The sequence below is a fragment of the Bifidobacterium pongonis genome (genome assembly GCF_019331805.1).
GTDB lineage: Bacteria > Actinomycetota > Actinomycetes > Actinomycetales > Bifidobacteriaceae > Bifidobacterium > Bifidobacterium pongonis.
In genome coordinates, this window is the sequence record NZ_JAHBBE010000003.1 from 1 (window position 1) to 109,897 (window position 109,897).

Annotated in this window: 82 protein-coding genes and 3 pseudogenes; 58 read left to right on the top strand and 27 right to left on the bottom strand. The window is 61.7% G+C overall.

Translation table 11 applies throughout. From position 1 onward, the window contains the following. Positions 1-337 precede the first annotated feature (337 nt). From KIH75_RS01615 to KIH75_RS01630, 4 genes are read right to left on the bottom strand one after another with little or no spacing between them, the layout of a single operon-like run. Positions 338-3,562 carry a restriction endonuclease gene (locus KIH75_RS01615; protein ID WP_219055075.1) on the bottom strand — a complete coding sequence of 1,075 codons (3,225 nt, stop codon included), beginning with the start codon at positions 3,560-3,562 and terminating at the stop codon, positions 338-340. Between the two features lie 9 nt (positions 3,563-3,571). Next, positions 3,572-5,485 carry a site-specific DNA-methyltransferase gene (locus tag KIH75_RS01620; protein WP_338024260.1) on the bottom strand — a complete coding sequence of 638 codons (1,914 nt, stop codon included), beginning with the start codon at positions 5,483-5,485 and terminating at the stop codon, positions 3,572-3,574. After that, the gene (locus KIH75_RS01625; RefSeq protein ID WP_219055077.1) at positions 5,482-6,198 is read right to left on the bottom strand and encodes a DUF4391 domain-containing protein; all 717 of its coding nucleotides are present in this window, start codon (positions 6,196-6,198) and stop codon (positions 5,482-5,484) included. The genes KIH75_RS01620 and KIH75_RS01625 overlap by 4 nt, the downstream gene beginning before the upstream one ends. Continuing rightward, entirely contained in the window at positions 6,195-9,482 is a 3,288-nt protein-coding gene (locus KIH75_RS01630; RefSeq protein WP_338024261.1) for a helicase-related protein, read from the bottom strand. The genes KIH75_RS01625 and KIH75_RS01630 overlap by 4 nt, the downstream gene beginning before the upstream one ends. 128 nt (positions 9,483-9,610) lie before the next feature. Here KIH75_RS01630 and KIH75_RS01635 point away from each other — a divergent pair, with 128 nt between their 5' ends. From KIH75_RS01635 to KIH75_RS01645, 4 genes and pseudogenes are all read left to right on the top strand, one after another. After that, positions 9,611-10,957: an ApeA N-terminal domain 1-containing protein gene (locus KIH75_RS01635; protein ID WP_219055078.1), complete on the top strand. Its 1,347-nt coding sequence runs from the start codon at positions 9,611-9,613 to the stop codon at positions 10,955-10,957. A gap of 207 nt (positions 10,958-11,164) precedes the next feature. Further along, on the top strand, positions 11,165-12,943 hold the full coding sequence (locus KIH75_RS01640; protein WP_236027947.1) for a DUF262 domain-containing protein: 1,779 nt from the start codon (positions 11,165-11,167) through the stop codon (positions 12,941-12,943). 25 nt (positions 12,944-12,968) lie between these two features. Beyond that, the gene (locus KIH75_RS10265) at positions 12,969-13,631 is read left to right on the top strand and encodes a DUF4268 domain-containing protein (protein ID WP_338024264.1); all 663 of its coding nucleotides are present in this window, start codon (positions 12,969-12,971) and stop codon (positions 13,629-13,631) included. Positions 13,632-13,704: 73 nt separating this feature from the next. Beyond that, positions 13,705-13,893: pseudogene (locus KIH75_RS01645) on the top strand (hypothetical protein); the annotation flags it as partial. 37 nt (positions 13,894-13,930) lie between these two features. Here KIH75_RS01645 and KIH75_RS01650 read toward each other — a convergent pair. Next, a pseudogene (locus KIH75_RS01650) lies at positions 13,931-14,380 on the bottom strand (IS30 family transposase); the annotation flags it as partial. A 198-nt stretch (positions 14,381-14,578) separates the two neighbouring features. On the opposite strand from KIH75_RS01650, the gene istA reads away from it, so the two are divergent. Together istA and istB are read left to right on the top strand one after the other, a co-directional pair. Then, positions 14,579-16,051 carry an IS21 family transposase gene (istA, locus tag KIH75_RS01655; RefSeq protein WP_219055079.1) on the top strand — a complete coding sequence of 491 codons (1,473 nt, stop codon included), beginning with the start codon at positions 14,579-14,581 and terminating at the stop codon, positions 16,049-16,051. Continuing rightward, a pseudogene (istB, locus tag KIH75_RS01660) lies at positions 16,048-16,834 on the top strand (IS21-like element helper ATPase IstB). The gene istA and the pseudogene istB overlap by 4 nt, the downstream one beginning before the upstream one ends. 528 nt (positions 16,835-17,362) lie before the next feature. Here istB and KIH75_RS01665 read toward each other — a convergent pair. After that, positions 17,363-17,575 carry a hypothetical protein gene (locus tag KIH75_RS01665; RefSeq protein ID WP_219055080.1) on the bottom strand — a complete coding sequence of 71 codons (213 nt, stop codon included), beginning with the start codon at positions 17,573-17,575 and terminating at the stop codon, positions 17,363-17,365. Between KIH75_RS01665 and KIH75_RS01670 the strand changes: the two genes are divergently transcribed. After that, positions 17,574-18,578 (top strand): hypothetical protein, encoded by a 1,005-nt coding sequence (locus tag KIH75_RS01670; protein ID WP_219055081.1) that lies wholly within the window; start codon positions 17,574-17,576, stop codon positions 18,576-18,578. The genes KIH75_RS01665 and KIH75_RS01670 overlap by 2 nt on opposite strands. A gap of 85 nt (positions 18,579-18,663) precedes the next feature. Then, positions 18,664-19,557 carry a zinc ribbon domain-containing protein gene (locus tag KIH75_RS01675; RefSeq protein ID WP_219055082.1) on the top strand — a complete coding sequence of 298 codons (894 nt, stop codon included), beginning with the start codon at positions 18,664-18,666 and terminating at the stop codon, positions 19,555-19,557. Between the two features lie 225 nt (positions 19,558-19,782). On the opposite strand, the gene KIH75_RS10270 is transcribed toward KIH75_RS01675, so the two are convergent. Further along, positions 19,783-22,161 carry a sigma factor-like helix-turn-helix DNA-binding protein gene (locus KIH75_RS10270; RefSeq protein WP_219055083.1) on the bottom strand — a complete coding sequence of 793 codons (2,379 nt, stop codon included), beginning with the start codon at positions 22,159-22,161 and terminating at the stop codon, positions 19,783-19,785. A gap of 389 nt (positions 22,162-22,550) precedes the next feature. Continuing rightward, entirely contained in the window at positions 22,551-23,876 is a 1,326-nt protein-coding gene (locus tag KIH75_RS01685; RefSeq protein ID WP_219055084.1) for an amidohydrolase family protein, read from the bottom strand. Positions 23,877-24,057: 181 nt separating this feature from the next. On the opposite strand from KIH75_RS01685, the gene KIH75_RS01690 reads away from it, so the two are divergent. The 3 genes from KIH75_RS01690 to KIH75_RS01700 all read left to right on the top strand — a co-directional run bounded on the left by KIH75_RS01690 (position 24,058) and on the right by KIH75_RS01700 (position 28,146). Further along, the gene (locus KIH75_RS01690; protein WP_219055085.1) at positions 24,058-25,578 is read left to right on the top strand and encodes a PucR family transcriptional regulator; all 1,521 of its coding nucleotides are present in this window, start codon (positions 24,058-24,060) and stop codon (positions 25,576-25,578) included. A 295-nt stretch (positions 25,579-25,873) separates the two neighbouring features. Next, entirely contained in the window at positions 25,874-27,196 is a 1,323-nt protein-coding gene (locus tag KIH75_RS01695; protein WP_219055143.1) for an MFS transporter, read from the top strand. Between the two features lie 191 nt (positions 27,197-27,387). Then, a complete protein-coding gene (locus KIH75_RS01700) occupies positions 27,388-28,146 on the top strand; it encodes a creatininase (RefSeq protein WP_219055086.1) in 759 nt (252 codons plus the stop codon). A gap of 143 nt (positions 28,147-28,289) precedes the next feature. Here KIH75_RS01700 and KIH75_RS01705 read toward each other — a convergent pair whose 3' ends face one another. The 7 genes from KIH75_RS01705 to KIH75_RS01735 all read right to left on the bottom strand — a co-directional run bounded on the left by KIH75_RS01705 (position 28,290) and on the right by KIH75_RS01735 (position 36,599). Beyond that, entirely contained in the window at positions 28,290-30,422 is a 2,133-nt protein-coding gene (locus KIH75_RS01705) for a UvrD-helicase domain-containing protein (protein ID WP_219055087.1), read from the bottom strand. A 287-nt stretch (positions 30,423-30,709) separates the two neighbouring features. Next, positions 30,710-31,105, bottom strand: a complete 396-nt coding sequence (gene rbsD / locus KIH75_RS01710; RefSeq protein ID WP_219055088.1) for a D-ribose pyranase — start codon at positions 31,103-31,105, stop codon at positions 30,710-30,712. 178 nt (positions 31,106-31,283) lie between these two features. Beyond that, complete coding sequence (locus tag KIH75_RS01715; RefSeq protein ID WP_219055089.1) at positions 31,284-32,258, bottom strand: substrate-binding domain-containing protein; 975 nt, start codon at positions 32,256-32,258, stop codon at positions 31,284-31,286. A 144-nt stretch (positions 32,259-32,402) separates the two neighbouring features. Then, entirely contained in the window at positions 32,403-33,398 is a 996-nt protein-coding gene (locus KIH75_RS01720; protein WP_219055090.1) for an ABC transporter permease, read from the bottom strand. 9 nt (positions 33,399-33,407) lie between these two features. Continuing rightward, the gene (locus tag KIH75_RS01725) at positions 33,408-34,988 is read right to left on the bottom strand and encodes a sugar ABC transporter ATP-binding protein (protein WP_219055091.1); all 1,581 of its coding nucleotides are present in this window, start codon (positions 34,986-34,988) and stop codon (positions 33,408-33,410) included. A 329-nt stretch (positions 34,989-35,317) separates the two neighbouring features. Continuing rightward, a complete protein-coding gene (locus KIH75_RS01730) occupies positions 35,318-35,782 on the bottom strand; it encodes a D-aminoacyl-tRNA deacylase (RefSeq protein ID WP_219055092.1) in 465 nt (154 codons plus the stop codon). A gap of 4 nt (positions 35,783-35,786) precedes the next feature. Continuing rightward, positions 35,787-36,599, bottom strand: a complete 813-nt coding sequence (locus KIH75_RS01735) for a potassium channel family protein (protein WP_219055093.1) — start codon at positions 36,597-36,599, stop codon at positions 35,787-35,789. A 218-nt stretch (positions 36,600-36,817) separates the two neighbouring features. On the opposite strand from KIH75_RS01735, the gene KIH75_RS10190 reads away from it, so the two are divergent. After that, a complete protein-coding gene (locus KIH75_RS10190) occupies positions 36,818-36,946 on the top strand; it encodes a hypothetical protein (RefSeq protein WP_274608075.1) in 129 nt (42 codons plus the stop codon). 156 nt (positions 36,947-37,102) lie between these two features. On the opposite strand, the gene KIH75_RS01740 is transcribed toward KIH75_RS10190, so the two are convergent. After that, positions 37,103-38,011, bottom strand: a complete 909-nt coding sequence (locus KIH75_RS01740) for a GmrSD restriction endonuclease domain-containing protein (protein ID WP_236027959.1) — start codon at positions 38,009-38,011, stop codon at positions 37,103-37,105. Positions 38,012-38,233: 222 nt separating this feature from the next. On the opposite strand from KIH75_RS01740, the gene KIH75_RS01745 reads away from it, so the two are divergent. From KIH75_RS01745 to KIH75_RS01765, 5 genes are all read left to right on the top strand, one after another. Beyond that, positions 38,234-39,004, top strand: coding sequence for a MazG nucleotide pyrophosphohydrolase domain-containing protein (locus tag KIH75_RS01745; RefSeq protein ID WP_219055095.1), 771 nt, complete (start codon positions 38,234-38,236; stop codon positions 39,002-39,004). Further along, positions 38,997-40,460, top strand: a complete 1,464-nt coding sequence (locus tag KIH75_RS01750; protein ID WP_219055096.1) for a C1 family peptidase — start codon at positions 38,997-38,999, stop codon at positions 40,458-40,460. The genes KIH75_RS01745 and KIH75_RS01750 overlap by 8 nt, the downstream gene beginning before the upstream one ends. Before the next feature lie 11 nt (positions 40,461-40,471). After that, the gene (locus KIH75_RS01755; protein ID WP_219055097.1) at positions 40,472-40,984 is read left to right on the top strand and encodes a hypothetical protein; all 513 of its coding nucleotides are present in this window, start codon (positions 40,472-40,474) and stop codon (positions 40,982-40,984) included. A gap of 303 nt (positions 40,985-41,287) precedes the next feature. Then, positions 41,288-42,955, top strand: coding sequence for a peptide ABC transporter substrate-binding protein (locus tag KIH75_RS01760; RefSeq protein ID WP_219055144.1), 1,668 nt, complete (start codon positions 41,288-41,290; stop codon positions 42,953-42,955). A gap of 176 nt (positions 42,956-43,131) precedes the next feature. Then, entirely contained in the window at positions 43,132-44,472 is a 1,341-nt protein-coding gene (locus tag KIH75_RS01765; protein ID WP_219055098.1) for a chloride channel protein, read from the top strand. Positions 44,473-44,572: 100 nt separating this feature from the next. On the opposite strand, the gene KIH75_RS01770 is transcribed toward KIH75_RS01765, so the two are convergent. Beyond that, on the bottom strand, positions 44,573-45,658 hold the full coding sequence (locus KIH75_RS01770; protein ID WP_219055099.1) for a hypothetical protein: 1,086 nt from the start codon (positions 45,656-45,658) through the stop codon (positions 44,573-44,575). Between the two features lie 268 nt (positions 45,659-45,926). On the opposite strand from KIH75_RS01770, the gene KIH75_RS01775 reads away from it, so the two are divergent. Both KIH75_RS01775 and KIH75_RS01780 read left to right on the top strand, forming a co-directional pair. Beyond that, complete coding sequence (locus KIH75_RS01775) at positions 45,927-46,331, top strand: pyridoxamine 5'-phosphate oxidase family protein (protein ID WP_219055100.1); 405 nt, start codon at positions 45,927-45,929, stop codon at positions 46,329-46,331. Between the two features lie 54 nt (positions 46,332-46,385). Then, positions 46,386-47,954, top strand: coding sequence for a S10 family peptidase (locus KIH75_RS01780; RefSeq protein ID WP_219055101.1), 1,569 nt, complete (start codon positions 46,386-46,388; stop codon positions 47,952-47,954). 7 nt (positions 47,955-47,961) lie between these two features. On the opposite strand, the gene KIH75_RS01785 is transcribed toward KIH75_RS01780, so the two are convergent. Beyond that, positions 47,962-49,188, bottom strand: coding sequence for a THUMP-like domain-containing protein (locus KIH75_RS01785; RefSeq protein ID WP_219055102.1), 1,227 nt, complete (start codon positions 49,186-49,188; stop codon positions 47,962-47,964). 167 nt (positions 49,189-49,355) lie between these two features. Between KIH75_RS01785 and KIH75_RS01790 the strand changes: the two genes are divergently transcribed. The 15 genes from KIH75_RS01790 (at position 49,356) to pyrE (ending at position 67,982) form a co-directional block, all read left to right on the top strand. Then, on the top strand, positions 49,356-50,558 hold the full coding sequence (locus KIH75_RS01790; protein ID WP_219055103.1) for an Mbeg1-like protein: 1,203 nt from the start codon (positions 49,356-49,358) through the stop codon (positions 50,556-50,558). A gap of 172 nt (positions 50,559-50,730) precedes the next feature. Continuing rightward, on the top strand, positions 50,731-51,681 hold the full coding sequence (locus KIH75_RS01795) for a magnesium transporter CorA family protein (protein ID WP_219055104.1): 951 nt from the start codon (positions 50,731-50,733) through the stop codon (positions 51,679-51,681). Positions 51,682-51,693: 12 nt separating this feature from the next. Next, positions 51,694-52,620: a transporter substrate-binding domain-containing protein gene (locus KIH75_RS10275; protein ID WP_219055105.1), complete on the top strand. Its 927-nt coding sequence runs from the start codon at positions 51,694-51,696 to the stop codon at positions 52,618-52,620. Beyond that, the gene (locus KIH75_RS01805) at positions 52,617-53,657 is read left to right on the top strand and encodes a tRNA (adenine-N1)-methyltransferase (RefSeq protein ID WP_219055106.1); all 1,041 of its coding nucleotides are present in this window, start codon (positions 52,617-52,619) and stop codon (positions 53,655-53,657) included. The genes KIH75_RS10275 and KIH75_RS01805 overlap by 4 nt, the downstream gene beginning before the upstream one ends. Positions 53,658-53,722: 65 nt before the next feature. After that, positions 53,723-54,280 carry a SixA phosphatase family protein gene (locus KIH75_RS01810; RefSeq protein ID WP_219055107.1) on the top strand — a complete coding sequence of 186 codons (558 nt, stop codon included), beginning with the start codon at positions 53,723-53,725 and terminating at the stop codon, positions 54,278-54,280. A 453-nt stretch (positions 54,281-54,733) separates the two neighbouring features. Next, positions 54,734-57,040, top strand: a complete 2,307-nt coding sequence (metE, locus tag KIH75_RS01815) for a 5-methyltetrahydropteroyltriglutamate--homocysteine S-methyltransferase (protein ID WP_219055108.1) — start codon at positions 54,734-54,736, stop codon at positions 57,038-57,040. 202 nt (positions 57,041-57,242) lie between these two features. Further along, positions 57,243-58,088, top strand: coding sequence for a methylenetetrahydrofolate reductase [NAD(P)H] (metF, locus tag KIH75_RS01820; RefSeq protein ID WP_219055109.1), 846 nt, complete (start codon positions 57,243-57,245; stop codon positions 58,086-58,088). Positions 58,089-58,207: 119 nt separating this feature from the next. Next, the gene (locus KIH75_RS01825; protein ID WP_219055110.1) at positions 58,208-61,312 is read left to right on the top strand and encodes a bifunctional [glutamine synthetase] adenylyltransferase/[glutamine synthetase]-adenylyl-L-tyrosine phosphorylase; all 3,105 of its coding nucleotides are present in this window, start codon (positions 58,208-58,210) and stop codon (positions 61,310-61,312) included. 251 nt (positions 61,313-61,563) lie between these two features. Beyond that, positions 61,564-62,526: an aspartate carbamoyltransferase gene (pyrB, locus tag KIH75_RS01830; protein ID WP_219055145.1), complete on the top strand. Its 963-nt coding sequence runs from the start codon at positions 61,564-61,566 to the stop codon at positions 62,524-62,526. Continuing rightward, positions 62,526-62,945 (top strand): aspartate carbamoyltransferase regulatory subunit, encoded by a 420-nt coding sequence (locus KIH75_RS01835; RefSeq protein WP_033522902.1) that lies wholly within the window; start codon positions 62,526-62,528, stop codon positions 62,943-62,945. The genes pyrB and KIH75_RS01835 overlap by 1 nt, the downstream gene beginning before the upstream one ends. A 4-nt stretch (positions 62,946-62,949) precedes the next feature. Beyond that, positions 62,950-64,392 (top strand): dihydroorotase, encoded by a 1,443-nt coding sequence (locus tag KIH75_RS01840; protein WP_219055111.1) that lies wholly within the window; start codon positions 62,950-62,952, stop codon positions 64,390-64,392. 33 nt (positions 64,393-64,425) lie between these two features. After that, positions 64,426-65,373: an orotidine-5'-phosphate decarboxylase gene (gene pyrF / locus KIH75_RS01845; protein ID WP_219055112.1), complete on the top strand. Its 948-nt coding sequence runs from the start codon at positions 64,426-64,428 to the stop codon at positions 65,371-65,373. An 18-nt stretch (positions 65,374-65,391) separates the two neighbouring features. Continuing rightward, on the top strand, positions 65,392-66,216 hold the full coding sequence (locus KIH75_RS01850; RefSeq protein ID WP_219055113.1) for a dihydroorotate dehydrogenase electron transfer subunit: 825 nt from the start codon (positions 65,392-65,394) through the stop codon (positions 66,214-66,216). Further along, positions 66,213-67,178 carry a dihydroorotate dehydrogenase gene (locus KIH75_RS01855; RefSeq protein WP_219055114.1) on the top strand — a complete coding sequence of 322 codons (966 nt, stop codon included), beginning with the start codon at positions 66,213-66,215 and terminating at the stop codon, positions 67,176-67,178. Before KIH75_RS01850 ends, KIH75_RS01855 begins: the two co-directional genes overlap by 4 nt. A 108-nt stretch (positions 67,179-67,286) precedes the next feature. Next, positions 67,287-67,982 carry an orotate phosphoribosyltransferase gene (pyrE, locus tag KIH75_RS01860; protein WP_219055115.1) on the top strand — a complete coding sequence of 232 codons (696 nt, stop codon included), beginning with the start codon at positions 67,287-67,289 and terminating at the stop codon, positions 67,980-67,982. A 152-nt stretch (positions 67,983-68,134) separates the two neighbouring features. On the opposite strand, the gene KIH75_RS01865 is transcribed toward pyrE, so the two are convergent. Together KIH75_RS01865 and KIH75_RS01870 are read right to left on the bottom strand one after the other, a co-directional pair. After that, positions 68,135-69,058 carry a LysR family transcriptional regulator gene (locus KIH75_RS01865; RefSeq protein WP_219055116.1) on the bottom strand — a complete coding sequence of 308 codons (924 nt, stop codon included), beginning with the start codon at positions 69,056-69,058 and terminating at the stop codon, positions 68,135-68,137. 54 nt (positions 69,059-69,112) lie between these two features. Further along, positions 69,113-69,802: a TetR/AcrR family transcriptional regulator gene (locus KIH75_RS01870; RefSeq protein ID WP_219055117.1), complete on the bottom strand. Its 690-nt coding sequence runs from the start codon at positions 69,800-69,802 to the stop codon at positions 69,113-69,115. 187 nt (positions 69,803-69,989) lie between these two features. Between KIH75_RS01870 and KIH75_RS01875 the strand changes: the two genes are divergently transcribed. From KIH75_RS01875 to KIH75_RS01885, 3 genes are all read left to right on the top strand, one after another. Continuing rightward, positions 69,990-70,691 carry an ABC transporter ATP-binding protein gene (locus KIH75_RS01875; RefSeq protein ID WP_219055118.1) on the top strand — a complete coding sequence of 234 codons (702 nt, stop codon included), beginning with the start codon at positions 69,990-69,992 and terminating at the stop codon, positions 70,689-70,691. Positions 70,692-70,700: 9 nt separating this feature from the next. Beyond that, entirely contained in the window at positions 70,701-74,051 is a 3,351-nt protein-coding gene (locus KIH75_RS01880) for an ABC transporter permease (RefSeq protein WP_236027949.1), read from the top strand. 191 nt (positions 74,052-74,242) lie between these two features. Beyond that, a complete protein-coding gene (locus tag KIH75_RS01885) occupies positions 74,243-74,656 on the top strand; it encodes a hypothetical protein (RefSeq protein ID WP_219055119.1) in 414 nt (137 codons plus the stop codon). A gap of 70 nt (positions 74,657-74,726) precedes the next feature. On the opposite strand, the gene KIH75_RS01890 is transcribed toward KIH75_RS01885, so the two are convergent. Both KIH75_RS01890 and KIH75_RS01895 read right to left on the bottom strand, forming a co-directional pair. Beyond that, entirely contained in the window at positions 74,727-75,515 is a 789-nt protein-coding gene (locus tag KIH75_RS01890; RefSeq protein WP_236027962.1) for a hypothetical protein, read from the bottom strand. Beyond that, positions 75,512-75,712, bottom strand: a complete 201-nt coding sequence (locus tag KIH75_RS01895; protein WP_219055121.1) for a hypothetical protein — start codon at positions 75,710-75,712, stop codon at positions 75,512-75,514. The genes KIH75_RS01890 and KIH75_RS01895 overlap by 4 nt, the downstream gene beginning before the upstream one ends. Positions 75,713-76,047: 335 nt before the next feature. Between KIH75_RS01895 and KIH75_RS01900 the strand changes: the two genes are divergently transcribed. Both KIH75_RS01900 and KIH75_RS01905 read left to right on the top strand, forming a co-directional pair. Next, positions 76,048-76,356, top strand: a complete 309-nt coding sequence (locus KIH75_RS01900) for a hypothetical protein (protein ID WP_219055122.1) — start codon at positions 76,048-76,050, stop codon at positions 76,354-76,356. Positions 76,357-76,398: 42 nt separating this feature from the next. Beyond that, on the top strand, positions 76,399-76,872 hold the full coding sequence (locus KIH75_RS01905; RefSeq protein WP_219055123.1) for a hypothetical protein: 474 nt from the start codon (positions 76,399-76,401) through the stop codon (positions 76,870-76,872). 42 nt (positions 76,873-76,914) lie between these two features. Here KIH75_RS01905 and KIH75_RS01910 read toward each other — a convergent pair whose 3' ends face one another. Further along, positions 76,915-77,946, bottom strand: coding sequence for an adenosine deaminase (locus KIH75_RS01910; RefSeq protein WP_236027950.1), 1,032 nt, complete (start codon positions 77,944-77,946; stop codon positions 76,915-76,917). A gap of 250 nt (positions 77,947-78,196) precedes the next feature. Between KIH75_RS01910 and KIH75_RS01915 the strand changes: the two genes are divergently transcribed. Together KIH75_RS01915 and KIH75_RS01920 are read left to right on the top strand one after the other, a co-directional pair. Continuing rightward, entirely contained in the window at positions 78,197-80,080 is a 1,884-nt protein-coding gene (locus KIH75_RS01915) for an ABC transporter ATP-binding protein (RefSeq protein WP_338024265.1), read from the top strand. After that, positions 80,080-81,981, top strand: a complete 1,902-nt coding sequence (locus KIH75_RS01920) for an ABC transporter ATP-binding protein (protein ID WP_219055124.1) — start codon at positions 80,080-80,082, stop codon at positions 81,979-81,981. Before KIH75_RS01915 ends, KIH75_RS01920 begins: the two co-directional genes overlap by 1 nt. Positions 81,982-82,098: 117 nt before the next feature. On the opposite strand, the gene KIH75_RS01925 is transcribed toward KIH75_RS01920, so the two are convergent. The 4 genes from KIH75_RS01925 to KIH75_RS01940 form a co-directional block, all read right to left on the bottom strand. After that, on the bottom strand, positions 82,099-82,734 hold the full coding sequence (locus KIH75_RS01925) for an HAD family hydrolase (protein ID WP_219055125.1): 636 nt from the start codon (positions 82,732-82,734) through the stop codon (positions 82,099-82,101). A 115-nt stretch (positions 82,735-82,849) separates the two neighbouring features. Continuing rightward, on the bottom strand, positions 82,850-83,911 hold the full coding sequence (locus KIH75_RS01930) for a nuclease-related domain-containing protein (RefSeq protein ID WP_219055126.1): 1,062 nt from the start codon (positions 83,909-83,911) through the stop codon (positions 82,850-82,852). Positions 83,912-84,078: 167 nt separating this feature from the next. Continuing rightward, positions 84,079-85,875: a bifunctional ADP-dependent NAD(P)H-hydrate dehydratase/NAD(P)H-hydrate epimerase gene (locus KIH75_RS01935; protein WP_219055127.1), complete on the bottom strand. Its 1,797-nt coding sequence runs from the start codon at positions 85,873-85,875 to the stop codon at positions 84,079-84,081. Positions 85,876-86,000: 125 nt separating this feature from the next. Next, complete coding sequence (locus KIH75_RS01940; protein WP_219055128.1) at positions 86,001-87,122, bottom strand: 5-methyltetrahydropteroyltriglutamate--homocysteine S-methyltransferase; 1,122 nt, start codon at positions 87,120-87,122, stop codon at positions 86,001-86,003. A gap of 175 nt (positions 87,123-87,297) precedes the next feature. Between KIH75_RS01940 and KIH75_RS01945 the strand changes: the two genes are divergently transcribed. From KIH75_RS01945 to KIH75_RS02025, 17 genes are all read left to right on the top strand, one after another. Further along, positions 87,298-87,756 carry a GtrA family protein gene (locus KIH75_RS01945; protein WP_219055129.1) on the top strand — a complete coding sequence of 153 codons (459 nt, stop codon included), beginning with the start codon at positions 87,298-87,300 and terminating at the stop codon, positions 87,754-87,756. A 115-nt stretch (positions 87,757-87,871) separates the two neighbouring features. Beyond that, positions 87,872-88,342, top strand: coding sequence for a MerR family transcriptional regulator (locus KIH75_RS01950; RefSeq protein ID WP_219055130.1), 471 nt, complete (start codon positions 87,872-87,874; stop codon positions 88,340-88,342). Positions 88,343-88,440: 98 nt separating this feature from the next. Next, positions 88,441-89,490: a zinc-dependent alcohol dehydrogenase family protein gene (locus KIH75_RS01955; protein ID WP_420829161.1), complete on the top strand. Its 1,050-nt coding sequence runs from the start codon at positions 88,441-88,443 to the stop codon at positions 89,488-89,490. Between the two features lie 289 nt (positions 89,491-89,779). Then, positions 89,780-90,538, top strand: coding sequence for a carboxymuconolactone decarboxylase family protein (locus KIH75_RS01960; RefSeq protein ID WP_219055132.1), 759 nt, complete (start codon positions 89,780-89,782; stop codon positions 90,536-90,538). A gap of 594 nt (positions 90,539-91,132) precedes the next feature. Continuing rightward, complete coding sequence (locus KIH75_RS01965; protein WP_219055133.1) at positions 91,133-92,734, top strand: ABC-F family ATP-binding cassette domain-containing protein; 1,602 nt, start codon at positions 91,133-91,135, stop codon at positions 92,732-92,734. 138 nt (positions 92,735-92,872) lie between these two features. Beyond that, entirely contained in the window at positions 92,873-94,726 is a 1,854-nt protein-coding gene (locus KIH75_RS01970; protein ID WP_219055134.1) for an AMP-dependent synthetase/ligase, read from the top strand. Positions 94,727-94,905: 179 nt separating this feature from the next. Next, positions 94,906-97,965: an excinuclease ABC subunit UvrA gene (uvrA, locus tag KIH75_RS01975; protein ID WP_236027952.1), complete on the top strand. Its 3,060-nt coding sequence runs from the start codon at positions 94,906-94,908 to the stop codon at positions 97,963-97,965. Beyond that, a complete protein-coding gene (gene uvrC, locus KIH75_RS01980) occupies positions 97,962-100,253 on the top strand; it encodes an excinuclease ABC subunit UvrC (protein WP_219055135.1) in 2,292 nt (763 codons plus the stop codon). The genes uvrA and uvrC overlap by 4 nt, the downstream gene beginning before the upstream one ends. A gap of 70 nt (positions 100,254-100,323) precedes the next feature. Further along, positions 100,324-101,265, top strand: a complete 942-nt coding sequence (locus KIH75_RS01985) for a shikimate dehydrogenase family protein (RefSeq protein ID WP_219055150.1) — start codon at positions 100,324-100,326, stop codon at positions 101,263-101,265. Beyond that, on the top strand, positions 101,265-102,221 hold the full coding sequence (gene rapZ / locus KIH75_RS01990; RefSeq protein WP_219055136.1) for an RNase adapter RapZ: 957 nt from the start codon (positions 101,265-101,267) through the stop codon (positions 102,219-102,221). The genes KIH75_RS01985 and rapZ overlap by 1 nt, the downstream gene beginning before the upstream one ends. Before the next feature lie 178 nt (positions 102,222-102,399). Beyond that, positions 102,400-103,347: a DNA-binding protein WhiA gene (gene whiA, locus KIH75_RS01995; protein ID WP_219055137.1), complete on the top strand. Its 948-nt coding sequence runs from the start codon at positions 102,400-102,402 to the stop codon at positions 103,345-103,347. Positions 103,348-103,481: 134 nt separating this feature from the next. Continuing rightward, complete coding sequence (locus KIH75_RS02000) at positions 103,482-104,687, top strand: phosphoglycerate kinase (RefSeq protein ID WP_219055138.1); 1,206 nt, start codon at positions 103,482-103,484, stop codon at positions 104,685-104,687. Positions 104,688-104,778: 91 nt separating this feature from the next. Then, entirely contained in the window at positions 104,779-105,573 is a 795-nt protein-coding gene (tpiA, locus tag KIH75_RS02005; RefSeq protein WP_219055139.1) for a triose-phosphate isomerase, read from the top strand. A gap of 99 nt (positions 105,574-105,672) precedes the next feature. Further along, positions 105,673-105,921 carry a preprotein translocase subunit SecG gene (secG, locus tag KIH75_RS02010; RefSeq protein ID WP_219055140.1) on the top strand — a complete coding sequence of 83 codons (249 nt, stop codon included), beginning with the start codon at positions 105,673-105,675 and terminating at the stop codon, positions 105,919-105,921. Between the two features lie 105 nt (positions 105,922-106,026). Beyond that, a complete protein-coding gene (locus tag KIH75_RS02015; protein ID WP_219055151.1) occupies positions 106,027-106,977 on the top strand; it encodes an L-lactate dehydrogenase in 951 nt (316 codons plus the stop codon). Next, positions 106,977-107,831: an HAD family hydrolase gene (locus KIH75_RS02020; RefSeq protein ID WP_219055141.1), complete on the top strand. Its 855-nt coding sequence runs from the start codon at positions 106,977-106,979 to the stop codon at positions 107,829-107,831. Before KIH75_RS02015 ends, KIH75_RS02020 begins: the two co-directional genes overlap by 1 nt. A 269-nt stretch (positions 107,832-108,100) precedes the next feature. Continuing rightward, the gene (locus KIH75_RS02025) at positions 108,101-109,633 is read left to right on the top strand and encodes an aminotransferase class I/II-fold pyridoxal phosphate-dependent enzyme (RefSeq protein WP_236027955.1); all 1,533 of its coding nucleotides are present in this window, start codon (positions 108,101-108,103) and stop codon (positions 109,631-109,633) included. Positions 109,634-109,897: the final 264 nt, after the last annotated feature.

The following is a 109,897-nucleotide window of genomic DNA, read 5'->3' on the forward strand; positions in this document are numbered from 1 at the left end:
GCGAACGAATGGTCGAACCGCCGCTACCTGGACATGTCCCGGCTCGATGACAACCTCGTGGAAGCGAACTGATCATCGCGCCATGGACGGCCATGATCCAAAGTGCGCAACTTTTCGGGCACTACCTCTTTCTCGTTTGAAGAGAGTAATTTTTGCGTTTGTTTTGTCATGCGCGCAACGTGAATCGTCACGAAAATGTTGACAACACTGATTACTGATGGTACCGCTATTCCCCATATGTCCATTGCATTATTCCCTTGGGATGTGTCTGGCTACGTTAAACGCCACTTGATTGGTAGTCATTGATAATTGAAGGTCTGCTAGCTAATTCTTCTCGTCATTGCAATGCCTTCACTTCGTCGAGCAGGGTTTGATAGGTGGTGGCTTGTTCGTAGTGGGCTCCGTCAGCGAGATTCAGCTCGTTGAACAGTCGTTTTGCACAGGCGATTTTGCTGTCTTCGATTCCACGCAGCTCGAAACTATCCAACGTGCCCTTGGTCTCCGCCACAAAGAACAGGTGCTTGAGACCGCTGTCGTCGCGGAAGGCCACGGCCCAGTCGGGGGCGTAGTTGCCTACCGGGGTCGGGATCTGGAAACCGCGGGGAAGTTTCGCGTACACCGCGACTTCCGCCGCGTTATCGAGGTCCTTGGCGAAATCGCTTTCGATCCTGCCATCGGGGAACACCCAGTCCTGCACGCATTTGGACGCCTGATAGCCTTCGGCCTCATCACGATTGTTGCCGCCCTTGGTGAAGATGCTCGAATCGTATCTGCCTTCGATCCGGTCGTAGCAGATATGGTCAACGACTATGTTCGCTTTCTCCTGGACGATCAGACGGCCGACCCTCGCGATGAACTGCTCTGGATTGTCCCTGAACATGAGGAACCGGTCCGGCCGAATGCTCTTGAGGATGCGTGCCGCACAACGACGCGTGATGGTCGCGGCCTGTGCGATCTCGCCAAGCAGATCATATTTCACGCCATTGGACGCGTCGACGTCCAGGTCGCCGGTATGGGAGTCGTTCCTGTGGAAGTGGGTGCGGTCCGCGAGCTCGTCGCGTGAGGCGTTCTCCTTCTGGATGCCACGTGTGACCGTGTAAGACAGTTTCGATACGGTCAGGTGCCCGTCGATTGCCTTGACGGCATTCTTGACGAGCTCGTCGTCGTTGAAGCTGACGGTGTACGCGTACTTGTGGTTGATGCGCTTCCAGAGTTCCTGGAACTCCTTCCTCTGCCAGTTGGCGTTGAGGGGGTTGCCCTGGGACTTGCGTTTCAATGCGTTGCCGATCAGCACCTTGGTGGTGCCTTCCACCACGCTGTCCAGCACGAGACGGATTGCCGGGACCTTCTTTCGCAAGGGTTCTGGCAGAAGTTCCGCCGCTTCCTCGCCGAAACGCTCTTCCTTGTACTTGTCGGTCAGCTTGCCGTCGCGGTCGATGAGCCGGTCCACGGTCAGCGCGTACACGATGTCACGCGCCTCGTCCTTGCTGAACGACACGTCTCCCAAGCCCGCATACTCCGGACCGAGCTTGTCGGCCGGAACGCGTGTCTTGGCGAGAAATGCATCGTTGATGACGATTGGCCGCTCTCGCAGGTCGGTCTCGATGTCCTTCTGCAGGCTTTCGGCGAACCTTTCGTAGCTTTCCGACGCGATCACGGTCAGCAGGTTCACGTCCAGGAAGTCCGCGTCGTCGAGCACGTTGCGGTCCTGGCGCACGCCTTCGCGGTTCACGCACAGGCGCAGGCCGCGTCCGACCTCCTGGCGTTTGCCGACCTCGTTGTTCGAATGCTTCAACGTGCAGATCTGGAACACGTTCGGGTTGTCCCATCCCTCGCGCAGCGCGGAATGGCTGAAGATGAACCTCGTGGGCTCGTCGAAGCTCAACAGTCGTTCCTTGTTTTTCAGAATCAGGTCGTATGCGCTGATGTCGTCGCTGTCTTCCGACCCGCGTTTGACTTTCGAGTCGATGGAATGACCGTGCTTGTCGATGCTGAAATATCCCTTGTGCACGTAACGGCCGTGTGTGGTGCGTAGCCAGTCGAGATAGCCGGACCCGTCGTCGAGACGGTTCTCGACGAAATCATGCACGCAACGGTCGTACTCCTGCTCGAACATGTCCGCGTACTCGCCGTTCAACGGCTCGCCGTCATCGTCGTACTGTCGGTATTTCGCGACCTCGTCGATGAAGAACAGGCTCAGGCATTTGATGCCTTGCGCCCACAGGTGCTCCTCCTTGTGCAGGTGGGAGAGGATGGTCTCGCGGATCTGCACGCGGCGCATGTCTGCCTCGGATCCGTCGTTCATGATACGGCCCTTGCCGAGCGTCTCGCCGTTCATGAACCGCACGTAGCCGGTCCGGCCCGGCTCCAGGCCGTCGGGCACGATGCCGTCCGGAGCGATGCGCCAGCCGTCGCGGTACGCTTCTAGCCCGCCGGACGCGGTGTAGACGTCGTCGCCCTCGTCGAACAGTCCGGACGTGGTCACGACCTTACCGGCCGAGGACAGCTTCTTGTATTCGATACGGGCCTGCGGCGCCCTGTTTTTGCTGACGATGACGTCCTGCAGATACAGGTAGCCGTCGGTGCCGCGCATGTTGTTCAGCTCGAAGCCCTTGACCTCGATGCGCTTGACCAGACGCTGGTTGTACGCGTCCAGCGCGTCCAGCGCATACACGAGGTCGTGCTTTATCTTGTGCGTGGCGGAATAGTTCAGCGTGAACAATGGTTTGAACAGGCGTATGCCCGCCTGCGTGGCCTTGCCGCCCATCTTCTGTGGCTCGTCCAGGATCATGATCGGATGGCTCGCACTGATCACGTCGATCGGGCGGCGCGAGCCGAAATCGTCACGTTCCGAGAAGATGATTCTCGCGTCCTTGCTGCGCCCGTTCTCCTTCATGGACGTGTTGAACGCCTGCATGTTGATGACCATCACCTGGATGTCCGAGGACTGGGCGAACTCGTCCAGCCGGTTCAGATTCGACGAGTCGTAGATGAAGGAGTGCAGTTTCTTCCCATAGCCCTCGTTGCCGTCGCGGCCGGACGTGTAGAAATAGTCGCCTGTCATGTCCAACGATTTGGCGACGCCCTCGCGGATGGCGATGGACGGGACCACGATGATGAACTTCGACCAGCCGTAACGGCGGTTCAATTCGAACATGGTCTTCGTGTACACGAACGTCTTGCCCGTGCCGGTCTCCATCTCCACGTCCAGTTCGACGGCACCGGCCGGATCCGTGTACAGCTTCGGGGATTCCGTCAGGTTCTGCCGGCGTTGCACGTTTTTGATGTTGGCGAGCAGCCTTTCGCCGTCCAGCAGCAGATCCGCGTTGCGGTAGCCCGTGTCGTCATCCGCATCGAAATGGCCGAGCATCTCCTGCACCGGCCTCAACTCGGGGATATCGAAAGCGTCCTGAGCGGGATTGAGCACTTGGGATGCGGGCTTACGGATACCGGTGTCGCGGATATAGGAGACGCCATCCTGCAGCGGCTGGCCGTCGAACACGTCGCATACCGCGTCCGCAGCATCGGTCTGGTACTGGTATTGCGAGAATTTGAATTGCATTCGGTGACCTCAGATGATGCGGATCTGCGTGGCGCCGGTCTTCTCGTCGGCGGACTGCTTGAAGATCTCGGTGAAGTTCGTACGCGCAGCACTGTTCAGGAAACCGTTCTCGGAGACCAGCACATAGGACGGACGCGGCCTGAATGCCGCCATCGCGCGGACCAGCGATTCGGGGATGCTGTCCTCGAAGCATGCGAGCAGCTGGCCGTCGTTTACGCTGTACACGGTGTGGCCGTCGAACTCGCCTCCCGACAGGACGTCGATCTTCGAGCTGTACGGCAACTGGAACTTCGGCAGCGCCTCGAACAGCAGATCCAGATCGGAACGGTCCATTTTCGTGATGTCCACGTCGTCGTCGATGTCCTTCTGGGAATACTCGTCGACGAGCTTGCGCCTGTCCTCGTAATTCGAATCATCCACACGAAGCACGCGAAAACCGATATCCGGCACCTTCCTGGAAGTGTTGTCAAGCGCCAGTTGCGCGTTCTCAGCTTCGATATTGGACTTGATCTTCTCGCCGGCACGGCGGATGCGCTCCTCGCCAATCTCGCAGATAGTCAGATTTTCGCTTTTATTAGCCGCTTCTGGTATCTGAACAAGAATAAAACGTCGACTGAATCCATCCTCAGAATTACACAACATGGTTGAATGTGCTGTTGTGCCAGAACCACTGAAAAAATCTAAAATAATATCATCATTATTGGAGATCCAAGAAATGATTCTTGATATTATTGCAGTGCTTTTCTCAGTATCGAAATCATTTGTTTCATTTCCGGAAAGAGTGAGATCCATCCAGTTGTCGCTTAGAAGTTTTCCGTTGCTTGGTGGAACATAATACTGAACTGTCCCATCCTCATTTTTGCGAACAAAATTGATTTTTTCACTGGTGGATGCTAAATGATTGAGATAATATTCGTCTAAACTTATGCTGTTTATTTTTGAGTATTGTAAATATCTTTCGTAATTATTCTTGGCTTCCATTCCACGATCTTTAGACCAGCGCCATTGACCGGTTTCTGGTTTTACCCCAAAGATCTCATATCGCATCGTCGGACGGTCTGTTCCTCGCCAGAATGTGTCCCACTTTCCAGGTTTTCCATCATGTTGGAGCATAAGTTTAGGAATTCTGGTAATTACATTTTTTGAATACATTAGAATGTATTCATGGCCTTGGGACAAGGCGCTAACATCTTCAAATTGTGCTTGAACATTTTTAATGCCACGACGAACAGCTATGATATTGCGACGATTCACTTCTCCGAACACTTCATTGCAGATGGTAATCATGTTCGTGATTTCATTAGAATCAATGCTGATGAAGATGAAGCCATCAGTTGCCAGCAAATCTTTTGCAAGCAGCAATCTCGGATAAATCATGGAACACCAGTCGGAGTGGAAGCGACCGTTGCTCTCCGGATTGGCGACGAGTTGGCCACCTTCGTCGTTGTAATCGCCGCTTTCAGATTTGTCAGCGGCGATGGTTTTGCCGAAGTTGTCTTTGTAGATGAAATCGTGGCCCGTGTTGTACGGCGGGTCGATGTAGATGAGCTTGACTTTGCCGGCGTAGTTCTCGCGCAGGAGCTTCAACGCGTCGAGGTTGTCTCCCTCGATGTACAGGTTCCTGGTGGTGTCCCAGTCCTTGCTGCGTTCCTTGACGGGTCGCAGGGTCTTGGCGATGGGTTCGCGGGCGAGGCGTTTCGCCTCGCGTTTGCCGGGCCAAGTGAACTGGTAGCGTTCCCGGTTGCCTTCCGCCACATCACCAAGTCGCTCTTTCAGCGCGTCGAAGTCCACCGCACGTTCGGTTCTGCCGGTCTTCGGGTCAGTGATCTCGGTGGCCACGTCTGGGAACAGGACGAGCAGCCTATCCACGTTCTCCTTGGTCAAATCCGGTGTGATGCCGTGGATTTTCTCGATGTCACTCACAGTGTTTCTCCTTGTTGTTCCTGTTCGAGCTCGTGCCGCTTGGCCTGCAGATCGTCCCATAGCCTGTTCCGCTGGCCTATCTGGACGGCCTTGGCGTGGCGTCGTTCCAGCTGGTCTATTTCTTTGATAAGTCTCATTATGCGCGTGCGGGACACGATGCGTCGGTCGACGCGCGTCGGATCCGACGCGCTGAGGATGGTCTCCGCACACAACGACTCCCATACGGTGTCCAGATTGGTTCCGCTCAGACGAATGAGTGCGGATTCGCATTCCACCGGTTCTCCCATATGAACCGAGCCCTCCATGAGCCTTTCGGCCACGTTCGCGTTGCGAAACACCGCGAATCTTGTCATGCTGCCATTCACGCAGATGAACAGGATACGCGACCTGTGATGGGTCAGTTCATCACGGGTGCGGGCGATGTGCTCCATGACCTCCAGCGGCGGATGTTCTGTGGATTGCTCTAGGCCAATCACGTTGATTTCGTTGGTGAACGGTCCTGCCGGTATGCCGGTCTCCTGCTCGCGGATTACGGCGAGCATGGTGATTGAGTCGATGTCCTCGATGAAATGCTGCCGTAAGCGTTTGCCTACTTTGGTGTTCGTATAGAAGCGTTCTTTGGCGAGCCGTCCCCTCGGATGCATGACCGCGGTGGTGCTGGGCAGTCCCAACGTGAGTGCGGTCACAGGTCCGCATGATTCGATGCCGCTCATGACTTACCTTCCGCTGCAGGACGGATGACGAGGAAACAAACTAGTTCGAAATCGTCGAGCCCCTTCATATTCTCGTCAAGGAAATTCCCCATGGATCCGGTGAAGAAACTGTCGGCCGCAGTCGCATCATCCTGGTCCAGGATGCTTCTGACCGCATCGCGTAGCAAGTCGGAAGCGTGGCGCATGTCTCTGCCGTCATGGGTGAACCGATTGTATGCGCGGCATAGGCGCGGATCATATGTATCCTTGCCTTTGCACAGCTTGCGCATCACGTCGAGACAGTCCTTGGCATTCAGATGCCCGTGCAGGATCCTTCCGTCGTTGCCGACATGCACGAGATAATAGGGGTGGATCGGGTTGCGGCCCACGGCCTTCACGTCCTTGCTCGTGTTGCGCAGCACGAACAGGATGCCAGGCTCGTTGCCCTCGACCACAGCGTTGATGCCCGTAGGTGTGCGCTCGATGTCGGGGTTGTCGCGATGATAGCCGACCAGATCCATGCGGAACTCATTGAGACCGAGGTCGGTGATGCTGACGCCGCCGTCCACATCTTCAAGATCAAGTATCTCGTCCTGCATCTGCCTGAGCTGACGTTCCCTGTACTCCAAATCTCCCTTCTCGTCGGGATTGATGTAGTCATCGTCGCCGGTGGAAGCCATCACAGCGACCTTCATGCGTGCCTCGACTCTGTCTTTGAGCTTGAGATATTTGTCGAGATCCACGTCGGGCCAGTAGTTGACCAGTTGGATACGTTTGTTCGTCGAGCCGATACGATCGATGCGGCCAAAACGCTGGATGATACGCACAGGATTCCAATGGATGTCGTAGTTGACCATCATGTCGCAGTCCTGCAGATTCTGCCCTTCGGAGATACAGTCCGTGGCGATCAGAATGTCGATGTCTGTGTCTTTCAACCGGGGCACAGTTATATCGCGTTCCTTTGAAATAGGGGAGAAGCATGCCAGGATGTCGGACATGCGACCGCCTACCTTCTTAACCGTGCATCGTCCCGGATTCGTGCCGGTCACTTCCGCGGTATTCAATCCCAGCATGCCGGCGTATTTGCTGACGTGCTCGTACAGGTAGTCGGCGGTGTCTGCGAATGCGGTGAAGATAAGAATCTTGTGGTTGCCGGGGTTGATGGGCTGGTTCTGCTTGTCGCTGATGGTCCGGTACAGACGCTGCAGCTTCGCATCGTGCGCCGCGTCGATGCCGGAGATCATATCCAGCAGACGATGAATGACGTCCATGTCGCGGTGGATGCACTCGTGCCAGGAACGCCAATCCATGTCGGACAGCAGGAATCTGGTCTTGCCTTTGGTAGCGAACTCGTCCGGATCCATACTCTCCGTATCATCCTGGTCTAGGTCGAATCCGTCGTCGAAACGATCAATATCAATTTGCTCAAGCACGCCGGTGTCGTAATGCTTGGCATGGTATTCCTCATACGAGTCGATCGTGCCGACCGTATCCGACATGTAGCCGAACACACGATCCAACGTCATGCGGAACGAGTGGACGCTGCTCTCGAAACGTTTGAGCAGGTTCGTGGCCATGAGCTTACGCACACCCGTTTCTCGGCCCCGGATGGTCAGGCCTTCGATTTTGTCATCGTCGAAGTACTTGCTCATGCGCGATTCGAGCACGAACTCGGACGGGGTGTACAACGCGAGGGTGAGCCTTTCCAACTCGTCATAGATCTCGTCGTAAGACACGCAGTCGCTTTCCATGGACAGCGCCGGGCGGATGGTCTGAGGGCGGAGACGTTCAGGGAAGCCGCCGATCGCATCCATATCGTAATGGTTACGGATATGGCGGCGGCTGCGCGCGACGGTGACCTGATCGAGGATACGGAAGAAATCGAAGTCGAGCATGTCCATCAGACGTTTGGTGTTGCGTTCCTCCGGTTCGAGTTTCGACCAGACACCATAAGCCTTCTGCGCGTTGCGGAACACCATATCGATATTGGTGGAAAGCCCGAGCTTCCTGGACCATTCATCGCCTTTGTCGCCGTAGGCCAGTTCGAGCTGGTTCTGCAGATCGCGGAAACGATTGTTCACCGGGGTGGCGGAGAGCATAAGCACCTTTGTAGGCACGCCGGAATGGATGACCTTGTTGAGGAGCTTCTGGTATCGGTTTTCTTTGTCGTCGGCCTTGGCGGCGCTGTCTGCGCCATTGCGGAAGTTGTGCGACTCATCGATGACGACGAGATCATAGTTGCCCCAGTTGATCCGTTCAATTGGGATGTTCATAATCGTATCGCCCCGCGTGCGGCTCAGATCCGTATGGAACAGCACATCGTAACGCAGATGGTCGCCGGCGATTGGATTGTTCGTTGCGTTCGACCGGTACGTGACCCAGTTGTCCTTGAGCTTCTTCGGGCACAGAACAAGTACGTTGCGGTTGCGGGCCTCGAAGTACTTGACCACGGCCAGTGCGGTGAACGTCTTGCCCAAACCGACCGAATCGGCCAAGATGCAGCCGTTGTATGTTTCGAGCTTGTTGATGATTGCGAGGGCCGCGTCCTTCTGGAAGTCGTACAGCTTGTTCCAGATCAGGCTTTCATGGAAACCGGTGCCTTCCTTCGGTAGCACATCCTCGGAGATGTCATCAAGGAACTCGCTAAAGATACGGTACAGGGCCATGTAGTAGACGAGTTCGGGCGGGTTTTCTTGGTACATGCGCTCGATGCCGTCGATGACCTTGTCGGTCACGTCATGCAAGTCTCCGCTGTTCCATGCCTCATTGATTTTGTCCAGAAATCCCTCCGCCATGAAGTCTTCCATCTTGGCGACGCCTTGGTATGAGGCGGCGTGTCGGCTCACGCCCAGCTGTGTAGTCGTGAACTCGTTGAACGGCATGTACGCGGTTTTCTCATCGTCATGTTCCACGATGAGGGATGGAGTGATGTCCGACCCCTCATCGAACGACATGAACCGTGCCTTCTTACGGCGGATCCAATCGGCGCATTCCGTGGCGATGGCCTTCTGCGTGAGCTCGTTGCGTAGGCGAATTTCCAACGGAGTGCCGTACAGGTTCTGTTCGCGTTCCAGGCGAGGGATGTAGAACTCGCGTTGCTCCTTCGGGGTGGCATCCTCGGTGAACGTCTTCGACGTGTAAATGAAACGGAATGAGCCTGCGCTCTCCAATTGCTCGCGCAACTCCCTATACGCGTACATCGAGAACGATGCCGCCGCGATGGATATCCTGTCGCCTTCGCGTATCGTACGGACAAGGTCATCCTTGACCAGCGAGGTCCTGTTATCAATAAAGCCCTGAGTCACAGCGCCTATTCTAGTGGAGGAGGGGCCAAGGGGCAGTAGCGACGCCTTAACATTTGTCAGGGTATTGCATCGTGTGAGTATATACGATTGTTCATGAGTGAGTAATCAGAGCGAAGAGGAAGACCAAAATGGACAAGAAATTAGATTTGACGGAACCGATTATTGCATGGCTATTAAAACCTGATAGCAATTGTGCAGAAGTAGCAGCCATGTTGCGTGATACAGGGAAACGCTTCGAACTCACTGTTCCATTCAGAGACAATTTTGACAAATACCAGCAATGGTTTTTATCGAGTGGAATGGTTGTTCTCCACGATAAGCCCCTTGAGCCAGTGGAATTGCCGAGCATAATTCGTACAGTATCGAATGGCAGGTTTTATACCCTTGTGGGATGTCGCGTGAGTGGTTCTGTATCTGCGGGAACTGGGACGGGAGTTGTCGTTCCGACATACGTAGTTTTCGGGAATAGTAAAACGAATTTCGAAAAAATACATGCGATGCGTTCTGGCATTCCAGGTTTGTCACCGTGGTCGGGAATTTCCTCACTTTCGCTTTCTTTTGGTGACGGTTCTTCAAAGAAAACTGAAGTGATTGCGGAACCGCGCAATGAGATCGTGGTCGATGCGTCAGTGGGATTGAAGCTGCGGCCTGGTTACTCTGTAAAGACTTCTTTGAGGAGAGATGAGGTTACTGCTCGACAAATGGTCTTCATCGAAACTAGGACAGATGAATTGCGGGATTGGACATGGCATTTGTTTTATCATCGCTCGTTGATGAACCTGCTTACTATTTCTGATTGGGTTCCAAGAACGTTTGCTGACTTGGAGGTTTTTCGGGACGAGGATTCCTACGAATTAGATGGGGAAAAGAGAGAGATGTGGCATCCTGTTTTGTCATATATGCCGCGAGTCGACCGTTCCCATTTTGAGAATCCTGAGTCTCAGTATCTCTTTTGCTTTTCCGACATCCGTGAAGAAGGAATTCGGAAATGGCTTGAACTAGTAGATAGATGTCAACAAGGAATGACTCTTCTTGCCTACGTGGCGAAGGAACAGGAACATCTTGCCCTTGAAACGTTGAATATGCTGACGGGGACCATGCTTGACTGCATTGGATGGTATGTCGTAAAGACAAAGAACCAGATAAAGCGTATGAAACGGAATTCCAAAACCGGTGAAATGCAATCTGCCGGTTTTTACCAAATGCTTGAGGCTGTACAAGAGGAATTAGGAGATGTCTTTCCATTTACTGATCCAGAAGATTGGAGAAGGAATATGAGAAAGGCATTCGTCGGAAATAAGCATGGCGATGCGGAAGGCGTAGATTTCCAAACAATGTATGACGTGACAATGCAATCATTGGTCATTGCGCGAATGTGGGTAGGTCTGCAATTAGGTGCTGACGGGAATACGTTGAAGGAACGTGTCTCTTCTGATGAAATTGGTAAGAGGGTTAGTCGGTTTATTGCATGGTAGTGCGCCGAGTCGGAAGCTGCTTTGTAGCATGCTTCTACGGACATCAAGTCAGGCTTCTTGCTTTGGAGAGAAGTGCATCTATATTGGACAGATACAACTAATTGAAGTATCCAAAGCTTTATAGTGTGATGATGGCAACTGTGGCCAATAAAAAGTCCAGTAAAACTCTTTTCGAGCAAGTAATCATTTAAGAGAGGGGAAAGCACCATGGACGCTGGCAAGAAAATCCTGCTGGACTTATTAACCGGTTCGCTTCGGTTCACAGTACCGGTGTATCAGCGCAGATACTCATGGGGCGAGACGCAGTGCCGGCAATTGTGGGCCGACATTGTAACGGCTGGCAGGCATCCTGAGAGAACTCATTTCACCGGGTCGGTCGTATGGATGCAGGAAGGCGGCATCGGCCCGGATGGTGTCAGCCGATGCCAGCTCATCGATGGCCAGCAGCGCCTCACCTCGGTGACCCTGCTGCTTATCGCACTGGCCGAATATGCTCGAGAGCGCCCTGAAAACCTGCGATTCTCCGCAGACATGCTCATCGACCGTGGCTATCTTGTCGACAAGTATGCAACCGGCGAAGGCCGCTACAAGCTGACGCTTTCCGGTGACGATAGAGAAGTGCTGCACAGTATGTGCGACCATGTGGTCGCCCCTGATCGGCCAAACCATGCCAATACGGATTCCCGGCTGGAAACGAACCTCGATCTGTTCCGTTCACTGGTCGCCGCAATCGATGATGCGAACGTGGTGTGGAACGGTTTGCAGCGTCTCGAAGTCGTGTCTGTCACCTTGGACCAAGATCGTGACGAACCGCAACTGGTATTCGAATCAATGAATTCCACCGGGCTTGATCTGGAGACTTCCGATCTGGTACGCAACTACATGCTCATGGGGTGCCCCATGGCCGAGCAGAACGCCCTATACGCCGACTACTGGCTGCCCATGGAACGTGTTCTCGGCAACCTCTCATTCGATGCGTTCCTGCACGACTGGATGGTCGTCATATTGAAAAAGCCCGTGCTCAAAGGTCGCGCCATGTATGCGGAATTCAAACGTTTTGCGGCCGACAGTCCCTTGTCACGCATGGAACGCGTGCGAAATCTTCTTGAGAACATGCTGGAATACGCCAAGTACTATGCCGCTATCAAAGGCGTTGTCGCCGCTGGCAGTGGCGACATGAACGTGGACCAACGTCTCGATCTGATTCAAAAACTGGATAGCACGGTTACAGACCCGTTGGTTATGTACATGTTCGCGATATGGAGGCATCATCGCATAAGCAATGACGGATTGCTACGCATGCTCGCGGATCTTGAATCGTATCTGTTTCGCAGAATGGTCTGCTCGGTGTCCAGCAGCGGACTGAACAAGCTTGTTCCGTCGCTGATCGTCAGACTTGATTCGGCTGAAGATGATTTGGCCGAAACCTTCGCCGCACTACTCATCACCGAGACCGCCAAAGCCACACGCATGCCTACGGACAGTGAATTCAGACAGACGTTGCTCGGCGAGAACCTGTACCGGCCGGCCTGGCGATGCAAGTATCTGCTTGCCGGCTTGGAGAACCACAACCACCCCAAGGATCCGCGGTCCTTCAGCAAATACACCATCGAACACATCATGCCGCAGAACGCCATGGCGCACGCCGAATGGTGCAATATGCTCGCAGACCCCGACCGATTCCCGCTATTGGTGAACAGTTTGGGCAATCTGACATTGACCGCATACAATTCGGAGCTTTCCGACGGAACATTCGAACAGAAGAAAAACCGCGCAATCGGCGGATACGATAGCGAATACCTATCCATTTCCGCAGAACTGCACGATGCTTCGCAATGGAATGAACAGGCAATCGCGCAGCGAGGCACCCGACTTGCCGATCTCGCATTGCAGGTGTGGGCATGCCCCATAGCGGGGAATGAGGTTATGCAGACTCTGCGCAATCGGAACGTGAACCAGGGGGGAACGCGAACAGAATGCCGTTGATTTCGCTGATCTATGCAAGCGGGGCATTCTTGCAGCTGGAGCCGCACTGGAAAGCCGGTATGCTGGCATAACCGCCACGGCAACCGTAACCGAAGACCACCGCATCCGCCTGTCCAATGGCGAGATATTCGACAGCCCATCCGGCGCATTCCGCCGCGCCAGAATGCTCAAAACCGGCGAGGATAAGCAGATCAACGGTTGGATAGTGTGGAAAGTTGCGGACGGCAGAACCTTAGACGAACTGCGGCAAGTCAGCGGCAATATCTCGCTGCGGCGCAGCTTCTGGAACGGCATGTACGAATATGCCGCAACGCGACTCGACTTTGTCGACGTGTATGGCGATCCGTCCGGCCGCAAGACGAACAGCGACACGTGGACGAGTTTCGGCGTGGGCTTGGGTTTCTGTCACCCGGATGGGGCGTTGAATATTCGAGGCGGCTATATTGCGGTCGATCTGTACTTCACCGACACGTTCCAGTACACGAAACTTTACGCTATGAGGGATTCCGTTGAACGGATACTGGCACATCTGGGCGAGGTGATGTGGGACGAACCGGATGCCGACAAGAAAAACCGACGCCTTTGGGTGCGGCATGACGTGGATTTTGCCAGTGACATGAAGGAAGCCTACCAATGGATGACGGACGGGCTACTCGCTATGCGCAATGTGTATGAGCTGCTCGGCTGATGTTTTGACTGTTTCGACTGCTGTGCGTTCAATGCTTCATACAATGAACGTAACCATCCGAAAAGAGGCTGCCATGAAATATGGGATGAGGAAACCAAGTTGGAAGAAAAGCCTGTCCGCGCGCATGAGGGGCCGCGCCACCCGCGCGGTCAAGAAAGCGTTGATTCCCGGCTACGGCAAGAAGGGCATGGGTTGGCTGCACCCCAAGCGCAAACTGTACAACACCATCTACAAGAAGACCACGTTCAGCCTGTTCGACCTGTTGGCGGATTCTAGTGGTGGTTGCAACACCTTCGCTGTCAATCGCTCTCCAGTCTATCCGCTGATTCCGACCGGACCGAGTCGTTGATGAGTTCCAGCATCGCCTCGCTCGGCTTGCGGTATCCGAGCGTCTTCCGGGGTCTGTCGTTGAGCTCCTCGGCGACCGCGTCGAGGTAGTCCTCGGGGAAGACGCCCAGGTCGGTGCCCTTCGGGAAGTACTGCCGCAGCAGCCCGTTGGCGTTCTCGTTGGTCCCGCGCCGCCACGGGCTGTGCGGGTCGCAGAAGTACACCCGCATGTCGAGCGCGGCCGAGACCCTGGCATGGAGCGCGAGCTCGGCGCCCCGGTCCCATGCGGGGCTGTTCCTGAGGATTCCCGGGAGGCCGGCCATCCTGCGGATGATGGCGTCCTGCACGCGCACCGCGTCGTGGCTGTCCGGCAGGTGCAGGAGGATGGTGAACCTGGTGGTGCGCTCCACGAGGGTGCTGATTGTTTATGTTCAATGTTTCTTAAGCAGTTTGGGCGGTATTTTTCCGCAGTTGGGGCTGCTGGTTTTCCGCAGTGTTGGCAGTGTGTGTGGACCGGTGGCTTGAATGAGGAAGGCATCGGACCGTCGGACCTGTATATTCCCGAGTTGTAACACCATTTTCGGTCGGTTGCCGCCGGCCTGGCCCGGGAGGAAAGGAACATGGCGATTCCAATGCCTATACAGCAGGATATTAGACGATACGACCGGCAGGGCATGCCGCACGCGCAGATCGCGCGCGAGTTGGGCGTGGACCGTGGCACGGTCGCCAAGTACGCCAGGCAGGAGGATTGCTCGCCCCAACCCAAGCGCGACAGGAGGTTCGGGCGCAAGACGGACGCGTACGCGGCGTTGATCGACCGGATGCTCGAGGCGGACCGGATGATGCCGCGCAAGCAGCGGCACACGGCCAGGCGGATCTTCGACCGGCTGGTGGCCGAGCATGGGTTCGACGGCTCGTACAGCGTGGTGCGCCGCTACGTGAAGGAATGGCGCGAGACGAACAGGGAAAGCTCGGACGGGTATCTGCGTCTTGAGTGGGATCCGGGCGTGATGCAGGTCGATTTCGGCGTCGCCTTGGCAGACGTGGCCGGTGTGGAGCGCACGGTGCATTTCCTGGTGGCCACGTTGCCATACTCGAACATGCGCTACGCGGTGGCGATGCCCGGGGAGAACGCCGAATGCCTGTGTTCGGGCCTGTCGATGGTGTTCGAACGCATGGGAGGCGTGCCGTCGGTGCTGGTGATGGACAACGCCACCGGCGCCGGACGACGCGACCGCGACGGCGAGGTCACGCTCACGCACGTGTTCGCCTCGTTCGCCTCGCACCATCGCCTGGAGGTGCGTTTCTGCAACCCGTACTCGGGCAACGAGAAAGGAAACGTGGAGAACGCGGTCGGTTTTCTGAGGCGCAACCTGATGGTGCCCAAGCCCGCGGCCGAGTCGTTCGAGCAGCTTACGCGCCTGCTGCTGGAACGATGCGAGGCGATGTCGCTGACGTCATCCAGCCCCAAGGACCCCGCCTCGAGCGTGGCCGACCGGTTCGAGACCGACCGGGACGCGCTCATGCCCCTGCCCTCGCACGCGTTCGACGCGGTGTCCTGGCACAACCGCAAGGCCGACAAATACGGCCGGGTCGAGTTCGGTTCGAACCACTACCAGGCCGGCGGCCGCTGGCAGCGGCGCAGCGTGCTGGTGGCGGCCCGCTGGGACAGCGTCACGCTGCACGACCCGGACGACGACACCGTGATCGCCGTCCATCCGCGCGCCTACGGCAGGGCCGAATCGGTCAGGGACCCGGCCTTGGTCGTCCACCAGCTCGCAGCCAAGCCGCGCGCCTGGGGCGAAAGCGAGATACGCGCCGACTTCCCCGACATCGTGCGCCGCTGGCTCGACGAACGCGACCCCGACGACCTGGCCGCAAGCCTCAAGGCCGTCAGCGCCGCCTGCCGCGACTGCTCGTTCGACGCGGTCGCCAAGGCCGCGGCCGCCCTCATCGAGACACGCAAGCCCGAGCGCCTGCACGCCCACCAGCTCACACCCCACGCCCGCCGGCTCGACCAGGGACAGGACGCGCACTACGCGCACGAACCCGACCTGAGCGTCTACGACCGGTTCCTTGACGACCACGAATGACAAGGACGACGATGAACGCCACCAACACCGCGAAACGACGAAGGGCCACCACTCTGGCCCGGCAGGAACGCATCCTGGACATGGCCACCAGCCTGCCATTGACCAAAAGCGTGCTACGCGAAGTCATGGCCGATGCCACCACCGCCAACCTCGACCTGATCGAACGATGGTTCGGCCTTGAGATCGAGCAACGCGCCCGCTCCCGCAAAGCCCGCCTGATCCGCCAGGCCGGATTCCCCACCGCCAAGAGCCTGGACGGCTACGATTGGAGCCGTCTCAAAATGCCCGCCGACTGGGGGGCGTGGCCAGCTCGAGAGCCTCGAGTTCATCGAGCATGCCGAGGACCTCGTCCTCTACGGCGACGTCGGATGCGGCAAGACCCACCTCGCCGTCGCCATCGGACGCCTCGCATGCCTGAACAACATCCCGGTGCGCTTCTTCACCGCCAGCGACCTGCTCATGCGCCTTCGCCGCGCCAAAAGCGAGCACCGGCTCGACCACGAACTCGCCGCCATCGGCAAGGCGCGGCTGGTCATCATCGATGAATTCGGCTACATGCCCATCGACGAGGAAGGCAGCCGCCTGCTCTTCCAGGTCATCTCCGACAGCTACGAGACAAGGAGCATCATCTACACCACCAACATCGAGTTCAGCGGCTGGGGCAGGATACTAGGCGACGCCAACATGGCCGCCGCCCTCATCGACCGCACCGTCCACCACGGCAGGCTCATCCGATTCCAGGGAGAATCCTACCGCAGCCAACACGCACTCATGACCAAATAACTCATCCCACGGCCCGATGCCGACCACACCACCGAACAACACCGCCACAAGTGCGGAAAAATAGTGACCACAATGCGGAACCCAAGTTGCCCAAACACAGCTCAAGCGGTGCGCCAGCCAGTACGACGATTACGCCAGCAACGCGGATCAGCGCCGTTCCATCACCCTGGGGTACATCACGGAATTCGGGCGGCTGCGCGGGTGAGCGCACCGGGCTGGGCGTGCGCGGGCCGGCCGCGGGCTTATTTGGGGTGCCCGCGGTGGTCGCGCGGCCTGGCGATATCAAAAACTTGGCGAGAGTCGGAGCTGTGGGAAGGGTAGAGCCGACTTTCGTCATCAACTCGCTTATTTGTGGCAGATTTCGAAGGTTGAAACATACCAGGTGGCTTATCTATGGCACTCAAACCGCGATAAGGGAAGTATGAGGGGCGGAATTCCAACGCCGATACTTCGCATAACGGCGATGAGATGCCACATATAAGCCACCTGGCAAAATTCACCGGCCCGAATCTGCCATGAATAAGCGAACTACCACATAACAAGGCGCTCATCGACCGTCGACCATTCGGCGATTGATGAGCAATGAGCTTCAAACAGCTGGGATACCCGGCAGCCATCGAGCGGCGACACGCCGAAGGAAGATTTTTCCGCCGCCAACGCGGTTTGTCCGGTTAGACCCAGTGTCCAGTTAAGAGAGACAACAGATGATCCGAACGTGCGGATCGGGAAAGGAATGATCATGAAGAAGGCAATTGCGGCGATCGCGGCGGTGTTCGCGGTGCTGAGCCTGACCGGCTGCGGCGGTACCTCGTCGGCCCTCAGCATCGGCACCATCGAAGAGGGCGCACAGAATTTGGCGAAGGCGATGGAAAGCGGCGACCCCTCGAAGATGAAGGAACTGACCTCCGCAGACACCGTTGGTAAGGGGAAGCTCCTCGACGTGAAGCCCACGAAGGCTGCAAGCGATGTGAAGGTCGGCACCATTAAGGGCAGCACCGTGACCATGTCGTACAAGATCGGCAGCACGAAGTTCACCGACGATGTCAAGTTCATCCTGCACGTGGATGGCAAGGGCAACGCCGCCTATATACCGGAGGAGCCCCCGTATGTGTGGACCTCGTACGCCGGAATCACGCTGAACGGTACGAAGCTGAACAACAAGAACGGCAGCAAGGTCTACTTCATGCCAGGCGAATATCAGATGTCCTATGAGGATAATCTCGTCGAGTATTCCGGCGCGACCGATTTGGGAGTCAATGAGGAAATCGATTTCGGCTCACTGAACAGAATCGATAATAATGAACCTTCTCGCGATGGCAATTTCCACCTCTTCGAGAAGGGCAAGGCCAGCAAGAAGTATGTCGAAACGATGAAGCAGGCATTGGCGGACAGCGCAGCGTACTACACCTGCGAAGATCAGTTCGATACGTTCTATTCCACTGCGGACAGCTCGACTATCGATGAGTTGGTGAACGATTGCAAGACGGTGGCAGGCGGCAATGAACGTATTGACACGTCCAATGTGACCGTCACTCTCGGCAGGAATCTCGCCGATGTGACGTTCGGCGGCACCGCTAGGGTGACGGTTTGCCACGGTCTGCTGTCCTGCTCGTACAAGAACGAGGACATCGACGTCAACGAGTTCAGGCCGAGGTTGGAGTTCAGTGATCCGCGGGAAGCCGAGGGCACAAGTTCCACGGTGGACATCTATCTCGACAACAGCTACAGCGTACTTCTGGAGTAAATCGTCGTAGTGAGATCTGTTTATCGGTATTCGCAAGTTTGTATAGGGATTTATAGGGAACTTTTTAGGAAAGAAGGAATTGATCATGTTCTGCCCTCAGTGTGGTAATCAGATGGACAATAAGGCGCGGTTCTGTGGAAGCTGTGGTGCGCCGAACGCGAAGCTGGCGGGAGCGGCGAACGAGGCCGCGACCGGAACTTCGAGCGCACAGCCCGCGCCGGCTGCGAAGCCCACGTCGGTGGCGCCGGCCGAGTCGGCGGCATCCGCCGCATCTGCCGCAGCTGCATCAGTGGCAACCGCGACCAAGGCTGGTGCGAACAAGTTCGCTCATACGTGGAAGGCGATGGATAAGAAGCGCCGCACGCTGATCGCCGCAGTCGCCGCGGTCGTGGTGGTCGCGCTTCTGGCCGTGTGCGGCATCACCGCGGGATCCGCGAACAACGGCCCGGTCGGTATGTGGCAGACTTGGGCCTACGACAATGGCAAGCGGCAGAAGAAGGTGAGCAGCCAGATGGCCATCGACAAGGAAGGCAATATCACCATGATCGCCAACGAAAAGATGACGTTCGCGGGCAAGATCGAGAAGGCGCAGCAGCAGAGCACCTCCGGTACCGGGCAGAACGATTCCGTTGCCTACCGGATTACGAACATCTCGCAGGATGACGTAAGCGCATCCAGAAGCGGGAAGCTGGTCGAAGCGTCGCTGAGCGTACCGAAGAAAGGATTCGTCGGCATGTGGGTCATCAGTTATGCCTTCTCCGAAGGGGGTAGCGCTTACACAAGCATGGAAGTGCAGAAGAACGGTGGCCTGCAGATTTCCGTGAGCAACTACGATCCGGACGATGAGGACAACAACGATTCGACCCGCAAGTCCGGCAGTTGGCGCATGACCGGCAGCGACAAGGAAAGCGTCAGCTACGACATCACCGTGGACGGCGAGTCCTACGCCATCAAGATTCCGAAGGCATACAAGAGCTGACGGATCCGCCTGCCGGTGGCCCTGGTCGGGCTCCTGAACGTTCCCCGATCGGCGAACGTTCGGCAGTGGGCGCCCGGTCGGTGAGCGCCGGACGATAAACGGCGGACGGTCCGGAACCTGCATACCGTGGGTGTGCGATTCCGGGCCGTCCGCCGTTTTGCTGTTGCGTTTTGGTCCGTCGTTTTTGGCCTTGCGCTTCAGACTTTCCGCTTCAGACTTCCCGCATCACGGCAGTCTGCGCAGCAGATCGGCGATATCCCCATCGCCCCGCTGCGCAAACAGTTCGGTAAGCGTCGCGAACGACGAACAATCCCGATTGCCGAGCGTCTCGCGAAGAGCGTCGAACGCACGCCTGTCGTCCGAGGTCTCAGGGCAGCACGCCAGCGCGAGCGCGTCATGCAACGCATCACCGTTCAACGATCGAGCCGGTTCCAGTGCGAACGAACCATCATCCATGAACTTCAGGAACGCCTCATCGCCAACGCCAATCACACCGGCCTGGATGAACCGGCGAATCGTGCCAAGGTTCACATTCGTCCCGGTCCAATACACGCTTTGCGTGCCGAGCGGCGAAGCCAATTCGGCACTGTCGCCGAACCTCATGCCGAGAATATGGGCCACGGCGAGAGGAAGTATGCTGCCGCTGCCTCGCGCATGTTCGGCGTTCACCGTTGTGCGCAACGCCCAACCGCCGTCGATGCGGAACAGACGCGGCGTGCCATACGGGTCCGCATCCGGCACGTCGAACCGTTCCGCTCCGGCAAGCGTGACCACGCCGTTCGACGAAGCGAACGGTAGCGACGCGGCATACGTCATCACGCTCTTGCTTGAAATCGAAAACTGCGAGCACAGCTCATCCATCAGGTCATCCAATTTCACCGAACCACCATTGCGCTCGATGCGTTCGCGGATCTCCTGGCGAATCCCCGAATACTCTTCCAGATTCCAGTCGCGCAAACCCCAACTGCTCACGTCCACGCGCATGATGCGCTCGTCGTCGGCCAGCCTGTTGCGCATGGACCGCGCATTGCCGGCGCCGATACGCTCCGCGATCTCATCCGTGGTGAGCGGATGCCCCTCAATGGACAGCACCGCCACCGCCCGATCGTTCTGGGCGCGGCCGATGATGGCGTGATCCTTATACATGATGATGCCGGAATAGGAAAGCCAATCGGCGAAATTCCGGTTCTCCCGTTCACGCTGCTCGCTGCTCGCATGGCTTGCGCTGGGCGTGAGATCGACCACGCCATACTTATCCGCGGCCTGTGGCAGATCGGTTTTCACCAGTTTGACCGCATCGTCGATGGACGGCGAGGCCAGCCAGCCATCCGAAACGCTGAACTCGGGGGAGCAGACGGCGGCGATCAGCGGCAGTACGGGAAGCCCTTCGGGTTCGAGCGTGATATCCAGTTCGGGAACAAGCCTGACCGCAGTGCTGTAGCGCAGGATCGGCCCCTCGGCCTCGAACATGGCGCCGAGCCGTTCGGACATGTGGAATTCGCCGTCCAACAGCGACGAAAGCGTATCGCGCAGGGTCTTCTCGACCTGGCGCACGCGCTCGCGGGTGATGCCGAATTCCTTGCCGAGTTCGTCGAGCGTGCTCGGGTGGTCGCTCATGATGCGCTGGATGACGATCGCATGCTCGCGCTCATCGAGGGAGAACAGGAGCATGTCCAGGGATTCCTGCAGCGATGGCGGCGCGGATTCGATGGGTGTGAGTTCGTCCGGCTCGGGCTCGGTGGATTCGGTGGATTCGGATTTCGGCTGGGTTTCCGGTTCGACGCTTACCGCGATGGGGTCCAGCGCGGGGAGCGTGACGGGGAACGATGACAGCGGCATGGCGGGGGAGAGCGATGTCGGGAGCATTGAGGGCGGGAACAGCGCCGGTGCGGTCGGGGACTTGGGCAGATCCGTCGGCTTGACCGGGCGGAATTTCGGCGTGCTTGCGATGCGCGGAATCTGGAGCGTGACGGGGAACTCCTCGGCCGGGGGAGTCGTTTTGGACGTGGCTTCGAAGGGTGCGGGCATGGCAGGTCCGCTTGCGGCGCCCGGTTCCGCCGCGCTGTGCGGCGTGGTCGGGCCATGTGATGCAAACGATATCGTTCCGCTGCTTCCGGACGGTGTTCCGTACTCGGCAGATCCAGTGTGATCGTCTAAAACATTCGAACCGTTGCGGTTGGTTCCGGCGGTCGTGGCGGCATGGCTGAACGACGCGTGGTCAACGGACGTTGCGGACCCATTGGCATCCGGTATCATCGCTCCGATCGTCTCGCTCATATAGCCGAGCACATCACGGAACGTCAGCGCGTCAAGACGGTTCACGGCCGCGTCGATATCGTCCGAATCGGTTCCGGCGCCCTTGCCGAATCCTTCGATGGAATCCTTGACATGAAGCGGATGCTCGTCTCCCAAACCATGCTTGACCATCCACTGCGCAATCAGAATCAGATCCTCGCATGGTTCACCCGAACGGTCCCGACGCGAATGACGGGTGGTGGCGTGCCTCGGCGCACGCGGTTCGCCGGTGCCGTCGTGATCATGGCTACGACTGAACGGTGTGGTGTCGGAATAGTCACCGGCGTGGCGCATTGCGGATGTATTCACGGTTGCCCCTTATTTGTCCTCGTGAATCATACGCTACCGCCTATGGCGAACGTTTGCATTCCCGGTTCTGATAGTCGGACGAATACGGGGTGCTGCCGGGGCCGCCGATGGTCATTCATGCCCGTTCGCGCATACGCACGATCTCTCGGCGTGGCCGTGTGGCGATGATTCCGCCGTTTGTCTACGCTGGGCGGCTGTGAGCGTAATGAGTTGGCGGTGCCGTCCCCGTCTGGCTACAGCTGGGCGGCTGTGAGCGTAGCCAAACGGAGACGGCTCCCGCACACCACTACGCTGACGGCCTCCAAGCGTAGCCGAATGGTGATGCCATCGCCATATGTCTACGCCTGGAGGCCGTCAGCCGTGTGCGAAGGGGAACCGAGCGCCCGCCGCTACTTGGCCAGCAGCTCCAAATCGGTATTGATCCGCTCCTCGCGGGTGAACAACGTGCGCCCGCCGCGCACGGAACGCAGCACCCCGCAACGCTCATACACCGCATCGAACACGCAGGAGGCGTCCAACACGATGAAGTTCGCGGGCTTGCCGGCCTCCAAACCGTAGGAATCGCGCATACCCAGCGTCGTGGCACCGTTCACCGTCAGGAACTTCAGCGCGTCGTCGATCTCCTCGAAGCTCATCATCTGCGCAAGATGCAACACATAATCGAGGATGAGCATCATATTGCCGTTGCCCAGCGGGTACCACGGGTCCTGCATGGAATCCTGGCCGAGCGACACGTTCACGCCAGCCTCGGTCAACTCCTTGACGCGCGTGATGCCGCGGCGCTTCGGGAACGTGTCCTGACGGCCCTGCAAGTACAGGTTCTCGGTCGGCGCGCACGCGAAGTTGATACGTGCGGCCTTGAGCAGCTTGGTCAGATGGAAGAAGTACGCATTGTCCGCGGAACCAAGGGAACAAGTGTGGCTGGCGGTGGTCATGGGGCCGATGCCGGCGCGATACGCCAGTGCGGACAGCAGCTCCAGATAGCGCGAATTGGGATCGTCCGTCTCATCGCAGTGCACGTCGATGAGCTTGCCGTACTTGGAGGCGAGCTCCACCACGGTGTGCATCGAACGCTCGCCGAATTCGCGGCACTGCTCGTAATGGGGGATGCCGCCCACGCAGTCGGCGCCCATCCTGAGCCCCTCCTCGACCAGATCCGCGCCGGACTCGCCGTGCGGCCCCTCATAGGAATACATGCCCTCCTGCGGGAAGGAAACGATCTGCAACGTGACCGTATCCTTCAACTCCTCCTTGAGTTCGAGCAGCGCCTTGAGCGACGTGAGATTCGGATCGGTCACGTCGGCGTGGGAACGGATGAACTGCACACCGTGGCGCATCTCCTTGGCAATGCCGATCTTCGCACGTTCCTTGATCTCATCGACCGTCAGATCGGACTTCGTTTCGCTCCACCGCTGAATACCCTCGAACAGGGTGCCCGATTCGTTCACCGCACCGGGCTTACGCGCGGTGAACACGTAGTCGAGATGCAGATGCGTGTCGCAGAACGGCGGGCAAACGAGCTTGCCGCCCAAATCCACGGTTTCCACGGTGGACATGTCCTTGCCCTGGGCGGCGAGCTTCGCGGCAAGCCCCTCGCCGAAATCGACGAATCGGCCATCCTCCACGAGAATATCCTGCAACGGCGCGGTTTGGGCGGCCGTGCTGCCCGGCATGCCGGTCGCGATATGTGCATTGGTGAACAGCTGGGTGCTCATGATGACTCCTTCGACTTGTTGTTCGCGCAAGACGCCGCAACGCCCGCGTTCCGCCGATCCGTAGCCGTTCGGTTACGTGAATGGGCGGTGTTCGTAATCGTTGACGGTTATTCTCGGCATGTTGATTTGCGGACGCGTTTCCCAATATGACGTGTGTATTACCTGAGATTGGACGTTTTGTATGGCTATCACAGTGACGGATGTGCTTCATGACGGAACATTGCAACAGGCGCTGCCCAAAGTGGAGGTCTCCGGTGGTGGGCTCGACAGGCCGGTGCGGTGGGTGTTCGCCAACGAGCGCGAGGATGCGGCATCCTTCCTGTACGGCGGCGAACTGCTCATCATCGAAGGCCAGACGCTATTGGCCGACGGCAGGCGTGATTCCTACGGGGAATACGTGCAAAGCCTAGTGAACGCCGGCATCGCCGCACTGGTGATCGAACTGGTCGAAGGCATCACGGAACTGCCCGAGGATTTCCGCACGGTCGCGGAACAGGAGGGACTGACCGTCATCGGATTGCATGGGCGAATCCCGTTCGTCGACATCTGCCAAAGCGTGAACACGGCAATCGTGCGACGGCAGATGAAAATGCAGATGGAGGTGGACACGATGTCCACCATGCTGCGCGACGAACTGACATTCGTCAACAATATCGACGAACTCACCGTCGCCCTATCCTGCCTGTTCAACGAAAGCGTGGCGATCTTCGACGCGGAAGGCCTGCCCGTCGCCCGCGCCGGCAAGGACCTCATCGGCGGCGACGCGGACGGGTCGACCGCGGTACTCGCCCTATCCGGAAGAAAAAGGCCAGTCGGATCGCTCGAAATCACGCAAAGCACCATCACCTTCGACGAAACCATGCGCCGCCGCATCGAACAGATCGTCTCGCCGGTCGCCGCCCTATATATGGACGGCGGCGCGCGCATCGGCATGATCGCCCACCTGACGCAAGGCCCGCGCGACGGCATCCACGTCACCTCGATGGAAGCGCGCGAAGACCACGACATGCTGGAAGCGTTGCACTGCGCCGGAGCCAGCGTCTACCTGCCGTTCATGATCGACCTGCGATCGGTGGTCGGCGGCATCGGCGCGGTTTCGGCGATGATCGACGCGTTCGAAGCGAAGGAAGGGCATGGCGTGCTCTGTCTGCTCGAAGGCGGCACGCTGATGGGATGCATGGTCGCGTCCGACGGCGGCGGTGACATCGTCGACTTCGTGAAGGAAAGCATGGAAGCGCTGCGGTTGGTCGACGGCGACCCATCCATATACGCGGTGTACGGCAAAGCCGCGCAGGACACCATCACCCTGGTCGACGGGTTCGGCGCATTGCGCGCCGCCATGGACGGCATGCGCAAACGCGGGAACGTCCCATACGGAACGGTGGCGAGCGTCGACGAATCACTGATCGAACGACTGCTGTCCGTGGAACGCACCGAAGACGCGATCCACATGCTCGTCACACAGACCGTCGGCTTCGAACTGCTGCAGATGCCGGTCCTGCTGGACACGCTGTGCGCCTGCTTCGACAACCTCGACAACAAGACCGGCGCATGCGAACAACTCGGCGTACAACGCCAGACGCTCTACAACAGACTGGACAAAGTGACGCAGATGCTGGGCATCAGCCCATCGGACAGAACCAGCTGGGCACTGCTGCTGTTCGGCGCGAAAATGGCCAGAACATGGCAGGAAACACGATGAGCGGGGGAGAACGGCCCTGCGGATGCGGCGCGAAAACGGCGCATGGTCATTCTGTCCAAAAACACCGATCCGGGTTTAACCGGCAGTTCACTTCGGCGCAAATCCGGCGGCCGATAGTCGGAAGCACAACGGCACCGATGAAGGAATGAAACCTTAGGCATGAACGCGGCGCCGTGAAAACGAACGTACAGAAAGGTCGGTGTTAATCATGAGTGCCAGCGCAGCGATAGCAACAGTCAGAACAACCTCCGCTTCCGCGTCCGCCCCCGCAACCGTGGAAAGCGAACAGCAGAACATGGTCAAGAAGGTCGCGTTCTCCTCCTTCCTCGGCAACTTCATCGAATGGTTCGACTACGCCTCCTACTCCTATTTCGCCACGGTCATCGCCCTGGTGTTCTTCCCCAGCGGCAACCACACCGTCGCCATGCTGCAGACCTTCGGCGTTTTCGCGCTCTCCTTCGTGCTGCGCCCGATCGGCGCGCTCTTCTGGGGCAGCTTCGGCGACACGAAGGGCCGCAAGGGAGCGCTCGCGATCTCCATCATGTTCATGAGCGGCGCCTCATTCCTCATCGGATGCCTGCCCTCCTACGCGATGATCGGCATCGCCGCCCCCGCGCTGCTGCTCCTGCTGCGCATGGTCCAAGGCTTCTCCGCCTCCGGCGAATACGCCGGTGCCGCGACCTTCCTCGGTGAATACGCGCCGGCAGACAAGCGCGGCATCTACTGCTCGCTGATCCCCGCTTCCACCGCCATCGGCCTGCTCGCCGGATCCACGCTGGCCACGGTCATGACATCCTCCCTGTCATCCGGCGCGCTCACCGCATGGGGTTGGCGTATCCCGTTCCTGATGGCAGGGCCTCTCGGCCTGGTCGTGCACTACATCCGCACCAAGCTTGCCGACTCCCCGGTCTACGCCTCCATGACCCAGGCGCTCGACAGCAAGCAGACCGCCGCCGCTTCCTCCGCTTCCGCTTCGTCCGCCGCGAACACCGGCAACGTCTCCGTCTCCCCGCTGCGTGAACTCTTCCGCAACCACTTCAAGGCCCTCATGATCAGCTTCGGTGCCTGCGTGCTCAACGCCGTCGGCTTCTATACCGTGCTGACCTACCTGCCCACCTACCTGAGCGACACCGTCGGCATGCCCGCCGCGCAGTCCTCCACCATCACCACCATCTGCCTGGTCCTGTATGTGGCGCTCGTATTCGGCATGGGTCACATCTCCGACACGTTCGGCCGCAAGAAAGTGCTGATCGGCGCCTGCGTCGCATTCATCGCCCTGACCGTCCCGGCGTTCCTGATCCTCAACACCGCACAGTTCTGGCCGGTGCTGATCGTCGAACTGGCCATGTGCGCCACGCTCACCGCCAACGACGGCACCCTCTCCAGCTACCTGACCGAAACCTTCCCGACCTCGGTGCGCTTCACCGGATTCGCGTTCAGCTTCAATCTGGCGAACGCCATCTTCGGCGGCACCGCGCCGTTCATCGCCACCTGGCTGATCTACGCCACCGGCTCCAGCATCGCGCCGGCCTGGTATATGGTCGCGGTCGCGGCGGTGGCCCTGGTCGCCATGATCCTCTCCCACGAGAACGCCGACAAGGATCTCTCCTCGATCTGACCGGCGCGGCGAACCATAAGCAACGATTTACAAGCAACCAACCACAACCCCGAAAACACAAACTCTGAAAACGCAAACCCCGAAAACACAAACCGAGCTTCGAGCGCAAGGAACGAAACCGCATTCGACCCCTGCGCTCGAAGCAAAACCAGCCAAGCGCCGCACGCGCATGAGCATGAAAGAAGGAAACGATGAGCAACAGCCGCCGTATGGACCACATGACCTGGCCTGAAATCGAAGCCTCCAAGAGCAAGCCGGTGATCGTGCCGATCGGCTCGACCGAACAGCACAGCCAGCATCTGCCGCTGGGCGTCGACGCCATGATCGCATCGCATGTTTCCGAAGACCTCGCCGAACGCATCGACGGCATCGTGGCCCCGACCATCAGCTACGGCTACAAGTCGAAGCCGCTCTCCGGCGGCGGCCCGCTGTTCCCCGGAACCATCGACATGAACGGCGTCACCATCATCAACCAGATGCATGATGTGCTTCGCGAACTGGTGGCCGACGGGTTCACCAAAATCGTGGTGATGAACGCGCACTTCGAAAACGAGGCGTTCATCGTGGAAGCCATCGACCTGGTGTCCCGCGAGACGAACGGCGCGGCCACCATCGTGGAAACGAACTGGTGGGACCCGCTGCCGGAGGACGTGGTGGCCAAGGTGTTCGACGGACTGGTGTTCCCCGGTTGGGCGCTGGAACATGCGGCGGTGACCGAAACCTCGCTGATGCTGCATTACGAGCCGGAACTGGTGCACATGGACCGTGTGGTGGATGAGGGGAACGTCACCCCCAAGGCCTATGTGAGGTACCCGGTGCGCCACGGGGATGTGCCCGACTATGGCGGGTTGGCGACGCCGGCCGGCTCCAGCGCCGAGCGAGGCGAGCTGATCGCCGACTCCTGCGTGGATGAGGTGGCGAAGATCTGCGCGGAGGAATTCGGCGCGTGAGCGTGATACGCGGCTGACGCGTAACCTATGGCCTGCGATTCGTGAGGGGTGTCCGGTGAACCGGACGCCCCTCACGTTGGTTGTGGGTCGGTTTGTGGTCGGGTGCGAGGGGCGGGGCCGACCGCCAGGTCGGCCCCGCGGAATCAGCTGATATTGCGCGTGTAGGTGCAGGCGGGGTACGCCGAGCACCCGTAGAACATGCGGTCCGGATTATTACGCGGGCGGTGCTTCTGCAGCGCATTGCCGCAGGCAGGGCATTGCGGCGGCAGCGAAACTCCACGGAAAATATTCGGGCAGATGCAGTCGCGCAGCTCATACATGAACCGCGAAGGCCGGGCCTGATCGACCACGAAGAACACCTTCTTGCGGCATCTGGTCATGGCCACGTAGAACAGGCGGCGTTCCTCCGCATTCGGGTATTCCTCCGCTTCGGGCAGCAGCAGCCCGAGCAGCGGCTCCTCGCCGATGGCGCTGGGGAAGCCCTTCAACCCGCCGGAACAGCACAGCACGAACACGAAGTCGCGCTGCAAACCCTTGGACTTGTGCGCGGTCAGGAATTCGATGTCCAAACCCGGGTTGTCCCGGAATGTGAACTTGGAGTCGCCGCTGCGGGTGAACAGGCCCTCCCGGTCGTAACGGAGAATGAGGTCGACATCGCTCCGGTAACGCCCGAGCAGCATCACGGTCGCCTTCTTCGGCAGTTTGCGCAGCTGCTCGACGATCACGTCGAAGCGTTCCTCCACGGTCTGCCCGCCCAACGCCTTGAGCGAATGGTCCTTCCGCTCGTCGGTGCTGTGCAGATGCTTGACGTACAGGTTCGGGTCGGCCATCACGAATTCGCCGCTGGCCTCGATCAGGCTGGTGCGGAACCTTCTGGTGGTGGTGATCTGGAACATGCGGGTTTCGCCCCACTGATTCCACAATTCGTCGAAGTCGAGAATAAGGCTGATGTCGCTGCCGGAGAACCGGTAGATCGACTGCCAGTCGTCGCCCACGCAGAACAGCGAGAAATCCTTCTGTTCACGCAGCGCGCGGATCAGCCGATACCTCGGTCGCGACATGTCCTGGTATTCGTCGATGAGCACATAACGGTAGTTGTGGCGGTAGGCGCCGTTGCGCACGCAGTCGATCGCGTCGACGATCATGCCGGGGAAGTCAATGCCGTGCCTGTCCTGCAGGTTGCTCATATAGGCGGCGTACAACGGTTCGATCAGGTTGATCATCTCATGGTTGCGGCCCGCGTGTTCGCCGCCGTAATTGGCGTTGAGCGCGCGCATGTCGTCGATGGTGATGTTGTTCGACCGCATGTGCTGGATGGCGGTTCCTGCCACTTCGACGAAATGCCGCGTGTACTGGTTGAGGTCGTAATCCTTGCCCTGCGTTTGGAAATCCTCGGATTCGGCGGGCTGCTCGTACTTCTTCCTGACCTGTTCCGGCATGAGCTTCAACGCGAGCAGACGGTAGGGGATGCTGCCGTGGAACAGCTGGTTGAACGCCGCGGCGATCGCCTTGTTCGAAGAGGCATCGTCGACGATCGGCCGCCGTTCGACGGTGGAGTTCCGGCAGATTTCGAGGCCGAGACTATGGAAGGTGCAGGCGCGGATGGAAGCGCCGGTCTGCGCGCTAATGCGCCCGGACATCTCATCCGCGGATTTCTTCGTATACGACAGCACGAGGATCTCGTCCGGCTTAGCCTTGCCGGTTTTCAGCAGCCAGCTGATATAGCCCACGATGGTGGTGGTTTTGCCGGTTCCCGCACCGGCCAACACCAGGGTGTTGCGGTCGGCGCCGGCGATGGCGCTGATCTGTTCGTCGCTCAGGTCGTTCTTTTCGATGGGGCCGATCGTGGCACGGACGTTGGCGATGGTTGCGGTATCCGCCATGGGCTGCGGGGTGAGCCGTGCGGAGCTGCGCGGGTTCCTGCCGCGGTGAAGGGCGGCGAGTTCGGGGGAGAGCGGGTAGGCGTTGGCGCGCTTCAGGGATTGCGGGGATTGCGGGGATTGCGGGGAGAAGGATTGCCGCTGCGTGCGCCGGGTGGCCTGGGGGCGGTTCGCTCGGGCGGACGCCGCGGTTGCGCCGGGCTGGGTGTTCGACCGGCCGGACCGGGGTGCGGGGCGGGCCGCGGATCGGGTGTTGGGCCGGCTGCTTGACTGGCTGGCCTGCCGGGGTCTGTTTCCGGTGGAGGGATTGGGGGAGGAGGGGGATGCGGGAGCGGCCGGTTCCGGGTCGGCGTCTTCGCCGAGCAGCGCCCGTCTCACCAGTTGCAAGAGTCCCATGAGTCCCATTCGCGATCCCTCCGTTTCCTGTGCGGAGGCAATTATACTTCTACACTTCCGGCGTGCTCTCCGCGGGCCGTGCATCGGCGAACCTTGCCTAAGCAAATCAAGCCGGGCGAGTTGCCTTCAGATGCCCAGACTTCTAGACACCCGGCATGCAACCCACGCTCCCACATAACGAAACCGAGGGTCCGCCAGGCGCATGGCCTTACGGAACCCTCGGCTCGCATTGCCCGATTTGGAAGTGGCGCCGCGGCGCCCGCTCCTCCCGCGTCGGCGGGAATGGGCTAGAACGGGACGCCGCAGCGGAGAATCACATTGGCGTACGGGGTGGTCTCGCCCGTGCGTAGGACAAACCTAGCCTCTTTGACATATGCTTTGAATCCTTTCTGATTGTTGTGCGGGATATAGGAGAGTGGTACGTCGAGGATGCCGGTGACCCAGCGTTCGGCTTGCGTGCCTTGCGCCTCCCGGGCCATCACGCCTTCCTCCAATACCACATGCGGCCGCAGGGCCCGCAGCGCCTCCTCGAAGCGGGGGACGCCGAACACCAGCGCCAAGTCGATGACCTCGACGCCGGGCGGCACGGGGAGTCCGCAATCGGAGATCGCGAACAGGTCCTTGTGCCGTAGACGCGCGACTGCCGAAGCGAGCTGCGCGTTGAGTATGCCATGGCTGAGCATGGGCCCTCCTTGCCGCAAATTCTGTGGGACGATCAGCGCGATGCCGGTCCGGCTGGCCGAATCCGAGTCCGGGCTCGAGCCGGTGGCTCGCGGTGATTCGTCGATTGTCCGTTGTCTGTTGTTCTTGGTCGTTTGTTTGTCGTTGGCCGTTGATTGTCAGTCGCTCGTGCGGACCGGCTCACTTGCCGCCGGTTCCGGTTTTGCCCAGTTCACTGACGTTTTCCTTGGTCACGGTCAGCACGTCGATGGACTGCGCACGTTCGGGATTCCTGCCTTTGATGGCTTCGGCGGCGGCGCGTACCGCACGCCTGCCGAGTTCCTTGGGGCGTTGCGCGATCGTGCCGGTCAACGTGCCTTCGTTCACGGCTTTGAGGCCGTCGGCGGTGCCGTCGAAGCCGAAGATCTTCACCGTCTTGCCGGCCTTGGAACCGAGTGCCTGGATCGCGCCCAGCGCCATTTCGTCGTTCTCGGCGTAGATGCCGACGACATTTGGGTGGGCCTGCATCAGATTGCTGGTGACGTCCAGCGCCTGCGAACGGTCGAAGTTGGCGGTTTGTTCGGCAACCACCCGAATGTCCGGATGGTTCTTCAGCCGCTGTTTGAAACCGTCGCCGCGATCGCGGGTCGAAGCCGCGCCGGGGATGCCCTGCAGGATCAGGATCTCGCCCTTCCGGTCGATGGCTTCGGCCAGCGCGTCGGCGGCCTGGGCTCCACCGGCGATGTTGTCCGAGGCGATATGTGCGGTCACGTCACGGCCGGTGACGGCGCGGTCGACGGAGATGACGGGCAGTTTCGCGTCGAGCAGCGGGGCGACGGTGGGTGCGGCGGCATCCGAATCGACCGGGTTGATGATGACCGCTTTGGCGCCCTGCGATTGGGCGTTCTGCGCCTGGTTCTGCTGCGTGGCGGAATCGTTCTGCGCGTCGGAGATGAGCAGTTCGACCCCGAGTTTCGCGGCCTCCGCCTTGGCCCCGTCGCGCAGGTCGACGAAGAACGGGTTGTTCAGCGTCGATATCAGCATCGCCACTTTGGGCTGCTCGGCCTTGGTTGCGGCCGGTTTCCGCGCCCCGCATGCGCCGGTGCCGATGATCAGGGCCGCGGCGCAGACTATGGCGGCTGCGATGCGTAGGGGTGTGCCGAAACGATGATGCATGATGCTTCCTTTCTGTTGCCTGTGTTGCTGGTGTTGCTGGTGTTGCCGTGGTGTGCGTGGGGTGTGGTGAAGTTTCGTGGAATCATGTGATGGGACTGCATGTGGTGGGGTGATGGGGGAAAGGAACGTGCTCGGCGGCGCCCGTCAATGGACGTCGACCTTGCGTCGCAGGGTGTCGCAGCTTACCGCGAAGGCGATGACCAGTCCGATCACGACCTTCTGCCAGAACGAGGAGACGTTCATGATGTTCAGTCCGTTGCGGATCACGGCTAGCAGGATCGCGCCGACGAACGTGCCGGAGACGCGCCCCTTGCCACCGGAAAGCGACGCGCCGCCGATCACCACCGAGGCGATCGCATCCATCTCGTAACCGTCCGCGGCCTGCGGTTGCGCCGAATGGAGCCTGCCCGCGATGACTAGTCCGGCGACGGCGGCGAAGATGCCGGACAGCATGAACACCATGATTTGGGTTTTGTGTACGGGAATGCCCGACAGCCGGGAGGCTTCCATGTTGCCGCCGACCGCATACATGGACCGCCCGATGGTGGTGAGGTTCAGGATCGCCGATGCCACGCCTCCCATGACGATCATCATGATGATCGGCACGGGCACGCCGAGCACGGTGCCGCCGAAGAAGTTGACCGTGCCGGAGGTGGGGATGGGCCTGCCGGTGGAGATGACCAGTGTCAGGCCGCGTGCCACCGACATCATCGCCAGCGTGGTGATGAAGGACGGCAGTTTCAGGAACGCGTTCATCAGGCCGGAGCATGCGCCGAACGCCGCCCCGGCGAGCACGCCGACCAATACCGTGAGCAGTGGGGGAAGACCCATGTTCGCGCCCGCATGGGCGGTGATCATGCTGGTGACGGCGGCGGTCGCGCCGACCGAAAGGTCGATGCCGGCCGCGACGATCGCGAAGGTCTGCCCGAAGGCGAGAATGGCCACGGTGGTGGCTTGGATGCCCACGTTCATCAGGTTCGTGGCGCTCAGGAATGCCGGGGCCGCGAATGAGAGCGCGATGCACAGCGCGATCAACCCGAGGAGCGCGCCGTTGCGGGACGCGAACGCCGCGACGCGCCCGAGCGTCGTCGGCTCGTCATACCGGCGCAGGCCGTTCGTCGCGCGATTCGTGGATGCCATGTCGTCTCCTTACCGTGCCTGTCGGGACTGTCGTGTTTGCTGCGCTGGCCGCTTCTGCCGCTTCTGCCGTGCCTTGGGCTTACGCTGCCCGCCGTTGCCCTGTTCCGCGGCTCCCATGTGCGAGACCGCGAGCGCCATGACCTTCTCCTGCGTCGCTTCCGCGGCGGGCAGCCCGCCGGTGATGCGCCCTTCGCTCATGACCAGCACCCTGTCGGACATGCCGAGCACTTCGGGCAGGTCGGAGGATGCCATGAGCACGCAGCCGCCGTTGGCGGTGATGCTGTTGATCAGGTCGTAGATTTCCACGCGTGCGCCGACGTCGACGCCGCGCGTCGGTTCGTCGAGCAGCAGTATGTCCACGTCGGCCATGGACCATTTGCCGAATACGATTTTCTGCTGGTTGCCTCCGGAGAGCGAGCCGACCGATTGGGTGATGCCCGCCATGCGGATGCGGAGTTTCCGGGCGGTGGCGGTTTCGCGTGCGCGTTGGCCGCGCCGGTCGATGAATCCGTGCCGTGCCGTGGGGATCATGGTGGCGAGGCCGAGGTTGTCCGCCACGCTGGCTTCGGGGATGAGCCCTTGGGCGCGGCGGTTTTCCGGCACGAGGCCAAGTCCGGCTGCGATTGATGTGGCGATGGATTGTTTCGGCAGCGTTTTGCCGTGCACGCGGACGGTGCCGGAGTCGTAGGTGTCGGCGCCGAAGATCGCGCGCAGCGTTTCGGTGCGTCCCGCGCCGACCAGTCCGGCCAATCCCACCACTTCGCCGGCGCGGACCTGCAGGGTGATGCCGTGAATGGCGCCTTTGCGGCTCAATCCGGATGTTTCGAGCAGGATGCCGCCGGGCTTGCGTGCGATGCGGGGGAATTTGTTCGTGATGTTCCTGCCGACCATGAGTTTGACGAGTTCCTGCTCGCTGGTGGTGGCGGGGACGGTGCCGACGCGCCTGCCGTCGCGGAGCACCGTGACTTTGTCGCCGATGCGGGCGACTTCGTCGAGATGGTGGGAGATGTAGACCATGCCGACGCCTTGCGTTTTGAGATCGTCCATGATGGCGAACAGTTGGTCGCATTCCTTGCGGCTCAACGCGGCGGTCGGCTCGTCGAGGATGAGGATCGATGCCTCCTGCATGAGCGCTTTCGCGATTTCCGTCATCTGTTGTTGCGCTACGCCCAGTTCGCCGATGGGCGTGTGCACGTCGACGTCCAGACCAATGGGCTTGATGGCCTGTTGTGCTCTGCGTTCCATGGTCGCGCGGTCGATGATGCCTGCTTTGGTCGGCAATGCTCCCAGGAACAGGTTTTCCATGACGGACAGTTGCGGAACGAGGTTGAGTTCCTGGTGGATGACTGCGATGCCGAGTCTGCGTGCGGTTGCCGTGTCGGGGATGCGGACGGTCCGGTCGTCGATTTCGATGCGGCCTTCGTCCGGTTGGTGGATGCCGCTCATCATTTTGATGAGGGTGGATTTGCCCGCGCCGTTCTCGCCGAGCAGTACGTGCACGTTGCCGGGTTCCACGGCGAGCGATACGCGATCCACGGCTTTCGTGCCGCCGAAGGTTTTGGATACCTTGATCAGGGATAATCTCGTCATGTTCCTCACCGACCCCTTGCCGCATGCGTGGGCGACGTCGCCCCATGCGTCGTATGTGTTGCGTTTGTCTTCCTGGCGTTTCGGCGGGGTTCGGGTTTCGCTTCGATGCGTGCCGATCGGCGCCGATTCGGCGGCCGCCCGCTTCGCTCGGGTGCGCCGCGCGGTGCGGTGGCCGGAGCCGAAACGTTATCACAACTCTAACGTATTTAGACGCTTTGCTCAACTATGTCGAATTAGGGGGTGAAGGGTGTGCGGGCCGTGATATGCGGGCCTTCGCCGTTGAAGGCCGCTTCCCGCGCAGCCCGCCACGCCGGCCGAAGAGGGGACGTTCAGTCCGCGGTGAGCGTGAGATTCATCGGCCCGTCCGCGACCATGCCGACCTGCATGCGTGCGCCGAAACGCCCTTCGCGCACCGGCACGCCTCCGGAGCGCAACGCCTCGTTCAGTCTGATCCACATGATGTTCGCACGTTCGTCATCCGGGTCACCGCTCACCAGTCGCGGCCTGCCGGTGGCGGTGCGTTCGAGGCGGGTCAGCGGTTGCGGAATGGACAGTATCTCGCCGCCGATCTCCTGGACGGACATGGCCCGTCCGTCGGCTGCCTCGAAGCAGCGCAGGGTGAGAATCCGGTGCGCCATGCGCGAGATCCGGGATTCGCTATCGCTCGGCTCGATCTCGACGGTCAGCACGAGCCCCGGCCCGATGAACTGCGGGTCGAAGGTGGGGTCGATGCCGTCCAGGGCGTTGAGTGCGGTGACGCTCGCCTCACGGACGCGCTGCAGGATGACGCGCATGCCGTCAGCGCTCCTCGGCGGTTGCGGTCGCGGTCGCCACTGGCGAATCCGCGGCGCCGGCGCCGGTGGCGGGGGTGATGCCGATCGCGGCCATATCCGCCCGGTGCTCGCGCAGTTCGTCATGCAGCGCAGCGACGGTGGCGTTCAGTTCGGCGACGCTGCTGCGCAGCTGCTGGATCTCGCTGCTGCTCTCTTGGGCGCGCTTGTCGGTCTCGCTGTCCACGCGGTCGACGATCCACGAGGCCAGCGTGGCCGTGACGATGCCGATCAGCGCGATGCCGGTGACCATCAGGCCCACCGCGATGCACTTGCCCTGCCAGGTCACGGGGGAGAGGTCGCCGTAGCCGACCGTGGTGACGGTGACGAACGTCCACCACAGCGCCTTGCCGAAATCGGTGATCTTCGCCCCCGGCGCGGCGCGTTCCACATCGAGGATCGCCAGGGAGCCGATGTAGATGAGCAGCACCGCGCTGCTGCAGACGTACATGGTGATGCGCCCGCGCACCGCCATGCCGCTGGTGCGGTTCAGCACGTTGAGCACGGCCACCAGCCGCAGCAGGCGCAGCGGCCTGAAGATCGGCAACACGATCGACAGCAACGTGATCAGGTTGTTCTTGAACCAGGCCTTCTTGTTGCGGGCGAGCGAGATCGAAGCCACGTAGTCGATGATGAAGACCACCCAGATGATGTTGATGGCGTTCTCACACAGGGCGATATGCGTTCTTGCGAGCACCTCCCACGAATAGGCGAACAGGAAGACCAGCGCCAGTGCCGTCATCGGCCATTCGGTGATTCTCTGCCATTTGCTCAATGTCATGTTCCGCCTCTCAGTCTCACGTATCTTCAGCATACGGTAACGCGGCGGGGCGTCGGGCCGGGAAGGCGCGCCCGACGTGCCCCGTGCCGCGATCATATAATGAAAGTGATTTTCTAAAAGTCTTTTCCTGATTGTATGATGCGAGCTGACGCGGTGAACATCCGCGCCGCACATCACCGGTATCACCATCGGTATCGCCAGAAGGAAAGGAAACGATCATGACCATGACAAGCAAGCTGTTCTCCGCCATCAAGCGCGGTCTGGAGGTCAGCGGCATGAACGCCATCGGCGAGGCAGGCTACAGCGAATCCATGGTGGAGGCGCTGGAAGGCATGTCCAGGCGATGAACACCGGAACCGGGCCATGCGGGTGCATGGCGGGCCGGGTATGAAGAAAGCCATACGACCATTCGAAGACGAACGACCATATGGCTTGATGATGAGGAAACGGACGATGGGGTCCGTTTTTTTTTATTGCCGTAAGGCTTGCGGCGTGAGGTTCGCTTACTCGCAGGCGACGCCGTCGCGGTCGCGGTCAAGCGCCGCGCGATAACCGGGCTGACCCTGGTAGATCGGCGCCACGCCGGCCGCTCTCGCCGCCGTGCAGTTCTTGTAATAGACGCTCGAACCGGAATCCTGCTGTGTTGTGGTGGGGGCGGGAGCCGTCGACTGCGACTGGGATTGCGTATCCTCCTGCGACTGGGTCTGCGACTGCGTATTCTCCTGCGTGCTCTCCTGCGTGGACGTGTCGGTCTGCGCCTGCTGCGAGGATTCCTTCACACCCGTGTAATCGGGAATCGTCTGGGTGGGGCAGGAGGCGAGCACACGGTTCATCGCGGCCTTCTCCGAAGAGGTGACCCACAGCGAATACTTGTGCTTCACGCCAATCTGCCTGGCCACATACTCGCAACGGAACGCCTTGTTCGACGGCAGCCACGTCGCGGCATCGCCATCGGACTTCTGCTGGTTGGCCTTGCCCTGCACGGCCAGCAGATTGTACGGATCGTTCGCCAGTTCGGTGCGCGTGGCCTTGCTGAGCTTCTGCGCGCCCTTCTGCCAGGCGTCGCTCAACGCGACCACATGGTCGATCTGCACGGCGGTGGAGGTCTTCTGCCCCCGCTTGAACTTGATGGTCTTGCCGGTGTACGGATCCTGCAACGTGCCGGACTTCACCACGCAGCTATGCGTACCGAACTTGTACTTCACGCCGGACAGGTCACGGCTGAGAATGTCGTTGCGGGTATCGCAGCCGTTATGATCCACATCGGACCATGCCTTGCCGAACTGCGTGCGCTTGTAACCCGTCTTCGGTGCGCGGCCCTTGACCTCCAGCGTATCCAGCACGGCTGTGGCGGCCTGGCCTGCGCCGGTATTGTCCGTAGGCTGCGCGGCCAGCGCCGGATCGGCCGCCATGCCCGCGGCCAGGCAGGCGGACAGCAATACCGCGCACGCCGTGGCGAACGGGCGGACGCGTGACGATGCGAGATGCATGTGACTCCTCGTTTCCTTCATATCTTTTTTCCACGCCTTTTAAGCGGATAGGAACCAACACGTCATCATAGGAGCATGGGCGGGCGATTCGCATGTGCGCGACCGCACGCCGCGCGTCTGCCCGTGCGACCACAATCGGCAGGTATGACCGAAGCAGCACATGACGATTACGCACTGCCGGAAGGCTTCGAGCACTGCCCGAAACTCGCGCCGGTGGTACAGGCGACCAGCGCACTCGACCGAGTCAAGGCCATCGTGCGCATCCTCAACGAGCCGGGCGGATGCCCCTGGGACGGCGAGCAGACGAACGAAACACTGCTCAAACCCCTGCTGGAGGAAACCTACGAATACATCGACGCCGTCGAAACGGGGGACCGCGACAACATGCGCGAGGAACTTGGCGACACCCTGCTGCAATCCGTGTTCCAAGCGCAGGTGTGCTCGCATGATCCGGCCGATCCGTTCGACATCGACGAGGTATGCGACCGCTTGGTGGACAAGCTCATCACCCGCCATCCGCACGTCTTCACCTCGGGCGACGACGATGCCGCCCCGGACAAGCCGGCAAGCGCCGAGGATACGCTCGCGCTGTGGGAGAAGATGAAGCAGAAGGAGAAACGCCGCAGCTCCGTGCTCGAAGGCATCTCGCACGCCCAAGGCGCCCTGCCCCGCGCCGCGAAAGTCGTCTCGCGCGTCAGCAAATCGCCGGACCGCGAACGGCTGGAACGCGCATTCGAGCCCGGCACGGCAACCGACGCGACGCACGACCACCGGTACGCGGACGAGATCATCGACGTCATCCGCCGCGCCCGCCGCGACGGCGTGGACATCGAAACGGACCTGCGCTGCCGCCTGCGCGACATCGAAACCGCCATCACAACCATGGAGAAGGAGAAGGAACAAGCACATGACTGAATCCACCGAACACACTGAAGCCGCTGCAGCCCTCGACCCGCAGCTGATCAGACGCTACGCCGAGGAATTCAACGCCGACCGGGCGAACCTCGTCGCCGCGAACGCCGCCGTCTCCACCGGCGTACTGGCCGCCGCCACCGATTACAAGGGCACGCGCTCGCTGCCGCGCGACTTCTCCATCGAACTTAAGCAGGGATCGATCACGAACCAGCGCCGTTCCGGCCGCTGCTGGATGTTCGCCGCGCTCAACACGTTGCGCTATGAGGTGATGCACCGCTGGAACCTCGACGATTTCGAATTCTCCGAAACCTACCTGTTCTTCTGGGACGCGATGGAAAAGTCGAACACGTATCTGGAGAACGTGTTGACCACCATCGACGAGTCGACCGACAGCCGCATCTTCCAGGAGATCAACTACGGACCGGCCGATGACGGCGGCTGGTGGCAGATGTTCGCCGCGCTGGTGAACAAGTACGGTCTGGTGCCGAAATCCGCGTACCCGGAGTCCGCGAACTCCAAGGATTCCGACGCGTTCAAGCAGTATCTGAACTCCAAGCTGCGCGAATTCGCCGCCGATCTGCGCGACCGTCACGCCGCCGGGGCGACGATGGAACAGCTGCGCGCGATCAAGAACGAGGACATGTCGACCGTGTACCGCATCTGCGCGATCTCGCTCGGCGAGCCACCGGAACGCTTCGACTTCCTCGCCCGCGTGAACGACGACGCGAAGAAGGACGATAAGAAGGGCGACGCGAAGGACTCCAAGGACGCGAAGGACGCGAAAAACGATGCCGCCGCCCCGAAGAGCGGCAAGGACGAGCGCGGGCAGATCCGCGAATTCGGCATCACCCCGATGGAGTTCTACCGCAAATACGTGCCGGTCGACGTGAACGACCTGGTCACGCTGTGCAACGTGCCGATGGCGAGCCGCCCGTTCAACAAGCGCTACCGCATCCGCTTCACCGCGAACGTGGCCGAGGCCGGCGACATGGAATTCGTGAACGTGCCCCTCGACGTGTTCCGGAAGGCCGCCGTCGACCAGATCGCGGCGGGCCACCCGATCTGGTTCGCCTGCGACTGCACGCAGTTCGCGCTGCGCGGCGCCGGCTACTTCGACCGCGACACCGTGCGCGTCGACCAGCTGTTCGGCACCGACTTCACCTTCGACAAGGCGCAGGGACTCGAATACGGCGACAGCCCGAGCAACCATGCCATGACCTTCACCGGCGTGAACCTCGGTGAGGACGGCAAGCCCGACCGTTGGAAGGTCGAGAACAGCTGGGGCAAGGACAATGGCGAAGACGGCTACTATGTCGCTTCCGGCGCATGGTTCGACCGTTACGTGACCGAGATCATCATCCGCAAGGAATACCTCGACGAGGCCACACGCGCGGTGCTCGGCACCGAGCCGATCGAACTCGAACCGTGGGAGCCGCTCACCAAACGCGCCCGCTGAACGGATACGGCATGGAACAGACGTTGCTGGAGCGGGCCGAGGAGCTGGCCCGCTCCCGTCACGCCGGGCAGGTGGATAAGGGCGGGGCACCATACTGGCGGCATCCCGCGCGGGTGTCCGCGGGGTGTTCGGCACCCGAGGCGAAGGTCGCCGCGTGGCTGCACGACCTGCTGGAAGACACCGCCACCACGGCCGAGGAACTGCGTTCGCTTGGGTTTCCCGAAACCGTGGTCATGGCCGTCGAACTGGACACGCGCCGCGATGGCGACGATTACATGACCTACATCCGGCGCATCGCCGCGGCCTGCGGATCAGCCGACCCCATGCTCGCCCGCGCGGCCGTGCTTGCCCGCGAGGTCAAGATGAGCGATCTGCGGGACAATATGAATCTCGACAGGCTTCCCGTGGTGCGCGAGGTGGATCTGCGGCGTGTGGAGAAGTACCGCGCCGCCTACCGGATTCTCGAATCCGCCGTGACGAATGGAACCGGTACGGTGGGCAGGACGGATATGGCGGGGGAGTGAACGCCCCGCCGCTCTTCACGGCATTAATGACTTTGTCAAGGTTTCGCGTATAGCGATATCCGCGTGTTCTAGACGAAAACCATTACTCTGTACAGCAACAGTGCCCGCGATTCCCTCGCCGGGCTCGCCTCCGACGCCACGCGACCCTGCGGTTCCGGGCATCGGACGCATCGGAAGACACCCATTGGAACCACGAACATCCGGCCACTATCGCGGCATGATGCGTGACGTATCGATACGCGCGGCATTCGGCGCAGGCGCGCGGCCGGAACACCGGAACGAAAGGCGGCAACCATGATTCACATGCCAGATGCCGGCAGCGCATCCAAAACCATCGCGAAGCGGACGCGGCGACTCGCGACGACGGTCGCGGCGGCCTGCTGCGCACTGGCGATGCTGGCCGGTTGCGGTTCCGCGGGCAGCGCCTCGGATTCGCAAGGCGCACGCGATTCGGTCATTACGGTGAACGGCACCGAACCCACCAAGGGGTTGATCCCGAGCAACACCAACGACATGGCCGGTTGGCGCATCGTCTCCCTGATCTACGACGGGCTCGTCACCTTCAGCGATTCCGGCGACCTCGAATACGTCGAGGCGAAAAGCATCACGCCCAACAAGAACGCCACCGAATACACCATCACCCTCAAACCGGGCCTGAGGTTCAGCGACGGCGAGAAAATCACCGCGTCCACCTACGCCAAATCATGGTCGTTCGCGGCCAATGCGGCCAACGGTCAGGTCGGCGCCTCCACCTTCGCCACCATCAAGGGGTACGACGAGCTGCAGAACGCGAAGGGCGACAAGAGCGCCCAGCTTTCCGGCCTGCACGTCGTGAACGACACCACGTTGAAGGTCGAACTCAACCGGCCGGATTCCTCGTTCCCCTACAAGGTGGGCGACATCGCGTTCCTGCCGATCACCGCCAAGGCGATCAAGGATTCGGAAGCCTACGGGAAGAAGCCGGTCGGCAACGGCCCGTACAAGCTCAAGTCCTGGACGACGAACGAAGACATCGAACTGGAACGCAACACCTCGTACGGCGGGCCGCGCAAGGCGAAGAACAGCGGCATCGACTTCCGCGTGTACCAGAGCCTGAACGCCGCCTACTCCGATCTGATCGCGGGCAACTTGGACGTGCTCGACAGCATTCCGACCGTGGCGCTGTCCAGCTACCGCAAGGAGGAACGGATCAAGGCCGTGAACAGGCGCGGCCCCTCGTTCGCATCGTTCACCATCCCGCAAAGCCTGAAGCATTTCCAAGGCGAGGAGGGCAAGCTGCGCCGTGAGGCCATCAGCCATGCCATCGACCGCGCCGCCATAGCCAAGGCCATCTTCCGCGGCACCGTTACGCCGGCCACCGATTTCCTCGCGCCCGTGATCAAGGGGTACAGCACGAAGCTCGACACGGACGGCGTGCTCGCCTACGACGCGGACAAGGCGCGCGAACTGTGGAAGAAGGCCGACGCGATCTCCCCGTGGAGCGGCAGCTTCCGCATCGCCTACGGCGCGGACGCGAGCGACAAGGAATGGGTCGACGCCACGGTGAACTCCATCGCGAACGTGCTGGGCATTAGCGTCGAATCGTACCCGTTCTCCACGTCGAAGGAACTGAGCACCGCGATCAACGAGCGCACCGTGCAGGCCGCCTTCAAATCCGGCCTGCAATCCGACTACCCGCATCCGGAAGGCTACTTGGCGCAAGGCTATGATTCCTCGCAGGCCGACGGCAAGGGCCTGAACAACGGCGATTACAAAAGCGCCGAATTCGACGCGCTGATCGACCAGGCCGCCTCCCAGCCCGATCTGGACAAGGCGGTGGGCATCTACCGGAACGCGGAGAAGGTGCTGCTCAAGGATCTACCCGTGATCCCGCTGTGGTACCGCAACGTCACCGCCGCTTCCGGAAAGCAGGTGAACGTCGATTTCAACTACATGGGCGTGCCCGACTATGTGAACATCACCAAGTCGTGAGCCTTTCCGAACGGCGCCCCGGCGCGGCCTGCATGGCTGTGCCGGGGCGCCGCCGTATTCGCGTGCCGTTCGCCGTGGGCGGATGGGCCGTGCGGTGAATGCCGGCCCCGCGTCCCATCGGCGTGGAACGATGGGGATTCGGCAAAGGAAACCGAGAATCGGGAGCGGATGGGCGAATGGCAGCGATGGAACGTGCGAACGCCAAGGAAGAAGCGCTTGCGGCGCAAGGTAAGGGCGACGACGATACCCCAAGATTCGGCAGGCTCGCCTCGCTGATCGTCGCGGTGGCGGTCATCGGCGTGCTGATCGGCGTGGCGGCCGGACTGCTCACGCTGATGCTGTACGGCGTGGAGCATGTGGCGTTGGGGTATGTGGAGGATGACGGCGAACCCGGTCCGTTCAACGTGCCCGCCCTCAGAAGGGCGATTTCGGTAGTCGTGGGATTGTCCATCGCGGCGGTCGCATGGTGGCTGTTGCGCACGCGCGCGCAGCGGGTGCCGTCCGTCAAGAAAGCCGTGAACGGCGAGCATATGCCGGCATGGCAGACCGTAGTGCATGTGTTGCTGCAGATCTTCATCGTCGGCACGGGCGCGTCGGTCGGCCGTGAGGTCGCGCCGCGTGAATTGGGTGCGCTGTTCGGCCAGCGTTTCGCGCGATGGGTGCGTCTGGGTCCGCGCGACACCCGTATGCTGGTGGCCATCACCGCGGCCGCCGGTCTCGCCGGCGTCTACAATGCGCCGCTTGCGGGCACGTTCTTCGCCACGGAGATCCTGCTGGCCGACATCAGCCTCGAAACCGTTTCGCTCGCCTTCGGCTGTTCGGCCTTGGCATCATGGGCGGCGTCGTTGGTCAAAGGCACGCACGTGTTCTACAACATCGGGCATGTGGACGGCCTGTTCACTTCGGATCTGATCGGGTTCGCCCTGCTGGCCGGCCTGGTGTGCGGCGTGTGCGGCTCCCTGTTCCGCCGGGGCTCCTCGTGGGCCGAGAAGCAGCAGTCCTCGGGCACGTCGATTCTGTGGACGCTGCCGTTGGCCGGTGTGCTGACCGGCGTGGTGTCCATCTGGGTGCCGCAGGTCATGGGCAATGGCCGTGCCACCGCTCAACTGAGCTTTTCCGGCAAGGCGGGGCTGGCGCTCATTCCGGTGCTGCTGATCTCGTTCGCGGCCAAGGCGATCGTGACGCTGCTCACGATTCGCGCGGGCGCCTCCGGCGGCGTGCTGCAGCCGGGCATCGCATTGGGCGCGTCGATGGGCGCCACGCTCGGCGTGCTGTGGATGATGGGATTCCACACCAATTCGTTGGGCGTCTACGCTCTGATCGGCGCGTGCGCATTGCTTTCCGCCTCGCAGCATGCGCCGCTGATGGCCATGTGCCTGGTGATGGAACTGGCCGATGCGCCGTTGAACCTGTTCGTTCCCGTGGGTTGCGCGGTGGCGGTCGCCGGTCTGGCGAGCAATACGCTTTCGCCCAAGCTTGCGGCATGGCATCCGCTCGAAAGCCTCAGAACAGCCTGACCACAGTTTGATGGCGGCTTGGTCAGTGTGGATCTCGACCGGGATACGGCAACGGCCCCACGTTCTTTGCGAACGTGGGGCCGTTGTTCTGTCGGCTATGTCAGTTGCCGGAGGTCGTGGAACCCGTGGTGCCGCTGGTACCGGAGCTTGAACCCGAGGAATCCGTGCCGGATGTCGTGCCCGAGTTCGAACCCGAGGAATCCGTCGAGCCGCTTGAGCTGCCCGAGCCGCTCGAACTGCCGGAATTGCCGGAGTTGCCCGAGCTGCTGCCGCCGGTGTCCGTGCTGCTCGACCCGCCGCTCTGGCTGCTGTTGCCGCCGGTGCTGGAGCTGTTGCCCGAATCGGTGGAGCTGCTGGAATTGTTCTTGCTTGTCGAGCTGCCGGAGTTCGAATTCTGCTTGGTGCCGTTCTGGCTGGAGGAATTCGAGGAGTCGGTGCCGGTGGAATCGTCGGTGGAGCCGTTGCCGTACTTCTTGGAATCCGTGCCGTACCCGTAGGAGTTCGAATCATCGGTCCCATACTGGTTGCCGTCCGTGGAACTGTCGCTCGGCTTGTCGACGACGGAGGAGCGGTTGGTCATGTCACGCACCACGGTGTCGGTGCCCTTGCCCTGGGTGAACAGCAGCACCACGCCGGCGGTGATCGCCACGCCGACCAGACCACTGATGAGCGAGACGATGATGGCCATGCGCTTGACGTTGTGATGACGCACCTGGGCGAAGGTGTGCACCTCGCCGTCCTTGCCGGAACCGGTGGAAAGCGCACCGCTGGACGCGACGCTGCGCGGCTGTTCGACCTTGGTCAGATGTTCGGTGTCGTCCGTCTGATCCGTCGCCGTGGTCTTCTCCGCATCGGCGTCGCCGGTATCCGTGGCGTCGCCCGAGTCCGTGGTTTTGCCGCTGCCGGTGCCCTTGCCGTCGGTTTTGTCGGTATCGGCCGTGCCGCCGGCGGCATCACTTTGCTTGTCGGAATCCGTTTGCGTGCCGGCCGCCTGAAGCTTTTCGCCCGAAGCCTTCAGCACGTTCTGGTAGACCTTGCCCGCCACCGTCGAGATGATGTAACTGGCCGCCGCGCCGATGGTGGAGCCGGCGATGCCGATTTTGCCTGCTAGAAAAAACGATGTGACCGCCGCGAGCGAACCCGCGATGATCTGAGATATGGATATGCCTTCGAAAAATTTCTTCACGATACTTGACCATAGCCACCGATATAGGGAGAAAACCGAGAGAATCGTGAAAGGTTTGCAATCTTTGCAAACCCCCATGATTCCGGGGGATGAGCGCGCCGCGCAGACTCGTTCCCGAGGATGAGAGGGGGGTATGGCCGACTCCCTCCCAAGGTCGAGACGGTAGCATGGGAAACGGCGACGTGAGCAGCGTCACAGCCCGTGGCCGCGAGGCGCGAACCGGAGCAGGCTAGGCTGGGAACACGGATTCAACGACGAAAGGAACGCCATGGCAACCATCACCCCTGAAATGAAGGACTTCATCGAACACAACCTCGGCTGGGTCGCCACCGTCTCGCCGCAGGGCCAGGTCGATCTGGGGCCGAAGATGTCCACCTTCGTGATCGACGACAACCATATCGGCTACCACGAGCGCACCGCGGGGCAGATCATGCGCGATCTGCGCGACGGATCGCCGCTGGTCATCGCCTTCGCGAACCTCGAACAGAAGAAGGGCTACCGCTTCCGCGGCACCGTCACCCTGCACGACGATGACGCGCTCTACGAGGAGCAGGTGAAGGTGGCCGAGGCACGGGGCACGAAGAAGCCCGCCGTCATCCCGGTGCTCGAAGTCACCGAGATCCAGGACCTGACCCCCGGCGCCACCGCCGGCACGACCATCAGCAAGGACTGAACGTCCGGCCCGCCGAGCAGGCCGCCCGCCAATCGAAACGGAACGGAGACAAGCATGAACGAAACCGCCACGCCGTCCATCGGAACCACAACCGCGGACGGCAAGCCCGCCAAACGCACCCTGCCCGACATGATGGAACGCTCCACGCGGCACACCATCACCCTTGGCGGCGGCGAACTCGACTACGAGGCCACCGTCGGCACGATCCACATCGACACCGCCAAAGTCAAACCGGCGGCCAGCGTGTTCTTCACCGCATTCAACGCGGTCGACCCGTCCACCGGCGAGACGAACCCGGAACGTCCCGTCACCTTCGTGTTCAACGGCGGCCCCGGGTCGTCGACCACATTCCTGCTCACGGGTTCCATCTCGCCCAAGCGCATCGACATCCCCGACGCCGCCCCCGTACCGCCCGCGCCATACAAGCTCATCGACAACGAGCGCACCCTGCTGCCCGTCTCCGACCTGGTCTTCGTGGACGCGCCGGGCACGGGCTTCTCGCAGATCCTCGACGAAGCCAAACCCGAACTGTGGTCCGTGGACGGCGACGTCAAGGGATTCAGCGCGTTCATCCGCGCCTACCTGAGCAAATACCACCGTTGGAACTCGCCCAAATACCTCATCGGCGAATCCTACGGCACCACGCGCGGGGCGGCGCTCGCACTCAGGCTGCATGCGGACGGCGTGGCGCTCAACGGCATCACGCTCATCTCCAACATCCTCGACTACTCCCATTGCATGGGGTTGTCCGACCAGTTCTTCATCGGCTATTTCCCGTCCTACGCGGCGGTGGGCTGGTACCACAAGCGTGCCGGACTGGGTGTGAGCCTGCAGGAGCACGTGCGGGCGGCCCGCGCATTCGCCAATGGGCCGCTGCGCTTGGCTCTCGCCGCGGGTGCGTCGCTGGATGACGGCGTCAAACGCGACGTGGCAGAGCACTACGCGCAGCTGACCGGCTTGAAAGCCCGGTACGTGTACGATTCCGACCTGCGCGTGCTCGACACGAGGTTCCGCAAGGCGCTGCTGCACGGCGAAGACAGGATTGTAGGACGCTACGACGGCCGCGTGGCCGGTTACGACCTGAACCGCATGCACGACGAGGAGACCTTCGAAGTGGATGACGCATGGCTCGACCCCGCGTATTTCAGCCTGTGCAACGCATACCTGCGCGACGAGCTCGGCTGGAGCGACGTGCCGGAGCGCAAGGGATTCGCCGACATCGACTGGGAGAGCGACGAGCCGGGCAAGACCTGGGTGTGGCGGCATCGTTGGCCGGCGAATACGCCGAACATCGAAGGCCTGACGTTGCAGTTCCCGAACGTGATCCCGGATCTGGCCACGGCGATCGTGCACCATCCGACCATGAAGGTGCTGCTCGGCAACGGCTATTACGATCTGTGTACGCCGTTCGGCCAGACCGAATACGACATCGACCATCTCGGCCTGCCCAAGGCGCTGCGCGGCAACGTGGCGTTCACGTATTACACGGCCGGGCACATGCTGTACACCTCGCCGGAGAACCTCGCCAAGTTCACCCGTGATCTGACGCGCTTCTACGCCGCCGATGTGGCCGATCTGCCCGCGATGAACGAACGCGTCACCGTTTCGCCCAAGGTCATGTGAGCTTCGCTCAGGCTTCGGCTTCGGTTTCGGCTTCGGGCATTTTGCCGGTGCGCAGCAGCAGATGCTCGCCCGAAGCCGAGGTGGTGGCGAACAGGTAGATGCCGCCGCCGTCCTTGAGCTTGAGCTTCCTGCGTAGGGCGGCGACCGGCATCGGGAAGTTGCGCACCGCGATATTCGCCTTGGCCACGCCGTCGAGCGCCCGGCGCAGCTCGCGCTTGTTCATCGTGCACACCGCCTTGATGACGAACGAGCGTCCGGGGAAGTCGCGCACGGGGCTGACGCCGACGAACAGATGGCTGTTCGGGGCGATCTGCCGCACGCTGAACCGTCGTTCGATCAGGCCGAAACAACCCGCCTTCATGATCGAGGCGTTCGGTTCATACAGGAACCTCGCGCTCGCAAGATCGCTCCCGTCCGCACCCGCGCTTGCCGGCACGTCATCCGCGATCGCATAATCCACGATGCGCCCGTCGTCCACGCAGAATATGCGCGGCGCGGCCACACGTTCCCGGCCGATGACCAGCAGCAGTTCCTTGCATTCGTCGCCGGCGGAGACGATATGCACCTCATGCACCAGGCCGTCGAAATCCTCCACGGTCTTATGCCAATCCAGCATGGGGGAGAGCTTGACCATCACATGCGGCGCCTTCGCCAGCAGCGCGTCGATGAGCCCCAGCACGTCGGGCGTGCAGTCGGCGATGGCGTAGGTGCGCGCCCCATGCGCGTCGCGGCGCGCCGGATCGAGGAAGACAAGCGTGGCGGGCGGCATCGACGCGATGACATGCTCCGCCTCGTCGTTCACGACGTTCACATGGTCCAGGCCGAGCGCGGCCATATTATGCTCCGCCAGTTCGCACAGGTTCGCCTGACGTTCCACATACGTCGCGCGGGCGAAACCACGCGCCATATAGGAGAAGTCGACGCCGAACCCGCCGGTCAGGTCGACCATCGACCCGTTCTCGGCCGCGCCCGCGCCGATGATCCGTTCGGCCACCGAGGCCTTGTAGCGTGCGGTCGCCTGCGAGGAACACTGTTCCATCGACAGGTGCGGCGGGTAGATCACCCCATCGCACGCGGCCCATTCGGGAAGCTTCGTGCGGGCCGTCTGCCAGCCGGCGATCTGGTCGAGCGCCAACGGCATATCAACCGATTCGGAACGCTTCGCGTGCAGCGCCAGATCACGGACATTCTCCATACGGTGCGCCGCGACGAACGCACGGGTCTCTTCATTCATCACCCCATCATTGTAGGGGGCGGCATGTGCGCTCCGTTCGGCCGCGTCCGGTTCTCGTCCGGTTCTTGTGCGGTTCTCGTCCGGTTCTTGTGCGGTTCTCGTGCGGCTCGCGTGTGCCGTGCCGCGTGCGTTGTGCACGCCAGGGCGGCCGGGGCTAGAGTGTAGCCATGGGAAACATGGTCGATTATGTGCGCGGCGAATTCCGCACGTTCGCCGACAAGCCGTTCGGCGCCGTGGATTCGCTGGTGCTTTCCGAACTGGCGTATATCAGGATGCCCGCGACGGTGCCGGCGTTCGGCCGCGCCCGCGGCGTGAGCACCGTACCGATGTGGAAGCTCCTGCAGGCCGAGCACTACGATGCGATGTTCTGCACGGGCTCCGAATACGACGCCGGACGGCACGATCTGCTGGTCGCCGTGGCGGAAAGCCCACGATTCCGCGGTATGCGGGTGGGGGAGTATGCGGAGCGCAGCGACGAGCTCACCGAAACGCAGTTCGCCGCCGTCACCTTCGACCTCACGGACTGCACCGGCATCCACGGCGACGGGGAAGCCGGGCCGGTGTTCTACGTGGCCCTCCGCGGCACCGACAATTCACTGGTCGGGTGGAAAGAGGACTTCAACATGAGCGTGCGCTGCCCCGTCCCCTCGCAGACGCAGGCGGTGGAATACTACCGTTCCGTGGAGGAGCGTGCATCGAGCCCGTTCGCCGCCGCCCCGCCGCGCATCCACGTCGGCGGGCACTCCAAGGGAGGCAACCTCGCCGTCTACACGGCCATGCGGGCCAAATCGGAACGTATCGGGCGCGTGTTCTCCCACGACGGCCCCGGATTCATGTGCGAAGTGACCGAAAGCGACGACTTCCGGGCCATCGAGCCGATCGTGGAGAAAACCGTGCCGGAAGCCTCCGTCATCGGCATGCTCATGAGCACGGTACGCAACTACACCATCGTGGAAACCAACGTGTCCGGCATCATGCAGCACATGGGCCTGAACTGGCGCGTCGAAGACGGCGACTTCGTCGTCAAACCGGAACTCAGTCCCAAGGCGCGGTTGCTCGACCGCACCCTCGACGCGTGGATGGAACAGTTCACCGACAGCGAGCGCGCGAAGGCCGTCGACCAATGCTACGACATCATCGCATCCGCAGGCTACCAATCGTTCGCCGAACTCGCGGAGCATATCGGCGACGCGCTGCCCGTCATCGCCGCGGCCGTCAGACAGACCGACGAGGCGACACGTAGCCTCATCGTCAACATCCTCAAAGCGTTCCCCGTCACCGCGGCGCGATCGCTGTTCGAACAGTTCACCCCCTTCGGCGAACAGGGCGCGAAACCCGAGGCCGACGGCGAAGATGAACAGGAGGTGTAGCGGAAGCGAACAACTCCCGGAACCCATCATCCAAAGTCGTGCCCATGGGACTAAACTTGGCTCGGTTCAATTGTCGGAAGGCAAGCTGAGGCGGGCCGCCGTAGGGCGCGGCCACGCAAGAGAATCAAGGCAGTCGGAAGAATCAGAAGTACGGAGAGGCGGGTGAGAGACGATGTTGAGGATGTTCAGCACCATTAACGGCCAAGTGGAGCGCGTAAGGAAACCGGAAAGCGGCTCATGGCTATGCCTGAGCGAACCCACGGACGCCGAACTCGCCTCCGTTGCCTCGGAAACCGGCATCGACCTGGCCGACCTGCGCGCCCCCCTGGATGATGAGGAACGCTCCCGCGTGGACGTCGAAGACGACTACACGATGATCATCGTCGACATTCCGACCGTCGAGGAACGCGGCGGACGCGACTGGTACGAAACCATCCCGTTGTCGATCATCGTCACCGAAAACCTCATCGTCACCGTATGCATGCAGGACACCCCGGTGCTGCACCCCTTCATGGAAGGCACGATCCGCGGTTTCAACACGTTCATGCGCTCGCGCTTCATCTTGCAGATCCTGTACCGCAACGCCACCATGTACCTGCGGTACCTGCGCATCATCGACCGCGAAAGCGACAAGCTCGAACTCAAGCTGCGCCATTCGATGCACAACCGCGAGATCATGATGCTCATGGAACTGAGCAAGACCTTGGTGTACTTCACCACCTCGCTGAAATCGAACGAAATCGTGATGGAGAAGCTCACCACCCTGCAACGCATCAAGCAGTATCAGGACGACGAGGACCTGCTCGACGACGTCATCACCGAAAACAAGCAGGCCATCGAGATGGCCAACATCTACAGCGGCGTTCTTGCGAACATGACCGACGCCTTCGCGTCGATCGTGTCGAACAACATGAACAACGTGATGCGCATCTTCACCATCATCTCGATCACGCTGTCCGTGCCGACGCTGATCTTCTCCATGTACGGCATGAACTTCCAGGAGGGGATGCTCGGCATGCCGTTCACCGACAAACCCTGGGGTTTCGCCGCTATCGTCCTACTGTCCGTCGTGCTGTCCGCGTTGGTCACCTGGTTCCTGACGCGCTCGCGGAATTTTAGATAAGGTCCGTCGCAGGTGACCGGCATTCCGAAAGGCAGGTTGAGGCGCGGCCGTGCGGTTCGCGCTGTCGGAGCATGCCTGGCGGCGGCGCTGATGCTGCCGGGCGTGGCCGCGTGCGGCGCGGGGCAAGCCGGTTCCTCGGTCATCCAGCCGAACGGCCCCATCCTCAATATCGGCATCTCCTCGGATGTGCCCGGCCTGGGCTTCTGGCATGAGGGCGCGTATGAAGGGCTTGAGGTGAACGTTGCCCGGTATGTGGCGGACAAACTGGGGTACGCGAGGAAGCAGATCGTATTCAAGCAGGTAATGCCCGCCGACCGTGCTGCGCGTCTCGCCGACGGTGGCGTCGACATGATCGTCGAGGCCATGCCCATGCCGAGCGGGTCGGGCGGTTCCGACGCTGGCGAGGCGGATCAGGCGGATCAGACAGGCAAGTCCGGCGAATCCGGCAAGGGCAAGGAGATCGTCGCCTCCGATGACGCGGCGCAGTACGCCGGGCCGTACCTGTCCACGCCGCAAAGCGTGCTGGTGAGGCCGGAGGATCGCTCCGCGATGACCGGTACGAGCGCCCTGCGTGGCCAGACGGTGTGCACGGTGAAAGGCAGCGGCGCTAGCGAACGTTTGTTAGCCGAAGAGCCCAAGGCGAATGTCGAGGAGCGTGGCTCCTACCCGCAGTGCGTCACCGATCTGATGACGGGCAAGGCGAAGGCCGTGGCGGGCGACGCCGTGATCCTCACCGGCCTGGCGCACGCCCAGGCGCGTGACGTGGGCGTGGTCGCGGGCGGCATCTCCTACGGGAACGTGGACTACGGCATCGCGGTGCCCCGGAATTCGAAAACGCTTGCCAAGAACGTCGCGGACGCGCTTGACGACATGCGCTCCGACGGCACATTGGACGAATACATGAAACAGTTGCAAGACGATATCGGATGGAAGGAATGAGGATGAGACGTGGCGCTCTGCAGGCCGGCGAGAAGGTGCAGTTCTCGGACCGCAAAGGCAAGAAGATCACCGAACAGCTGACGCCGGGCGGCGTCACCCAGACCGAGCACGGTCTGATCCTGCATGACGATGTGATCGGTCAAACCGAGGGCGTGGTCGTCACCACCGTCACCGCGAAGCGTGAGGGAACCGACAGCGCCAAGCCGTGGAAGGCCGCCCGCGCCATCGGCGGTTGGCAGTATGCGGTCATGCGCCCGAGGCTGGCGGATTACGTGCTGTCCATGCCGCGCGGCGCGCAGATCATGTACCCGAAGGACATCGCGCAGGTCATCCAGCTCGGCGATATCCGCCGCGGGCTTCGCGTGCTCGAATCGGGTGCCGGCTCCGGCGCGATGAGCGTGAACCTGCTCGACGCCGTGGGGGAGAACGGTTCCCTGACCACCATCGAGCTGCGTGCCGATTTCGCGCGCGTCGCCGAGGCGAACGCCACGCTCTACTACGGCAAGCGCCCCGACTGGTGGGACTTGAAGGTCGGCGACTTCGACAGCGTGGCCGCCACGTTGCCCGAACACTCCTACGACCGCATCATGCTGGACATGCTCGACCCGTGGAACCGTCTGGAACAGGCGTATCGCGTGATCGCGCCGGGCGGCGTGCTCGTGTGCTACATCACCACCACCACGCAGATGAGCCGACTGGCCGAGGCCCTGCGCGAATCCGGCGTGTGGACCGAACCGGATATCCAGGAGACCTTGGAACGCAGTTGGAAGGCGCAGGGGCTCGCCGTGCGCCCGGACCATCAGATGATTGGCCACACAGGGTTCCTGGTCGTCTCCCGCGCCATGGCCGAAGGCTTCCAGGCGTTGAAGAAGCGCGACCGCGCCACCAAGGACACGGTCACCGACATCGACGATCTGACCCCTGAGGAGCGCGAGGCACAGCTGGAGGATCTGCAGCTGCGCGACATCTCCGATCGCAAGCTGCGCAAGGTGCTGCGCGATCTCGACCGCCAGTTGGGCGAGCTTGACGAGGCCTAGCCGACAAGATGGAAGCGACGGCGTCGTCCACGGCGCCGTCCGAAAACGTCCGATAGGGGGACACAATGGCAAGCCGAATGAGCAAGACCGCGAAGAAGGCCAAGCAATACGATCACGTCCTGATCCTGATGCGTCACGCGAAGGCCGAGGCCACGGGCAAGAACGGCGATTACGATCGCCCGTTGGCGCAGAAGGGGCTTAAGCAGGCCAAGAAGGTCGCCAAGGGGTTGCGTGAGATGAGACTCGTCCCCGAGGTCATCAGCTGTTCGGCGGCGCTGCGCGTGCGCCAGACCTGCGGCAGGCTGCTCAAGGTGTTCGGCGACAAGACGCAGGTCGATTACCACCAGAGCCTGTACGACGGCGGATTGCAGGCCGTGTTCGACGAGCTCGCCCACGCGAAGGACAAGACGCGCGTGATGATGGTGCTCGGCCATGAGCCGACCATATCGATCTGCGGGCAGTGGCTCGCCTCCGACGAGTCCAAGGCCGACCGCATCGATCTGCTCAATCTTGGCGTGCAGACGGCCGGCGTTCTGGTGCTCGCCTCGAACAAGCCGTTCAACCAGTGGCAGCTGCACGACGGCGTGCTGCTGGCGGTCATGTCGCCCACGGATTTCGAGTAGCCGGCATCGCGCCACGGGGCGAAACCGCCCGTGGCGTGCCTACTCGGCTTATATGTGGCGGATTTTGGGGTTCGCCGTTTACCAGGTGGCTTATGTATGGCACCCGGAGCGCGATATCGCAAGTAGCAGCCGCGGAATCGCAACGTTCATACTCGCGATGTCGCGTTATAAGTGCCATCTATAAGCCACCTGGTTTTCCGCAAGCCCCCGAATCCGCCATCGATAAGCGAGTTAGCCGTTCCTCGGCGCTTCCCGCGTGCCCGGAAGCCCGGCGGACCCGCCTCCCGTTGATCGTAGAGGGGTCGGGGTTCCTCCCTCGCGCAGGGTGCCGGCGCAGCTATAACCTTCGTCTATAACGACACCCTAGCGGTCTTGATAGCCTGATTTTGGAACGATTTTGATAGGGTGGACGGGTTCAATGACGTATCCGAAGTAGGCATTTTGGGAGGATTCATGTCCGCACTCACGTCCGTGTCCGGGTTCCCGCGCATCGGTCAGAACCGAGAACTCAAGAAGATCATCGAAGCGTATTGGAAGGGCAATGCCAGCCTGGACGAAGTGCGCACCACCGCCAAGGAGCTGCGTGCCAAGCACTGGAAGCTTGAGCAGGCAGCCGGCATCGACCTGATCCCGAGCAACGATTTCAGCTACTACGATCAGATGCTCGACACCGCCATCCTGCTGAACGTGATTCCGCAGCGTTACCAGCGTCTCGCTTTCGAGAACCCGGAGGAGACCCTGTTCGCGATGGGCCGTGGCTACCAGGGCGACAAGGGCGACGTGACCGCACTGCCGATGAAGAAGTGGTTCACCACCAACTACCACTACCTGGTTCCCGAAATCGATGAGGCCACCGAGATCAAGCTCAACAGCACCAAGCCGTTCGACGAGTTCAACGAGGCCAAGGAGCTGGGCATCGTCACCAAGCCGGTGCTCATCGGCCCGTACACCTTCCTCAAGCTCGCCCGCAACCCGCAGGCCGAGGAGCTCGAATACGACCAGGGCCTGATCGACGCCGTCGCCGCCGTGTACGCCGAAGTCATCACGAAGTTCGCAGGCCTGGGCGCCGAGTGGATCCAGATCGACGAGCCGTACCTGGTGCTCGACAAGGAGGATGGCGACCTCTCCCTGTTCAAGTCCCTGTACTTCAGGATCCTGCCGGCACGTAAGGGCGCCGTCAAGGTGCTGCTCAACACCTACTTCGGCCACATCGCCGACGCCTACGAGACCGTCAACCTGCTCGGCTTCGACGGCATCGGCCTTGACCTCAACGAAGGCCGTGAGGAGAACCTCGCCGCCGTCGAACAGTACGGCGTCGCCGAAAACACCACCATCTTCGCCGGCGTGATCAACGGCCGCAACATCTGGCGCAACAACTACGCGGTCAGCCTCGGCCTGGTAGACGCCCTGAAGAAGGTCACCGCCAACGTCGCAGTCTCCACCGCCAGCTCCCTGCTGCACGTGCCGTTCAGCACCGAAGGCGAAACCGGCCTGTCCGACGAGGTACGCAAGCACTTCGCGTTCGCCGTCGAGAAGCTCGGCGAACTGCATGAGGTCGCTGTCCTGGCCGATTCCGACGAGGATGCCAAGAAGGCTTCCGCAGAGCTCAAGGCCAATCAGGCGCTGTTCGACGGCACCCGCGTCGCCTCCGACCCGGCCGTCGCCGCCCGTCTGGCCGCGCTGACCGACGCCGATTTCGTGCGTCAGCCCGCCCGCGCCGAGCGCCAGAAGGAACAGCGCGAGGCTCTTGGCCTGCCGCTGCTGCCGACCACCACCATCGGTTCCTTCCCGCAGACCAGGGAGATCCGCGCCGAGCGCGCCAAGCTGCGCAAGGGCGAGATCGACAAGGCTGAGTACGACGAGTTCATGAAGACCGAGATCGACGCCTGCATCAAGCATCAGGAGGAGATCGGCCTCGACGTGCTGGTCCATGGCGAATTCGAACGCAACGACATGGTCGAATACTTCGGCCAGAACCTCAACGGCTTCCTGTTCACCAAGAACGCGTGGGTCCAGTCCTACGGCACCCGTTGCGTGAAGCCTCCGATCGTCTGGGGCGACGTGTCCCGCGCCAACCCGATCACCGTTGAGTGGAGCTCCTACGCGCAGTCCCGCACCGACCATGTGATGAAGGGCATGCTCACCGGCCCGGTGACCATCCTCAACTGGTCCTGGCCGCGTGAGGACATCACCCACGAGCAGCAGACCCAGCAGCTCGCCCTCGCCATCCGCGACGAGGTGCTCGACCTGGAAGCCGCCGGCATCAAGGTCATCCAGATCGATGAGGCCGCACTGCGCGAGAAGCTGCCGCTGAGGAAGACCGACTGGCACAAGAAGTACCTCGATTGGGCCATCCCGGCATTCCGTCTGGTGCACTCCGCCGTCAAGCCGACCACCCAGATCCACACCCACATGTGCTACTCGGAGTTCAACGACATCATCAAGGACATCGACGCCATGGACGCGGACGTGATCTCCTTCGAGGCTTCCCGTGGCGATCTGGTGGTGCTCGACGCCATCCACGACGCCAAGTTCGAAACCGAGGCCGGCCCGGGCGTCTACGACATCCACTCGCCGCGCATCCCCTCCGAGCAGGAGATCGAGGACCGTATCTACGAGATCCTCAAGAAGATGGATGTGGAGAAGGTCTGGATCAACCCGGACTGCGGTCTGAAGACCCGTGGCAACGCCGAAACCTGGCCGAGCCTGGAGAACCTGGTCGCCGCCGCCAAGGCCGTGCGCGCCAAGATCGCCAAGTAACCGAACGGTGCCTACCGGCACCCGCATACCGCATATCAGGTGAGGGCCGTTCCCATCCGTTCCGCTCGGTGGGAGGCGGCCCTCGCCATACGCGCACGCCGACGGCAGAACCGCGCGTGCGTGCGGCGCATACGGCATACGAACATGCGCCGCGACCATCAGGGGCCATACCGGCCCGATCACGAGGTGAACAGGAGAAGAAATGACCTCGCCGCTGTTTTCCCTGGAAGTGTTCCCGCCGCGCAGAAACGCGCCGGTCGGCACCATCTACGACACCCTCGACGGATTGCAGGGACTCGCCCCGGCGTTCATCTCCGTCACCTACGGCACCGGCAAGTCCAAGGACCGCACCGCCACGGCCCGCATCGCGAACACGATCCGCGGCGAGTACGGCATTCCCGCGGTGGCCCATCTGACCGCCCAGTACTTGGACAAGGAAGCCGCCGACGTGGCGCTTGACCTGTTCGAAGTGGCCAAGGTGGAGGGCATCCTCGCCCTGCGCGGCGATCGCGTGGAGGGTGAAACCCCCGCCGGCGTGTTCGAATACGCCAGCGACCTGGTCACCTACATCCGCGAAACCAGGCCGCAGCTCAAGGTGTACGGCGCCTGCTACCCGGAGAAGCACCCGCAGGCCAAAACCCTGGACGAGGACATCGACAACCTCAAGCGCAAGGTCGACGCGGGCGTCACGCACCTGATCTCCCAGCTGTTCTACGACAACGCCGACTTCTACCGGTTCCTCGACAAGGCTCGCGCCGCCGGCATCGACGTGCCCATCGAGGCGGGCATCATGCCCATCACCAACGCCAAGTCCGTGCGCCGTATGAGTTCCATCTGCGAAGCCCGCGTGCCCGAACCGGTGGAGGCGATGCTGCAGCGTTGGGGTGAGAACCCCACGGCGCTGCGTGAGGCCGGCATCGCGTACGCCTCGCAGCAGGTCGCCGATCTGGTGGCCCACGGCGTGGACGGCGTGCACCTGTACACGATGAACCATCCGGGCGTCACCCGCCGCATCTGGAACAACGTTTCCGGACTGTTCGCGGACTGATCGCACGTCGATCGCGGCCGTTTGCGGGGCCGACCGCGCGTCGGTTCCGCAAACGGCCGCAATCGTGCCGAGCCGGACATGCCGGAGCATCGGTTCGGCACGCGGAGTAGATTGGTGGCATGACTGTGAACGAGCGCTTCCAACCTTCCGCCATGGATCTGATCCGCGCGGGTCTGCAGAATCTCGACACCGCGCGCGACCTGTTCGACAAACTCCGATCGAACGGCATCGACGACGAACGGCTGAGCGTGGTGCTCGCCTCGCTATCGAAGGCATGCGATCCGGATATCGCGCTCACCAACCTCGTCGCCATCGTCAACGTCGCGACCAGCCGTGGTGACGACATCGACGGCATCATGCCCGACCGGCAATCCTTCGAACGGCTTGTCACCGTGCTTGGCGTCTCCGACGCGATGGGCAAGCTCATGCGCTTCCATCCCGATCTCGTCCAAGCGGCGTCGACCGACGCGGACAACACCTACCTGTACAACCATGCGCAGCGTCGCGCGGCCATGCTCACGGCGATCGGTGCCGATCCCGACGAACTGGACGCGCCCGTATCCACCATGGAACTCGCCGATTCGGCCACGGCCCTGCGCGGCACCTACTACCGGCATCTTGCGGCGATCATGGCGCAGGACGCCACCGCCACCGACCCCTGCATCATCCAGCCCACCATCAGCCGCGAACTGTCCGACTTGGCGGACAGCGCGTTGGAGGGTGCTCTGGCCATCGCCCGCCATGAGGTCGAAGGCAGCGAACATGTGCGCTTCGCCATCATCGGCATGGGCAAGCTCGGCGCGCAGGAACTCAACTATGTTTCCGACGTCGACCTCATCTACACGGTGGAGCCCGCCGACGACACGATCGACAGCCAGGAACTGTTCCGCATCGGCACCAAAATGGGCACCACCCTGCAACGTGTATGCCAATCCGTGATCATGGGCGTCGCCGCACCAGCCCTATGGCAGATCGACGGGGGATTGCGTCCGGAAGGCAAGGACGGACCGCTGGTGCGCACCGTCGAATCGCATAAGGGCTACTACGAGCAGTGGGCGGAGAACTGGGAGTTCCAGGCGCTGCTCAAAGCCAGGCCCGTGGCCGGTGATCGCGCCCTCGGCAAGGAATACTTGGATATGACCAGACCGTTCGTATGGTCGGCGTCCAAGCGCGACAATTTCGTCTACGACTGCCAGCAAATGCGCAAGCGCGTCGAGAACCTCATCGCCGCGCCGCTCAAGGACAGGGAGATCAAACTCGGCAGGGGAGGCCTGCGCGACGTGGAATTCACCGTGCAGATGCTGCAGCTCGTGCACGGCCGGTCCGATGAAAGCCTGCGCACGCGTTCCACCCTCGAATCGTTGCGCCGGCTGTCCGACGGCGGTTACGTCTCGCGCAAGCAGGCGGCGAAGCTCGCGGCGGATTACCGTTTCGAACGCGTGCTGGAACACCGGCAGCAGATGTGGGCGTTGAAGCGCACGCACCTGTTCCCGGATCTCGGTTCCGCGAATCTCGGCGGGCTTGAACGCAAACGCGACATCAACGTGGATGAGCTCAGCCGCAACCAGGAGCTGCGCCGCGTGGCGCGAGCCTTCCGCCTGCACCCCGAGGAGTTGGTGGAACGCTACGATGAGACCCGCCGCGAAGTGCGCCATCTGCATCTCGACATCTACTACCGCCCGATGCTGCCCATCAGCGCCCAACTCGACGAGGATCAGGTGCAGCTGACCACCCAGGCCGCCGAGGAGCGTTTCTCCTCCATCGGCTTCGGCGACCCGCAGTCCGCCATGCGTCATGTGGCGGCGCTCACCGCGGGCATCAGCAGGGCGGCGAAGATCAACCGCATCATCCTGCCGGCCGTGCTCGAATGGCTGGGCGAAGGCCAGAACCCCGACATGGGTCTGCTGAACTGGCGCAAACTGGAGGAGCATTTCGGTTCGGACAGCGATTATCTCGGCTTTCTGCGCGATTCCACGTCGGCGGCGCAGCGACTGTGCCATGTGCTGTCGAATTCGCGGTTCCTGGGCGATGCGCTCAACAAGTCGGTCGAATCCGTCACCTGGATGGGTGAGGATGAGGAGTTGGAATGCCGCACGCGGGCGAGCCTCGACGTGCAATGCAGTTCCTCGCTCGAACGCAACGCTTGGGATATCAACGATTTCGCCACGTCCATGCGTGCCATGCGCCGCCATGAGATCGAGCGCATCGGCTTGGGGTGGATGAGCGGCGTCATCGGCGACGAGGTCAGCCTGCATGGCATGACCGACGTGTACGACGCGATCATCGACGCCGCGCTGCGCTGGTCCATCCGCCATCAGATGTCGGATTCCGGTCTCGACGAGGCGCCGGCCGTGATGAGCGTGATCGGCATGGGCCGGTACGGCGGCGGCGAAGTGAACTTCAGTTCGGACGCGGACGTGATCATCATCTACCGTCCGGCCGATAGCGTGGACGATGACGCGGCGTTCGCGTTCGCACGCAAGGTGCAGGAGAGTCTGCGCGCCATCCTGCAGGGGCCGACCACCATCGAACCGAAGATCGAACTGGATATGGACCTGCGCCCCGAAGGCAAGAACGGCCCGCTGGTGCGCTCCTACGCATCCTGCGAGGAGTACTACCGGTCCTGGGCCAGCACGTGGGAGTATCAGGCGCTGCTCAGGGCGCGGTATGCGGCGGGCGATGAGCGTCTCGCCGAGGATTTCCTGCGCAATATCGCCGATCCGTTGCGTTACCCGAGCGCCGATCTCACCGAAACGCAGATCGGCGAGATCCGCAAGCTCAAGGCCCGTATGGAAGCCGAGCGTCTGCCGCGCGGCGTGCGCAGGGAACGCCATCTCAAACTCGGCAAGGGCGGATTGTCCGACATCGAATGGACCGTGCAGCTCATGCAGCTGAAGCATGCCGGCGCCCATGAAAGCCTGCGCGTCAACTCCACGCTGCCCGCCTTGGATGAGCTTGAACGGCTCGGCATCGTGGGGTCGGCCGACGCCGCCGTGCTGCGTAAGGCGTGGCGCATGTGCACCGCGGCCCGCAACGGCAACTATCTGTGGTCCGGGCGCGTGAGCCAGGCGGATATCCTGCCCGACGACATCTATTCTCTGGGCGGCATCGCCGTGTATCTCGGCTATGACGCGAACCGCGGCCAGCATTTCGAGAACGATCTGCTCGCCATGATGCGTAAAAGCCGTGATGTGACGGAACGCCTGTTCTACGGGCGCGAATAGGAGCGCGAACAGGAGCCGCGCAAGGAAGCGAGAAGCGCGTCTTCGGGATGACGACGCACGGGCGGCCGTGCCCGGAGACGCGCGCTGCGGATCGGCAGGGGAGAGGATGCGAGGCGAACACGCGGGAGCCGCCGTGGGTCAGTGGCTCGCCCTATAGTTGGCTAGGTCACTTCGAGTGGCCACCTTCAACCACAAGTTGCATGAAAGGTGAGCCGTTGTCTTCAGAACTCGAACCGGCGATCGAAACGCCGATGGTCGGTAAAAGCGTTATCACTCTCGATGATCTTTCCATCGGGCAGATCCGAGAGCTTCTTCATAAAGCGCAATACATTGATTCTCATCGTAAGGAAGTGGCGCACACCTGCGAAGGCAGGGTGCTCGCCACTTTGTTTTATGAGCCGAGCACACGCACCCGCCTGAGCTTCGAAACCGCCATGCTGCGCCTGGGCGGCAAGGTCATCGGCTTCGCGGGAGCCCAGCTGGCGTCCGTGACCAAGGGCGAAACCATCGCCGACACCCTGAAGACCGTCTCCAACTATGTGGACGTCGTCGCCATCCGCCACCCGAAGGAAGGCGCCGCGCTGGTCGCATCCCGCGCCGCCTCCGTGCCGGTCATCAACGCCGGTGACGGCGGCCACATGCACCCCACGCAGACCTTGGCCGATCTCGCCACCCTGCAGTCCCGCTTCGGCCGCGTCACCAACCTCACCGTCGGCCTGTGCGGCGATCTGACCTTCGGCCGCACCGTGCACTCCCTGATCGAAACGCTGTGCCGCTTCGGCAACGTGAACTTCGTGCTCATCAGCCCCGACGAGCTCAAGACCCCGCGCTACGTGCTCGACCGCATCGACGCGACGCCGTCCTGCTCCTACACGGAGGTCAAGGATCTCGTCTCCGTCATCGGCGACCTTGACGTGCTGTACATGACCCGCGTGCAGAAGGAACGTTTCTTCAACGAGGACGATTACCTGCGTCTGCGCGACACCTACATTCTCGACGAAGCCAAGATGGCGAAGGCCAAGCCCGACATGGCCGTGCTGCACCCGCTGCCGCGCGTCAACGAGATCGCGGTCGAAGTGGACGACGATCCGCGCGCCGCATACTTCGAGCAGGTCAAGAACGGCATGCTCATGCGCATGGCGCTGGAAAGCTCGGTGGTCGGCGACGAACTGCCCGGATACGAACCGTTGGAAGCCAAGGAGGTACAGGCCTGATGGAAGTCACCAGCATCCAGAACGGCATCATCATCGATCATGTGCCGGCGGGCACCGCACTCAAGGTGCTCGACTATCTGAAGATCGACCCGTCGAAGACCAAGCTCGCGCTGATCATGAACACCGACAGCCATCTGTACGGCACGAAGGACATCATCAAGATCGAGGACGAAACCGAATCCATCGACCTTGACGTGCTGGGCCTGGTGGCCCGTACCGCCACCGTCGGCATCGTGCGCGGCGGCAGGATCGTCGAGAAGAAGAAGCCGACGCTGCCCGAGCATGTGGTGAACATCATCAAGTGCGTGAACCCGCGTTGCGTGACCACCACCGAACCCGCCGTGCAGATGTTCCACCTGGTGCACTCCGACCGCCAGGAGTACCGCTGCGATTACTGCGACGAGGAAGCGAAGTTCTGACAGCATGGCCATCACCCTCCACGACATCACGGTCTGGGACACCGGCGAAACCATCGACCTCATCGTCGACGATTCCGCCGATGCGCTGACCGAACAGCCCCTCGCCGAGAGCATCGATGCCTCCGGGCTTACGCTTGCCCCCGGCTTCGCCGATCCGCACGTGCATTTCCGCGATCCGGGCCAGACCTACAAGGAGTCCATGGTTTCCGGCTGCGCGGCGTCCGCGTCCGGCGGCTACACGAACGTGCTCATCATGCCCAACACCGTGCCCGCCATGGACGGTGAGACGCTTGCCGACCCCGAAGCTCCCGGCGCGAAGGAAGTGCTGGACGCGGGCTATGACAATGTCATCGACTATCTGCAGCATTACGAGGCCGTGCACGGCGTCAAGCTGCCGGTGAACTACGATCTGTGCGTGTGCGCGTCCAAGGGGCGCGTGGGCCGTGAAGCCACCGAAGTGGCCAAGTGGCGCAAGTACATGCCGGGTGAGGATACGGCGGGCAAGGATGCGTACCAGCTCGCGCACCCCGTCACCGCCATCAGCGACGACGGTTCGGCCACCACGCCCGAGATTCTCGACCAGGTGCTGGCCAACGCCAGGGAATCGGGCCTGTACCTCATCGAGCATTGCGAACATCACGATACGGGCGCGGTCAACGAAGGCCCCGTGTCGCGCGAACTCGGCGTGCCAGGCATCCCCGAAGACACCGAGCTCAACATCGTCGCGCGTGATATCGAGAAGGTGCGCGAAACCGGCGTCCACGTGCATTTCCAGCATGTGAGCACCGCGATCTCCTTCGACGCGATCCGCGCCGCCAAGGCCGAAGGGCTGCCGGTCACCTGCGAAACCGCCCCGCATTACATCGCGCTGAACGATGAGGCGCTGCTCAAGTACGGCACGCTCGCCAAGATGAACCCGCCTCTGCGCAGCGAAGCCGACCGCAAGGCCACCATCGAGGCCATCGCGGACGGTACCGTCGACCTGCTGGCCACCGATCACGCGCCGCACACCCTCGACGAGAAGCGGCTCGGCTTCCTCGAAGCGCCCAACGGCATCATCGGGCTCGAATGCGCGTACGGCGTGTGCCACAAGGTGCTGGTGGACGGCGGCTATATTTCCGACAAGCGCCTGATCGAACTGATGGCAGGCGAGCCGATGAAGCTCATGGGACGTGAGGCCACCGACATCACCGCGCTGCTCGACGCCCAGCAGGGCAAGACCGGCAAGACCGGCGAAACCGGCGAAGGCAAGCGCGTGCTGGATCTGCGTAAGGTCGGCGAGGCCGCGCGGATCGGCTTGGCGGTGCTCAATACGTCCGAACAGTGGACCGTCGACCCGGAACGTTTCCATTCCAAGGCCCGCAACACCCCGTTCGGCGGATGGCAGGTCTCCGGCCGCCCGCTCGCGACCATCATCGGCACGTCTCTGGCGTTCAGCCGACTGTAACCACCACCGAAAGCACCAGCGAAAGGAAAGAATATGGATCGCCTCATCGAAGCGATTAACGCGACGCAGAACCCCAGCGTCGTCGGTCTCGACCCGACGGAAGCGCTCGTGCCGGCCCAAGTGGTGGCATCCTTCGCCGACGAGGTCCGCGAATCCGTCGAGAACGAGGAGGAGTTGCAGGCCGCCCAGCTGGCCGTCGCCTACTACGAGTTCAACCGCACCATCATCGACGCCGTCGCGGGCATAGTCCCCGCCGTCAAGCCGCAGATCGCCATGTACGAGGCGCTCGGCCCCGCGGGCGTGGACGTGTACGCCATGACCTGCGAATACGCGCGCGAACGCGGCCTGTACGTGCTGGCCGACGTCAAGCGCGGCGACATCGGTTCGACCGCCGCCGCCTACGCCCGCATGCTCACCGGCGTGGGGGAGCACGACCCGTGGAGCATCGACGCGGTCACCGTCAACCCGTATCTCGGCACCGACGGCATCACGCCGTTCGTCGATGCCGCCACCGAAGCCGACAAGGACCTGTTCGTGCTGGTGCGCACCTCCAACCCGTCCTCCAGCGAGCTGCAGATGCTCGACCTGGCCGACGGCAAGAAGGTCTACGAGCATGTGGCCGATCTGGTCGAAGGCTGGGGCGCCGAAACAATCGGCAACTACGGTTATTCGCGTGTCGGCGCGGTCATCGGCGCCACCCACCCCGAGGAAGGCAAGGCGTTGCGCAAGCGCATGCCGCACACGTTCTTCCTCGTGCCGGGGTATGGGGCGCAGGGCGGTACCGCAGCCGACGTTCGTGGCATGTTCGATGCCGACGGTTCCGGCGCGATCGTCAACTCGTCGCGCGGCATCATCGGCGCATGGCGCAAGAGCGGCCAATACAGCGACAACATGAGCGCCGACGACGCGCTCGAACTGGTTGGTGAGAGCGCCCGTGCGGCCGCCATCGACATGCGCGATAATCTGAGAGCAGTGCTGTAAGAGCAAGAGGAGATGAACATGACTTTCACCCGCACCTATGACGTGGTGGATGAGGCGGTGTCCGCAGGGTATTTCCCGCCGCGCCACCCCGTCGTCATCACCGCGATCGATGAACTCGCCGACGGCGTGGTCCGCATGGCGTTCCGCGATCCGTACATCGCCGAACATGCGCGTCCGGCCCAGTTCGTGAACCTGTTCACCGATGACGAGATGATGCTCATGCCGCGTCCGTTCGGCGTGAGCGAAGTGAACGGCGATGAGGTGAGCATCATCTTCGCCGTGGTCGGCAAGGGTACGGCGAATCTCGCCGCCAAGCATGTGGGCGACAGCGTCGACGTGCTCGGCCCGCTGGGATTCCACCCCTTCAAGGTCAAGGACAAGGCGCATTACGTGCTCGTCGCAGGCGGATTGGGCGTGCCCCCGCTGATCTGCGCCGCGCAGAAGCTGCATGACGCCGGCGAATCGAAGGTCACCGCCGTGTTCGGCTACCGTGACGTGAAGTTCGCGGACGATATCGTCGCGCCGTACGCGGACAGCGTGCTGAGCATCGACAACGAGCACGGCAACGTCGTGACGCTGCTCGATCAGCTGGAATCCGAAAACGGCCTGACCGTGGACGGACTGGACACCGTGCTGCTCGTATGCGGACCGCTGCCGATGATGAAGGCGGTGGCCGAATGGGCCGCCAAACGCGGCCTGGCATGCCAGCTGAGCATGGAACAGCGCATGGGCTGCGGTTACGGCACCTGCGTGCTGTGCACCATCGACACCGTGGACGGTAGGCTCAAGGTCTGCTCCGACGGTCCGGTCTTCTCTCGTGAACAGTTGGGATGGGGTGAATGATTATGACTGCGAACGCCAACGAGAACAAGCACGTCAACCTGTACGAACCGCACGAGTGGAAGCATTCCACCAAGGTGGCCGGCGTGACCTGGAAGAACCCGGTGGGCACCGCCTCCGGCACGTTCCAGTACGCCGCCGTGCGCTGGTTCTACGATGTGAGCCAGCTCGGCGCCGTGTGCACCAAGGGCGTCTCCCCGGTGCCGTGGGAGGGTAATCCCAGCCCGCGTACCACCGAAGGCCCGGCCAGCAACCTCAACGCCGTCGGCCTGCAGAACCCGGGCGTCGACCATTATCTGGTCGACGATCTGCCCAAGCTCAAGAAGATCGGCGCGACCGTGATCGCGAACGTGGCCGGCCATTGCGATGAGGATTACTGCGAGGTCGTGGCCAAGCTCGCCGATTGCGATGCGGACATGCTGGAGATCAACGTCAGCTGCCCGAACGTGACGCACGGCGGCATGAGCGTGGGCACCGATCCGGTCGCCCTTTCCAAGCTCATGGACAAACTGCGCCCGATGACCGACAAGCCGATGATCGTCAAGCTCACGCCGAACGTCACCGACATCACCGCCCCGGCCCGCGCCGCCGTCGAACATGGCGCCGACGCGCTGAGCATGATCAACACCCTGCTCGGCATGAGGCTTAACATCAACACCGGTGAACCGATCATCGCCAACCGTACCGGCGGCGTGTCCGGACCGGCCGTGCTGCCTGTCGGCATCGCCGCGGTCTACCGTGTGCGCACCGCGCTGCCCGACACCCCGATCATCGGCATCGGCGGCATCGACACCGGCGAGAAGGCGTTGGAATACCTGTATGCGGGTGCCAATGCGGTCGAGGTCGGCGCGGCCGCCCTGTTCGACCCGGTGGCGCCGTTGCGTGTGGCCCGTGAACTCGACGATCTGCTTGACGATCGCCCGGAGCTTGCGGCCAAACTCGCCGCCGGCCAGACCTGGCGCTGATTCCCGTTCCGGTCGGGGCGGCCTTTCCGGACGGCCGCCCCGACCGGCGCATCGTTCGTTCCGGAGAACACGTTTCAGACGCCCGCAAGGGCAATGGAAGGAAAGCAAATGGCCCAGTCCCTCGACATTCGTTTCACCCAGTTCCTGCTGGAATCCAAGGCGTTGAAGTTCGGCGAGTTCACGCTGAAGTCCGGCCGCAAGTCCCCGTATTTCATCAATGCCGGCGCGTTCAACGACGGTAGGAAGATCGCGACGCTCGGCGCCTTCTACGCGGAGAAGATCGCGAACGAGATCGAGGCGGGCAACCTGCCGAAGGACATCGACACCGTGTTCGGCCCGGCCTACAAGGGCATTCCGCTCGGCGTCTCCACCGCCATCGCGCTCACCTCGGGCCACGGCATGGAGGTCGGCTACACCTTCGACCGCAAGGAGAAGAAGGATCACGGCGACGGCGGTATGATGGTCGGCACCCAGCTGACCGATGGCATGAAGGTGCTGCTCGTCGACGATGTGATGACCGCGGGCACCGCGGTGCGTGAGGTCATTCCGAAGCTCAAGGCCGAGGCCGATGTCGAGGTCGTGGGTCTGGTGCTGAGCGTGGATCGTATGGAGAAGACCAAGGATTCCGACATGTCGGCGGTCAAGGCCGTCGAGGCCGAGTTCGGCTTCCCGGTGTTCGCCATCGCGAATGTGAGGGAGATCTTCGAGGCCGGCCAGCATATCGAGACCGCCGACGGCACCGCGTATGTGACGCCGGAGATCGCCGCTGCCGCCGACGAGTATCTCGCCCGTTACGGCGCCTGAGCCGCTTTCGCGCTTTCGCATATAACGCGATAAGGGGGATTCCCAATGGGAATCCCCCTTAGTATTAGGAGCCTGAACATGCTGAACAGGCGGAGACCGGCGGCGATTCCGTCCGGCCAGCCGGTCAAGTCGGCCCGGTCGGTTGAACCGACTCAGTCGATCAGGTTGTAGCCGTGGTCGGCGACCACCGACTTGAGCTTCTCCAGGTAGCTTTCTGCCGCGGTAGACAGTTTTGCACGCTCGTTGGTGATCCAGCCGACCAGCATGGTCTCGTCGGAATCCAGCGGCACGGTGACGATCTTCTCGTTGTTGAGGTCGCCGTTGTCGATGCCGGTGCACACCGTGTAGCCGTTCAGGCCGATGATGAAGTTCAGGATCGTGGCGCGGTCGGTCACGTTGATCTGTTTGGGGGAGTAGTCGGGCCATACGGCCTCCTCCGCGAAGTAGAAGCTGCCGTCCTCGCCCTGCTCGTACTGGATGAACGGGAACGGCTTGAGGTCCTTCATCGTGATGAGCTTCTTCGTGGCGAGCGGATTGTCGCGGGAGATGAACACGTGCAGCGGCGCACGGAACAGCGGGTGGAACTCCAGGTGCTTCTCACGCAGCAGCTTGCCGATGACGTCCTTGTTGAAATCGGACAGGTAGATGATGCCCAGATCGGAGCGCATGTTGGCGACGGAGTCGATGATGTCGCGTGTGCGGGTCTCACGGATCGTGAACTCGTACTCGTCGGAACGGATCGCGTTGATCATCTCCACGAACGCCTCCACGGCGAACATGTAATGCTGCGTCGAAACGGTGCACAGCTGCTTGCGCGGCTTGGCGTTCTTGTAGCGTTCCTCAAGCAGGGACGCCTGATCGAGGACCTGACGCGCGTAGGTGAGGAACTCCGCGCCGTCCACGGTCAGCGCGATGCCTTGGGAGGAGCGGGTGAAGATCTCGATGCCGAGCTCCTTCTCCAGTTCCTTGACGGATGAGCTCAACGCGGGCTGCGACACGTACAGTTCGTGGGAGGCCTCGTTCATGGAACCGCATTCGACGATTTTGACGATGTATTTCAGCTGCAGGAGAGTCATAAGTTCAGGTTAGAGCCAAGTCCTGACGCTGTGTGTCGCCTTATAACCGCGTGTCTACATAGTGGACTCGCCGGTGGTCGCCGCTTCGCCCGTCGCCGTATCCGCAGCCATGCCGGTCGTCATGCCCGCAGTCCCGCTCGCCGGTCGGAGCATGTTGATCGGCGCGGTGCTCTTGTTGATCTCGATGATGTCGAGGATCGTCTCCGGCGACTCCTGGCAGCCGTGGCGGATCCACAACCAGATGATCGAGGCCACGCCGGAGACAAGGATCTCCATCGCGTATTCGGCGGGAATGCGTTCGTTGAATTCGGTGGAACCGAACGCCTTGGAATTCTGCGTGACGATCATCTGCTGAAGCACGTCCTTGAGCCGGTCGTACATGCCCATATCGTTGTTGCTGCGCGAGATGGCGTTGAAGACGGCGTAATGGGCCTTGAAATAGCGCAGCGCGTGCAGGATGTCGTCGGTGCCGAACAGGTCGTCGGCCGTCTCCACGCGTTCCATCTCGTCGCGCTCGCGGATGAGCAGCTGCGCCACGTCGTCGATGAGATCGTCGAGCAGCTGTTGGCGCAGGTCGAACTTGTCGGTGTAATGCATGTAGAACGTGCCGCGGTTGATATGCGCCTCGCGGGCGATATCGCTTACGGTCATCTTGTCGAACCCCTTGGTGTCGGTCAACGTGATGAACGCGTTCCTGATGCGCTGTTCGGTGGTGTCGGTTGCGTCGGCTTTCGCGACTTTCATGATCGCTCCTCACTACACGGGCGGATAGGTGGAAATGAACAGTTTGGCCGGAATTGATGATTGACCGGTCCGCGGGTCGCTTCCTACAATCACACTCTAGCACTAATCAACACGTTGTCTATTGACGGTTGGCAAGTGCGAACCACGGCAAAACCGACAACCAGACCGATTGGAACATGGAGGAACGATGGCCTACATAGAGATGATCCACAGCTTCAAGCGCTATCAGATGGGTTCCACCACCATCGTGGCGAACAACGACGTGAGTTTCGGCATAGAAAAAGGCGAACTGGCGATCATCCTGGGCGCCTCGGGCGCAGGCAAATCGACAGTGCTCAACATCCTGGGCGGCATGGACACGAATTCCGAAGGCCAGGTGATCATCGACGGCAAGGACATCTCCGGCTACAACGCGCACCAGCTCACCGACTACCGCCGATACGACATCGGCTTCGTCTTCCAGTTCTACAACCTCGTCGCCAACCTCACGGCGAAGGAAAACGTCGAACTCGCCTCGCAGATCGTCGCGGACGCGCAAGACCCGGTACAGGCGCTCATCGACGTGGGCCTGCAGGACAGGATCGACAACTTCCCCGCACAGCTCTCCGGCGGCGAACAGCAGCGCGTCGCCATCGCCCGCGCAGTGGCGAAGAACCCGAAGATCCTGCTCTGCGACGAACCCACCGGCGCACTCGACTACAACACCGGCAAACAAGTCCTGCAAATCCTGCAGGACATGAGCCGCAAGAAAGGCGCGACCGTCGTCATGGTCACACACAACTCCGCCATCGCACCCATCGCCGACCGTGTGATCCGCATGCACGACGCGCGCGTGCAATCAATCGAAATCAACGAACACCCGATGGACATCCAACAGCTCGAATGGTAGGCGACGCACATGGCAAACACGCATAGGAACACGCACCGCCAGCAGCGGCGGCCGAAAGCACGCATGCGCAAACGCATGCTCAACAAAGACATCATCCAGACGCTCGCCAAATCCAAAGGACGATTCGTCTCCATCATGTGCCTGATGGCACTCGGCTCCTTCGCCCTCGTAGGCCTCATGGTCACCGGGCCGGACATGCGCGTCACAGGCCGGCAATTCTACGGAGACAACAACCTCGCCGACATCACCGTCATCAGCGACTACGGCCTGAGCAAAGACGACCAGAACATCATCAAACGCACCGACGGCGTACAAGACGCGGAATTCGGCTACTTCAAAGATGTGACCATCAAGAACACCAGCCACAGCATACGCATCTACTCCAAGCCGGAGAAAACCTCCACCTACCGCGTGACGAAAGGGCGTCTGCCGCAGAAGAAAGGCGAAATAGCGCTCGCCAGCAAGGAGCAGGACAAGTACGCCATCGACAGCTCCATCCGCGTCGAGGAACAGCCGGACATCGCGGGCGACACCGTACTCACGGAGAACGAGTTCACGGTCGTGGGATTCGTGGACGCCTCCGACATCGTGTCCGATCTGAACGAGGGGCAGTCGACGGCCGGTGCCGGCGTGCTGAACGGGTATGCGGTGGTGACCGAAGACACCTTCGATTCCGACGTCGCCATGGTGGGCAAAGTCACCTTCAAAGACACGAGCGGCGTTGACTATTGGACCGACGAATACCGTGACCTGGTGCAGAAGCACAAGGACACGCTCACCAAGCGCCTGGCCAACCAGCCCAAGGCGCGTCAGGCCAGCATCCGCGAAACCCGCCGCGAACAGATCGACAAGGCGAAGCAGCAGGTCAAGGACGCCAAGCAGCAGCTGGCCGACAGTCAGCAGCAGCTCGATGACGCCGACAAGCAGATCGCCGACGCGAAAAACCAGTTGCAGCAAAGCGAAATCGACGCCGTGCAGCAGGCCGCTACCGCGCAGGCACAGCTGTCCACCGCACAGGCGCAGATCGACGCGGCATCCTCCCAACTGGTTTCCGCCCAAGTGCAGCTCGATGGCGCCTCCCAGCAATTGGCGAGCGGCCAGCAGGAACTGAACGAATCCTGGCAGCAGCTTTCGGACGGCAAACAGCAGCTCGACGAAGCGCGCACGCAATTGGAAGCCACCAAAACCGTGCTCGACAAGACCGGGCAGATGCTCGCCAAGTGGGAGCAGACCGGCCTGACCGGCAAAGCCTACGAACAGTTGAAAGCGAAATACGATCAGTATCTCGCGCAATACAACCAGTCCGTCAGCCAGTACAACCAGAAGCTCGCGCAATACAATCAGGGCCTTGCGCAGTGGCAGAACGGCGCGAAGCAGCTCGATCAGGGCAGCAAGCAGTATGAGGACAACGCCTCGCAGATCGCTTCGGCCGCCAATCAGCTCGCCAACAAGCAGACCGAACTCGGCAACGCGCAATCGCAGCTCGCCACCAGTCTCGGCAGCGGCGTGCAGCAGCTGATCGAAGGCCAGAACCAGATCGAAAGCGCCGAAAAGGAATACCAGAGCAAGCTCGACGAATTCAACAAGGCGAAGCCCGAAGCCGAAGCGAAGATCGCCAAAGCCGAACAGGACATCAAACTGGCCGAAGAGAAAGTGGATACGCTGGAAGTGCCGGCCTACTCCGTCGACTCGCGCCGTGAAGGATTGACCTCCGAAGGCTACCGCGTGTACGAGATCATCGCCGACATCGTCAACAAGCTGGCCGGCATCTTCCCGGCGTTCCTCTACCTGGTGGCCGCACTGGTCACGTTCACCACCATGGGCCGCATGGTCGACGAGGAGCGTACGAATTCCGGCACGCTCAAGGCGCTCGGCTATGGCAACGCCGACGTGATGAGGAAATTCACCATCTACGGGTTCGCGGCCTCCACCGCGGGTACCATCATCGGCGCGGCGGCCGGGCAGACCATTCTGCCGCTCATCGTGTACCACGCATACAGTTCGGGCTTCACCATGCCCGGCATCAGGCTCGACTTCCACCCGTGGATCACGCTGATGGCGTTCGTGCTGGCATGGGTCAGCGCCATCGTGCCCGCATGGCTGGTCGCGTCCAAGGAACTGCGGGAGAAGCCCGCGGCCCTGCTGCTGCCCAAGCCGCCCGCGAACGGTTCGAAGATCTTCCTGGAACGCATCACGCCGATATGGAATCGGCTGAACTTCACGCATAAGGTCACGGCCCGCAACATCTTCCGCTACAAGATGCGCATGTTCATGACCGTGTTCGGCGTCTGCGGCGCGGTGGCGCTGCTCACGGCCGGCCTGTCGGTGCAGCATTCGATCCAGCAGATCGAAGACAGCCAGTTCGGCAACCTCATCCACTACGATCTGATCGTCGCCGAACGCTCCGATAACAACGCCGACCAGCGTGACGAAGTGGCGAAATCCATGAAACGCAAGACGGTTTCCAGCTCCACGCCGATCCGTTACGAACAGTTGACGAAGACGGCCGGCAAAAGCAACGACAAGCAGACCATCACCATGATCGCCACCGACGACGCCTACAATTTCGGCGACTATCTCACGTTGCGTGACAGGTCCACGCATGAATCGCAGGTGCTCACCGACAAGGGCGCGATCATCTCCGAAAGCATGGCGAACATGCTGCACGTCAAGGTGGGGGATACGATCACCGTCACCGATTCGGACGATGTCGAACGCACCGTGCGTGTCGACGGCATCACCGAAATGTATATCGGGCATTTCATGGTCATGACCTTCAACGGCTACGAGCATGTGTTCCATAAGGATTGCACGTCGAACGGCTACATGGTCAAGCTCAAGGACGGCAGCGAGGAGAACGCTGCCAAGCAGGGCGCGAAGTTCATGGAACTTTCCGGCGTGCAAAGCGTGGTGCAGAACATCACGCAGAAGAAGCAGGTGCGCACCATCGTCAATTCGCTCAACCAGATCATGGAGGTGCTGGTGATCGTGGCGGCCATGCTCGCCGTGGTGATCCTGTACAACCTGACCAATCTGAACGTGTCCGAACGCATCCGCGAGCTGAGCACGATCAAGGTGCTGGGCTTCCACAGCAACGAGACCACCATGTACATCTACCGCGAAACCATACTGTTGTCCGGCCTGGGCATACTGGTCGGCTACGGTTTCGGCGCATGGCTGCACGAGTACATCATCACCGAAGTGCCGCCGGATGAGGTCATGTTCGACCCGTCCATGGGCTGGCTCGCCTTCGTGGCGCCGCTCGTGGTGGTGGGCGTGGTGCTCGCCGTGCTCGGCTGGGTGGTCTACCGCAGACTGCGCGACGTGGATATGCTCGCCGCGTTGAAGTCGGTGGAATAGGCCGGAACGGCCCCACAAGACGTGCCTTGCTTGTGTTGCGGTTGTGCAACGGTGGATGAGCGCAACGCGGGCAAGGCACTTTTTATATCGGTTACATCGGTTAAACCGACTATGTCGGTTGCATCGGCATCGCATGACGGCATCGAGGCCAGGTTATGCATGCCGTGCCCGTATCGGATCAGGAGGCGATTATGAATAGGGGAGTCAAGGGAGTCAAAGGGATCGGCGGTTCACGCCATGTGGAACGTATCAGAATAGATACGACCGGCGAAACCGGGCGCATCACGTTATTGGCGGATATCGAATTCGACGATAATGCGGATCTGCGTTTCCACGGTGACGTGATCGCGTTCTTCCGTTTGGATCATCCCGTGCGAGGAGCCGTGTGCGGCATGTGGCACCGGCTGCGGGAAGGAAACATTCATTCCATCGATTTGGATGTTGTGCTTCCTTTCGGGCCGAGCCGGTTGACGCTGGACGCGTTCGAGAAGGCCGATGGCCGCTACACGGGTCAATGGACCACACCCAGTGGCACGCCGCACCCGGTGGAAGCCAACGTGATCTTCGACTCCACGTCGGATGATGCCGATTCTGCCGTGCAGTGACGGGTTCGCCGTGGGGAACGGAAAGGCCCCGCGGCGAACGCCACGGGGCCATGAAAGGGGAGGGGAAGAATCAGCCGATAGGGCAGAACTGATCCGGCTTGCAATCGTACTGATCGCCGTTATTATCTTCCCAGTCGTAGTGGATACTGCCGCCGGTTGACCCGGAGGACGACGTTCCGGAAGAACCGGTACTCGGCGCGCTCGGTGTAGATGTGCCGCTACCGGTGGAACCGGACGAGGATCCGCCCGACCACGTATTGGAATACCCGCTGCCGGAATACCCGTTGGAATATCCGCTGGAGTAGCCGGAACCCGAGGACGACCACGATTGCTGCGCCTGTGCCTGGGCCTGGGCCTGGGCCTGGGCGGCGGCTTCGGCGGCCGCCTTCGCCGCGGCCTCCTGAGCGGCCTTCGCCTTGGCCTGCGCGTCCGCCTTCTCCTTCGCCTTGACGGAATCGTCCACCGCCTTCACGGCCTTCGCCACCGCGTCCGTGTCCTTGGCCTTGATGGCCTTGTCCAGCGCGGTGCGGGTCTTCTCGTCGGCCACCTTGCCCTTCGAGTCCTTCAGGAGCTTGGCCGCGTCCGCGATGGTCCTCGCGTCGCGCGACTTTTCGACAGACTTCACCGCCTTCGCCAGGCTCGCCTTGTGCTTCGCGTACCAGGCGCGGTTCGCGTCCACCCTGCTGGTCTGCTTCTCGTAGTCGGCGCGGGTGTCGGCCACGCACGCGGCCGTCCCCGGCTCCCGGGCCTTCAACTCGTCGGCCAACGCGGTCACGGCCTTCTGGTCCTCCACCTGCTCGGCGGTCACCTCCGCCATGCTGGCGGCACGCCCGTTCCTGAGCGTGTTGTATTCGTTCATCGCCACGCGCAGCGACTCCGATGACGTCGCGCACGCCGCGCACGCGCCGCCTCCAGACTGTGCGTCTCGTAGGCGTTCCAGCCCGCCCAGCCGCCGCCCGCCAGCAGCACCGCCACGGCCACACCGGCCGCGACGAAACGCTTCGTATGCTTTACTTTGCCGTCCCGATCGGGCGTGACGGAATCTTCCGTACTCATTGGCAGGTTCCCCTTTCTTCTCAAAACCGTGTCACCCTCTGCCCCAACAGCGTACTCGGACACCCGGAATCAGACGATCGGGTCTCGCATCACATCATGCGCCCCCAACCCGAAACGAAGTCGTTCACTGAAGCAGCGCTTCATTGCGCAGAATCGGAGCATCGGCCACCTGCGCTTGCAGTAGGTCAAGCTGCGCGTCGAGCTTTTCCTCATCCACGGGCGGAACATCCAACAGACGGCGAGCCGCCGCATGAAGATAGTCGTTGATCGCGTCGCGTTCCGCCCGCAGGCATGGCCATGCGCTGGCGTTATGATGGGGGAGAGGGAGGCATGCCGTGGAAACAACTATCGATTTGAGTCGTTGGACGGGGATGGAACCAGAGATCCGTGAGTTTCTCAGCAAGCCCCAACCCAGGCAGATGAGTTTCTATTTCAACACGACGGACAAGTTGGCTCGTGTCATCAAGGATGAGATGGACTATCAGGGGCTTAGCGAATCGGAACTTGCCGATAGGGCCGGCGTCGAGGGCGGCGTGATCGAATCCCTGATCACCGAGGGGAAGACGGATGTCGCCAATACATTCAGGGTGCTTAACGCGTTGGGCATCAAGGTGTTGGCGCTGCCGGCGGGGTACGTCAGGTGAGGAAACTCCACGCGCGGCTTGCGTGTTAAAGGGCGGCTGTAGATGACGAATCTTGATGATCTTACGATTCTTGAACGGACGGAACGGTACAGTGGTTACGTGCTTGATTGCGCACGCACCTCAACCGGTATGACCGGCGCAAACGGAGCCAGGCGAACCCTCCACATTGCGGGTCGGCTGTACGTGCCCGCCGAACTGATCGACGGCACGGAACTCGGCATGACGTTCCCGACCGTGATCATCTCGCACGGTTTCAACGATACGTACGACCACACCTCCGAACACGCGCGGTATCTTGCCAGCCGCGGCATCATCAGCACTGCTCACCATCCCCGATGCCGGACATGGTTTCTCAGGAACCGCTTTCACCACCGCCTGCAACGCCGCCGCCACCTTCATACTCAACACCACGGCGCTCGCCGGATAACATCGTTTCGAGAGCTTGGCGCATGTACTTGCCCCGTCTTGCCGCTGGACGAGGGCGAGGCGGGGCAAGTTTATAAGCGGTTCATATAAGCGGGTTTGTATGACTCGGCTGCGGCCTGGACCGGAAACCGGTCAGGCGAGATACTCGTCACGCCACTGTTTCGATTCGGCGGCGTAACTTGCCTTTTCGTCGGCGCTGGCGAACGAGGCGTTCAACGAGTTCTCGGCGATCATGGCAAGCGCGTCCAGATCGAAACCGCATTCCAACAACGCCTCATAGTTCGCGCCGACATATCCGCCGAAGTATGCGGGGTCGTCGGAATTGACCGTCACCTTCACGCCGGCGTGCAGCAGTTCGGCGATGGGCAGTTCGGCCACATCCCGCACCACCTGCAGCCTGCGGTTCGACAGCGGGCACATGGTCAGCGCCACATGCTCGTCGGCGAGACGTTTCACCAATGCGGCATCATCGACCGCACGCACGCCATGATCGATGCGCTCGGCGTGCAGCGCATCCAACGCCTGCCACACATACTGCGCCGGTCCTTCCTCACCGGCATGCGCGACGCAGTGCAAGCCAAGTTCGCGAGCGCGTTCGAATACCGCGGTGAACAGCTCGGGCGGGTAGCCGACCTCGGCGGAATCCAAGCCGATGCCGATGAGCTCGTCGGCTCGCGCCGCCGCCCGTTCAAGCACGTCGAACGCGGATGCGACCGGCAGGTCGCGTACGATGCACAGGATCAGCCCGCCATCGATGCCGTAACGTTCCTTGCCGATGCGCAGGCCTTCCAGCAATCCGTCAAGCACCAGGTCATAGCTCAGGCCATTGTTCATGTGCACCTGCGGATCGAAGAAGATTTCGGCGCGACGCACGCCGTCCTCATGCGCGCGCGACAGGTAGGCGAGCATGAGATCCGTGAAATCCTTCCGCGTGCGCAGCACGGACATGAGTTGGTAGTACAGGTCGAGGAACGATTGCAGGTTCTCGAACTCGTAATGCGCTTTCAGATCGTCGAGATCGGAGAACGGCAGGGTCACGCCGTTGCGTTCGGCGAGCCTCAATGCCAGTTCGGGTTCCAGCGTGCCTTCGATATGCAGATGAAGTTCGGCCTTCGGCAACGTGCGAAGAGCCTGATTGATGGAAACGTGTGATTGCATGGACATCCGCGCCCCTCCTTGTGATCGCTGATTCACGGGCCATTGTAGCCGCACAATCCGGGTGTCGGCGGATTGATCGACACGGCCACGCCGCAGGCGACGGCGTTCGCTGAATCTGATCCGGAGGGCGCTTTCCCGGCTCGTGCCATGCTCGTTCATGGTGCGGGCCGTCCGCGATTCACGGTCTCTTATTGGCTCGCGCCGTTGGTAGTCTGGGGCGGTTTGACCATTGAACCAGGGAGACGATTTGAGAACGGTGAAGGAGCTGTTGCGCCACGTCGGCGAGTTCAAGAGGGCGTCCATCGCGACCCCTCTGTGGATGATCGCCGAAGTGTGCTGCGAAATGATCATTCCGTTGCTGATGGCGACGTTGATCGATAACGGTGTTGAACAAGGCAATATGGGTGTGATCGAGCGTACGGCGGCCATCATGGTCGGCGTGGCCCTGATCGGTCTGCTCGCCGGATGCATGGGGTCGGTGTTCGGCTCACGTGCGGCGACCGGATTCGCCCGCAACCTGCGCCAGGACCAGTATGACGCCATTCAGACGTTCTCGTTCTCGAACATCGACAAGTTCTCCACGCCCAGTCTGGTGACCCGCCTGACCACGGACGTGATGAACATCCAGAACGCCTACATGATGATTCTGCGTATGGTGCCGCGCGCCTTCTCCAGTCTCATCATCGCCATGTGCATGGCGTTCCTCGTCTCCGGCACCATGGCGTCGATCTTCCTCGGCGCCGTGGTGGTGCTCGGCATCGTGCTCGGCTTCCTCATGAGCCGTGCCTCCGTCCATTTCCGCCAGGCGTTCCCGCAGTACGATGCGATGAACGAATCCGTGCAGGAGAACGTCACCGCCATGCGCGCAGTCAAGGCCTTCGACCGCGAAACCATGCAGACCAAGGTTTTCAAAGCCACGTCGAAGCGCATCTACAACATCTTCCTCAAAGCCGAACTCATACTGTCCGCGGTCGACCCGGTGATCGAGGCGACCATCTGGACGTGCATGCTGCTCATCAGCTGGATCGGCGCGCACCTGATCGTGCAGAACCAGCTCACCACGGGCGATCTGGCATCGCTGCTCATGTACTGCATGAACGTCCTCATGAGCCTGGTCATGCTGTCCATGACGATCGTGATGATCACCATGTCCACGGCCAGCGCCAAGCGCATCGTCGAAGTGCTCACCGAAAAGGACGACATGGCCGCCGCCGAACATCCCGTGACGGAGGTGCGCGACGGTTCCATCGAATTCAGCCACGTGGACTTCGCCTACCCGGAGGTGAGCTTCTCCGCCAACGATCCCACGGCGAAGAAGCGCATGGAGGCCGCGGTGGCCCTGTCCGGCAAGACACGCAAGAACGTGCTGTCCGATATCGATCTCACCATTCCCGCGGGCACCGTGGTGGGTGTCATCGGCGGCACCGGTTCCGCCAAGAGCACGCTCGTCAACCTCATTCCGAGACTGTACGATGTGACCGCCGGCAGCCTGAAGGTCGGCGGCGTGGATGTGCGCGACTACGATCGCACCGTGCTGCGCGACAAGGTCTCCGTCGTACTGCAGAACAACGTGCTGTTCAGCGGCACCATTCTGAGCAACATGCGTTGGGGCAATCCCAACGCCACCATCGACGACTGCAAGGGTGCCTGCGACATCGCCTGCGCCAGCGACTTCGTGGAAAGCCTGCCGCAAGGCTATGAGGCTCCCGTCGAACAGGGAGGGCAGAACTTCTCCGGCGGCCAGAAGCAACGCCTGTGCATCGCCCGCGCACTGCTCAAGGATCCGAAGGTGCTGATCCTGGACGATTCCACTTCCGCGGTCGACACGGCCACCGACGCGCGCATCCGCGGCTCCTTCGCCACGTATCTGCCGGACGTCACGAAGATCATCATCGCGCAGCGCATCTCCAGCGTGCGCGACGCCGACATGATCGTGGTGCTCGACGACGGCCGTATCTCCGGCGTGGGCACGCATGACGAGCTGGTGGCGTCGAACGACATCTACCGTGGCATCTTCGAACTGCAGTCGCAGGGCGGCGGCGATTTCGACGAGGCCGCCATGGCCGCCGATACGGTCAAGACGCCTGCCGCAGCCGCGACCGACGCGACCGACGCAACCGATGGAAAGGAGGATCGCTGATGCCGGGACCACATCCGAAGATGAAGGGCGGCAAGCCCGAACTGGAACATCCGATGCGCATCTTCCTGCGTCTGATGAAATTCGTGTTCAAGGAGTACGGCGTGCAATACACGTTCGTCATCCTGTTCACCCTGGTGACGATTTTCGCGCAGGTCAAATGCAACCTGTTCTTCCAGACGCTGATCGACGATTACATCACGCCGATGCTCACTTCCGGTGTCCATGATTTCGGCCCGCTGCTGACCGCGGTGCTGCACATGGCGCTGCTGTTCGGTTTCGGCGGCGTCACCGCGTTCGCCGGCAGCTCGATCCTCAAGGCCTTCGTCACGCAAGGGTTCATGCGCCGCCTGCGCGACCGCATGTTCGCCCACATGCAGAAGTTGCCGCTCGGCTACTTCGACCGCAATACGCGCGGCGACGTGATGAGCCTGTACACCAACGACATCGATACGCTGCGCCAGCTGGTCTCCCAGTCGGTGCCGCAGATCATCAACTCCATATTCACTATCGTGATGGTGTTCTGCAGCATGGTGTATCTGAGCGTGCCGCTGACATTGGTCGTGCTGGCGGTGAGCGCGGTGATGGTCTGGATCACGAAGATCCTCACCGGCAAATCCGGCACCTATTTCACCAGACAGCAGAAGTCCGTCGGCAAGCTCAACGGTTACGTGGAGGAGATGATGAGCGGCCAGAAGGTCGTCAAGGTCTTCACCCACGAGCAGGCCGCGAAGGATGATTTCCGCAAGCTCAACGGCGAACTGTTCGACGCTTCCGACAAGGCGAACCGGTTCTCCGGCTTCCTCGGCCCGATCAACAACCAGCTCGGCTACGTGGCGTACGTGCTGTGCGCGCTCGTGGGCGGCTGGCTCGCCATCACCGGGCGCACCGGCCTGACGTTGGGTGCGCTGGTCAGCTTCCTGACCTTCGTGAAGAGCTTCACCATGCCGATCAGCGAAGTGAGCCAGCAGCTCAACGCCATCGTCATGGGCCTGGCGGGCGCCGACCGTATCTTCAGGATGATGGATGAGCCTGAGGAGATCGACGAGGGCGCCGTCACCCTGGTCAACGTGGCCCGCGACGAAACCGGTGCGCTGCGCGAATCCGAACGCCGCACCGACCTGTGGGGTTGGAAGGATACGCGAACCGGTGACATCCGGCCCATGCGCGGCGACATCCGCCTCAACGACGTGACCTTCAGCTACGTGCCAGGCAAGGTGATCCTGCACGACATGTCGATGTTCGCCAAGCCCGGTCAGAAGATCGCGCTGGTCGGCTCCACCGGCGCGGGCAAGACCACCATCACCAACCTGATCACCCGCTTCTACGACATCGATTCCGGCCGGATCACCTATGACGGGATCGACGTGACGCATATCCGCAAGGGCGATCTGCGCCGCTCGCTCGGCATGGTGCTGCAGGATACGCATCTGTTCTCCGGTTCGATCATGGAGAACATCCGCTTCGGGCGCCTCGACGCCACCGATGAGGAGGTCATCGCCGCGGCCAAGCTCGCCAACGCCGATTCGTTCATCGAAAAGCTGCCGAACGGTTACGATACGCAGCTTTCCGCGGACGGCGCGTCCCTGAGCCAGGGGCAGCGCCAGATGCTGGCCATCGCGCGTGCGGCCGTGGCCGATCCGCCGGCGCTGATCCTCGACGAGGCCACCTCATCGATCGACACCCGTACCGAAGCGCTGGTGCAGGAGGGCATGGACCAGCTGATGAAGGACCGCACCACGTTCGTGATCGCGCACCGACTGTCCACCATCCGCAACGCCAACTGCATCATGGTGATCGAGGCGGGCCGCATCATCGAACGCGGCACGCACGAGGAGCTCATCGCCCAGCAGGGCCGCTACTACACGCTCTACACCGGTCTGAAAGGCAAGGAGATCCGGTAACCGGGCGGGGCAGGCGCGACGAGAGACGAGAGACCGAGAAAGGCGGGCGGTCATGCACTTCGGATGCATGGCCGCCCGCCTTCGTATGTATGGGTATAAAGGTGAACGCGCGGAAGGTCAGAACTTCAGCCCGAGGGATTCCAGGTCGCGTCGCGCCTGCTGCGCGTCGGTGAACCGGAACGCGCGGATGCCTACGTTCTCGGCGCCGGTCACGTTCTTCGCCGTATCATCGAAGAAGACACATTGACCGGCATTCAAGCCGAAGCGCTGCAACGCCAGCTCGTAGAAGTCCGCGTTCGGCTTGAACTTCTTCTCCACGCCGGACACCACCGTGCCGTTCAGCAGCCGTTCGAGCTGCGGGAATTTCTCGAAGGCGAAATGGAACGTTTCGGACGACCAGTTCGTCAGGCCCCACACGCCGTAGCCCGCCTCGCGCAGATCGCCCAACAGCTCCTCCATGCCGGGGATCATGCGGGGCAGCGCGTCGCCGTAGCGCGCGATGTAATCCGCGAAGATGCCCGCAAGCTCCTTGCCCTGCTCTCGTTCCACGTCGGGCAGCACCTGGGCGACCAGTTCGCCGTGATCCATACGATCCTCATAGTCGAAAAAGCCGCACGGATCGTCATCCGCGCAGATGCGGTCGACCAGTTCGGCGGGGTAGCGCCCCTCCAACGCGGCGCGGCATTGCCAATCCACCACGACGCCGCAGAAATCGAAGATTACATCGGTGATGGCGCAAGATGCGGAAGTCATCGGAACACCCTTCTGAACAACGGATATCAGCACCGCCAGTGTAACGTACCGGCCCGCACACCGGTGCCTTCGTCTCGCAGCCGGGTATGGGGGAAGGGGCGTTTGGGTTGTTCGATCAGATGCCGGTTCCGGTGTTGGGGCGTGCGACGCTCAGCGAGCCGATGGTTGTGGTTTTCATCTGCACGGTGAAGGCGTCGAGCAACGGCGTGCGGTAGTCGGCGAACACGCCGGGCAGTTCGGCGCTCGTGATGATGCGGGTCGGATAGGGCATGCCCTTGGTGCTGGAGAGCAGGCGTTTGCGCCCGGTCAACGCGCTCAGGTCGAATCCGTCGCCGCAGAACACGATGATCGAGACGAACCGGTCGAGCGGCACGCCGATGATGTGCGAAAGCGCCTGCAGGTAGCGGACGTTCTCCAATACGGGGTTGACCATGTCGTTGACGGGTCCGTTGATGCGCCCGTCCTTGCTCCATCCGGCGCGCCAATGCATGTCCTGCGTGTCGCCTTCGATGCGGTCGGCCATGGGGTTCTTCTCGTCGATGACGAATATGCCGTACGGCGAGACGATCACATGGTCGAGGGTCGCGGTGGTGGCGTGGTCGCTGGAGGTTCCCGCGCCGTTGGCGATCATCACCTCGTCGATGACATGGTAGTCGGCGGGCAGGTTGCGCAGCATGGCGGCGATGCTTGCGGCCGCGCCCGCATGCGCGGTGCCGAAGGCGGCTCCGGCGGTTGATGCCGGGGCGGTTGCGGCTGCGGTCGTGCTGTTGGCGCTTGCCGCCGAAGTCGTGGCGGCGGGGGAGTCAAGGCGCACGAAGCCGGGCGGCAACGGCGTCGGGTTGCGGAGCGTGCTTTCGGGCAGCGGCTCGGATTCCGTATTGGTCGATGTGACGCCCTGGGAGTAGCCGTTGAGCAGTGAGGAAGTAGTGTACGGGTCCGGGGCGTTGGGATTGTCGGAATCCGAATCGTCGGATCCGTACGTGTTGTTGTTCGCGCTGTCGACCACTTCGGAAAGCTTGCGGGCCAGCCCCCTCTTGAGGGAGGGGTTGCGCTTGATCCGGTGCACCGTGGTGATGATCACGGCGACGATGGCGTAGACGAACAGCAGAAACGGCATCTGATTGAGCAGTAGGATCAGGCCTTTCAGTAAGGATGAGATGGTCTGTGAAATGTCCATGTGCGGTTTCTTCCCTCGGTTTTTTGATGTCAACGGTGACTACGTTTGCAATCATTGATTACGTTTGCACAACCGAGGCCAGTATATCGAAGAAACCCCTTGGCGGCCACTTGCCGTCAAGGGGTTTATGAGGATGAAAGATGCGTCGCCCGGACCGGGCGGCTTGGTCAACGGATCAGTTCGTCGAACATCTGCGGAATGGCGTCGATGACATCGGTGGCGACGATCGGGTGGCCGATCGACGAGAACCGCTGCTTCTCCGTATGACCGTACAGTTCGGGCCTATGCCAGCCTCGCTGTTCCGAACCGGAGGCCACGGCGGCGGCAAGACCATGCATGTATGCGGCAGCGGCGGCGATTTCGGGGATGAACGAGGGATTGGCGGGCAATGTGCCATCCTGTTGGGCGAGCAACGCGCCAAGCATACCGGCGAGCACGTCGCCGGCGCCGGCGGTGCCCAGCCAGGCCGGGGCGCGCCCGGAAAGAATGACGCGGTCACCGCCGTCGCCATCCGCTCCGACCACGATGGTGACGGCACCCTTCAACAGCACGGTCGCGCCGGTCAGCTCATGGGCCATCGTCGCATACCGCAGTGGTTCGGCCTGCACGTCGCTCGCGTCGACCGGCTCGCCATCGGCATCCTCACCGTGCAGACGGTTCAGCAGCCGGGCCAATTCGCCGGCATGCGGGGTGATGACCACTTGGTGCGGCACATGGTCGGGCAGCAGATCCAACGCGCCCGCGTCCACCGCGATGGGCGGCATGGCCGCCGCGTCGGACGCATCCCGTTCGTCGCCGCCCGTACCATCCGTATCGCCCGGCATCGCGTAATGCCGCAGCAGCGCCTCGATAGTGTCGCGCTGAATATCCTTGTCGTCCCTGTCGTCGCCGGAGGGGACGCCCGATCCCACAACCCAGGACTGCACATGCCCCTTGCCGATCACCGCTTCCGGCAGCGCGGCGAGCACCATGTCCTGCGCGCGTTGCGGGCCCATGTAGCGCACCATGCCCGTATCGGTGCGGGCGGCGGCCTTCGCGGTCAGCACTGCGGCACCGGGATAGCGTGCGGAACCGGTCACCAATCCGACCACGCCACGCGAATACTTGCCGTCCGACAAGCGCGGAAGACGAATCGCATCCGCCACGAAATCACCATCCGTCATTTCGACGGCGGGAACAGTGCCGTCGATATCGAAACCGAAATCGACCAGAACCAGCTTGCCGCAGGCATACGAGGCGGGCGGAACCATCGCGCATGGTTTCATCGCGCCGAACATGACCGTCACATCGGCGGGAATGTACGCGCCGGGCAGGGAACCGTCGTTCACGCCCACACCGGAAGGCGTGTCGACCGCGACCACCAGCGGCAGGTCGGCGGAAGGCTCGTTGTTGGGCAGCGCGGGGCGGTCCGGCAGCCGTGAAGTCAAGCCGAGGGAGGCGGCGATGGTGCCGGGGATGCTGCGCAACGCGCCGGACACGCCGATGCCGGTCATCGCGTCGAGAACCACATGCGATCCTTGCGCGTATTCGACCGCGGCCTGCAGCCGTTCCCCGGCCTCACCGGCGGAGAAACCGGTGGCGCATCCGGGGATTTCGGCGTTCGGATCAAGCACCAGCACGCGCCCGCCGGCATGCACGAACGCGGCGAACGCGCCGTCATGCAGGGAACGCCCCGTCGCGATCGCGGTGACCTGCGCGCCCTCCCGCGCCAGTATGGCGCCGGCGTACAATCCGTCGCCGCCATTGTCCCCGGCGCCCGCGAGCACGGTGATGCGGGCATCCTCCACTGCGAGATCCTCGTCGTCGAGCAGCGTCATCGTCACCTGCGCCGCAGCCGAGGCGGCCATGCGCATCAACGGCGTGCCATCATCGAGCAGCGGACGCTCCATATCGCGCACGGTATCGGAATCGTAGGCGCTGTACAACAGCATTTGCAGGCGGTCAGCATCATTGGCGATGTCCATGGAACCCTTCCTTCCGAGACGTATTAGAACACACTGTAGTACATGCGCGGGTACGGGAACGCCCGATGCGGAAGGCTCGGGGCTTTCCGCATCGGGCGTTGCTCACATGGGCGCGTCGGTTCGGCTTACTCGCCCCAAACCTCTTCGGCGATGGAACGCACAAGGGCGATCTTGGCCCACTGCTGTTCCTCGGTGAGCTTGTTGCCTTCCTCGGTGGAGGCGAAGCCGCACTGGGTGGACAGGCACAGGCGGTCGAGCGGCACATACCGGGCAGCTTCGGCGATACGGGCCTTAATGGCTTCCGGATCCTCAAGTTCGGGCCTCTTGGAGGTGACGAGGCCGAGCACGACCTTCTTATCGCCGGAGACTTCGGCCAGCGGCGCGAAATCACCGGAACGGTCGTCGTCGAACTCCAGATAGTAGGCGTTCACGTTCTCCTCGCCGAACAGCTTGGCGGCGACCGGGGCGTAGCCGCCGGACGACAGCCAGGTGGAGTGGAAGTTGCCGCGGCAGATGTGGGTGTTGATCGCCAGGTCGGCGGGCTGGTCCGCGATCACCGCGTTGATCACGTCGAGATTCTCCTGCTGCAGACGGGCCGCGTCCTCATCGCTCCAGCCGAGGCGCTCGCGCACGCTCCTGTCGCACAGGCGGGTCCACGTGCAATCGTCGAACTGCACGTTACGGCAGCCGGCGGCATACAGGTCGGCGATGACCTGACGGTACGCGGCCACGATATCCGCGGTCAGCTCGTCATCATCCCTGTAGTATTCGTCATACGGGTAGGCGTTCTTGTTGCCGGTGAGCACGAAACGGGTCTGCGCGGGGGAGGGCATGGTCTGACGGGCCACGGTGTTCTCATCCTCGAACTGCTTGACGAACTTGAAATGCTCGACGAACGGATGGTCATGACCGTCCAGCTTGCCGGTCACGGTGGCGGTGTCGGCGGGGGTGACCTCGTCATGGAAGGCGACACGGTGGGCGGCGGCGACATGGTCCACGCCGTTGAAGCCCCACATGAAGTCGAAATGCCACCAGCCGCGTCGGAACTCGCCGTCGGTGATGACATGCAGGCCGGCGGCCTTCTGCTTGGCGACCAGATCGGTGATGAGCCTGTCCTCGACGGCCTTCAGACCGGCGGCGTCGATGGTGCCGGCGGCGAAATCGGCGCGGGCCTGCTTGAGCTCGGCCGGGCGCAGGTAGGAACCGACCACATCGGCACGGAACGGCGCGTTCTTGGAATATGCCATGATTCTCCTTTGGCTATTGGCTTGCGATTGGCAATCGAATTGACGAAACCTACAGTATGGTACTCCGTCATCCTCGAACGCGGCACAAACATATCGGAAGGCGCGGGCCACGTCTATACTGGGGCCGCGATTCACAGGAACATACGGAACGATGACCGGGAATGGGGCGCGTGCGATGACAGGCGAAACGACGGATGAGATGACGGACGAACGGACGCAGGAATCCAAGGAACCACGGAAAACACAGGTGGGGAACGCCGAAGCCAAACCGCGCAGAACGCTACTGCCATACCTGATGGTCTCCGCCACGCAAACCCTCGTCGAATTCGGCTCCTTCGCCATCCTGCACCTGCTGTCGGTACCCTCGGCCGCGGCCAACGCCGTCGCCATCGTGCTATCCGCGTCCTACAACTTCCTCATGAACCGCAACGTGACGTTCAAATCATCCAGCAACTTCGCACGCAGCGTCGCACTGTTCATCCTCCTATGGGTATGGAACTACCTCTTCGGCTCCACCATGCTCACATGGCTGCCCGCAACCTTCGGATGGAACGCGATCCTGGTGAAATTCCTCACCATGGCATGCCAGTTCGCATGGGGATACCCCCTGTGCAAGCACGTCATCTTCCGCTGAACCCGTCCGAACCGTCACGCAATCACACGATCACACGATCACAGGCGTCGACACGACACCGACGCAACACACCGGCATTGGACTTCAAGTACTCGAAGTTCTTAGAGTTCGAACCATGGGCAAAACGACAAGCACCTGGCACACGATCCGGCAAGCCTCGATGATCTCCGGACTCCCGGAAACCACCCTGCGCTACTACGAGCAGATCGGCATCATCAAGCCGATCGCCCGCGACCCCAGCTCCGGGCACCGCATGTACTCGGATGACGACCTGCAATCGCTGATCACCATCTCCTGCCTATCCGCGACCGGCATGCCGCTCAGCGCCATGCGCGAATACCTCGCCAACGTCGTCGACGGACAGGAAGGCGCTCGCAGGCAGATCGAGCTGTTGGACAAGCAGGCGCTGCGTCTGGCGGCCAAAGCCGAAAGCATCCGTATGCAGCAGGCGTACGTGTCGTTCAAAACCCTGTATTGGAGGGCCGTCGCGGAAGGACATCCGGATGAGGCGGAACGTCTGCTGGCCGAGAACCGCGACATCGTCGATGCGGTCAAACGCCAACAGCACGAGTCGACCGACGTCTGACGGACGGGGCGACCCATTCCATATACATTGCAGCCACATATGCAACACGCATATCGCAACCTCTGTGAACCCCATATCGACCGATGAAGGAGCGACCAATGAAGTCAGCAGTCTATAAGGACATCAAAACCATGGCCTGTGAGGAACGGCCCAAGCCGGTCCTCGTCGAAACCGACGACGCGATCATCCGCGTGGTGCGCGCCTGCGTGTGCGGATCCGACCTGTGGTTCTTCCGTGATGGCCGTGAAGCCAACACCCAGACCGGCCACGAATCCATCGGCGTGGTCGAATCCGTCGGCGCCGACGTCACCATCGCCAAGCCCGGCGATTTCGTGATCGTGCCGTTCCCCTACTCCTGCGGCGAATGCCCGGTGTGCAAGGCCGGTTTCGAATCGTCCTGCCCGCACGGCGGCTATTTCGGCGGCGAAGGTTTGGGCTGCCAGGCCGAATACCTGCGCGTGCCCCACGCCAACGGCACGCTTGTCGTGGTGCCCGGCGACGCGAAGACCTTCTCCGATGAGATGCTCGCCGACCTGCTCGCACTGTCCGACGTGATGCCGACCGGCTACCATGCGGCCGCCTCCGCCGAGGTCAAGCCCGGCGACACGGCCGTGGTGTTCGGCGACGGTGCGGTGGGCCTGTGCGGCGTGCTGTCCGCCAAGATCCGCGGCGCCAAGCGCATCATCGCCATGAGCCGTCACGCCGACCGTCAGGTGCTGGCCCGCGAGTTCGGCGCCACCGACATCGTCGAGGAGCGTGGCGACGAGGCCGTGGCCCGCATCATGGAAATGACCGACGGGTACGGTGCGGACGCCGTGCTCGAATGCGTGGGTTCCGCCCTGTCCAACGACACCGCGATGAAGGTCGCCCGCTGCGGCGCCATCGTCGGCCGCGTCGGTCTGCCCCATGGCGTCGAAGCGGATATTCCCGGCCTGTTCTACCGCAACGTCGGCCTGCGCGGCGGCCCCGCCCCGGTGCGCCACTACGACACCGAGGTCGACCATCTGCTCGAACTCGTGCTCAAGGGCGAAATTCACCCCGGCCGCGTGTTCACCGCCGAATTCACCCTCGACGACATCCAGGCCGCGTACGACGCGATGGATCGCCGCGAGACCATCAAGTCCCTGCTGCGCATCAGCGAGGTCTGATCCGCGTTCTATCACGAGGCGCGTCCGTCCCATCGGGGGAGGGCGCGCCTCGTGCGTTCGGCGGTCGCCGCGGCGCGTGGTCCGCGGTGGCGGACGATGGACGCATAACGGGCCGCCGCGATTCATCATGCAATCCATGCATGGCGAAACCGTTCCCATCAGTATTTGATGGGGTACGGCTTCGGGCATAAGGTATAGGCGAAATCGTCGGATGACGTCATGCCGACCGACGAGCGAACGACAACCGGGCGCACAGCAGACCGGACGTACAACAAGGAAGGGCCAGCGCATGTTTGGCAAGAAAAACGGATTCTTCTCCGATGGCAAGATCACCCTCGAACAGGCCGATCCCGAATTCATCAAACTGTTCTCCGACTTCGCCTACGACGAAGTGGTGAACGAGCCGGGCGCACAGCATCCCGACCTTGACGACGCCACCCGATCCATGGCCATCCTCGCCACGCTGATCGGCTGCCAGGGTGTCGACGCCTACGAGATGATGCTGCCCGTGGCCCTGGAAACCGGGGTTACGCCGGTGCAGGTGAAGGAAGTCGTCTATCAGGCCGTCGCCTACCTGGGCTTCGGCCGCGTGCTGCCGTTCCTCAAGGCGACCAACGAGATTTTCGTCGACAAAGACATCAATCTGCCGCTGGAAGGCCAGTCCACCACCACGCCCGAAACCCGCGCCGCAGCCGGTGAACAGTCGCAGATCGAGATCTTCGGCGAAGGCATGCGCGGCTTCGCCCAGTCCGGCCCCGAGGAAAGCCGCCATCTCAACAAGTGGCTGGCCGACAACTGCTTCGGCGACTACTACACCCGCACCGGCCTGACCACCCGCGAACGCGAGATGATCACCCTGTGCTTCCTCTCCGCCCAAGGCGGATGCGAGCCGCAGCTCGTCGCCCACGCGAAGGCGAATCTGGCCGTCGGCAACGAGAAGGCGTTCCTCATCGCGGTGGTGTCCCAGTGCATGCCGTACATCGGTTACCCGCGCACCCTCAACGCGCTGCGCTGCATCAACGAAGCCGCACAGGCCGCACAAGCCTGAGCGCACAGTACCCGGAAGCATGTTCTCAGGGCGGGAAACGCAACGGTCGTTTCCCGCCCTTTCGCTATTCGTGGTCGCCCGCCGAACGCATGGCCACCGCAGACTTGGTTATCCACAAACGTGCCCCAAAGCCGAATATTATCCACCGCATATCGAAGCGGATTATCCACATATCCCCAATGCGAGATAGGTCGGTTGCGCCCGCAGTGTTCCTCCCATAAGCTGGCCCGCACACGTGGGGAAAGGCCCCATGGGAAAGGACAAGGATGTCAACCACCCGCGAACACGAACGAGACCGCAGGAAGCGGCAGGCCGTCTTCCCGCAGCCGCCCGCCGAAGCCGGGGAACGCCCATGAGCGCGGTGCGACCGGCCGTCATCCCATTCGACGAGGGGAGCGTGAGGGGACGCGCATCATGCCGACGTGCCGGACCACGCGCGGCGAAACGACGGGAACGGGTGGCGGTGACCCGGCCCCACGCGCGTCCGGGGAGCATGAATCGGCGCATGGCGACGGGGTAGTCGGTGATTGCTATAGTGTTCCCTTGGTTTACACACATATACACATCGCAATACCGGAAAGAGTAGGGTGAAGCATGGCAATTGAGGCAAAGGGCCTGGAGATTCAGATCGGCGCGCGCACGTTGCTTCACCCAACCGACTTCCATGTGGCGAAAGGCGACAAGATCGGTCTGGTCGGGCGCAACGGCGCCGGTAAGACCACGCTGACCCGCGTCATCACCGGCGATATGCTGCCCACCGCGGGCAATGTGCGCGTATCCGGCAAACTCGGTTACCTGCCGCAGGACACCCATGCCGCCGATCCGACGCAGACCGCGCTCGACCGCATGATGAGCGCCCGCGACATCGCCTCGATCATCAGCCGTATCCGCAAGGCCGAGAAGGAAATGACCGATCCCGACCCCGACGTGATGACCAAGGCCATGAACCGTTACGACAAGGCCATGCAGGATTTCGACAAGGCCGGCGGTTATGCGGCCCAGTCCGAGGCGATCACCATGGCGGCGTCGCTCGGCCTGCCGCAGGATGTTATGGAACAGCAGCTGGGCACGCTTTCCGGTGGTCAGCGCCGACGCATCGAACTGGCCCGCATCCTCTTCTCCGACGCGGACACGCTGATCCTCGACGAGCCGACCAACCATTTGGACGCCGACTCCATCGAATGGCTGCGCAGCTATCTCAAGAAGTACGAGGGCGGTTTCCTGGTCATCTCCCACTCCACCGAACTGCTCGACGAAGTGGTGAACAAGGTGTGGCATCTCGACGCTCAACTCGGCCAGATCGACATGTACTCCCTTGGATGGAAGGCGTACCTGCATCAGCGCGTGGTCGATGAGGAACGTCGCCGCCGCGAACGCGAAGTGGCCGAGAAGAAGGCCGAACGTCTGATGAAGCAGGGCATCCGTCTGCACGCCAAGGCCACCAAGGCCGTGGCCGCGCAGAACATGATGCGCCGCGCCGAGAAGCTGCTGGAGAACACGTCGGAGGCACAGAAGGCGGAGAAGGTCACCGACATCCGTTTCCCCGACCCCGCGCCCTGCGGCAAGACCCCTATCATGGCGAAGGACATCTCCAAGGCATACGGTTCGAACATCGTGTTCGCCGGAGTGAATCTCGCCATCGACAAGGGGTCGCGTGTGGTGATCCTGGGCTATAACGGCGCCGGTAAGACCACCACGTTGCGTCTGCTGGCCCACATCGAGGAACCGGACACCGGTTCCGTCGATTACGGTCATGGCTGCAAGATCGGCTATTTCGCGCAGGAGCACGATACGCTCGACCTTGACGCGACCGTACTGCAGAATCTCGTACACGTCGCCCCGGAACTCGACGACACCCAGGCGCGCAGCATCCTCGGCTCGTTCCTCTTCTCCGGCGACGACGCGATGAAGCCGGCGCGCGTGCTGTCCGGCGGCGAGAAGACCCGACTCGCGCTGGCCACGCTGGTCACGTCGAGGGCGAACGTGCTGCTGCTCGATGAGCCGACCAACAACCTCGATCCCGCGTCCAGGGACGAAATCCTCAAGGCCATCGCCAAATACGAGGGCGCCATCGTGCTCGTCACCCACGACGAGGGCGCGGTGCAGGCGTTGAATCCGGAACGCGTGCTGCTGATGCCGGACGGCGACGAGGATCTGTGGAACGATTCCTACCTGGATCTGGTTGCCGAAGAGTAAAGGCGAAAAGACGATGTGATCGGGCGTATCGGCGGGGAAGCGCCGTCGATACGCCCGATTGCTAAGATGGGTGAAGGCCTGCCCCAGGGGAGCTCGCCGTCATTGGATTTGTATCCGGCGTAAGGTAGCAATATGGATATGACTGAACATGCAGATCAGAACGTGAACGCGACCACGATGGTCAAGGAATTCACCAACCCGCTGAAAGCTCCTATCGATAACGACATCAATCTGTTCGATTTCCTCGATCACCGTGCGAGCAGCAATCCGGAAGGCTCGATGGTGGAATACAAGGGCGAGGATGGAAGCTGGCATTCCTTCACCGCACGCGAATTCCGTCAGAAGGTCATCGACATCGCCAAAGGCCTGATCGGCTGGGGAGTCAAGAGGGGGGATTCCGTCGCCATCATCGCTCGCACCTGCTGGGAATGGACGGCCCTCGATCTGGCGGTCATGGCCGTGGGTGCGCTCACCGTGCCGGTGTACGAGACCAATTCCGCACAGCAGATCAGGAACATCTTCAACGATTCGAAGGTGGTGCTCGCCGTCGCGCAGGACGATACGCAGCGCGACAAGGTCGAAGCGGTGAAGGGCGAGGTGCCGACCCTGCGCGGCGTGCTCATGATGGACGCCGGCGCGATCGACGCGATCATCGCATTCGGCGAGGATGTGAGTGACAAGGAGTTCTGGGATCGCAAGGAGGCCGTGCACGGCGACGATCTCGCCACCATCGTGTACACCTCGGGTTCCACCGGCACCCCCAAGGGCGTGGAGCTCAGCCACGGCAGCTTCGCGTTCCTGTGCATGTCCGCCAAGCAGTACATGCCCGACGTGGTGAACGCCCCGGGCCGCAGGCTGCTGCTGTTCCTGCCGTTGAGCCACGTGTTCGCCCGTTACATGTCGCTGCTGTGCTTCGCCGGCACGCTGACGTTGGGCCTGAGCTCCAGCATGAAGACCATCGTCAAGGATTTCGAAGGTTTCGGCCCCACGCTGCTGCTCGCCGTGCCGCGTGTGTTCGAGAAGGTGTACAACGCCGCCTCCCAGCGTGCGGGCACCGGTGTCGCGGGCAAGCTGTTCGCCAGGGGCGCACGCACCGCACGCGAATGGTCGCATGTGCTCCAGGCCGGCGAGAAGCCGTCGCTGAAGCTGCGCGCGGCGCACGCACTGTATGAGCGCCTCGTCTACAGGAAGATTCGCACCATCTTCGGTCCGAACGCGCAATGCGCCATCACCGGCGGCGCTCCCATGGATTCCGAACTGTCCCACTTCTTCAACGGCATCGGCATGCAGCTGCTGGAAGGCTACGGCATGACGGAAACCTGCGGTCCCGTGTGCGTGAGCCTGCCGGAAGACAACCGCATCGGTACCATCGGCAAGCCGCTCAACGGCGTGACCGTCGGCATCGCGGACGACGGTGAGCTGTGCATCAGCGGCCCGCTCGTGTGTAAGGGCTACCACAATCAGCCGGAGGTTACCGCCCAGCAGATCGTCGACGGCTGGATGCACACCGGCGACCTGGGCGATGTCACCGAAGACGGATTCGTCTCCATCACTGGCCGCAAGAAGGACCTCATCATCACCGCGGGCGGCAAGAACGTGTCGCCCGGCATCCTTGAGGCTTCCGTCATGACATCCCCGGTGGTGAGCCAGTGCCTGATCATCGGCGACAAGAAGCCGTTCGTCGCGGCTCTGGTCACGCTCGATCTGGCGGATGCGAACGCATGGCTTTCCGCGCAGGGTGCGCAGGGTGAACCGGATCTCGCGTCCCTGGCCCGCAATCCGATCGTCCGTTCCGAAGTCGAACGTGCGATCAACGCGGCGAACGAGGGTGTCTCCCGTGCCGAGTCCATCCGTAAGTTCGAGATCCTGCCCGACGAGTTCACCGAGGCCAACGGCATGCTCACCGCAAGCCTCAAGACCCGCCGTGCGCAGATCATCAAGCATTACGCCAAGCTCATCAATGAGGTCATCTACGTGCCCCTGAAGAAGTAACGGGTTACGCTGACTGAGCCACGCGCCCCGATGCGACCGGTTTCGCCCGGCCGCATCGGGGCACGGTTCGTTCGTTGGGGGTGCGCTGAACGGGCGACACGCTCGAACAAGTGTTCGAATACCGGTGTGTGCGGTATTCTTGGGGCGAGTACCGCGGGCCAGTCCCGCAGAAAGGTGGGATGAGCATGGTCACCGGCAACACGAACGGCAGGGGAGCGGCGAGCGGCGCGCATACCGCGTCCAAAGCCAAGCGCGGAGCTGCGCAGGCGAGGAACGCCAACGGTCCGGTGACGGTCAAGCAGGTGATCAGCGAGGATTCGTTCCTGTCTCGGGAGATCGCCAAAGCGCCGCTCACCGAGCATGACGGATGCCTTGTGGCGGACATCTCGCACATCCCCAACGATCTGAAGATCATCATCCAAGGCGCACGCGAGCATAACCTCAAGAACGTCGATCTCGCCATTCCACGCAACCGCATGGTGGTGTTCACGGGTCTGTCCGGATCAGGCAAATCCTCGCTGGCGTTCGACACCCTGTTCGCCGAAGGCCAAAGACGCTACGTCGAATCGTTGTCCGCCTACGCACGCCAGTTCCTCGGCCAGATGGACAAGCCGGACGTCGACTTCATCGAAGGTCTGTCGCCGGCCGTTTCCATCGACCAGAAAACCACCAACCGCAACCCGCGTTCCACGGTGGGCACCATCACCGAGATCTACGATTACCTGCGACTGCTGTTCGCACGCACCGGCGTGCCGCACTGCCCGGAATGCGGCGAACCCGTGCAGGCGCAGACCCCGCAGCAGATCGTCGACGTGCTGCTCGCCAAGCCGGAACGCACGCGATTCCAGATCCTCGCGCCCGTGGTCAAGGGGCGTAAGGGCGAATTCGTGGACATGCTCGAACTGCTGCGATCCGACGGCTACGCCCGTGCGCTGATCGACGGCGAAATGCGCCAGCTGTCCGACGACATCAAACTCGCCAAGACGCGCAAGCACACCATCGAAGTCGTGGTCGACCGACTGGTCGTCAAGGAGGGCGTGCGCCAGCGTCTCACCGATTCCGTCGAAACCGCGCTGAAACTCGCCAACGGCAGCATCGTCATCGACTACGTGGACGAGGAGGAGGGCAGCCCCGCCCGCCGTCAGCCGTTCTCCGAACACCGCAGCTGCCCGAACGGGCATACGCTCGAACTCGACGAGATCGAACCGCGCACCTTCTCCTTCAATGCACCGTACGGCGCATGTCCGGTGTGCACCGGTCTCGGTTTCAAACTGGAGATCGATCCAGAACTCGTCATCGCCGATCCGAGCAAATCCCTCAACGAGGGCGTCATCGAACCGTGGTCGAACACCAAGATGACCTCGCAGTATTACAGGCATGTGATCGAAGGCCTCGCCAACGAGATGGGCTTCTCCATGGACACGCCTTGGGAGGAGCTGCCGGAAGACGTCCGCCACGACATCCTGTTCGGCCATGATTTCAAGGTCAACGTCTCCTACCGCAACCGTTGGGGTCGTCTGCGCGAATATTCCACCGGTTTCGAAGGCGTGGTGCGCACGCTGATGCGCCGCCACGAGGAGACCGACTCCGAATCGATGAAGCAGTACTACGAGTCCTATATGCGCGAGGTGCCATGCCAGGCGTGCCAGGGGCGCAGGCTCAAGCCCGAAGTGCTGGCGGTCACCGTCGACGGCAAATCCATTTTCGACGTGTGCGATATGCCGGTGGTGCGCGAACTGGAATGGGTTCGTGGCCTGAACCTCACCGGTTCCGCGGCGCTCATCGCGGGCGAGGTGCTGAAGGAGATCAAGGCACGCTTGGGCTTCCTCAACGACGTCGGTCTTGATTATCTGACGCTGTCGCGTGCCGCGGCCACCCTGTCCGGCGGCGAAGCGCAGCGCATCCGTTTGGCCACGCAGATCGGCTCCGGTCTGGTCGGCGTGATGTACGTGCTGGACGAGCCGTCCATCGGCCTGCACCAGAGGGATAACGAGCGTCTCATCGAAACGCTGCACCATCTGCGCGATTTGGGCAATACGCTGATCGTCGTCGAGCATGACGAGGATACGATCCGGGGCGCCGACTGGCTGGTCGACATCGGCCCCGGTGCCGGCGAGCATGGCGGCGAGGTCATCTACTCCGGCCAGGCCAAGCAGCTGACGAAGGCGAAGCGTTCGATCACTGGCGACTATATCGCGCACCGCCGCGAGATAGCCGTGCCGCAGCATCGTCGCAAGGTGCGTAAAACCGCGCGTCTGCGCGTGGTCGGCGCCCGTGAGAACAATCTCAAGAACATCACCGTCGATTTCCCGCTGGGGGTGTTCACCGTCGTCTCCGGCGTCTCCGGATCGGGCAAATCCTCGCTGGTCAACACGATTCTGTACCCGGTGCTGGCGGATAAGCTCAACGGCGCACGCATCGTGCCGGGCAAGCATACGCGCGTGGAGGGCATCGACCAGGTGAAGAAGGTCATCCACGTCGACCAGAATCCCATCGGGCGCACGCCTCGTTCGAACCCCGCCACTTACACCGGCGTGTGGGACAAGATCCGCGCCCTGTTCGCCAAGACCCCCGAAGCGCAGGTGCGCGGCTACGGGCCGGGGCGTTTCAGCTTCAACGTCAAGGGCGGCCGCTGCGAGGCCTGCCACGGCGACGGCACGCTGAAGATCGAAATGAACTTCCTGCCCGACGTCTACGTGGAATGCGAAACCTGCCACGGCAAGCGGTACAACCGCGAAACCCTGGAGGTCACCTACAATGGCAAAACCGTGGCCGACATCCTCGATATGCCCATCGAGGAGGCCGCGGACTTCTTCAAGGCGTACACCGGCATCTCGCGCTATCTGAACACGCTTGTGGACGTCGGCCTCGGGTATATCCGCCTCGGCCAGCCGGCACCCACCCTGTCCGGCGGCGAATCGCAGCGCGTCAAGCTCGCCACCGAACTGCAGCGTCGTTCCGACGGCAAAACCGTGTACATCCTCGACGAGCCGACCACGGGCCTGCACTTCGAAGACGTGAACAAGCTGCTCAAGGTGCTGCAGGGTTTGGTCGACAAGGGCAATACGGTCATCGTCATCGAGCACAATCTCGACGTGATCAAGTCGGCCGACTGGGTAATCGATCTTGGTCCGGAAGGCGGTGACGGCGGCGGTACCGTCGTCACCGAAGGCACGCCCGAACAGGTCGCGCAGTGCGAGGAATCGTGGACCGGCAAGTTCCTGAAGACGATGCTATGAGCGCCATATTCGAACGTCACAGCCCCGACGAATGGAGGAAGACCGCTTCCACGCTGCTTGACGAGCAGCGTGGAGGGCAGCCGGACGCCGACCATCGTGGCGTGAACGCGAACGGGGCGCCCCTGTTGGGCGACAGCCGCGACCTGTTCCGCCCGAAAACCTCCGATATTCCGGCGGAGCCTGGCGTCTACAAATGGCGTGACGGCGAGGGGCGCGTCATCTACGTAGGCAAGGCGAAGAACCTGCGCAACCGTCTGACCAGCTATTTCCAGCCGCTGTACCAGTTGCACCCGCGCACGCAGACGATGGTGCTCACCGCCCGAAGCCTCGAATGGACGGTCGTCGGCAGCGAACTGGAATCGTTGACGCTCGAATACACGTGGATCAAGGAATTCGACCCCCGGTTCAACGTGCAGTTCAAAGACGACAAAACCTACCCGTATCTGGCGGTATCCATCGGCCAGGAGTATCCGCGCGTCTGGGTGACGCGCAGCCGCAACCGCAAGGACACCAGGTATTTCGGCCCCTACGCCAAAGTCTGGCCGATGCGCCACAGTCTCGACACGTTGCTGCACACCTTCCCGGTCCGCACCTGCGACAACAACGCCTTCCACAAGGCCGAATTGACGAACCGTCCATGCCTGTTCGCCTCCATCGGCAAATGCTCGGCGCCGTGCGTCGGGCGCATCTCCGCCGCGGACCATCGCCGTATGGTCGAACGGCTGGTCGGCGTGATGACCGGGCGCATCGGCAAATCCTACATAGCCCAGCTCACTCGCGATATGAAGGCGGCCAGCGCCGATCTCGAATTCGAAAAGGCGGCCAAGCTGCGCGACGAGATCCAGTTGCTGTCCACGGTGGTGCAGAGCAATGCCGTGATGATGGACGATCAGGTCGACGCCGACGTGTTCGGCTTCAGCACCGACGAGCTTGAAGCGTCCGTGCATGCCTTCTTCGTGCGTGCCGGTTCGATTCGCGGTGAGCGTAACTGGAGTGTCGAACGTGTTGAGGACATCGAGGACGCCGACCTTATGGCCGATTTCATCGTGCGCGCGTATGCGGAGGCCGCTGGTGCCGGGGTTCCCGAAGGGGCCGACGCCTCCGACGGCACCCGTATCGTCACGTCGCGCGATGCGCTGGCCCCCACGCAATCGGTTACCGCCACGGATGCCATGGCACGCGCCCAAGCCACGCGCGAACGCAATCAGCGCCGGGAGCAGACGGGTCGCGCCGATCTGCTCGCGCCGGTCGCGCCCGTGCCGAGGGAGGTCATCGTCCCCATCGAGCCAAGCAGGCGCGAGGAGCTTGAGGAATGGCTGACGGGTCTTCGCGGGGGAGCGGTGTCGATACGTGTCGCCGTGCGCGGCGACAAGAAGCAGCTCATGGACAGGGCGAACGAGAATGCGGCGCAGGCGTTGCAACGTTCGCGGATGAGCCGTATCAGCGACATGGGGGCGCGCACCCGCGCCATGAACGAGGTGGCCGATGCACTGGGGTTGAATGAGGCGCCGCTGCGCATCGAATGCTACGACATTTCGAATACGGTGGGTGGCGCGTTCCAGGTCGCGTCGATGGTGGTGTTCGAGGACGCCGTCGCGAAGAAAAGCGAATACCGCCGTTTCGCCATCCGCGGCGATGACGGCAAAGGCGCGCTCGACGATCTGTCCGCATTGTACGAGACGCTGACCCGCCGGTTCCGCCACGGCAATATCGCCGGCGATTCCGGGGAGGATATGAGCGAAGGACGGTCGGATTCCACAGATCGCCGTCATTTCGCTTACAAGCCGAATCTCGTGGTGGTCGATGGCGGCAAGCCCCAAGCCATGGCGGCGGCCAAGGCCCTGCGGGATTGCGGCGTGACCGATGTCGCGGTCTGCGGTCTGGCCAAACGTCTTGAGGAGGTTTGGGTGCCGGACGACGATTACCCGATCATCCTGAAACGCCAGTCCGAAGGCATGTACCTGCTGCAGCGTGTGCGTGACGAATCGCACCGTTTCGCCATCACCTACCATCGCCAGACCAGAAGGAAAGGCGCGTTGCGCAGTGCGCTCGACGACATTCCGGGCATTGGCGAACAGTATCAGAAGCGTCTGCTCGCCCATTTCGGTTCGGTCAAGGCCATGCGCGGCGCAAGCGTCGAGGATTTCGAAGCGGTCAAAGGCATTGGCCACGCCAAGGCGCAAAAACTGTACGACGCGCTGCACTCCGCCGACGCCGACGGTGCTCCTGCCGAAGCTCCCGAAGCCGCTTCCGCCAGCGGGCCTTCCAGAAAATCTTCCGGCGAATGAGCGATAGCCTCGGGGCGGGCGTGTGGTGACGCTACCATGGAGACGGAGAGAAGGAGATAAGGGCATGACCATTATCAACCATCGCTGCGCCGTATTGGGCAAGCCGATCGCGCATTCGCTGTCGCCGGTGCTGCATAACGCCGCATACCAGGCCTTAAGGCTCGACGACTGGTTCTACGACAGGCACGAGGTGGGCGAGGAAGACCTCGACGGTTTCCTCAAGGGGCTTGATTCCCAATGGGCAGGATTGAGTCTGACCATGCCGTTGAAGAAGACCATTCAGCCTTACGGTGAACCGTCGAATATGTGGGCGAAGGAACTGAAAGTCGCCAATACCGCCATATTCGACTGGTCGGCCCCGAACGCGGCCGGCATCGACGGGCTTCCCGCCATCAGGCTGTACAACACGGATGTTCCCGGCATCCGGCTCGCTTTCGACCACGCCTACCGCATCCATGGCGTCGACGGGCCGCAGGGCGGGGCCGGTGAGGCGGCCATCATCGGCAGCGGCAACACCGCGACGTCGGCACTCGCCGCGTGCACCATGATGCCCGGCATCGGCCATGTGACGATCGTGGCGCGCCACCCGGACGGCAACGCCGAACTCGAACCGTTGGCGAACAGGTTCCTGCCGGGGGAGAACCCCATCAGCATTCTCGGCATGGATCATGCCGTCGAAGCTCTCCGTGCGGCGGACGTGGCGATCAACACCATTCCCGGCCATGCCGCCGACGGTGTGGCGACCCAACTGCTCGCCGAGGCCCCTGCGGTGAAGGGCACGCTGCTGGACGTCGTATACGATCCGCGCCCGACCGAACTCATGAAGGCGTGGAGGCAGTGCGGAGGCTTGGCCATCGGCGGCGAGGAAATGTTGCTGTATCAGGGCATGATTCAGGTATGGCTGATGACGGGCATCCGGGGCGAGGAGCCGCAGAGCGCGGATCCGCGCGATCGGGAACGGGACGAAGCGTTGGAGGCGGCGATGCGCCGTGCGCTGGAGGAGGCGTTGTGATGAACGAAGGAAGCGCGACATCCAATCGGAACGATATCGATGAGGCGAACCGGCCTGCGCCGGCCAGCACCTTCGAGGTGTTGCTCATCACCGGCATGTCCGGGGCGGGGCGTTCGCACGCCGCGGACTGCCTGGAGGATATGGGCTGGTACGTGGTCGACAACCTGCCGCCCAAACTGCTGGTGCCGCTCGTCGACATGATGACCAACGTGGCAGGCCCCGCATCCGTCGCCGCGGACAATGCCGCCGTGCATAAGCTGGCTGCCGTCATCGACGTGCGTTCCCGCGCGTATTTCGACGATCTCACCGAAGTGCTCAGTCATCTCGACGATCTTGGGGTACGCACGCGCATCCTGTTCCTCGACGCCGCCGACGATGTGCTGGTCACCCGCTACGAGAAGGTGAGACGCCCGCACCCGTTGCAGCATGGCAACAGCCTCATCGACGGCATCATGGAGGAACGTCAGCTGTTGCAGTGGCTTAAGGAACATGCCGATATGACCATCGACACCTCCCGCCTGAACATCCACCAGCTGTCCACGAAGCTGTACGAGGCGATGGTCGGTTCCGGCCCGTCGACGGTTTCCGTCCACATCTTCAGCTTCGGATTCAAATACGGAACCCCCACGGACGCGGATTTCATCGCGGACGTGCGTTTCCTGCCCAACCCGTACTGGGTGCCGAGCCTGCGCGAATTGAACGGGCAGGACAAGCCGGTGTCCGATTATGTGCTTTCCAGCGACGGGGCCACCGAATTCCTCGACGCCTATGAGAAGGCGCTGATGATCGCCATCAATGGGTACGCGAAGGAGGACAAGCACTTCGTGACCATTGCCGTCGGCTGCACCGGCGGCCAGCACAGATCGGTCGCCATGAGCGAGGCTCTGGCGAAACGGTTGCGCTCACATGGGCTGGAAGTCAGCGTTTCCGCACGCGAACTGCGCCGTCGTCATTGACGGTTCGCACGCCGCCCGTCAATATGCTCACATGCCGAGACGAGTGGTTTTAAAATAATGAAATCTGAGAGAGTCTTGTCCAAGTAGGTCGGTATCACAGAACTTCGGTGAAGTCGTGTGTAACCCCGCGACAGGTCTGCACAGAGCAATGGAACAGAAGGATTGAGGAGGTCTGCTCTTGGCGTTTATTGATGATGTGAAGAGCGAGCTCGCTGAGCTGGAAGACGAGAAGGTGGACGCCCGCAAGGCACAGGTCACCGCTATGATTCGCTTCGCCGGCGGCTTTATGAATAACGCCCAGAAACAGATCGTCATGCTTGCCACGTTCGATTCCGCCGTGCCCGCCGAGTGGCTGAAGAAGAACATCGAGGAACTGTACAACCTCGAAGCCCATATCGCCACGTCCACGCGCACCACGCCCAAGGGAACGCATCAGTACCATGTCGTCAAGGTCGAGCGCGGCGCGGTGAACCTCGCCGTCGCCACCGGTCTGATCGACCGCAACAGGGCCGTCCGTGGCCTGCCGGCGAAGATCGTGCAGGGCAAGATCGCACAGGTGCGTGCCGCTTGGAGAGGTGCGTTCATGGCCAGGGGCATGCTTTCCGATCTGGGCAAGAACCCCTTCATGGAGATTGTCTGTCCGACCAATGAGGCCGCCATGGCGCTGGCCGGTCTGGCACGCCGTCTGGGCATCACCGCCAAGCCGCGTCAGCTGAGCAAGTCCTTCCGCGTGACGCTCACCGACCCGGATTCCATCGAGCGCATGCTCAACTCCATGGGTGCGGTGCATTCGTCCCGTGACTGGACGGGCAAGCGTTCCGACGGCGAAACCCGTTCCAAAGCCAACCGTCTGGCGAACTTCGATGACGCGAACATGCGCCGCAGCGCCAAGGCCGCGGCCGAGGCGTGCGACAAGGTCCGTCAGGCCTTCGACCTGTTCGAGAAGAACGGCGTGGATGTGCCGGAGAACCTGCGTGTGGCCGGCAAGCTGCGTCTTGAGCATGGCGACGCGAGCCTTGAGGAGCTCGGTCGTCTCGCCGAACCGCCGATTTCCAAGGACGCCATCGCGGGTCGTATCCGCCGTCTGCTGCAGCTGGCCGATAAGACCGCACGGTCGCTTTCCTGAACGATTCGGAACGATTCGAAGATTTTTTGGGGCGAAGCCCCGTTTCAGACCCACCCGAGTGGTGGGTCTGTTGTATTATGCGAAGTGGCAAGAAGTCGCCACTTTCCGCGTCAAGCGGTTAGGAAAGGATACACATGAAGACACTCAAGGATCTTGGAGATCTCAAGGGCAAGCGCGTTCTGGTCCGCGCTGATTTCAACGTCCCGCTGGACGGCACCACCATCACCGACGACGGCCGCATCAAGGCCGCCCTGCCGACCGTCAAGGCTCTGCGCGAAGAAGGCGCGAAGGTTATCCTGATGGCTCACCTCGGCCGCCCGAAGGGCAAGGTCGTTCCGGAACTGTCCCTGGCTCCGGTTGCCGCTCGTCTTGGCGAGCTGCTCGGCATCGAGGTTCCGCTGGCCGCCGACACCTACGGTGAGGACGCCCAGGCCAAGGTCGCCGCTATGGCCGACGGCGATGTCGTCCTGCTGCAGAACGTCCGCTTCAACCCGGAGGAGACCAGCAAGGATCCGGAGGAGCGCGCCGCTTATGCCAAGAAGATCGCCGCTCTCGGCGAAGCGTTCGTGTCCGACGGTTTCGGCGTCGTGCACCGCGCACAGGGCTCCAACTACGACGTTGCCGCCGATCTGCCGGCCGCCGCTGGCCTGCTGGTCGAGAAGGAAGTCAAGGCCCTGTCCCGCGCTACCGAGAACCCGGAGCGCCCGCTGACCGTCGTGCTCGGCGGCTCCAAGGTCTCCGACAAGCTCGGCGTCATCGACAACCTGCTTGACAAGGCCAACCGTCTGGTCATCGGCGGTGGTATGGCGTACACCTTCCTCAAGGCCAAGGGCCTCGAGGTCGGCACCTCCCTGCTGGAAGAGGATCAGATCGAGACCGTCAAGGGCTACATCGAGCGCGCCGAGAAGAACGGCGTCGAACTGGTGCTGCCCACCGACGTCGTGCTGAACCCGGTCTTCCCGAAGTCCGATGAGGACATCGCTCCGGAAGTCGTCGCCGCGGACGCCATCCCGGCCGACAAGATGGGTCTGGACATCGGTCCGGAGTCCCAGAAGCTCTTCCACGACAAGATCGTCGACTCCAAGACCGTCGTGTGGAACGGCCCGATGGGCGTGTTCGAGGTTCCGACCTTCGCCGAAGGTACCAAGGCCGTGGCCCAGGGTCTGGTCGACGCCACCGCAGCCGGTGCGTTCACCATCGTCGGTGGCGGTGATTCCGCTTCCGCCGTGCGCAACCTCGGCTTCCCGGAGGATGGCTTCTCCCACATCTCCACCGGTGGCGGCGCCTCCCTCGAGTTCCTTGAGGGCAAGGAACTGCCGGGCCTGAAGGTGCTCGACTGAGAGAACGGTTCCAAGGAACCCTTGAAGTGACTGGCCGAGGGGTGGCTCCGCATGGATCTGCCCCTCGCCCATTACGAAAGGAATCACGCGCATGGCAGCGAAGCGCAAGCCTCTGGTGGCTGGCAACTGGAAGATGAATTTCGACCATATCGAAGCCACGTATTTCGTGCAGAAGCTTTCCTGGCTGCTCAGAGACTCGCGATTCGACTACCGGCGCTGCGAGGTCGCGCTGTTTCCGTCGTTCACCTCGCTGCGCAGCGTGCAAGTGCTTGTCGAAGCGGACAAGCTGCACATCGGCTATGGTGCGCAATCGGTATCCGTAACCAATCAGGGGGCGTTCACCGGCGACATTTCGGCCGACATGATCGCCCATCTCGGCTGCTCCTATGTAATCATCGGGCATTCCGAACGCAGGAAATACCACCCCGAGGATGATGCCAACATCGTCGATCAGGTGCGTGCGACGCTCGCCGCGGGCATGTGTCCGATCCTGTGCGTGGGGGAGAGCTTCGAGGAACGCCGTCAAGGCATCGAACTCGACTTCGCCGTCGGGCAGGTGCGCGACGTCACCAGGGATCTGAACGAGGACGAGGCCGCCAAACTGATCGTCGCCTACGAACCCGTATGGGCCATCGGCACCGGCATGGTCGCCACCCCGGATTCCGCACAGGACGCCGCACAGGCGATTCGCGCGGACCTGCGGGAGACATTCAACGAGGGCGTGGCTGGCAAGGTGCGCATCCTGTACGGCGGTTCCGTCACATCGAAGAACGCGGCGGAACTCATCGAGGAACCGGATGTGGACGGCTTCCTGGTGGGCGGTGCCTCGCTCGACGCGAACGAATTCGCATCCATATGCCGCATCGCGGCTGGGTCGAAGGCCTGACCCGAGCCGTTTCCCAACATACAGACCGTAATACGTATTTTTTCAAGACGTTGCGCTATGCTGTAGCAAGACGTAATGGAACCCGGAGGTAATCGACCCGTGACTGCTGTCAAGATCACACTTGAGATTATTGTCGTGCTGCTCAGCTGCCTGCTGACGCTGCTCATTCTTATGCACAAGGGCAAGGGCGGCGGCCTTTCCGACATGTTCGGCGGCGGTCTCACCCAGAACGCGGGTACTTCCGGCGTCGCCGAGAAGAACCTGAACCGTTGGACGGTCATCATCGCGCTGCTGTGGGTCGCGATCATCATCGCCCTCGGCCTGCTGACCAAGTTCGGTCTCATCTGATTCATGCTTATATAACGTCGGCCCATACCATCGTGGTTATGGGCCGACGTTTTTGTTTGCCTTCAACCGTAGAGCCACGCGCAAAGCGTGAAGAGAGGAGCCATGATGGTTTCCGTAAGCAGCAACAAGGTCGTCGTGATCGGCACCGGTCAGGTCGGTTCGACTACGGCGTTCAGCATCATCACACAGGGATTGTGCAATGAACTGGTGCTGATCGATCCGGCAGAGACCAAGGCGATGGGCGAGTGCCGGGATCTTGATGACGGCAGCGAATTCCTGAACCGTCACGTCAAGGTGCGGGTGGGTGATTACCCTGATTGCGGCGATGCGGACGTCATTGTCATCACCGCGGGGCGCCGCCCGCCGATGAACGCCGACCGCATGGGTGAACTGGCTTTCACTGTCGGCATCATCGGCGAGATCACCGACAACATCATGGACAGCGGATTCGATGGCGTGATCGTGGTGGTGTCCAATCCGGTGGATGTCATGTCTTGGTATGTCTGGAAGCGCAGCGGCCTGTCACGCACGCAGGTGCTCGGCACCGGCACGGCACTTGACACGTCGCGCCTGAAAACCATCATCGGCGAGGAAACCGGGTTGGATCCGCGCAATGTCGGCGGTTTCGTCATGGGTGAGCACGGCAACTCCCAGTTCGTGCCTTGGTCGGCGGTGTCGCTCGGCGGCAAGCCCTTCGCCCAGTTCCTGCACGACAATCAGAGCAGGTTCTCCTCGGTGTCCACGAGTGATCTGGAAGCCAAGACGCGTGAACGCGGCAATGTCATCAGGGATGCCAAGGGCGGAACGAACTATGGCATCGCCTCCACCGTCGCGGGAATCGTGCAGACCATCCTGTGGGATGAACGGCGTATCGTTCCCGTCTCCACGCTGCTCGACGGCGAATACGGCGAGCATGATGTGTTCCTGGGCGTGCCCACGGAACTGCGTTCCAACGGTGCCAACGAAATCGTCGAATTGTCGCTGACCGACGACGAACAGGCCAAACTCCATCATTCCGCGCAGATCGTGCGCTCCTATTGCGAAGGGTTGCTGTGATGAACGAATCCGAAACCATGAGAGACGCCGCCGTGACATCGATGATCGTCGCCGATCTGGACGGTACGCTGCTGCATGATGCCGCGGTGTTCGAGGACCGGTTCATCACGCGGCGCTCCATCGACGCCATCAACCGGCTGCACGATAACGGCGTGAAGTTTGTCGTCGAAACCGCACGTCCGGTGAGCACCGGCTACCAGTTCGTCGAGAAGCTTCCGGTGGACGGCGTGGCGTATCTGAACGGTGCGCTGATCGATTTCGCCCCGAACCTGTCCGATTACGGTATGCTGACCAGCGGCGACATGCCCGCTGACGGCCACTTGGTGAAGATTGGCTTCTCCTCGCAGCGTGCCTGCGAGGTGTGCCGTTTCCTGCTGGGGGAGATGCCCGGGTTGAAGATCGGCATCGTGATGGATGATGTGCGATACACCAATTTCGATGTGAGCGAATATTGGAAGACGCAGACCTGGTGCTACACGGATTTCGAGGATGTGCCCGACGGCATAGGTGACAAGATCATCATGTTCCCCGAACCGGAACAGTGGAATCCGCTGCGTGAACTGATTCCCTCCGACTTCGACGTGCATATTTCCGAAGGCTCGTTGTGGATGCTTATGAATCCCGACGCGAATAAGGAACATGCTTTGGGGCTGCTCGCCGATCGTTTCCATGTGCTGCTGTCGCAGACCGCCTCCTTCGGCGACGATCTGGTCGACATCGATATGCTGCGCCGTTCGGGCAGGGGAGTGGCTGTGGCCAATTCGAATCCCGAAGTGTTGAAGATCGCCGATGAGATCTGCCCAGCCAACAATGATGATGGTGTGGCGCAGTGGATCGAAACGCATCTGCTGTGACCGGGATCCATGCCGCCGTGTGTGTGATGGTGGCACGGATAGCAGTATGAAACGGATCGCACAATCGGTCCGTCATACGAGGCCATACGGTGTTGGACGGCAATCAGTGCGGAAAGTTCAATTTCCAGCCGCATGCGACAGGGAAATTGAACTTTCGCACGTATTGTTTTCATAATCTTCACATTGTGAATTGAACCTCCGGATCATGCGGATACCTATGGTGTTAGACTTTGAACCAGTGTTTCCGCAGAATTGAACTGGAGATCATCATGACCAATGCAACGTTCGCCGACAGGCTTAACACAGCCATGGCGTTCCGCAAGATGAAACAGATCGATTTCGTGCACGCGGCCGAACAGCAAGGCGTCAAACTCGGCAAAAGCCACATGAGCCAATACGTCGGCGGCAAAACGGTTCCCCGGGCGGACATCGCCCGTTTCCTCGCAGCGACGTTGCGGGTGAACGAACGATGGCTGATGGGAGAGGACGTTCCCATGGAACACGATATCGCCAGCCTGCCCGGCCAGCCGGAGCGCATCGATGACGGTCATGAAGAAACATCAACGCAATCGGAAGGGAAGAAGCCCATGCGTACCTTTACCAAATCACACAAGCTTGATAACGTGCTGTACGATGTCCGCGGCCCGGTTGTGGACGAAGCCGACCGTATGGAATCCGCGGGAACGCACATCCTGAAACTGAACATCGGCAACCCCGCGCCCTTCGGATTCCGCACCCCCGACGAAGTGGTGCACGACATGGCCAGCCAGTTGCCCGACACGGAAGGCTACTCCCCGTCGAAGGGTCTGTTCGCGGCGCGCAAGGCCATCATGCAATACGCCCAGCTGAAGAATCTCCCGAACGTCAGCATCGACGACATCTACACGGGCAACGGTGTGAGCGAGCTGATCAACCTGAGCATGTCCGCCCTGCTTGACAACGGTGACGAAGTGCTCGTGCCGGCTCCCGACTACCCGCTGTGGACCGCATGCGTGAACCTGGCCGGCGGCAAAGCCGTGCATTACATTTGCGATGAGGAATCCGAATGGTACCCGGACATCGAGGACATGCGTTCCAAGATCACCGACAAGACCAAGGCCATTGTGATCATCAACCCGAACAACCCGACCGGTGCGCTGTACCCGAAGGAAGTGCTGGAACAGATCGTCCAGGTCGCCAGGGAGCATCAGCTCATCATCTTCTCCGATGAGATCTACGATCGTCTGGTCATGGACGGACTCACACACACCTCCATCGCGTCCCTCGCGCCCGACCTGTTCTGTGTGACGTTCTCCGGCCTGTCGAAATCCCACATGATCGCCGGGTACCGCGTGGGTTGGATGGTGCTCAGCGGTAACAAGCGTGTGGCGAAGGATTACATCGAAGGTCTGAACATGCTGACCAACATGCGCATCTGCTCCAACGTGCCCGCACAGTCCATCGTGCAGACCGCGCTGGGTGGCCATCAGAGCGTGAACGATTACATCGTTCCCGGTGGCCGCATCTACGAACAGCGCAACTACATCTATGAGGCGCTGAATTCCATTCCGGGCGTGTCCGCGAAGAAGCCGAAGGCCGCGTTCTACATCTTCCCGAAGATCGACGTGAAGAAGTTCAATGTCACGAATGATGAACAGTTCGCCCTCGACCTGTTGAAGGAACAGCATCTGCTCGTGGTGCACGGTGGTGGATTCAACTGGAAGGAACCCGACCATTTCCGCGTGGTCTACCTGCCGCGCATCGAAGTGCTCAAGGATGCCATCGGTAAGCTCACCGACTTCCTCGAGTACTATCACCAGTGATATTCGCGCTCATATGAATTCGTTCGTATGAGTCGTGTATGAGTCGTATGTGAGTCGTATGCGAGTTGCCGGTTCCTGTACCGGCCGGCTCGGTGAAGCGGCGTTCCGCTCCTATCGATTGAACGATGGGGAAGCGGGGTAGTGCCCGAAAAGTTGCGCACTTTGGATCATGGCCGTCCATGGCGCGATGATCAGTTCGCTTCCACGAGGTTGTCATCGAGCCGGGACATGTCCAGGTAGCGGCGGTTCGACCATTCGTTCGCG

What these genes read in the sequence shown, in the direction of transcription:
- KIH75_RS01615 (WP_219055075.1), bottom strand. Translation starts at nt 3,562, where the DNA reads ATGCAATTCAAATTCTCGCAATACCAGTACCAGACCGATGCTGCGGAC.
- KIH75_RS01625 (WP_219055077.1), bottom strand. Translation starts at nt 6,198, where the DNA reads ATGAGCGGCATCGAATCATGCGGACCTGTGACCGCACTCACGTTGGGA.
- KIH75_RS01635 (WP_219055078.1), top strand. Translation starts at nt 9,611, where the DNA reads ATGGACAAGAAATTAGATTTGACGGAACCGATTATTGCATGGCTATTA.
- KIH75_RS01640 (WP_236027947.1), top strand. Translation starts at nt 11,165, where the DNA reads ATGGACGCTGGCAAGAAAATCCTGCTGGACTTATTAACCGGTTCGCTT.
- istA (WP_219055079.1), top strand. Translation starts at nt 14,579, where the DNA reads ATGGCGATTCCAATGCCTATACAGCAGGATATTAGACGATACGACCGG.
- KIH75_RS01670 (WP_219055081.1), top strand. Translation starts at nt 17,574, where the DNA reads ATGAAGAAGGCAATTGCGGCGATCGCGGCGGTGTTCGCGGTGCTGAGC.
- KIH75_RS01665 (WP_219055080.1), bottom strand. Translation starts at nt 17,575, where the DNA reads ATGATCATTCCTTTCCCGATCCGCACGTTCGGATCATCTGTTGTCTCT.
- KIH75_RS01675 (WP_219055082.1), top strand. Translation starts at nt 18,664, where the DNA reads ATGTTCTGCCCTCAGTGTGGTAATCAGATGGACAATAAGGCGCGGTTC.
- KIH75_RS01685 (WP_219055084.1), bottom strand. Translation starts at nt 23,876, where the DNA reads ATGAGCACCCAGCTGTTCACCAATGCACATATCGCGACCGGCATGCCG.
- KIH75_RS01690 (WP_219055085.1), top strand. Translation starts at nt 24,058, where the DNA reads ATGGCTATCACAGTGACGGATGTGCTTCATGACGGAACATTGCAACAG.
- KIH75_RS01695 (WP_219055143.1), top strand. Translation starts at nt 25,874, where the DNA reads ATGGTCAAGAAGGTCGCGTTCTCCTCCTTCCTCGGCAACTTCATCGAA.
- KIH75_RS01700 (WP_219055086.1), top strand. Translation starts at nt 27,388, where the DNA reads ATGAGCAACAGCCGCCGTATGGACCACATGACCTGGCCTGAAATCGAA.
- KIH75_RS01705 (WP_219055087.1), bottom strand. Translation starts at nt 30,422, where the DNA reads ATGGGACTCTTGCAACTGGTGAGACGGGCGCTGCTCGGCGAAGACGCC.
- rbsD (WP_219055088.1), bottom strand. Translation starts at nt 31,105, where the DNA reads ATGCTCAGCCATGGCATACTCAACGCGCAGCTCGCTTCGGCAGTCGCG.
- KIH75_RS01715 (WP_219055089.1), bottom strand. Translation starts at nt 32,258, where the DNA reads ATGCATCATCGTTTCGGCACACCCCTACGCATCGCAGCCGCCATAGTC.
- KIH75_RS01720 (WP_219055090.1), bottom strand. Translation starts at nt 33,398, where the DNA reads ATGGCATCCACGAATCGCGCGACGAACGGCCTGCGCCGGTATGACGAG.
- KIH75_RS01725 (WP_219055091.1), bottom strand. Translation starts at nt 34,988, where the DNA reads ATGACGAGATTATCCCTGATCAAGGTATCCAAAACCTTCGGCGGCACG.
- KIH75_RS01730 (WP_219055092.1), bottom strand. Translation starts at nt 35,782, where the DNA reads ATGCGCGTCATCCTGCAGCGCGTCCGTGAGGCGAGCGTCACCGCACTC.
- KIH75_RS01735 (WP_219055093.1), bottom strand. Translation starts at nt 36,599, where the DNA reads ATGACATTGAGCAAATGGCAGAGAATCACCGAATGGCCGATGACGGCA.
- KIH75_RS10190 (WP_274608075.1), top strand. Translation starts at nt 36,818, where the DNA reads ATGACCATGACAAGCAAGCTGTTCTCCGCCATCAAGCGCGGTCTGGAG.
- KIH75_RS01740 (WP_236027959.1), bottom strand. Translation starts at nt 38,011, where the DNA reads ATGGCGGCCGATCCGGCGCTGGCCGCGCAGCCTACGGACAATACCGGC.
- KIH75_RS01745 (WP_219055095.1), top strand. Translation starts at nt 38,234, where the DNA reads ATGACCGAAGCAGCACATGACGATTACGCACTGCCGGAAGGCTTCGAG.
- KIH75_RS01750 (WP_219055096.1), top strand. Translation starts at nt 38,997, where the DNA reads ATGACTGAATCCACCGAACACACTGAAGCCGCTGCAGCCCTCGACCCG.
- KIH75_RS01755 (WP_219055097.1), top strand. Translation starts at nt 40,472, where the DNA reads ATGGAACAGACGTTGCTGGAGCGGGCCGAGGAGCTGGCCCGCTCCCGT.
- KIH75_RS01760 (WP_219055144.1), top strand. Translation starts at nt 41,288, where the DNA reads ATGCCAGATGCCGGCAGCGCATCCAAAACCATCGCGAAGCGGACGCGG.
- KIH75_RS01765 (WP_219055098.1), top strand. Translation starts at nt 43,132, where the DNA reads ATGGCAGCGATGGAACGTGCGAACGCCAAGGAAGAAGCGCTTGCGGCG.
- KIH75_RS01775 (WP_219055100.1), top strand. Translation starts at nt 45,927, where the DNA reads ATGGCAACCATCACCCCTGAAATGAAGGACTTCATCGAACACAACCTC.
- KIH75_RS01780 (WP_219055101.1), top strand. Translation starts at nt 46,386, where the DNA reads ATGAACGAAACCGCCACGCCGTCCATCGGAACCACAACCGCGGACGGC.
- KIH75_RS01785 (WP_219055102.1), bottom strand. Translation starts at nt 49,188, where the DNA reads ATGAATGAAGAGACCCGTGCGTTCGTCGCGGCGCACCGTATGGAGAAT.
- KIH75_RS01790 (WP_219055103.1), top strand. Translation starts at nt 49,356, where the DNA reads ATGGGAAACATGGTCGATTATGTGCGCGGCGAATTCCGCACGTTCGCC.
- KIH75_RS01795 (WP_219055104.1), top strand. Translation starts at nt 50,731, where the DNA reads ATGTTGAGGATGTTCAGCACCATTAACGGCCAAGTGGAGCGCGTAAGG.
- KIH75_RS01805 (WP_219055106.1), top strand. Translation starts at nt 52,617, where the DNA reads ATGAGGATGAGACGTGGCGCTCTGCAGGCCGGCGAGAAGGTGCAGTTC.
- KIH75_RS01810 (WP_219055107.1), top strand. Translation starts at nt 53,723, where the DNA reads ATGGCAAGCCGAATGAGCAAGACCGCGAAGAAGGCCAAGCAATACGAT.
- metE (WP_219055108.1), top strand. Translation starts at nt 54,734, where the DNA reads ATGTCCGCACTCACGTCCGTGTCCGGGTTCCCGCGCATCGGTCAGAAC.
- metF (WP_219055109.1), top strand. Translation starts at nt 57,243, where the DNA reads ATGACCTCGCCGCTGTTTTCCCTGGAAGTGTTCCCGCCGCGCAGAAAC.
- KIH75_RS01825 (WP_219055110.1), top strand. Translation starts at nt 58,208, where the DNA reads ATGACTGTGAACGAGCGCTTCCAACCTTCCGCCATGGATCTGATCCGC.
- pyrB (WP_219055145.1), top strand. Translation starts at nt 61,564, where the DNA reads ATGGTCGGTAAAAGCGTTATCACTCTCGATGATCTTTCCATCGGGCAG.
- KIH75_RS01835 (WP_033522902.1), top strand. Translation starts at nt 62,526, where the DNA reads ATGGAAGTCACCAGCATCCAGAACGGCATCATCATCGATCATGTGCCG.
- KIH75_RS01840 (WP_219055111.1), top strand. Translation starts at nt 62,950, where the DNA reads ATGGCCATCACCCTCCACGACATCACGGTCTGGGACACCGGCGAAACC.
- pyrF (WP_219055112.1), top strand. Translation starts at nt 64,426, where the DNA reads ATGGATCGCCTCATCGAAGCGATTAACGCGACGCAGAACCCCAGCGTC.
- KIH75_RS01850 (WP_219055113.1), top strand. Translation starts at nt 65,392, where the DNA reads ATGACTTTCACCCGCACCTATGACGTGGTGGATGAGGCGGTGTCCGCA.
- KIH75_RS01855 (WP_219055114.1), top strand. Translation starts at nt 66,213, where the DNA reads ATGATTATGACTGCGAACGCCAACGAGAACAAGCACGTCAACCTGTAC.
- pyrE (WP_219055115.1), top strand. Translation starts at nt 67,287, where the DNA reads ATGGCCCAGTCCCTCGACATTCGTTTCACCCAGTTCCTGCTGGAATCC.
- KIH75_RS01865 (WP_219055116.1), bottom strand. Translation starts at nt 69,058, where the DNA reads ATGACTCTCCTGCAGCTGAAATACATCGTCAAAATCGTCGAATGCGGT.
- KIH75_RS01870 (WP_219055117.1), bottom strand. Translation starts at nt 69,802, where the DNA reads ATGAAAGTCGCGAAAGCCGACGCAACCGACACCACCGAACAGCGCATC.
- KIH75_RS01875 (WP_219055118.1), top strand. Translation starts at nt 69,990, where the DNA reads ATGGCCTACATAGAGATGATCCACAGCTTCAAGCGCTATCAGATGGGT.
- KIH75_RS01880 (WP_236027949.1), top strand. Translation starts at nt 70,701, where the DNA reads ATGGCAAACACGCATAGGAACACGCACCGCCAGCAGCGGCGGCCGAAA.
- KIH75_RS01885 (WP_219055119.1), top strand. Translation starts at nt 74,243, where the DNA reads ATGAATAGGGGAGTCAAGGGAGTCAAAGGGATCGGCGGTTCACGCCAT.
- KIH75_RS01890 (WP_236027962.1), bottom strand. Translation starts at nt 75,515, where the DNA reads ATGAACGAATACAACACGCTCAGGAACGGGCGTGCCGCCAGCATGGCG.
- KIH75_RS01895 (WP_219055121.1), bottom strand. Translation starts at nt 75,712, where the DNA reads ATGAGTACGGAAGATTCCGTCACGCCCGATCGGGACGGCAAAGTAAAG.
- KIH75_RS01905 (WP_219055123.1), top strand. Translation starts at nt 76,399, where the DNA reads ATGACGAATCTTGATGATCTTACGATTCTTGAACGGACGGAACGGTAC.
- KIH75_RS01910 (WP_236027950.1), bottom strand. Translation starts at nt 77,946, where the DNA reads ATGTCCATGCAATCACACGTTTCCATCAATCAGGCTCTTCGCACGTTG.
- KIH75_RS01920 (WP_219055124.1), top strand. Translation starts at nt 80,080, where the DNA reads ATGCCGGGACCACATCCGAAGATGAAGGGCGGCAAGCCCGAACTGGAA.
- KIH75_RS01925 (WP_219055125.1), bottom strand. Translation starts at nt 82,734, where the DNA reads ATGACTTCCGCATCTTGCGCCATCACCGATGTAATCTTCGATTTCTGC.
- KIH75_RS01930 (WP_219055126.1), bottom strand. Translation starts at nt 83,911, where the DNA reads ATGGACATTTCACAGACCATCTCATCCTTACTGAAAGGCCTGATCCTA.
- KIH75_RS01935 (WP_219055127.1), bottom strand. Translation starts at nt 85,875, where the DNA reads ATGGACATCGCCAATGATGCTGACCGCCTGCAAATGCTGTTGTACAGC.
- KIH75_RS01940 (WP_219055128.1), bottom strand. Translation starts at nt 87,122, where the DNA reads ATGGCATATTCCAAGAACGCGCCGTTCCGTGCCGATGTGGTCGGTTCC.
- KIH75_RS01945 (WP_219055129.1), top strand. Translation starts at nt 87,298, where the DNA reads ATGACAGGCGAAACGACGGATGAGATGACGGACGAACGGACGCAGGAA.
- KIH75_RS01950 (WP_219055130.1), top strand. Translation starts at nt 87,872, where the DNA reads ATGGGCAAAACGACAAGCACCTGGCACACGATCCGGCAAGCCTCGATG.
- KIH75_RS01955 (WP_420829161.1), top strand. Translation starts at nt 88,441, where the DNA reads ATGAAGTCAGCAGTCTATAAGGACATCAAAACCATGGCCTGTGAGGAA.
- KIH75_RS01960 (WP_219055132.1), top strand. Translation starts at nt 89,780, where the DNA reads ATGTTTGGCAAGAAAAACGGATTCTTCTCCGATGGCAAGATCACCCTC.
- KIH75_RS01965 (WP_219055133.1), top strand. Translation starts at nt 91,133, where the DNA reads ATGGCAATTGAGGCAAAGGGCCTGGAGATTCAGATCGGCGCGCGCACG.
- KIH75_RS01970 (WP_219055134.1), top strand. Translation starts at nt 92,873, where the DNA reads ATGACTGAACATGCAGATCAGAACGTGAACGCGACCACGATGGTCAAG.
- uvrA (WP_236027952.1), top strand. Translation starts at nt 94,906, where the DNA reads ATGAGCATGGTCACCGGCAACACGAACGGCAGGGGAGCGGCGAGCGGC.
- uvrC (WP_219055135.1), top strand. Translation starts at nt 97,962, where the DNA reads ATGAGCGCCATATTCGAACGTCACAGCCCCGACGAATGGAGGAAGACC.
- rapZ (WP_219055136.1), top strand. Translation starts at nt 101,265, where the DNA reads ATGAACGAAGGAAGCGCGACATCCAATCGGAACGATATCGATGAGGCG.
- KIH75_RS02000 (WP_219055138.1), top strand. Translation starts at nt 103,482, where the DNA reads ATGAAGACACTCAAGGATCTTGGAGATCTCAAGGGCAAGCGCGTTCTG.
- tpiA (WP_219055139.1), top strand. Translation starts at nt 104,779, where the DNA reads ATGGCAGCGAAGCGCAAGCCTCTGGTGGCTGGCAACTGGAAGATGAAT.
- KIH75_RS02015 (WP_219055151.1), top strand. Translation starts at nt 106,027, where the DNA reads ATGGTTTCCGTAAGCAGCAACAAGGTCGTCGTGATCGGCACCGGTCAG.
- KIH75_RS02020 (WP_219055141.1), top strand. Translation starts at nt 106,977, where the DNA reads ATGAACGAATCCGAAACCATGAGAGACGCCGCCGTGACATCGATGATC.
- KIH75_RS02025 (WP_236027955.1), top strand. Translation starts at nt 108,101, where the DNA reads ATGACCAATGCAACGTTCGCCGACAGGCTTAACACAGCCATGGCGTTC.